This window comes from Methylosinus sp. PW1 (genome assembly GCF_000745215.1).
Classification (GTDB): domain Bacteria; phylum Pseudomonadota; class Alphaproteobacteria; order Rhizobiales; family Beijerinckiaceae; genus Methylosinus.
This window is the reverse complement of record NZ_JQNK01000007.1, coordinates 57,672-173,014: the sequence shown is the minus strand read 5'-3', so window position 1 is coordinate 173,014 and position 115,343 is coordinate 57,672. Positions and strand designations below refer to the sequence as shown.

Sequence of the window (115,343 nt, the reverse complement as noted above, 5' to 3'; positions counted from 1 at the left end):
CCGCAGCCCTTTGCCGATCTGCGCGCCTTGTGCCGCGTGCGCACCACCACGCTCTATCAGCGTCTGGCCGCCATGGCCGCCGCGGGCCGCATCGTCAAATCGACGGACGGCTATCGCCTCGCCACGGGCTGAGTGATACGCCGCGATAAACGGCCGCAACCAAATCAGCCCCGCTGTGGCCGCATGCCCTCTCAAGTCACTCAGACGTTGACTTCCCACTTCCGCTTCCCACCACCCCTACAGCGTGCGGGAAGCGGAAGTGGGAAGCCCATCAAAAAGCCTGATGAGCACGACATCAGAAACCGTGATCACACTCACGGCCACCGCAGCGAAGACCGTCCTTGCGACAGTAGGAATAGCGTCGATTGAGCTCGTCGGGTTCGAACATCTCCACGTCACGGAAACCGATCTCGAGACGCCGGTCGCGCAGGGCGCCGCTGTCCGTAGTTCACGAGCGCGAGTCGATTGGTGGAGAGATATTCATTCAAATCGTTGATGCGCCGCCGAGCTGTGGCGGCGCCTCCGATGTCCCCAACATGAGCGGCGTCAAACCAATGGCTTAGGCTAGCCAAGCGCCCGAAACATGCGCTCGGGCCACTTCGACTTCGGTCTCCGTCGCTTCGTCACCAAAGTCGACGATAAACTTCACCCGCCAAACCGAGCTTTGCATAGGCTCGCCATCTCCAAAAAGCCGACCTCAACCCTCGAAAATCTACATCCTCCCACGATATTGTATGGTCTCACGAGGAGGCCGTCGCAATGAGCACGCTGACCAAGCTCGCGCTCGGCATGATGGGGCGGCTGCGTCCGAAACCTGCGCGAGACGTCGCTGCAGCGCAGATCGCGCTTCCCCCTCCGCACAAGGAAGGCGGAATGCCATTGATGGAGGCGCTCGCCGAGCGGCGTTCGTCTCGGGAGTTTGCGCCTGACGAGCTGTCCTTGCAGCTCTTGTCAGACCTGTTGTGGGCCGCGGACGGCGTGAATAGAGCCGAAGGCGGACGGACTGCGCCCTCCGCTTTGGACGCTCAGGAAATCGACGTCTATGTCGCGCTGCCTTCCGGCGCTTATCTCTATATCGCAGCCACGCACGCCCTGGAGCTGCTCGCAGCGAGCGACATGAGGCGCGTGACCGGCTATCAGGATTTCGTCGATGACGCGCCGCTCGATCTGGTGTTCGTCGCCGACCATGCGAGAATGGCGCTCGTGCCGGTCGCTCAGCGTGAGAGCTTCGCCTCGGTCGCGGCCGGCGCGATCTCGCAGAATGTATATTTATTCGCGGCGAGCGCGGGCCTCGCCACTGTGATCCGCGCCTGGATCGATCGCGAGGCGATCGCGCAGGCGCTGGGGCTCGACCACGACCATCAGGTGCTGTTGTCATAGACAATCGGCTATCCGAAGAAGACGGAGTGAATTCCCCGATGCGCATCGACCCGGCCTTCCTATTCGACCTCGACGGCACGCTGGTCGACAGCGTCTATCAGCACGTCCTCGCCTGGAAAAAGGCGCTCGACGCGGAGCACATCGATTTGTCGGTCTGGCGCATTCATCGCAAGGTCGGCATGAGCGGGGGCTTGTTCGTCAACCAGCTGCTGCGCGAGACGGGCATGGAGATCGACGCCGAACGCGTGCGCCGCTTGAGCGCCGCCCACGCCGCCGCTTATCTCGAGATCGCCGACGGCGTGCGTCCGCTCCCGGGCGCGCGGGAGCTCCTCGCATGGCTCACCGACGCCGGCGTCCCCTGGGCGATCGCGACGAGCGGTCGCATGGAGACCGCGCGCGTCAATCTCGCCGCGCTCGGCGTCGATCCCGCTCGCACGCCGGTCGTCACCCGCGACCAGGTCGCACACGCCAAGCCCGACCCAGACCTCTTTCTCGCCGCCGCAGAACGGCTGAACGCGCCCATCGCGACGGCGTTCGTCGTCGGCGACAGCATCTGGGACATGTTCGCCGCGACCCGATGCCGGGCGCTGGGCGTCGGACTTTCTGAGCGGGGGCTACGGCTCCGACGAGCTTCGGCAGTCGGGCGCGTTTCGCGTCTATGACGACCCCGCCGATCTACTGTTCCACATCGACGAGATCGGTGGAAGGAAGTGACGTTCGGTCGCTCTGCTCGCGCTCGCTAGAATGAGCCATATATAGTCGTCGCGGTCGTTGTGGTCCGACGACAAGAAGAGCGGACTTCGAGATTTGAAGCGAGGGGAGTCGCATGATCGACATGGCGCGGCAAATCGTCTGGTTCGAGGAAGTGACGCGCGACGATGTTCCGAGCGTCGGCGGAAAGAACGCCTCGCTCGGAGAGATGATTTCCCGACTCACCGAAAAAGGCGTTAGGACGCCCTCTGGATTTGCGACGACGGCGCAAGCCTATTGGCGCTTCATCGACAGCAATGGCGCGCGGAATGTCATCGCCGCGACGCTCGACGACCTCGCTTCCGGCCGCATCGTGCTCGCCGACGCCGGTCGAACAATTCGTAACGCCATTCTACGCGGCGAATGGTCGAGCGAAATGGCGAGCGCCATCGTCGAGGCCTATCGCGAGCTGGGTCGGCGCATCGGCAGGGACGCGCCCGATGTCGCGGTGAGGTCGAGCGCAACCGCCGAAGACCTGCCGAATGCGAGCTTCGCGGGACAGCAGGAGACCTATCTGAACATTCGTGGCGAGCGGGCCCTGCTCGACGCCTGTCGGCGGTGCTACGCCTCACTCTTCACGGATCGCGCGATAAGCTATCGCAAGGCGCAGGGTTTCGACCATATGAAAGTCGCGCTATCGATCGGCGTGCAGATCATGGTCCGGTCCGACACAGGCGGCGCGGGCGTGATGTTCTCGCTGGACACGGAGACAGGCTTCGACAAGGTCGCGCTCATCAACGCCTCTTGGGGGCTCGGCGAGAATGTCGTGCAGGGCGTAGTGGACCCGGATGAATATGTCGTGTTCAAGCCGTTCCTTTCCAATGCGTCACTGTCGCCGATCATCGAGAAGAAGCGCGGCAGCAAGCTGATGAAGATGATCTATGCGCAGGTCGGCGATCAGCCGACGCGCAATGTTCCGACGTCCAAGGCCGAGCGCGCCTCCTTCGTGCTCGCAGAGGAGGACATTCTGACTCTGTCTCGCTGGGCCTGTCTGATCGAGGACCATTATGGCCGGCCAATGGATATGGAATGGGCCAAGGATGGCGAGACCGGCGAGCTCTTCATCGTCCAGGCGCGTCCGGAGACGGTTCAATCGCGACGCGAGGCGAGCGCGCTGAAGTCTTATCGCATAGGCAAGAAAGGCCGCAGGATCTGCACGGGATTGGCGATCGGCGACGCGGTGGCGACCGGCAAGGTCTGCGTCATAGAGGATGTTCACGACATTGGTCGCTTCGTCGACGGCGCCATATTGGTCACGCGCACGACCGATCCGGATTGGGCGCCCATCATGAAGCGGGCCGCGGCGATCGTGACCGAGCATGGCGGGCGCACCTCGCATGCGGCTATCGTCAGCCGCGAGCTCGGATTGCCGGCGATCGTCGGCGCGCCGGATGCGACGCGACTGCTCCACGACGAGCAGATCGTCACCTTGTCCTGCGCCGAAGGCGACACGGGATTCGTTTATGATGGCGTTGCCGAGATCGAGATCGAGGAGCTCGATCTCGCCGCCGTTCCGGCGACGCGCGTCGAGGTCATGCTCAATCTCGCCGATCCCGCCGCGGCCTTTCGATGGTGGCGTCTTCCTTCCGACGGAGTCGGTCTCGCGAGGATGGAGTTCGTCATCAACAATCATATCAAGATCCATCCGATGGCGCTCGTCCATTATGATTCATTGACGGACGAGGCGGCCAAAAAGATCATCGCCGAGGCGACGGTCGGTTACGAGAACAAGAGCGACTATTTCGTCGAAGGGCTCTCGCGGGCGCTCGGCCGCATCGCCGCCTCCGTTCATCCGCGGCCGGTCATCGTGCGCATGAGCGATTTCAAGACCAATGAATACGCCGCTCTGATCGGCGGCGCCCAATTCGAGCCCAGGGAAGAAAATCCGATGATCGGCTTCCGCGGCGCGTCGCGTTATTACTCTCCGCGCTATCAAGAAGGGTTCGCGCTCGAATGCCGCGCCATACGCCGACTTCGCGAAGAAATGGGATTTGCGAATGTCATCGTGATGATCCCCTTCTGCCGGGCGGTCAAGGAGGCGGATCGCGTGCTCGATGTCATGGTGGCCAATGGGTTGAAACGCGGTGAGAACGGGCTTCAGGTCTATGTCATGTGCGAGATTCCCTCTAATGTCATTCTCGCCCGCGCCTTTGCGGAGCGCTTCGATGGTTTCTCGATCGGCAGCAATGATCTCACGCAGCTCACTCTCGGCGTCGACCGAGACTCGGCGGAGCTCTCCGATCTGTTCGACGAGAGGGACGAGGCGGTGAAATGGATGATCCGCACCGTCATCGACGCCGCGCGCGAGGCAGGAGCCAAGGTCGGGCTGTGCGGGCAAGCGCCGAGCGACCATCCCGATTTCGCTGAATTCCTGGTCGAATGCGGGATCGATTCCGTGTCGGTGACGCCCGACAGCTTCGTCGTCGTGAAGCAGCATGTGGCGGCTGCGGAAAGTTGATCGAGCGCGACCCGTTCAATAATCGATGACCATCCGGCTGAAATTCGCCGAGGAGATCACATCGCCGTCGATAATGCAGGATTGTCCATCCGCACATGCGCGCTTGGCCCCGGGGAAGCGTATCGTGACGCGCTTGGGCGGCGGCCCGGCCGAGGCCAGTTCGATCGTCGCCCTGGATTTCGTCCGGCAGGCCCGCAGATCGACGACGCCGAAGGCCGTCGGCAGATCCCGAAGAGTGATCCCCTCGCCGTCCCACCAATGGTCCGGCGCGCCGCGGAACAGCTCCAAGGCGTCGCCGTTTTCGCGCAGCAGCATTCCTCGTATCGCAGTGACGAACTCCGCCCCGACCCAAGTGTGCGGCATGTCACCGATATATTGCGGCGCGCGAGGCGGGCTCCAGACCACTTCGGCCCAGTGCCGCCAATTCTCGGGCCGCCGGCAGGAAAGTAGCAGCTCGAGCAAACCGAATGCGTCCTCGAGCCGGCCGAGGGACACGAAGGCGTTCAGATTGCGAACGACATAGGGCGTGAAGCTCCCCGCAAAATCCGGAGCGCCGAGCGATTTTATTTGCGCGGCGCAAAGGTCGTAGGTCGCCGCCAGCAGCTCGGTCGGAAGAACATCCTCCACGCGGCACGGCTCGAAGGCGATGGAGGTCGAGGTGGGATCAACGTCCTCGCGATCGGCCGAGCCCGCGATCATCCCCTTGCCCATGAGTTCGGAGGTCATGCGGAGCGAGTGAGCGAGATCTTCGGCGAATTCCTTCGCCTTCGCTCGCGCCTGCGCCGCTATTTCTCTTTCGCCTGCCGCGTCGGCGAGAAAGGCGCAGCCCCGAAAGGCGCCCAATGCGAAGAAGTCGTCCCAATAGCTGTAACTCGGCTCGCCATAGCCCTCATGACTGAGGGAAGGCGGCAAGAGACCGTGGAAACGGGACCTAGGGCCATGCTGCGCGTTGGTTCGGGCGCAAAGCTCCTCGATGAAGCGCGTCGCTCGGACCACGGGCTCGAGGACGGCGGTCAGAAATGCGCGGCTCCTCGCGATCCGATACGTCTCCGCCGCGACGCAGACGAACTCTCCCTGCGCGTCGAATTCGATATCGCTTCCGTAACCCCGATTTATCGCGCCATTCTCGTCGAGAATGGGCGGCCTTGGTCACCGAGGCCGACGTGGTGACAGGGTTCAAGCTGTGAACAAGCGCCTGAGATTGACCCTCTCCCTCTGCGCGGAAGAAACGAGGCCGGCGCGCGGTCAGTCGTGGGAGACGGCGAACTCGCCAGCGACGCAAGGTCGGTTGTCTCGACAGAACGAGGCCTTTTAATTCCTGGTCATTTGTTTGCGTTTGTGAACGGCGAGGTCGCGCCAAGCGCGGACCCGCGCCGTCGAGCGGGATGAGATTTCCAGAATTTATTCAGCTATCATATTGGAACCGGCTTCTGAGAAACCTTCTTCTGTCGCTCATCGGCGGAGCGGTGATTTCCGTATGATCTGCCTGAGAGAATCGAGATCGATAGGCTTCACGAGATGGTAATCGATGCCCGCCTCGGCGGAACGCTCGTAGTCTTTCGACTGGCCGAATCCCGTCGTAGCGACCAGCAGAGACTTTGATGTCGCTTCGAGGCGACGCAACCGTCGCGCCAGTTCGTAACCATCCATATCCGGCAGGCCAACGTCCAGCAACACGATGTCGGGCGCCTGTTCGGCAGCGCTCTCCAGGGCGCTGCGCCCGTCGCACGCAATTGAAACGCGGTGACCTTCCATTTCCAACAGCATCTTCATGCTGTCGAGCACATCGCGATAGTCATCGACCAACAGGATGGTTCGTCCTGCCGTAGGGACGTTCTCAGGACTCTCATCGACCGCAATGACCGCGCCAGCCGATTCGGCGAGAGGCAGCGTCACGAGGAATTCCGCGCCTTTTCCCAAACCGTCGCTGCGAGCCTTCACAGCGCCGCCGTGCAGCTCGGCGAGACGTCGCACCAGCGTGAGACCGAGCCCCAAGCCGGCGATATGATTTCGACCCGACGGCTCGACCCGCGAGAAGACGTCGAAGATGCGGGTCAGGGATTCGGGAGACAGGCCGATTCCATTGTCCTTGATCGATACGAGGCCGTCGTGACCGTCTCGACTCAGGGAAACGCGAATGCGGCCATTCTCATGGGTGTATTTGGCGGCGTTATCGAGAAGGTTCGAGAAGATCTGAACGAGGCGGACGTCGTCACCCTCGACCTCCAGCGCCGCGCAGCTCTGCTCGACCTCGAGCTCGTGGCGGTGCTCCTTGATCGTGAAATCGACATTGGCGATCGCGGCGTCGACGATGTCGCGCAGCTCGACGCGTTTTTTCGTCAACTCCATCTGTCCGGAGCTTATCTTGGCCACGTCCAGCAGTTCGTCGACGAGGCGGGTCAAATGAAAAACTTGCCGCTCTGCAATTTCACGAATTCGTCGAAGCTCGGAATTGTCGGGAAGCAGCTTTGCGAAAAGCACCATGGTGTTGCGCAAAGGCGCCAGCGGATTGCGAAGCTCGTGACCGAGTATGGCCAAAAATTCGTCTTTGCGCTGGCTCGCGCCACGCAACACTTCCGCCTCCTGCTGCGCGAGCTCCTTGGCCTTTCGGTCGGTGACGTCGGCGCTCATGCCCACCCAGCCGCACAACTTGCCGGCTCCGTCGCGCAAGGGCACGATTCGCGAATGCACACAGCGCCAGCCGCCGCTCGCATATCGTAGGCGGAACTCGGCGTTGAGCGGCGTTTGTGTCGAGATACAATTTTGCCAGCTTGTCGCGACTTGGTCGCGGTCGTCTGGGTGTACCGCATCGACCCAACCCATTCCGCGCATTTGCTCCGGCGCTTGTCCCGTGAATTCGCGCCAGCTCGGCGAGTCCTCGACGACTTTGCCCTCGGCGTCTGTGGACCAGACCGCCTGGGCGGAGGCGGCCACGAGGGCGCGGAATTTCTCTTCGCTGTTGCGAGCAGTGAGCTCGGCGTCCTTCAGCTGCGTGATCTCCACCAGCGTGATCACCACGCCTTGAATCTGATCGGAAGACGACCGGTAAGGAACGATCCGCGTCAGATACCACTCGCCGCTCTCGCTCTGGATTTCCCGCTGGATCGGCACAAATCGTTCGAGGACGGACAGCGCGTCCTCTTGGAGCTGGCCGTATCCGACGCGGTGGCGTAGTTCCGTGATGGGGCGGCCGCTATCGCTGGCCCGGACATTGAACAAATCGCGCGCGCGCGGCGTCACTCGCAGGATTCGTAGCTCTCGATCGAGAAACAACGTGGCGATTTCCGTCGCCGCCATCAGGTTTTGAAGATCGCCGGTGAGTTGGCTCAGCTCCTCGACTTTGTGCCGATTCTCTTGATTGACGGTCTGCAGCTCCTCGTTCATGGACTGCAGCTCTTCCTTGCTGGTCTCCAGCTCCTCCATCGTGGAGCGCAGCTCCTCATTGATGGACTGCAACTCCTCATTGCCCGCCCGCATTTCCTCCTGTGAGGTCTCGTATTGCTCGATGACGGCGCGCAGACGCTCCCTGGTCGCGTCCAGCTCCACCCGCGCCTCGGCCGCCTCGGGCCCGAGAGGAACGGACGGCGCGCTGTCGAACGCCTCATATTCATCGAAGATCACGAGATGCAGACTACCCAGCTCGGCGTCTTTCGACGGCCGCACATGGATGACGACTTGCGTCGGTTTGCCGTCCAGCTCGATCGCGACAGGGCGGGAGTGGATGCTCTCGCCATTCCGGGCCGCCGCGTGCAAGGCCGCCCGCAGCTCGACGCGCAGCTCCTCGCGCGCAAGGCGAAAGACGCTGGCCGAGAGTTCGCCTCCAGGAACCTGCAAATATCGCCCGACGTGCTCAGAGGCGTGAACGATGCGGAAGTCCTGATCGACGAGCAGGCTCGGCGGCGCATAGCGCTCGACCATTTTCTGGTGCAGGGCGCCGTAACTGAGGGTGGGCTCCAAACGCAGGCTCGGGGCATCGAAGCGGCCGACGCGGCCGAGCGTCTGGGGAAACACCGGCAATCGGGGCTCCGGCGCGGGCACGTTGCGACGCACGAAGACGCCGTGCTGCTTGCTCTTGGGCTGGAACAAGGCCGTCCGATCGATCGACTCGGAGGGGCCGAGCAGAAGCAACCCCTCTGGGTTGAGCGCATAATGAAACAGGTCGATGACGTCGTTTTGCAATTCGCGCTGAAGGTAGATCAGGAGATTGCGGCAGATGATCAGGTCGAGGCGGGAAAAGGGGGGATCGCGAAGGAGATTATGATTTGCGAATACCACGATTTCGCGCACGTCCTTGCGGATGCGGTAGTTGGTGTCTTCTCGCACGAAAAACCGTTCGAGGCGCTCCGGGGAGACTTCAGCCTCGATCGAGTCCGCATATTCTCCTTCTCGCGCCCGGCGCAGCGAGAGCTCATGCAGGTCGCTGGCGAAGATCTCGATCTTCGGCGCATCCGTCACTCGTCCAGCCTGTTCGAGCATCAGCATGGCGACGCTATAGGCTTCTTCGCCCGTCGCGCATCCGACCGACCAGACGCGGATCGCTTCCGAGCTGGTCTTGCCCTCGAACAATCGCGGAACAATCTCCTTTTCGAGATAGTCGTAGACCTCAGCGTCGCGGAAGAACCTCGTGACAGTGATCAGGAACTCCTCGGCCAGCAATTGCGCCTCGGTCGCGTCACCACGTAAGAAATCCAGATAATCTTCCAGCAGCTCTTTTTGATTCAACTGCATGCGCCGCCGAATGCGGCGCAGCACGGTTGACCTCTTATATTTGGAAAAGTCTAAATTGGTCCGCGTCCGAACTTCCGCCAGAACGCTCTGCAAGAGCTGATAATCGCGCGCGGGCGCCCCTTCCGGCGGTTCCGCGATTTCAATGCGAGGCCGGGTCGTCGCGAAGCGCACTATGCGCCACTGCATGTCCGCGAGCGGCAGCACAAAATCGACAATCCCGGTCGCAATGGCGTTTTGAGGCATGGAATCGAACTGCGATTCCTTGGGGTCCTGCACGATCGTGAGGCCGCCGTGCTCCTTGATCCTCCTGAGGCCGAAGCTTCCGTCCGCGCCGGTTCCCGACAGAATGACGCCGACGCAGCGGTCGCCTTGAGCTTTGGCCAAGGTTTCGAAGAAATGGTCGATCGGCGCCCGCTCTTCACGACGCTCCTCGATTTTTGAGAGACGCAGGTGACTGTCGATCGCGGAAAGATTGTAGCCCGGCGGGATGACGTAGACGTGGTTCGGCTCGACCTCCAAATCTTCGGCCACCTGCGAGACAGGCATCGAGGAAAAGGGCAGCAATATCTCGGCCAGCAGGCTCGGTTGGCTAGCCTGTAGGTGCATGACAATGACAAAAACAAAGCCGCTGTCGCTCGGCAGGGTGGGCAGCAGAGTCTTGAGCGCCTCGAGCCCGCCGGCCGAAGCGCCAATTCCCACGATCATCGGGAGCGAAGATTCAGTTTGTGGCATCGGTCCCCGCCAGACCGCCCGCCGAAACCCAGCGCGGCCTTAAAGAGGTATCTGTTCCCCCGGGCGGGACGTAGGTCAACCGGAAAAGGCCTCGACCGTCGCGTTCTGGTCGAGGTGGGGCCGTCCGCACTGGGGTCGATTCTGTTGAAAAACCCGTTGCGTGGACCGACTCGGCGTGATTCCATTTTTTTTCACAATTCGCGAAAAGATCCTGCCGATAATGGGCGGTCAATCCGCCGATCAGGGTCATCACTGCTATGCGGTCAAGCTGGATGAGAGGTCCCCGAGAGGTTTTGATGTCGCAAATTTCGGAAAACGCCAGATACGCGGCTCGCAGTCTTTGATTTTACTGACCACGATTTTCTAATTTTGCCAGGAAATCATAGCTTGCCCCATCAGAACCCGAGCGACTAATGCGCTCCATCCCTCAGATGACAGCCCACGCCCTATATCGCCCGCGTCCGGTCAACTCGCGAAGGTTCGACGAGAGTTTCCCCGGCGGCCGACGCCGCGTGAACCATGCTATGTGACAGCACAGCGTCAGGAAAGGCGGCGACGATGTTCCACGATCCCGACTTCACGCCATTCGAACCGGCCGAGCGGCCGAGCTATGCGAATTCCGTTAGCAATTACCTCAAGAACTGGCCGGCCGCGTCCTATCGCGAAGGGTTCTCGACTCTTCCTGGCGTGTGGAAATCGTCTCCGCCCACCGTGTTCTTGACTGATCCGGCGCTGATCCAGGAGCTACTCGTCGAGCGCGCCGACCAGTTCACGCGCGCCCGCATCAGTGCGCGAGCTTTCTCGGCGCTGATGGATCCGGCGAGCCTGTTCCTTGCGGAAGGGACGGATTGGCGGTGGCAAAGGCGGGCGGCGGCGCCGGCCTTCCGCCACGAGAACCTGCTCGCGTTCGTGCCGATTTTCGCCGCCTGCGCGACGGCCCGGGCGCTGGAGTGGCGCACGGCCGGAGCCCTCGACGCCGTCGACGTGCACAAGGCGATGACGCGCACCACGTTCGACGTGATTTGCGAGGCGGTGCTGGGGGATCCCGTCGCTTTCGACCGTGACGCCTTTCTCGCGGCGCTCACCGACGCCTTCGGAGGCTTTTCCTGGCAGGCGCTCTTCGCGGCTTTCGGCCTGCCGCGATGGGCCCCGCATCCGGGCTATTACCGGATGCGCGCCGCCGTCATGCATCTCAATTCGGAGGCCGCGCGGATCATCGCCGCGCGCCGCGCCGCGGGTTCCGGGGGACGGAACGTGCTCGCCCTACTGCTCTCCGCGCGCGATCCCGAGACGGGCCGCGTCATGACGGACAGCGAGCTCGCCTCCAACCTCTTCACCTTCATCGCGGCCGGACATGAGACGGCGGCGATCGCGCTAGCCTGGAGTTTGTGGCTGATTGCGAAGGATCAGACGACGCAGGAGCGCTTGCGCCAGGAGGTCGCCGACGTCGCCGGAGCCCACGAAATCGGGCCGGACGACGTCGACAAGCTCGTCTTCACGCAGCAGGTCGTGCAGGAGGCCCTCCGGCTCTTTCCGCCGGCGCCCGGCCTAACACGCCAGGCAAAGGAGGACACGCAAATCGGCCCCTATCCGATCTCGAAGAAGTCCTCGGTCTTCGTCGCGATCTGGTCGCTGCATCGCAACGAACGGCTGTGGGAGGAGCCCACCGCCTTCGATCCGGACCGTTTCGCGCCGGAGAAGGCGAAGGCGCGGCATCGCTTCGTCTATCTGCCGTTTGGCGGCGGGCCGCGCGTCTGCATCGGTATGAGCTTCGCGATGCTCGAGATCACGACTATTCTCGCGACGCTCGTGCGGGAGCTCCGTTTCACGACCGTTCCGGGATTCCGCGCCGACGTCGCGCCCAACGTCACGCTGCGCCCCAAGGGTGGCCTGCCGCTGAAGATCGAACGCGTTGGCCGGTCGGCGTCGTCGGGGCGCGCGGCGGGTCACTCCCCGACGTAGGCCGCCTCCCTGGAGGCGAGATCGAGCTTCGACACGGTCAGCATGTCGTGTAAAGCACGCGCGACGCCGGCCTCGTCGGGGCGGCCCAAGATTTCCGGTCGGCGCTGTGAATCGGCGCGATCGTGTGACCCCTGGCAGGCACGAAATTGCAATGACTTATGGCGCCGATCGGCGTCGAGCACCCACGCCGAACAACATTTGAGCGCAACGCGCCGTCGCCGGCCTCAGCCAGCAAGATCTCGCTATCGGCGCCAACGACTGACGCGTTCCATCCATCAGATGACAGCCCACGCCCTGTATCGCCCACGTCCGGTCAACTCGCGAAGGTTCGACGAGAGTTCGCCGATCATCGTGGTGGCGGCTTGTTGAGAGACCCGGAGTTCCTTGGCGGCAAAAGGGACGGTGACGACCGGCGAAGCAAGACACAAATCGACGAGTTGCGGCATCCTCGAATTCGCTCTTCGGTCTTTACACTTTCTGAGCAGGAGCTCGCGCGCGAGCGTCAATCTGTCGAGTTCCTTCGAGTCCGCCTTCGCCATCGTCTCGATTGCACACGCGAACGCGACCAATCGCGATTCAAAATCATCCCGCCCAACGCGGCGATATTTGGCCTGTCGAAATCCCGAATGCAGCGCGGTGAGATAGTGCCGGGTCTTTCCCCGGGAACGTAGCAAGGCTGCGGCGAGCAAGGGACCGAGCCAAGCGCTGCGCTGTAACGGCTCGATCTCTTCCCAAGCGTCGAGCGCGACGCTTGCGGCCATCAAGGGCGGAAGGTTCTGAGTTCGGCCGAGTCGATCGCGCCACTCCGCGACGCGGGCCTCCTCGTCCCAATCTTCGTCGTAAACCAAACCAGAGTCGTCTCGCTTCAGCGATGCCGGCTCGGTTCGCTCGATGGCACGTGACGTTCGCGCCAGCAATTCATCGATTTCGTCGAATTCTCCTGTACGGATCGTCTCGCCGTCCTCATCATCCAACTCCCCATCCGCCGCGTCTTCGCCCATGGCGCGCGAACCGGTGGTTGGCTCGCACACCGCGCCCTGCGGTCTCCAAGCACCGCGCAAATCGGCGAGTCCGTCGGTCGTCAACGCCCATGCCGGTTCGCGAGCAGCTATGCGACGGCGCGTGAGAAGAACGGCGTGGGCCCGCACGAGTTCGTGCGTCGGCGTGCGCACGTCCGTTCCGGCATCATGAAGCACCAGGTCTTCGATCTGCACGAATTCGCCCGCGCGCCACAAGGCGGCGCAGGCGTCGTGGAAATGCGCACGAAGAACGAACGCTTCGGCGACGGGACTGGAGCGAAGACGCTCGTCAAAACGTGCGAGGCCGTCCGACGCGCTCTCGAAGGGCGCCTGCAGGCGCTCGAATGAAACAGATCCGGGAAGATCTAAACCCATTTCAATTCCGCGCGAAACAAGACAATCATCAATCTAAATCGATTTTAGCTTGAGTGATAGAAGATGATTTTTCTCTTTCGCCGACCGGATCGAAATGCGTCGCCGCGGGCCGCCGAAAGCAAGCCTCGGAACGGCTCTGGAGGCGAGCTTTCGGCCGGCAAATCGACGAAAAAGGCTGTTTTTCGGGCCTTTCTCCTGCTCGCCCCTAGGCGGCGGCGGCGAACTTCGGCCTTCGGATGCGCTTTCAAACGGTCATAAAAACGCGTTCGCCGACCTGCGATGGACGCACATGTCTTCCCACGCTATCGTCATTCGGCGCGACACCATCCCGCTCAGAGGAACGACGTGGCAAAACGGCCCAATTCGCCCACGGCGACCGACGCCCAAGTGCTGGCGTTGCTCGATCGTTACCAGTGTCCCGTGCCATTCCACGAAGTCCGTGCGCGGCTCCTCGGCAACATCGCCAGCCCTTCCTCGAGGTCGCCAATCGAGACCGTGAAGAGCCTGTGGGGTGGTGAACTGCCTCCGTTCGACTCGATCGACGAAGCGAACGAACTCATCGGCGCGCTCGTCATGGGTCTGTGGAACCGATTGACGAGGCATCAGGAACGTAGCGATCCGTTCCGGCTGAAGCGAGTGCAGTCACGGGCGAATAGAGAGGAAATCATGTCGCTGGCGACCATGCGACGGCAGGAGCTGGATGGATTCGCGGAGGGGCTGTTCGGGGGCGCCGAGGAATTGGATCTGTCGGAACGGGCCGTTGACGCGATGACCGTGCTCTCCACGCTCCGGGCGATGTTCGTGGCCATCGAAGAGGTGACGGGAGATCCTACGAAGGCGGCGAATGAGAAGGATTTTGCCGAGACCCTCGATCGAATGCGAGAGATGACGCTCACCGCCGAGAAGTCGATCCATGCCGTGGTTCTTGCTTGCAAGCGCGCCCGGGCTTCAGATTCAGCGGGGCTTGCGAAGAGGTCGACTTTACACTGAGGCGGCAGGCCGTGAGCGGCGGCCCTGAAATCCGGAGGCGAAGCGCTGGCGCACGTAAAGGGCGCTGGTTCGTCGGTTGTTTGCGCTCCTGTAGATCTGCGCGAGCTTCGCAAGTATGCCGGGCTAACTCAGGCGGAGATGGCTCGTCTCAGGGGATGAGACTGTCGGGCTATCCGCCGACTCGCCCGTTGGCTCATCGGCTCAAGGGCCAACCGTTGATAGACGTTCGAACCATTTCATGACTTCGGCCACTGTTGCGCGCCGTGCAGTACGCGGACCAGCTCTACGTGTGTCTCGGCGACGCGATAGACGACGATAAATGGCGTGCGTGGTACGAGCAGCTCGCGTGTGCCGCTCAGGCGGCCGGGCCGCCCGGAATTCGGAAACTTTCGTAAGCGTTCGACTTGAGACTCGATTTCATCCCACATCGCGAGCGCGGCTCTCGGCTTGTCCTTCGCGATGTGCTCGACGATACGGTCTAGGTCTTCACCGTAGCTGTCGCGGCGAAACAGGCGCACGCGCTAACCGTTGTGTTCGGCGGCCCGACGCGCAATCTCGGCGCGTTTTTCGGCCGCCCGTTTCGCCCATGAGTCTTCGTCTAGGAGTCCGATCTTGCCGGCGTCGATCCTGTCGAGAGTGTTCTGCACCTCGGTACGAAACCACATGTCGTGCTCCGCCGCCTCGCGCTGCTTGCGTAACCGTTCGGCCTGGTCGGGGCGTCGGCGTGCGCCGGGGTCTGGTTCATAGGCTTGCGCGTCCACCTCGAAACGCACGACGCCGAGCTCGTCACGCACAAAGGCTGCCGCCGTGGCGAGGTTACGCCAGAGGCGGGGTTTGCGAGCGCGCTGGGCGGCGATGGCGCGCTCGAGGATGCCGTAGCGTACAAGGACGGCCCATCCGCCCTTCTGGCCGAGGACGGTCGCACCGCGAACGGCATGCGCCTCGACGAGGCTCTGAACGGCTTTGCCGTCGATGATGTCGGGGACGGCGGGTCGCTGCGCCACTTTTCGAGCCATGGGTTCTGAGTGTGATGGGGTGGATTATTCAATAATCACGCCCGTATGTCCAGTCGGTCCATTATGACCTGGGTGAAATGCGCTAGGTGGCATCATTCCGAATTGCCGCGCGTCGAAAGTTCGGCGGTCGCACGCGGCTGAGCTGAACCGTAAACACCCGTGAGACTACGGTTGAAGCGTACGATATTTCAGCGGGCTGGGCGCGTCTCGTGGGCGGTGACGGCGATGGATTTCGAAGGAGAGGCGTCGTCGACCTCGGCACGAATAAGGGCGTCAGGATCCTCACCCCGCGTCATCGCGTGATGGATGATATTTTCGGCCGCCCGACTTCTGGACCGGCGCTTCCCCTCCCCTCCCCTCCCCTCCCCTCCCCTTTCGACATCGGGAATCATCGAGGTCGTCGCGGATTAATCTGCGGGCTGTGGGCGTTCTGTGTCCCCTTGGATAGATAGGGTTCGTTCGGGACTAAGTTACGGGCAAAACTCCATGTTCTCATCGGCGGGGCGTCGATTAGCATTCCGTTAACTCAAAATCGCTGGACGTGTTTGGAGAATCGTGGCTATGTCTGACGCTCTAGGGGCGTCAAAGCGCCCTCTGACCGTCACAGGAATGCTGGAACGTTGATGACAGCTTTGACCTCGGCCAGCGTAGCCGGCGAAGACGCAGTCGACAAGATTGTGCATCACGCCGAGATTTTATCTACACATCTTCAAGATGTGCGCGAACGCATGTACCCACCTAGTGCAGAAAAAGGCCTCCGGTACTTCATGACGAATGAGGTATCCAAACTCACATCGATCCCTGAATCCACTTTGCGAACGATGTCGATTGAGGGAAAGGGCCCCGCGCCCGCCCGTCTCGATAACAACCATCGTGCCTATACTCTCGCTCAGATCAATGAGCTGCGGCAGCTATTCGCGCACCAAAAGCCTGCGGACGCTTTGCGGTTTCTACCCCGCCGCCGTATCGGCGATCACCTTCAAATTTTGGCTATCGCGAATTTTAAAGGAGGGAGTGCAAAGACCACAACCAGTGTGCACCTCGCTCATTACTTGGCGCTCCAAGGCTACAGGGTCCTTGCAATTGATCTCGATCCGCAGGCCTCTTTATCTGCAATGTTCGGTGCCCAGCCCGAAGTAGATGTTGGCGAAAACGAAACGGTCTATGCAGCGCTACGTTACGACGAGCGACGTCGACCCCTACGCGAAATCGCTCGAAAGACCTACTTTTCCGGTATTGATCTGGTTCCTGGCAACATCGAGGTCATGGAATATGAGCATGACACGCCTCGGGTGCTAGCAGAGAAAACGGGCAACTTTGGCACAGTATTTTTTGAGCGTCTTCGCTCTGCGATCGCGGAAGTTGAAGACGATTACGACGTCGTGATCCTGGATACGCCGCCATCGCTAGGCTTTTTAACTCTGGGAGCGATTTATGCAGCGACGGGGATGATCGTAACGGTCCATCCCGCGATGTTGGACGTCGCGTCCATGAGCCAGTTCCTTCTGATGATGGGGGATCTTGCGATCGTTATTCGCGACGCAGGCGCGACCCTTCGCCAGGATTTTTTCCGTTACTTGATCACGCGTCATAATCCAAATGATCTACCGCAAACAGAAGTTGTGACGATGCTTCGGCATCTCTTTGGCAGCGACGTGCTTGTTCCGACAGCGATTGAAAGCACAGCGGTCGAGGCTGCGGGACTAGCGAAGCGCAGCCTCTATGAACTGGAGCCAGGGCAGATAAGACGAGATACATTTCACCGAGCGCGCGAATCGATCGACGCGGTGAATGAGCGGATCCTTGGGCTGATCACGGAGAGCTGGGGACGAGCGGCATGACCAAGCGCGAACCACGAAAATCTATCATCGCAAATTTCGGCTCCCTCTTAAGCGATCAGCCAGGATCATCTGCAGGCAGCACCGAGGAGTCCAGCGTCGGCGGCAGGACCGTAGCGCGTGTGGGTGCGGGTGTTATAGGCGCGACCCAAAGAACCCTCACCGACATTAGGGAGGAACGGGACCGGCTACGCGCTCAACTTGAGAGTGGCAGCGGACTAGAGGTCGATCCTGATCTAATCGAACCTTCGCCATTTCCAGACCGGCTCCCAGACGACTCTGAGGAGGACTTTGAAACGTTCAAAAGACAAATCGAGGATGAGGGTCAGAAGATCCCCATTCAAGTCCGGCGCCACCCCGGTTCCCCCGGGCGCTATCAGGTTGTCTATGGGCATAGGCGGTGGCGGGCAGCCAAAGAACTCGGCCGTCCCCTCAAATGCATGATCGTGGACTATTCGGACAGCGAACTTGTTGTCGCGCAGGGAATCGAGAATGCGGCGCGACAGGATTTGACGTGGATTGAACGAGCTCTTTTCGCTTGGCGCATGGATGCCGCTGGGATCAAGGCTAGGGATATTCGAGCTGCCCTGGGTATTGACGACCCTGAGCTTGCGCGGTTCCGCTCTGTTTGTCGGGCTATCCCGGAAGGGATTCTTGAGGCGATCGGCCGAGCTCCAAAAGTAGGACGACCTAGGTGGGTCGAGCTTGCGGCAGCTTTGACAGCGGATCCGAGCGGTTTGGCCAAAATCGAAAAAACCTTGGCAGCTGACAAGGTCTTGGGGACTCGATCTGACGACCGATTCCGAATCGTGCTTGGAGCATTGAAGGCATCGTCAGCCGAACAAGGACGGGATGTTCAATTACTCGCAAAGTCTGGGAGGGCCATCGGCAAGGCGACGTTCAAAGGTGGAGACATCAGATTTAGCCTTGCTCGCGAACACTCTGAGGCGTTCTCAGAATTTTTGAGAGGAGAAATTCCACACATCGTGGAACGATTTCTCGCGAGAGAAGAGGAGGCCTGAAAGCGGCCCCATGCTCGAGAAATGCCCGATGGAGTAAGGCCAATTTGAGCGCAATTTAGAGGAAGCAACCTAGACGCAAAAGAAAAAGGCCCCCGAAACCAAGTCCCGGAAGCCCTTCTCGTTCTGTAGCAAGCCGAGATTCTCACTTCCGCGAATCACTGTCAAGCGTCTCGTGAGAGACTGACGTCGTTTCGGCGAGCGGATTTCTTTTGCCTGAGCGAGGCAAAGGATCATGCAGACACGTCCAACGACGCCCTTCGGGCGGCGGCAGCTGTCGCTCGCCATGGTGGCGAGCCAGACCGCGACCGAAAATTTCGCCGCCAAGCCGGGCGCATCCGAAACCGTCGTCCACAAATGGCGATTGTTTCGCGCGCTCACCGAAGCCAAAGAGCCGCTCGGCGTCACCGACCGAGCGCTATCCGTATTGCACGCGCTGCTGAGCTTTCACCAGGAGACAGCGCTCTCTTTGCCGGAGAAACATTCGACGTCTGCCGAAGCGGGTTCCGCCAGCGGCGGCATCGTCGTGTTTCCCTCGAATAAGGAACTCTCGATCCGCGCGCATGGCATGGCTCCGGCGACGTTGCGGCGGCATCTCGCCTGCCTGGTCGACGCCGGCCTGATAATCCGCCGTGACTCTCCGAACGGCAAACGCTTCGCCCGAAAAGGGCAGGGGGGAGCCATAGAGGACGCTTTCGGCTTCGACCTCGCGCCGCTCGTCGCGCGTTCGAGCGAAATCGAGAACCTCGCCGAGGAGGTGCGGGCCGAAAACCGTGCGATCGCGCTGCTGCGCGAAAAGATCACCCTCACCCGGCGAGATATCGTCAAGATGATCGAGACAGGATTGGGGGAGGGCGTTTCGGGCGACTGGGACGACGCGCACCAACATTACGCGACGCTCTCGGCGCGCTACGGGCGGGGGCTTTCGCGTGCCGATCTGGAGGCTTTGGCTGGCGAACTCGCCGCGCAGGCGGCCGAAATCCACAAGACGCTGGAAACGCACATAAAAGCTCAAAATATGAGCGGCAATGAGTCTCATATTGAGCGTCACATACAGAATCAAACCACAAACTATTCTGATCTTGAACCTAGCCTTCAAGAAGGCAGGGCCGGTCCGCCCCAGCCAAATCTCGAACAGGGCAGGGAACCGATCGAGCAAGAGTCGAAAGTTTCCGCCGATCGCGCTCTGACTGCCGATCCCAAGCCAGCGCATCGAGCCTATCCGCTCGGAATGGTGCTGGAGGCCTGTCCAGACATCGTCGATTACGGCCCGAGTGGCGAGATTTCATCCTGGAGAGACTTGGCGGCGGCGGCGGCGACGGTGCGCTCGGCGCTCGGCGTGTCGCCAGACGCCTGGTCGCAGGCCTTGGACGTCTTGGGCGAGCATGACGCCGCGATCGTCATCGCCGCGATCCTGCAGCGCGGCGAGGAAATCAAAAGCGCCGGCGGTTATCTCCGCGTTCTGACTGAAAAGGCGAGGGCGGGGGAGTTCTCGCTCGGGCCCGTGCTGATGGCCCTGTTGCGCGGCAAGGCCGCGAAGGCGGCGCGAGAGCGCAAGAGAACGGGGTGACGCGAGGTGTGTTTCCGGACGAGCCTCGGCGGTCCGCTCGCTCACAGCGTTTCGGCGTCGAGCAATCGGAGCTTTTCGGCGCGATCGAGCAGGCTTTTGACGGAGGAGGGCGCCCAGCGCGTTCCGCCGCGCGGCGTGCGCTCATACATGGCCTCGAGCTGCGCGCCGATTTGCGCGAGCGTCAGATCCGGATTGGCCCGTTTAATCCCGGCGACGAGCGTTACCAGGCGCTCGCTGCTGACCTTTCGGCTGGCGGCTTGATGGAGGAGGCGGGGCTCGATCAAACCCTCGGCGACGAAACATTTGACTGCGCGCTTCAGGCGCTCGACGGTCCATTGGGGCAGGGGAGCGCCGCTGACGCCATCGCGCTTGGCGTTGAGCACGCGCACGACATCCTGCCAGCGGTGATCCGGGCGCATTTGCCGGACGACCGGTAGCCAATGTTCGGCCGTTCGATTGACGCGCTCGAAATAATTCGCCGCCTTGGCGTCGACGATGCGCTGGATGGCGTCGCGGTCGCCAGCCCGCAGTTTTGGATTGCCGCCGATGCGGCCGCGCTTTTTGGCGGCGCGCAAGCCGTCTTTGGTGCGCTCTTGGATCAGGGCGCGTTCCAATTCCGCCACGGCGCCGAGAACCTGCAAGGCGAAACGGCCCTGCGGCGTCGTCGTGTCGATGGGATCGGCGAGCGATTTGAAATGCGCGCCCTTGGCGTCGAGCTCGGCGATCACGGCGAGGAGATGCGACAGCGAGCGGGCCAAACGGTCGAGCCGCGCGACGACCAGCACGTCGCCGCGGCGCACCCGCGCCAGCGCCTTGGCCAGTTCCGGCCGCGAGGCCTTGGCGCCCGACATGTGCTCGCGAAAAATCTCGACGCAGCCGGCGGCCTTCAGCACATCGGTCTGCGCGTCCGTGACCTGATCCTCGGTCGAGACGCGGGCGTAGCCGATCAGGGGCATGGGTCAATCTCCCCAAGGCCCGCCGACTGGCCATTTTCCAAGACTGGTCTGTCCGTCAGCGGCGGCCAGAAAGACCGGCATCAGAAATGCGGCGATCGACGGGATAATTTGGTTCAGCGGCCCCCGCGCCATCGCGACCTCGGTGCGCGGAAGGAAGGCTTGCCACTGCGTTTGCTGCACCGGATCCGCGGCGAAGGTCTCTGAAAGTCCGAATGGAATTTCGATCGGCGGCGTTGTTCCGCGGCGCTCTGGGTTGCCGGCGCCGAGAAGATCGATGTCGCCGGTCGCGCGATAAGGCGTCAGCCCCCACAGGCTGAAGGGGATAGGGCCTATCAGGATGAACCGTTCTCGATGCTCCGAAACGCTCAACCGATACAGGAGCTTTTCGATCGCGTAGTGGGTGAGGATCAGCTGAACATTCTCACCGGCGGCCCGCGCACGCTTGGTCAGGCGGTCTCGTAACGAGGCCCGGAGATTTTTGAGCGGCTCTCGTGTCACGAAAGCGCCGCCAGATAGGGTCGCATGACATTCTGGACGCGATCGATGGCGGCATAACGCCAGATTTCGTCGCGCATGGCCCGCTTTTTCGTCAGGCAGTCCCGTAGCGCCTCGATAGCCACGTCGAGGCCGATTTTGCCGCGATACTTGAAACAGTCGGCCACTGTTTTCGCTGGCGATGTAATGGGGACGACCACCCGATCGACAAGCTGCTGCTCGACTCCGGCTTTCAGCGCCTCACCGCTGGCGCGAAGAATCTTCAGTGTGACCGGCGGTCGCCTCGGCGCCCATGCCTTTGAGGGCAGGAGCATCCAGACCTGGGACGGAAGCTGGGTCGTCAGTTCATGATACTGGAGGGCCGACAGCAGTCCGATGACCCCGGAAGGAACGGATTTGGCGGCCTCGGCGAGACTATGGTGTGCGCTGAATTGGCTGTTGGCGAGTGCGTAGAGTCCCCGTCCGGGTTGCGTGAGCAGTCCCTCGTCTCGGAGGCGTTGAAGGTAGATGCGCGGGATTCCTGCTGCTTCGAAATCCCGCGAACGAGCAATCCCACGGTCGCGAGCGACGGCGAGAACGAGTTCCCTGAGGTTTTTGGCCTGGATCGCGGGCGTCAGTTGCATTTGTCCGGTTGATATCACGAAACACCTAGAATCTGCAACATATGTTGCAGAATTGGAAGACATTACAAATCGGTCGTTTGGATGCGCATCCGATGGCCGAGGTTCGGCGCCGCCACAAAGGAGCGAGCAGGAAAAAGGCCCAAAAAGCAGCCCTCTTCGTCGATTTGCGGGCCAAAGATCGCCGTCGGAGCCGTTCCGAGGCTTGCTTTCGGCTGCCCCGACGACGCATTTCGATCCGGTCGGTGAAAGAGAAAAAAGTATCGTCTATCACTCAAGTAAAATTCGAGATAACTTGCTAAATGTCTTGATTCACACGGAATTAAAATGGGATTAAATCTTCCCGGCTCGGTTTCATTCGAGCTTCTGCAAGCGCCCTTCGAAAGCGCGTCGGACGCCCTCGCGCGTTTCGACGAGCGGCTTCGCTCCAGTCCGGTCGCCGAAGCGTTCGTTCTCCGCGCGCATTTCCACGACGCCTGCGCCGCCTTGTGACGCGCGGGCGAATTCGTGCAGATCGAAGACCCGGCGCTTCATGACGCGGGAATGGACGTGCGCACGCCGACGCACGAACTCGTGCGCGCCTGTACTGTGCTGCTCACGCGCCGTCGCATAGTCGATCGCGAACCGGAGTGGGCGTTGACGACCGATGGCCTCGCCAGGCTGCGTGGCGCAGCGGGACCGCACGACGCGGCGTGCGAGCCAACCATTGGTTCGCGCGCCATGGGCGAAGCGGCGGATGGGGAACTGGATGATGAGGACGACGAGACGATCCGCACAGGAGAATTCGACGGCATCGATGCATTGCTGGCGCGAACGTCAAGTGTGATAGAGCAAACCCAGCCGGCTCCGCTGAAGCGGGACGACTCTGGTTTGGTTTACGACGAAGATTGTTTGGGACGGTCGTGCCCCCACCGGTGGTGTAGCAGTTCGGGAGCAAGCCGCTCGCGAAGCGCGCTTTTCATAGTGCCGTAGCGAGCGAGCGGCTTGCGGTGGCCACCGGCGATTCTCCGGTTAGGGTCGGTTTGCGAATCTCAACGCAACCGAGGAACCCACCGATGACCGATGACCGATGAGCCTGCGGGCGCTTCTGGAAAAGTCCCCCGACGCCGATTTCCTGCGCGAGATGATCGGTTTCGCCGCCGAGCGGCTGATGGAGCTGGAGGTCGGCGCGAAGACCGGCGCCGCGCTCGGCGAGCGCTCGCACGATCGGCTGGCTGCGTATTCCGACGAAGCCGGCCGTGCATTCCAATATGAAGCCGGCCACCTGTTCCGATCCGAAGCCGGCCGGCGTTCCGATTTGATGTCGGCCACCGGCGTCGTGCGTGCGCAGATCGATTTGGATGATGTTTCGCGTCGTGGACGCGGTCAAGCCTGTTCGAGTTTTGCGGGCGCCGAGCGGCGCTTGCGGAGGCTGTCGCCGGAGAGCTCGAGCCGGTAGGCGTTATGGATGACGCGGTCGAGGATGGCGTCGGCGATCGTCGGTATGCCGATCATCTCGTGCCAACGATCGACCGGAACCTGGCTGGTGATGACGAGGGAGCCGGCGTCGTAGCGATCCTCGACGATCTCCAGCAGATCGCGCGCCTGGTCGCCGACGAGCGCCTCCGGCCCCCAATCGTCGAGGATCAGCAGCCGCGCGCGTGCGATCTTGCGCAGCAGCCGGCCGTAGCTTCCGTCGCCATGGGCGACCGCGAGATCGGTGAAGAGGCGCGGCACGCGATAATAGAGCACCGATATGTCCTGCCGGCAGGCCTTCTGGCCGATCGCGCAGGCGAGCCAACTCTTGCCGAGCCCGCTCGCCCCGGTGATCAGCAGATTGCGCCGTTCGGCGATCCAGTCGCAGGCGGCGAGCTTCAGGAACAGAGCCCGGTCGAGCCCGCGTGGGCTCTGATAATCCACATCCTCGACGCTGGCCGGATGGCGCAGGCGAGCGGCGCGGGAGCGCGTCTCGAAGCGCTTCTGACGACGCAGCGTCAGCTCGTATTCGAGCAGCAGGCCGAGCCATTCGGCGTGGTCGAGGCCTCGGGCCTCGGCCTTGTGCTCGAGTTCCTTGAACCCTTTGGCGAGGCCATAGAGCCCGAGCGCGTTCAATAGATCGAGTGTCGGATGGGCGAGCATCGATGGGTTCCTTTCAGTGGTAATAGCCGGGACCGCGGAGATTTTCGTGATCGAGCAGCGTCGCCGGAGCGCCGTCCCTCGCGCCGGAAGCCCTGGATTTGCCGGCAAGCAATGCGGCGACGCTCTTGCAATTGAGCGCGCCGATTTCCAGCGCGCGGGCGGAGACGGCTTCGGCCTGGGCGGCGTCGACGCCGCGATAGAGCTTCAGCAGCCCGAGGCAGGTCCGAAAGCCCTGCTCGGGATGACGCCGCGCGGCGAGCACGGCGATGATGAGCCCCTCGGTGTGCGGCCCGATCGTCGCCGCCCAGCGGCGGAAGCGATCCGGCGTCCAGGCGGCGTAACGCCGGTGCGCGCTCGGCATGTGTTCCGGGGCCGTGCCGTGCCGGGCGCCCATGTAGCGGCGCTCGTGCAGGCCGACGCGCTGACCGCGGTGAAAAATCTCGATCATCCGCTCGGTGACGCGCACGTCGACCTCGGCGTGGATGAGGGCGTGCGGAACCGAGTAGAAGAAGCTCTCGACCTCGATGTGATAATCGATACTGACGCGCGCCCGCTTCCACTCGGCGAACTCCCAATCCGTCGCGGGCAAGGGGCCGAGGGCGTCGCGCTCTATTTTCTCGAACAGCTCTCTGCGGCTGATCCCCAGCTTGCGCATCGGCCGGCCGTTCATCGTCTCCATGGCGCGCGCGATAGCGGCGTTGCATTCGGCGAGCGAGAAGAAGGTCTGCCGCCGCAGGCGCCCCAGAATGTAGAACTGCGCGAATCTCACCCCGGCTTCGACCTTGGCCTTGTCGCGCGGCTTTCGCGGGCGCGTCGGCAGCACGCCGACGTCGTAATGCGACGTCAGCGCGCCATAGGTCCGATTGATCTCGGGGTCGTAGAAAGAGGACTTATTGACGCCGCTCTTGAGATTATCGGGAACCAGCAGCCGCGGCGTCCCGCCGAAAAAGCGGAACATGCGCACATGCGCGCCGGTCCAATCCGCCAGCTTCTGCGTCCAGCTCGCCTCGGCGTAGGTGAGATTGGAGGCGCCGAGCACGGCGACGAAAATCTCCGCCTCACGGATCTCGCCGGTCACCGGGTTCACGATCCCGATCCGCTTGCCGGAATAATCGACGAAGACCTTGTCGCCGGCGACGTGATGCTGCCGCATCACCGGCGTCAGCCGCCGCTCGAAGCCACGAAAAAGATCGCAGAACCGGCTGTAGCCATAGCCCTCGGGGTTGGCGTCCCGATATTCCTCCCACAGGATCATCAGATTGACCCCGGGGCGCTTCATCTCCCGCGCCAGCTCCGCCCAGTCCGGCTCGACCCGGCGTCGTTGGCCCGTCTTGAAGCCGGGGCGCGCGAACAGCCGCTGCTCCAGCGCGTCGTCACTGGTCTCTTCCGGCAGCGGCCAGATCAGCCCCGCCGCCGCCGTTCGCTTCAAATAATCCTGCACCGTGCTGCGCGCCACGCCGAGCCGCCGCCCGATCTCCCGCGCGCTCACCCCCTCATGGGCGAGCCGCAGCATCTGCCGAAGTTGTCGCATCGTGAGTTCTCTCTTCGCCGGCATCCCGTTCTCCTCGTCGATCTCGACGAAGCGGAATGCCGCAGTTGCTGACCTGTGGGCAGCAGACGAAAAGAGGACCGGAAGGGCCTCCCGGTGGCCGGCTTCAGTTCGGAACGGTGGCCGACTTCAAATCGGAACGCCGGCCGGGATCAAATCGGAATCCCTGGCCGGATTGCGTCGGAATTCGCAGGCTGGCCCAGCGCAACGCCTATCGGGATCGCGACTGGGAGACCCGGGCCGGATCAGTGGAGCTGCGCATCCCGAAGCTTCGCAAGGGAACCTATTTTCTCTGCTTCCTCGAGCCGCGCCGCGTGGCCGAGAAGGCGCTGACGGCGGTGATCCAGGAGGCCTACGTCCAGGGCGCCTCGACTCGCGACCGACGCGCAGCGAATGATGTGTGATCTCGAGGAACGGCTGGCCAGGTTCGGCCTGCTGCTCCATGAGGAAAAGACGCGGCTCATCGAGTTCGGGCGCTTCGCCGCCTCGACACGAAAACGGCGCGGCGACCAGCGACCTGAAACCTTCGCCTTCCTCGGGTGTAGATTTCCGTCGAGATTTGACCCGGGATTTCCATTGAGAAGTGACCCGGGTTGAAGATGGCTTGCGGCTCAGTCGGTCGTCAAGTTTTGGTCTTTTCCTTTGCAGGTTTGTCCGCCTTCGCCGAGCTGTCCTTGAACCGGAAGCTGTCGTTTCCAGTTTCGAGGATATGGCAGCGGTGAGTGAGGCGATCGAGCAGAGCCGTCGTCATCTTGGCGTCCCCGAAGACGGCGGCCCATTCGCCGAAGCTCAGATTCGTCGTGATGATGACGCTGGTTCGCTCGTAGAGCTTGCTCAGCAGATGGAACAGCAACGCCCCGCCGGAGCCGCTGAACGGCAGGTAGCCGAGCTCATCGAGGATGACGAGATCGGAATGAACGAGCCGCGCCGCGACTTGGCCCGACTTGCCTTGGTGCTTTTCGGCTTCGAGCGCGTTTACGAGCTCGACGGTGGAGAAGAACCGCACACGCTTTCTGTGATGCTCGATCGCCTGGACGCCGATCGCTGTCGCCAGATGCGTCTTGCCCGTGCCAGGTCCCCCGACCAGGACGGCGTTATGCGCATCCTCGAGGAACTCGCAGCGATGAAGCTGGCGCGCGAGCGCCTCGTTGACCTCACTGCTGGCGAAGTCGAAGCCGGCGAGATCGCGATAGTTCGGGAACCGCGCGGACTTGAGCTGGTAGGCGATCGATCTCACCTCCCGGTCGGCGGTTTCCGCCTTCAAGAGTTGCGACAGGATCGGCAGCGCGGCCTCGAAGGCCGGGGAGCCTTGCTCGGTCAGCTCGCTGACGGCTTGCGCCATGCCGTGCATTTTGAGACTGCGCAGCATGATGACGATGGCGCCGGCGGCGGGATTATGACGCATGGCGCGCCTCCCGACCCTTGCGCAGCGCGTCGTAACGCTCGACATTGGCCTGCGGCTCGGTGGTGAGCGTCAGCGCGTTGGGCGGTTTCACGGGCGGCGCGTCGACCGGCTTGCCGTCCACCAAGCGATGCAACAGGTTCAAGATGTGCGTCTTGGTCGGCGCGCCGGCCTCCAGCGCCAATTGGACGGCGGTCAGCACGGCCTGCTCGTCGTGCTGTAGGACCAGAGCCAAAATCTCGACCATCTCACGGTCGCCTCCCGGCTTCTCGAGCATGCGCTGTTGCAGCGTCCGTAAGGCGACCGGCAGTTCCGCGAAGGGCGCGCCATTGCGCAGCGCGCCCGGCTTGCGCTGGATGACGGAGAGATAATGCCGCCAGTCGTAGACCGTCACGCTCTTGTCGTCATGCGACCGGGCGAAGACGCGGGCGTGCTCGCACACGATCTGCCCCTCGGCGGCGACGACGACGCGCTCAGGGTAGACCCGCACGCTGACGGGGCGATTGGCGAATGAAGCCGGCACGCTGTAGCGATTGCGGTCCAGATGGATCAGGCACGTCGGCGTGACCCGCTTGGTGTGTTCGACGAAGCCGTCGAATGGCCGCGGAGGCTGCATCAGTTGCGGAACCTCCTCGCGCCAAGCCTCCGCGATCGTCCCCGGCTGCGCGCTGTGCGGAATCTCGGCCCACAGCTCGCGGCATCGCGCCTCCAGCCAGTCGTTGAGCGCCGCCAGCGACGGAAAGCTCGGGATTGGCTGCCAGAGGCGATGACGAGCATCCTGAACGTTCTTCTCGATTTGCCCCTTTTCCCAGCCGGAGGCCGGATTGCAGAATGCGGCCTCGAACAGGAAGTGGCTGACCATCGCGGCGAAGCGGGCGTTGACCTGGCGTTCTTTGCCACGCCCGATCTTGTCGATCGCGGTGCGCATGTTGTCGTAGACGCCTCGCCGGGGCACGCCGCCCAGCACGCGGAAGGCGTGGTTGTGGGCGTCGAAGAGCATCTCATGCGTCTGCTGCGGGTAGGCGCGAAGGAAGAACGCACGGCTGTAGGAGAGCTTGAACTGGGCGACCTGCAACTTCGTCCGCTCGCCCGCGATGATCGCCCAATCCTCCGACCAGTCGAACTGGAACGCCTCGCCGGGCAGAAACGTCAGCGGCACGAACGCGCCGCGCCCGCAGGTCTGCTGCTCCCGATGCCGCGCCGCCTTCCACTCGCGCGCGAACGCCGCCACGCGATTGTAGGAGCCGTCGTAGCCGAGGGCGACCAGATCCGCGTGCAACTGCTTGACCGTCCGCTTCTGCTTGCGCGATTTTGCGGCCTCCTGACGCAGCATGTGCGCCAGCTTGTCGGCGAACGGATCGAGCCGGCTCGGTCGATCGGGCGTGGCGAACCCCGGCTCCACGCTGTCCGAGCGCAGGTATTTGCGCACCGTATTGCGCGACAGCCCCGTGCGTCGCGCAATCTCCCGGATCGAAAACTCCTGCCGATATCGCCAGCGTCGGATGACGCTCAATAACTCCATGTCGATCACTCCAAGGTCCCCCACGACGGTCGAGGGGGAAAGGTTCGAACATGGGTCAGTTCTCGGTGGAAAAACTCGTGCTGCCTGGGTCAGCTCTCAGTGGAAATCAACAGCTAGCGGCAGGCCGAACAAATCCTGCGTCGTGTCGCGCGTCACGCCCAATGCGGCGAGCGCGATGTTACGATTGGCGGTCGACGTTCCTGCGATCTTGTCGTTCAGCCATTTATGGGGTCATCCTCACTTTTCGTGCTCGACCATTGCCGAAAGCGTCAACATCCGCGCGCGCAGGAGTTCGGCTCCTGCGCGGCCAGGTGCCTCGATAACCGCGTGATAGGCGTCCAAGCCCTCGGCCTCATTGGTCTGAATCTGACCGATCAGAATTGAGGTGTTGCGCATCAGAATGCCGGAGAGGCACGGCGAGATGATCCGCGAGATGACGTTTACCCTTTGGAACGATGATTCCGCGCTCCAGAAGAATCGCTCGAAGCTGGTTGATCAGCGCCGTCCGTTCGCCGATCAGCCGATCGCGAGATCGATGCAACGTCTGGATGTCGAGCTGATCCTGCGTTTTCAGCTCCACAAAGCGCATGGTCGGCCGCGTCGCCGCTTCGGCGATCCCTTCGGCGTCACGATCGTCGTTCTTCTGCGCTTTCACATAGGGACGAACATATTCGGGCGACATCAGCCGAACCTCATGGCCATGAGCCGCGAAGATCCGCCCCAGATGATGAGCGCCACAGCACGCTTCCATCGCGACGACACAGGCCGACAGCTTCGCCGCCAAGCCGATCAGCGTCTCCCGCGTCGCCCGCCGCCGCAGGACCACCGCCCCGGCCGCGTCGAGGCCAACCAGACTGCAAATATTCTTGCCGATGTCGATCCCGAGCACAGAAACCTTCGTCTTCATGACCAATCCCTCCGTTCTATCTCCGGCGAGCCTACTACGCCGGAAGGAGGGGCGGGCCATTCCATTAAGCGCTGTCGGTCACGATGCGGCAGACGCGCGCTGTGGGCACGAGAACAATAGAGTACTGGTGCTCTCGAATATCTAGGCGCGAGCGTCCAAACGAGTGTTATTTAAGCAAGCCGAAGCCTGATGCTCGAAACGCAACGTCTTCCTAGCCTTTCCAATGAAGGGCGGAGCATTGAGAATTGCCGCTTCGTGCTTCGCGCAGATTCGCTAGAGGCGGCCGCGCCGATGACCTCGAAGGAACGACAGAGGCGTCGGCTCCTTCGAGGCTCACCTTATGGAAACGCAAGTGAGACGCGCCACGGGGAATGCGTCATCGACAGAGAGCTTCGGTCCGCCGAACTTTGCGAACATGACGAAGGCTGTCGCATGGGGCAAGGCTGTGTTCGAGCAAAGAGAGATCACGATCGATGACCTGTTTCAGATTCAGCTCGCTGGCGGCGATTTCGATGGAAGCGTCGCCTCCGATGCCGGAAAGCGCGACTTCGCCGTGCGGTTCGAGGGCCTGATCGAAAACGAGACCGAGGCGCGTCGCTCGTCGGAGCCTCTGTCGATGGTCCTCGCACACCGTCACGTTCTGGCCTCGATGTCGCGACGCGGCTGATGGCGGCGAGCGTGATTCTGCGTCAGCGAAAGAAAATTCCGAGGGAAACCATGCTGAGCATTCAAAGCACAGGCTGTATCGCGGCGACTGTTCTGGCCGCGATCTTCACATTGAGCGGCTGCGCCTCGATCGATGGCGTCACCACTTCGGTCCTCGCCGAGCGAAAGGTCGAGCACGTCGTCGCTGGAAACGGCAGGCCCGCCGTGGTGCTCGAAAGCGGACTCGGCGGCCGTTTGGAGTGGTGGTCGAAGATTCTGCCGGACATTGCGACGGAAACGACCGTCTTCGCCTATAATCGTCCCGGCATCGGCGCGAGCGCGCCGGCGACGACGCCGCGCGATGGCGTCACCATCGTCGAGGAGCTCCGGTCGACCCTTCGCGCCAAGGGGATAGCGCCGCCCTATGTGCTGGTCGGTCATTCCATCGGGGGGCTTTATGTCCAACTCTACGCGCGCCGTCATCCCGATGAAGTCGCGGGCCTCGTGCTGGTCGATTCGACCCATCCAGAGCAGTTGAGCGGCGCCGGCGCGCGCGAGAATTGGCCGGGCTGGGTCAAGCTCGCCATCGACGTGGCGTCTCCAGCGATCGCGCACGAAGAACTGGACGCACTGCCGACGACCGGCGCCGCGCTTCTCGCTTTGCCGCCGTTCACCGGCAGGCCGGTGACGGTCCTCAGCGCGAGCAAGCCGATGAGCGAAACCTCCGCGCTCGCTCGTGACAGCAACGCCAAACGCGTCGACATTCTGCGCCTCAATCCCGGAGCGCGCCAGGTGTGGGTCGACAGCGACCACGCCATTCCGCTCGAGAAGCCGGAGGCGATCGTCAGCGCAGTCCGCGAGATCCTTTCGACCCTGCGCCGCTCCGAGCGCTGAAGGCGAGCGCCGCTGCGACCTTCGGCAAGCGCTCGGCGAGCTCATGCGTCGTAGCTCGCTCATGGCGTTGGATTGCAAGCCGAGCCCGATTCCCGGAAATGACGCCGCTCATAAGCACCGGTACATCATATCCCTTGGTGAGCGTCGTCATCTCTCCTAGTTTGGCGCGGCAGTTCGGTCGCCTTCATAGCGGATGCGGTCGGGAGTTTTGGCGATCTTCGACAACGACGGGCCGTCAAAGGCGCTTCGTTGCGCGACGCATGGAGACCAGCAACGGAAATGACAAGGCAATTACGATTTGCGCACGGCCTCCTATTTTCGCTATTCGCGCTTGCGTTCCATGGCGCCGATCGCGCGTCCGCCGAAGGCGCCTGCCCACCAGGATTCATCCCGGGCGGCGCTATGGTTCCCGGACAAGAAAACGCCGGTTGGACGGGCTGCCTCCACATGTACGACGTCGACGATGGCGGCGGCGGGACGAGCAAAGGCGGAGATTCCGGTCCCCCTCCCTTCAATGCCGATGAGTTCCGAGCCCTACTCGAATGGGAAAAGCAAGTTGCGCGGGAAAACGAGGAGCGCCTCTTGAAGAGCAATCCTGTTTTGCGCGAATTGAAGCAAGGCGTATGGAAATTCTCACGCTCGCAACCGAACGATCCCCGCCGGATATGCACCGCATCATTCCTACAGTCGAATGGCGGCGTGTTGATCATGGATTGGGTGGGCGACGCAAAAGGCACGCTCCTCGCCTTTTTCGGCGGGGCGATTCCACCAACCGCGGACATCCGCACCGAGATGGTCACTCTCACCCAGTCCGGGGAAATCCAGAGGGTTCGCGCGTCTCATGCGAGCTTGCCCTGGTCGGCTAAGATCGGAATGATCATATTCGCGGTCCCCTCCACACAGGCGTTGCTCGCTTCGATCGAGGACGCGCAGGACTATTCGGTGGAGCTGCACGGGCAGGAAGTCATACACGGCAAGTGGCACAGCGGCTCGACGGCGCGAAAGTGGTTGAGCAACTGTGTGGGTAAGCGTGGCAAATGACTCGCGGATGGTGAAACTTACGTGACTTGCAAAAACTCCATCCGGCTCGCCGCGCGTCTCTGCGCCGCCTCGGCCCTTTTCGCGCAAACCGCCGCCTGCGGCGCAGAATTACCCGCGGATGTTCCAACGGTGAAAGACGCACGCAAATATCTGGTTTCACATACCGACGCAGGATGCGACGACATCGATAACGTAAACCTCGTCAAGGATGACCGAATGCTCGTGGCGTGGCGCAGCGGAAGGACCGCCACTGTCATCTACGATCTCCATTGCGAATATTCCGCCGCCCGGACCCGCGTATTCCTTCAGTGGCGGACTTTCCATGGCTACCGGCTGATGCAATTCGCAAAGCCCGTATTCGAGCTTCGTTGGACCGACGACATTGGTTCCGAGTTGGCGGAAAAGCCCAGAGCGACGGGATACGAAGTCGTGACCAGACTTCCGAATGGGAAAATCGATCCGAATAGCCTGGAAATCACGAGCCAAGACCTCTGGAGCGCTGATCAGGAGTCCGGCGAGAAAGGATCATGGCGCTACCAGGAGAATCCCGGCCAGTATGCTTTGACCTCGTTCGAGGTCGATCCTTACAGCGAACACAGTCTCGAACCGAAGAGAGCCGCCACATTGAAAGGTAAGCGCTTCGTAATTTTCCCGATTGAAAATTGCGTGAACGAGCCGGCCAAGAAGTGAATCACTATCAGAGTCTCGAGCGGCCGTCCGTCATTGGAGCAAGAGTGAAACGAAGCATTTTCGCTAGACTCATGACCTTGCGCTGTCGCGCCGATGCGGATTGTCGAGCGCTTTCTCGATTAGCGATGTTGAAGGAACCACGACGAGATGGTCTATAAGATCTCCATCCGCTTCGCTATTTTTTTCGCCCTTATCGGGTTGGCGATCGGCGCCTCGATCGAGGCGCTCGCTGCGAGCAGCCCGCTCGAAACGCTGCTCTTCGCCTTCGCGCAGGGCAAGCGGGACAAAGAAATTGCCGCGCTTTCGAACATCGAATGGAAGGGTTTCATCTATCCCGAGGACTCCGAGAAGGACCTCAATGTGACTTACCATTTGTGGGGGCAACTGCGTCTGCGGGGATTTGGCGATGTCGATCTGCCGGTCGGGATCGGCGCGAGTGCAACGAGCAAAAGAGGCAATGAAGGCGACGCCTCGATCGACGTCATTTTCTACAGCGCCAAAGGGGCTCGTGGGATTGAGCTTCAGAAGTTTTATCCGAGCAGCAATTATCAGGAAATTCTCCAAAAGCAGCTGAGCGCCGGGACCGTGACCCTGCTTTCCCACAATTGCAAGACGGACGGATATGGCGATCTTCCCGATGATGAACACACGGCCTTTTTCCGCATCGATCTTCCCGCCGAGCCGAGGCCGGTTTTTGTCCGCGCGGGCCGCAACGAGGAAGGCGGAAAAAACAGCCCAGGAGAGACGTTCTTTTCCTTCTCTCTGTTCACACCCGGGAGCGATATGACAAAGAGATCCTGCATCACTCCCATCGAGCCGCTTCGATGATTTCATCGCGCCTGTAACGCGAACGCAAAGGAAGATGATATGCGAAGAGCTTTGTGGTTGTCCTTATTGATCTTGTTTTTCACGGGCGTCGCGGGGCGCGCCCTTGCGGTCGATTGCTCGAACGTGGACGTAGACAAGGTCAAGCGCGCGATCGGCGAGTTGTCGGAGTTTTACGGCGACGTGCCGTCCTGCCTCGACTGTCAAAGGCAGAAGAAGCCGATCGAGCGGCTGATCTGCCAAAACAGCGGATTGAGGCTCATGGAAGTCCTGGACACTAAGGCTGCCGTTTACGCCTATGAGAACGCCACCAAAAGGGAAACGGTTCATTCAAAGCCGGACTGCTCCTTTGTTCACAAGGAGCTTTCCAATAATTGCATCGACGCCGTTTGCGTTTGCGTAAATTTCAAAGAGCACACGAATGATTCGCGAGGCGGAGAGTCCCCCTATTATGGCGAGACGCGATGAAGGTCGAAGAAGCAGATCGAATGTCGCTGGAGCAGCGTCTATGGCGTTGATGCGTTCTGGAGCGCTGGCGACTACTGCTTTGGGTCTCGAGATCTTTCTTGCGTCGTGGCCGGCCCATGCGAGCGGCAGGCTACCAATCCCGCCATCTTCACAAGCACTCGCGTCGCATCGCGCATGCGTCGAAGCGCTCGAGAGCCAATATGCCGAGGACAAAAGACGCATCGTCGAAAAGACTGTCGCCGCCGACGGCTCCAGCCAAGAGACGTCGCTGGAAACATCGGGCATAGAGCGGAAGGGGACCGACGACGCCCGCTATCAGGCGACCGTATGGTATCACAATGGGCGTGTTCGGACCGATCTCGGACAGATCGAAACGAGCCACAGCTTCGAGACACGCCTCCGGGAATGCAAAGGCGCTACGCTCCACATCAGTGGAGAGACGGGCTACACATTGAGCACGTTCGAGCCCTGGAAGAAGGCCGCGCCATGACGCAGGCGACTCTGTCGCGGCGGAGTTTCGTTATCGGCGCCCTGAGCTCATCTCCCTTCGCTTATCCGACGACGAGCGTCGCCGCCCCCGACGCTGCGGAGATATTTTCCGATCCGAAGATTGTCGCGTTGCTCCGCGCGGCCTTTCAGCGGGACAGCAAGCGCGCCGCCGAGCTCGTGGCGGCTGGCGCCGATGTGAAGGCGAGAGGCGACAAGAACGTCACGCTGCTGCAATGGGCTATGCTCAACAAAAGCCACTTCGCCTTCCATGTGCTGCTGAATGTCGGCGCCGATCCTGCGCAGCCCGGCGTCGACGGCGATACGGCGGTCCACTTCGCGGCCATGGCGAATGATTTGGAATATTTGCGTCTCCTCCTCGCGCGCGAGGTCGACATCGACGCGCGCAATGGTCAGACCGGCAGGACGCCTTTGATGGCGGCCTTGATGGGGGAACGGGAGCGGCAGTTCGATATGTTGCTCGCGGCTGGGGCGCGTTTGAACCATGCCGACAACATGGGCAATACCATTCTGCATGTCGCGGCGCAAATCAACGATGCGGCGCGCGTTCTGAGATTGTTGCAGCAAGGAGCCCCTGCGGGGGCGCGCAACCGGCAGGGCAAGACATTCCAGACCTACCTTCTCGTGACGCCGGAGCGTCTGCTCAGCGCCGAGGCATGGCAAGCGCGGCGGGAGATCATCGATTGGATGGTGAAGAACGGCGTTCCCGTCGAACGCTGAACTGGATTGCGCACCGGGAGCCTTCGGCTATGTGCGTATGAGCTTTACGCGGATCGCCGGCGCGTAGGTTCGCCCCACGCGCACTTCCGAGCCGTCGCTCAGAACCGCGATCAGCGCCGCGAAAGGCGCTTGCTTGATGCGCGTGATGGCGCTGCGGCGGACGATCGCCCCGCGATGGATCCGCAGGAACTCTTCGCCGTCGAGACGGCGCTCGAGGGAGGACAGGCTCTCCTGGAAGAGATAGTCCGCGCCAGACACATGAATGCGCACATAGTCGCGCTCCGCCTGAAAGCGGATCACATTGTCCGGCGTGATCCGCAAATATTCGCCTCGCACCTTCACCCAGAACTCGGTCGACCTTTTCGGCTGTTCGGTCAGGGTGCGCTTCAGCGAAGCGATCGTTTCTTGCAATTCGGCCACTCGGTCCGCCTGTAGGCGCGCGCCCGCGGCGCTTCGCGCTCGCTCCATGGCGCGAGCGAAGCGCCCCGGCTCGATCGGCTTGGTGACATAATCGACGGCGTTGGCTTCGAAGGCGCGCAGGGCGTGATGGTCGAATGCGGTGACGAAAACGACCACTGGCGGCTCCGGTCCGAGGCTTTCCAGAACATCGAAGCCGCTACCGCCCGGCATTTGAATGTCGAGCAGAAGAATGTCGGGCCGAGATTGTTCCGCCGCGCGACGAGCCGCCCCGGCGTCGGCGGCTTCGTCGATTCGCCCGACCCATTCCATCTTCGCGAGCAGACGCAAGAGCCTGCGGCGCGCGAGCGGCTCATCGTCGACGATGAGAATCGTGAGCTCGCTCATGCGAGCCGCCACGGGAGCTCGATGAATACCCGGTAGCGGCCGGGCGCGACCGGGCCGGATGAAAACGAGCTGTCGCCTTGAAAGCGAGCGTGCAGGCGTTCGGCGACGTTGCGCAATCCGACTCCCATACCTGCGGGCTTCTTGCCGTCATCCTCCATCGGCATGTCGTTCTCGACCGTGACCCGAAGCCGATTTGCCTCACGGCGCACGCGCAGCGCGATCTCGACCTTACCGACAGTGGCGCCGACGCCGTGCTTGATGGCGTTCTCGATCAGCGGCTGCAGGATCAGGCTCGGCACAAGGGCGCTGCGCACATCGTCTGGCATGTCGATGCTGAACGCCATCCGGTCGGAAAAGCGTTCGCGCTCAATCTGCAGATATTCCTCCTGAAGAGCCAGCTCATCCGCCAAGGACACGTCATGCATGGGATCGAGCGACAATGTCGTGCGCAGGAATGTCGAGAGCGACAGGACCATGCGCTCGGCGCGGGTGGCCGATCCCTCCTCGATCAGGCCGGCGATCGAGTTCAGCGTGTTGAAGAGAAAATGCGGATTTACTTGGTACCGCAACGCGCGCATTTGCGCCGACAGCGCTTCCTCACGGGCTGCGGCTAGCCGACGTCCGCGGTCATGGAGTTCAAAACTGAAGATGAGGCTGACGAACAGACAGGACCAGCCAAAAAACAACGCCGCGCCTAAGGCTGTGTCGTTGATGAAACTATTCCAGTCGTGAGCTGCCAGTTGTGGCAAAGGGTAGACAGCTTGAGCGGCATAGCCCAATGCAGCCCAAACCGGCGCCGCTGCTAGGGAGATCAAGAAGGAGGATATGACGAAAATCGGCAGGGAGCTTTCCGATGGCCCGCGACGGCTCGCCCACTTATCCAAGCAAAACAAAATATACGAAATTCCAGCTGTAATAAGCCATCCAGATCCATATCGAAGAATTTTTTCTGCAATATATGCGACGCGCTGGGTGTAGTCTACAGATTCTGTTGCTTTAAGAATCCAAAGAACAACTGATGAAAGGAATGCGCCACCCCAATAGATCAGGCCAAAACGAATCGTGGCCTGACGGATGGCGCATGCGTTGGACGATCGCTTCATCATCCTTCATTTCCTCTTCAGATTTACCCCACTTCCGTTCACCGACTCGGTGCGCCATTCGCAGCGCTTCCGCAAAGCCGTGCCGTTCGTCCCCCCACAGTCGCCATTCGCAGATTCTCGCAGCCGCTCGTCGCCGCGCTCGCGCTCGTCGCCGGAAGTCGAATGAGCGCGCGCTCACGCGATGCTACGGAGCTGGGAAAGGGACCAAGCGGAAGTTTCAGCATGGACACATACGACATTTCGGACATCGCGCCAAACCTTCAGGACAGCGGGCTTTCAGGAGGCCACTCGATGATCGAGCAAAGTGCGACTGCGAGCGTCGTTTTGTTCGCGGTGCGGACCAAAGACGCGGGCGATATTCTCGCTCGCGTGCGTCACATGCTGCCGGAGGGCAGCGTTCTCTATGCGCGGCGCGAAGCGGCCGGCGCGCGCGACTTGTCCCTCACACACGGGCTGTCCACGCTGACGGCGCGACAACACGACATTCTGCGGCTCCTGTTGCAAGACCTGTCGAACAAGGAGATCGGACGGCGCTTGAAACTGTCGCATTTCACGGTGCGCAATCATGTCTCGCAACTGTTGAGACAGTTGAACGTCCCCTCGCGCAAGGCAGTCGTCGCCTTGCTGAATGACAGCCCTTCCGTCGATGCGCATGTCCTGCCGCTTTCTGATTGACGTGTTCATCGCCCCGCGGCGTCATAGCATATTATTTGCCGCGTCTCTGTCAGCGGCAACGCGCGCATCGTACCGGTGCGTCGGCGTGATTGATTTCGCGCGGATCGGATGGCTCCATCGCCTTATCCGAAGATCCAGGATTTCAAAAATATGAGAAATATCTGCGCCCTGCCCATCCTGCTCCTCGCCTTCGGTTCGGCGTCTGCGCAGGATTCGAGAGAAGCGCTCCAAAATTGGATCGGCGATCCGAGTCATGGAACCTTCCAAGGGATGGTCCGCCTGAGCGGCAAGAAACACGGAGACTATCATCGCGGCTATCGCTGCCCGAGCTACGAAGCGGCGACTTTCGTCGTCTCTATCGTCGAGAAGGCCCATCTGCACGAGAAGAGGCCGAAAGCGTTGCGCGCCACGCTTTTACGCTCGCTCGCCGGGCAAGGCTGCCAACCTGCGGCCGCCGGACACTACCGGCCGCTGCAGCTCGGCAATGTCTCGGCAATCGATAATGGACCAGAGGCGGGCGAGCAATGGACCGCCCTCCGCGTCCAGGCGCCGGACGGAGCTGAGACTGGACTCGTTTACGATGCGAGCGTCTATGGCGTCGATGACTGATGCGCATGTGGACAAGGTGAGCGCGATGACGGACGTTTCCGGCCGGAGCACGCACGGGCTGGCTCGGCGCTATGGGCTGGCGCTCGCTGCGGTCATTTTTGTCGCCTTCCTCCCATTGATCTCCCTCTTCGCCGCAAGCGTTGCCGCGAGCGTCAACGGCTGCGCGCTCGATGAAGGCAATCCGCATCCCTGCCTCATCCTGGGCCGGGACGCAGGGCAGGCCCTCTACAATATGGCGGTCGGCGGTTGGCTGATGATCTTCACCCTGCCGATCGGCGCCGGATTGTTCGTCTTGTGGCTACTGGTCCTCGTCATTCACGCATGGCGGCGGCGCAGGCGGCCGTCGTTCGACCGCCCCGGCTGACACAGCGGTTTCCCGCTACGCCGCCGTTCTCTTTTGCTCGTCGGGCGAACGCTATTCGCTCGCTCATTCTTCGATGTCGCGAAATGTCCAGAAAGACGCCTTCCATGCCAGTCCGTGCCGCCTCCCGCCTTGCAGCCGTCGTCGCGCTCGCATCGCTTCCCGCGTTGGCCGCCTCTACGGGGCCGTTCAGAGCCGTCGATCGCGACTCTCGGACGAATTATTGGATCGAGGACCGTAGCTGGGGCGGTGGCGCTCGCTTTGTGTTGAATTTGAAAGAGAGCCTGAAAGCGGACGCAGCGCACCGAGATCTTTTCGCTGGAACCGAATTCGAAACAAATGAACGGCCGCCTTCCCTGAAGTTTCTCGCGGGAGGCGACCCTGAATTCACCTTTGGTTGTGCCGACCGGGATCCGGCGAAGAGCTACTGGCGCTTTCGCGTGGGAGTCACGCCGCCCGGATCGGGCATCCCGAGCAAGGACGAGATCGCATATGAGAAGGGCGTAAAATATTACTTCGGCGCGCCGGGAATGCTCGTTCTGCTGGGCGAGGCGGACAAGCAGACAAGGCGCATTCCGCTCGCGCCGAGCGACGACGCGCTCGAAACCGGCGCTCTGACGCAAGACGATGTCCGAGCCATCCTGAACGCGTCCGTGATCCGCGCCAAGACCCCGCGGATTTTTTTCGAATCTGGAACCTCGGCGCTGAAAGCGACGATCGACGGCAATGCGAAGCTTCCTTGCGCCGCGCGGTGAGCTCGCTGTCGATCTGCGTCCGCACCCTCTCTCTCAAAGGTCGGAGTCGTAAATGGTCAGAAGCAAAGCGCGCCGTGTCGCCCGAGCGTGTGTCGCCGCAATCGCAGGGCTGCGGATTCTCCGCCCCTCGGTGGCAGCCTCTCGATCGAATCGGCCGACACGGCGACGAGTCTCCCCGCCACGCCGCATTTCTCTTATGCCCGTCGGGCGAACGCCAACCACTCACTCATTGTCGAGGTCGTGAAATGTTCAGAACGACGCCTTGGCTGCCAATCGGCGCCAACTCCCACCTTGCAACCATGGTCGCTCTTCAAATGCTCGCGTCGCTTCCCGCAATGGCCGCCTCTCCGGCGCCTCTCAGAGCCGTCCATCGCGATCCGCGGGCGAGTTGGATCGAGGCCTTTGACTGGGGCGGCGGCGCTCGCTTTGTGTTCGATCTGAAGCAAAGCCAGGAAGCGGGCGCGCCTTCCCTGAATTTTCTCGCCGGAGGAGCGCCTGAATTTGCCTTTGGTTGCGCCGACCAGGATCCGACCAAGAGCTACTGGCGCTTCCGCGTGGGAGCCACACCGCCCGGATCGGGCGTCACGAGCAGGGACGAGATCGCTCACGAGAAAGGCATGAAATATTATTTCGGCGCGCCGGGGATGCTCGTTCTCCTGGACGAGGCGGACAAGGAGATAAGGCGCAATCCGCTTACGCCGAGGAACGGCGCGCTCGAAACCGCTGCTCTGACGCAAGATGATGTCCAAGCCATCCTCAACGCATCGGCGATCCGCGCCGAGACGCCGCGGATTTTTTTCGAATCCGCAACCTCGGCGCTCAAGACGACGATCGCCGGCAATTCGAAGCTTCCCTGCGCGACGCGGTGAGCTCGCGTGTCGATCGGCATCCGCTCCTTCTCTCTCAAAGGTCAGGGTCAGAAAATGTCAGAAGCAGAGCGCGCCGCGCGCCGCGTCGCCCAAGCGCTCGTCGTCACAATCGCAGGTCCGTGGATTCTCGCGTCGCTGCCCGTCGAAGCCGCTCCTCGGGAGAAGCTCGAAGTCATCGACTCGAGCACTCGGTCGGAATGGATTAAGGATGATCGCGCCTGGGGTGGCGGCGTCCGCTTCTATTTTCTCGACGCGAAACATAAATCCGGCCCGCCTGACCTGACGCCGAATTTTGCGCTCGGCTGCGGCCGCGCCGACCCCGCAAAGAGTGTTTGGAGATTCCTCGTGGAACTCGCGCCGCTCGGCTCCGACGCTTCGGGCGAGGAGGAAACCGCCTATATGAAGAACAAGGCCTATTACTTCGGAGCGCAGGGAACGGTCATACTCATCGACGAAATGGACAAGGAGCTCAAGCGCGTTCCCATTCGAGCGACGGCCCGGGGCACATTGGAAACCGGGCGTCTCGCGCGCGAAGAGGTCAAGAGCTTCACGGACGCGTCGCGGATCCGCGTCGAGACGCCGAGGGTCGTCTTCGATACACGCGCCCTTGGGGCCAGTGGTCTCCACCTGATGCCCAAGCTTCCCTGCGCCACGTCGTGAGCGCGGAAGGAGTATCTCGATGTCGGATCGACTGAAGCAATTTCTCATTGTCGTCCTCGTGACGGCTTCACCCGCTTACGCCGCGTCGTCCAGCGTGACTGTGGACGAAAGCGGCATGGTGGCCGCCGGCGCCTGGGGCGCGCGCAAAGCCTATGCGCCTCTCGATGTGTCCCGCATCTTGCCCGGCTTCCTCGGCGCCTGGGCCATGCGTTCGGAACTCTGTGGCGAGGCGCAGCGCTCATCCTCGTTCCGGGACTGGACTCCCAACGGATTTGTCTGGATCGCCGCCGATCGCATCTCCACCAAATCCGGCCCGCTCGTGGTCGCCGGCGCTTATGTCCGCACGCCGGAAACGTTGACGCCGCGCGACGTAGAAGCCGCTCTGGCCGAGACGCGCAAAATCGTCATTTCGTCCGAGCGGGAGCGAAACGCCGCCGAGATGCTCGTCGAACTGCGCCCGCTTCAGCAAAGCGAAAGCCATTTCTATCAGCTCAGCCTCTCGGACGAGAAGAAAACGCTCGTGATCGAGGAAGCCGGCCGTGAGCGGGTCACATTGAAACTTTGCAAATGAGCCGTCTCATGCCCAAGACGACGGGAGAATTTCGGAGGGTCGCGCCTCGCTTCTCGGAGCGGGACAATATCCGCCATTGCGCCATACGCGCCGGCTGACGGAAACGGCTGGCTGAATCGGATAGAGGCGGGCCGCAGCGTCCAAGCGCCCGCGCCGGCGTTTCTCATTGCCGGCCCGCCCAGCGAAACCTCAGAACTGCGGCCGTTTCCTTTGGAGGCGCATCTTCCTCGCCACTCGAGGCGTAACTTATGGGGACCTCGATATCGAATGGCGGCTCAGGCAGCGCCTCGGGAGAAAGCGCGATGGGAATACGGTAGGTCTGCCGCCCGTCGGCGTCGAGCTTTATGTCCCAACCCTTCGAAGCGCTCGTAGCGCCGCCTCCCGAGACACAGCGCTTCGCCACGAACCTGCGGGCATTGGCGTCGGACAGATACGCGGATCGCTCGCAGGTCCATGGATCGATGCGGATCAGCGCCGTCTCCACCTGCGAGATCGCGCCGGAAGCGAACTCGATCTCGAGCCATTCGACTCCCTTGCCGGGGACCTCATGGACATCGACCAGTCGCACCGTGAAATGCGGCAAGCGAACGGTATCGCGCCCGGCCGCCATTGCGCCCCCGGCCGCAAGGCTGAAGACGCCGACGACAAAGCGGCATAGAAAAAGTTTTCGTGTCGATATCATCCCGTGTCTCCCAAGAGACATTTCCACTTGTGGCGCTGCTTCATGCGCCGCTTTATCGACAGCGGACCAATCGCGAGACCGCCGACGGATCGGGCCGCACCGTCCGCCATTCGAGAACGGCGCTATCGGACGAAAGGGTAAACTCTTCCGTAGAATCCCACTTTCCTCCGCCGCCCGAATTTCGAGCGTTGATAATAATCGTGCGGCGCGAGCTCCCCATGGTGAGAACCCCGAGAGCGATCATTTCCCCTTTCGACTGATGCAGACCTTTGGAATCGATTGCGAGCACGGCGGTCGGTTCTCCCCCGGTGCAATTATGGGCCGAATAGGCCCATTTTCCGTGATATTTCAGGGGAATCTCGTGCAACGGGCGCGGCGTTTCCCCCACGGCGTCAATTCCCTCGGGCGGGGCGTCGTCCGAAACTCCGACAGAGAATTCCAACCGTCCGTTGCTCTTGTGGCGGTAGACTTCCAGCAGCAGCGATGGATTGCCGTCGACGATGGCCGCACTCGTTTCCTTGTCGATCGTCAACATGGCGCCGGCGATCTCGACGCAGTGCGTCGTCCCCGCAAAATAAGCGTCGACGCTGTCGCTCTTCCGGCGCAGACCTCTTACATGGACATTGAAGCGGTCCTGCTGGAGAATGGCGAGCGCGTCGAACAAGGCCTCCCCCTTGTTGCCGACCTGGTCCTCCGGCGTGATTTCCGCACAATATTCGGTGAGATAGTCGAGAGCTGCTTTATCGCGGACGCCTGGTCCTGCAAAGCCGAGCGCAGACGGCGAAAGGCAATATGAACTGGCTAGAAAGCCGACCGTGGCGATTTGCCGCCATCGTCTTCGAGACATCGCCAGTCCTCGGGTCAAGCCATTCGATCCGTGGCTATTCCCGGCGCCGCACACTGTCAACATACATGAAGTACCAGTTCGCTTTTACGCTCAACTTCGACCCGCACCGACGATAGATTCGACTGGCAAGCAGGATCTGACAGGAGTGCGAACAATGTGCGCCTTCTCTTCAACTTCGTTCATCAGCGGACTTTTGGTCGCTCTGACGCTGCCTCAAATTCTGTCTGCCGCGCCGGCATGGGGCGACGCCGAGAATCCAATTGCTGAACTCGAGCAGCATGAACTCGAACAGGCTGCGCTCGCGTGCCAGTCTCGGAGTTATAAAGAGTTGTTCACCACCATGATCCGATCGGCAGCCGTGCGAAAAAAATACGCCGCGCCTCAGATCGATTATGAGGAACGCGGCAAAAAGAACGAGACGAGGAAGAGCGCGATTCCGAAAGAGAGCTACGACAAATTTCCGATCCAGATGTTCGATTTCTATTGGAAAACGACCGTCCCGGCGAAGCCCGGCGACAAAGAAGAATATGTGATGATGGAGTTCAATGAGGGCCAGAGCAATCAGATTTCCGTCGAGTGGACGCGCGTGCATTTCCGGGGACCGTACGTGGGCGAGGAGAATTTGGGGACAGCGTACGACCTCGACGGCAAGCCTTATCGTCCGGGACGGCGAGTCGATGGCCAATTGCTTCTTTATCCGACCAAAAATTGCTGGGAGCTCGTTGCAGATATTCGTTATGTCGAGTAGCGCTGCGATGGCGATCGAGAGAGCCACGGCATGGTTGAAGGCAAATGCTCAGCGAATGGCGGCTGGAACTGCGGCGCAACGCGCGGGTGACGGTTTTGCAACGCGGCCGAAGACCCGGGAAGCTGGCTCTCGCCTTGGCACATGATCGGCGCCTGCGGCCTTGCTTCGACTCGATCAGAGACGGTGACGCCATTTTTGGCACATGGTGGTCGAACGCCGTGACAAACACGACCGCCGGCAAAGCATCCGTAAGACTATCGAGCAATTCGAACCCGGCGCCGCGCGGCATCTGGATGTCGAGCAAGAGGATGTCCGGCACACGCTCTTCTACGAGCGCGCGGGCCTTCATGATATCGCCAGCCTCATCGACTGGCTTACCCAAGTCGAGCTTGTTTCAACAGTCGTGTCAGCCGCCGCGGGGCCGGCGGCTCATCATCGACTACAAGAATCGTCAGTTCGGTCATTCGGTCCTCCACGGCATATCCAATGCCGCCCGATAGACACCCGGTGCGGCAGGACCGGCCGAAAATTGCCCGTCATCCTGAAACCGCGCTCGAAGGCGGTCGGCGACATTCTTCAGCCCGACCCCCATGCCAGCGGGCTTTGGCCCGACCGTTTCCATCGGCATGTCGTTCTCGACGATCACGCGCAGCCGGCCGGTCTCACGACGGGCGGAGAGCGAAATACTGACCTTGCCGGCCATCGCGCCAACGCCATGCTTGATTGCATTTTCAATCAGGGGCTGGAGGATCAGACTGGGCACCAGCGCGTGACGCACATCATCCGGCATGTCGATATGGAAGGTCATCCGATCCGAGAAACGCTCATGCTCAATCTCTAGATATTCCTCCTGCAACGTCAGTTCCTCGGACAGCCGGACATCGTGGAACGGGTCCAGCGTCAGCGTTGTGCGCAGGAACGTCGACAGCGACAGCACCATGCGCTCGGCGCGTGTCGCGGAGCCTTCTTCAATCAGTCCCGCGATCGAGTTGAGCGTATTGAAAAGGAAATGCGGATTTACCTGATAGCGCAGCGCCCTCATTTGCGCGGAAAGGGCCTCTTCCCGAACCGCTGCCAATCGGCGCTCGCGGTCCCTGATATCGAAGCTGTAGAGAAGCGTCAGAAACACGATGGACCAGCCAAAGTACACGGCCCAGCACATAAACAGCTCTTTTATGTTGTCATCGACAGAAAAGTTAAGATTATCCGCGGCGTAGAAGGTCTTGTAAAATTCCATCGTGACAAAAAAATCTGTAACGGAAACGAACGCGGATATAAGGAAGCATATGATTACATTATATATCATTCTATTTCTGCGCAGATACCAGACTGCGATCGACATTATAGAAAATGACAGGGGTCCTGACACAATATTGACCATCCCGGAATGACCGACAAAGCTCTTCGAGTCATTTTCCTTTAATTCCGCTCCGGAGAAATATGCAGACACGCCATAGAATAGCGCCGCCAAAAATAGGTGTGTTATTCCCAGCCTGAACGCTTCCCCAAAGAGGGATTTTCGGGTTGACATTCCATCTTCCATCCGAATCGCCCTTCGTCCGCCAGGTTGGTAAAGATGCCCAGCGGATTGATTTGTCATCAGCCAGCGTAGAACCGGTACATCGTCGTATTTGATCATCCTTGGCAGCACGTCCACAAAGATGGCCGATGGTCAATGGACAGGTGAAAATCCCGCGAAACTGGCGGGCGGGTTGGCCACTTTGGGCTTACTTATTTTTCAGCATGACCTGAGGGGTGGTGACGTGCCCCCGAAGTTTCATCCAGCGCCGGGCGCGATCGGTTTCCCCACCCCGCGCCAGCCGGTCCTGCCTTTGATGCTCAACAGCAGGCCGCGCTCGTTCGTCGCGCCGGGCGGCCGATCAGTCGAGGCGGGATTCGTCGGCTGATCAGCAAGGTCCTCGAGCACGAGAAGCGGAGGCGAGAGTTTCGCCCCCGCGGACCGAAAAGCCGGATGTGTTGGTATCTCTAGCGCTGTCCGATGGGAGGTCGTTATCGATGTCGTTCGTCTGGAGCTGCGCGAGGCGATCGGATGCAGCGAGCATGACGCCCGGCAGTCGTTGGTCGCCGTACATAGGGACGATCTGCTGGAGGCATGGAGACGGATTCATGGCTGAGTTGACCAAGCAGCAATTCGACGCGGCGACGGCGTGCGGCGAGGCGTGACTGAAGGGACCCGTGCCGAAAGCGCGTATTACGACGCCGGGTGCAACCGCGTGGTGATCCGCCTCACGACGGGAATCGAGATCGGTTTTGCGCCCTGGCAAGTCGAAGGCCTCGAGCATGCGAAGGCCGAAGATCTCGACGAGATCGAAATCACCCCGGCCGGGCTCGGCGTTCATTTCCCGAAACTCGATGCGGATCTGTGTACTCCCGCGTTGCTCGACGGCGTTCTGGGATCGACGAGCTGGATGGCGGGCCTGATGGGCCGTAAGGGCGGCAAGTCCCGATCGCCGAGCAAGGCCTCGGCAGCACGCGAAAACGAAGAGCGCGCTACCGGCGGCTTTCGGAAGCGGAAGACGCCCGAGCTGCGCTGAATAGGCGCGGTCTGGATCGCGTGACCCGGCCGAATTCACTGTCGATGACTTACGCCAAATCGAATCGGAAAGACCACGCGGAGCCGCTGTGTGAACCCGCTTCGAGAAGACCGCCTGGAATTATCGCGCCGTCGTAACGATCGCCGCCATCGTCCTATGGCTCAGGTAACTGTCCACAGAGGGCTCGGCGGAAAATACGTCGAAAACGGCCGCGTCCATGGCGCGGCCGTTTTCGCGCGCTGTGTCGCCGCGGCGACAGTCCGATGAAATTCGACGCCCCGCGCCGCCCGCGAGGCGCTTTGCCTCTTGACGCTGCTTTCGCCATTGCCGACCCTGCCACAATGGCGAAGTTTCGGCCCGGCCTGAGGCAAATCGTGCGCATTTTCCTCACCCGAGGAATTGCGGCGCTGCTGCTGCTTCAGACGCTCGCGCTCGCCTTTGCCGAGGCGCGTCCCATGCCGCTCGCGCCGGGGCTCGACGCGGCGAGCCGCTTGTGCGCGCCGATATCCGACGGCGGCCATGACGGGCTCCCCACGGCGCCGAGCCGCGCGGACCGGCCTGGCCATTGCCTCTGCTGCCCGCTCTCCTATGACCCGAGCGACGCCGTGCTCGCGACATTGCTGACCGCGACGCTGCTGCTCCTCGCCCCGCCCCACGGCGCCGAGAACCGGCGCGCTTTCGTGACCGACGCTTGGCCGCTCGCCGGGGCGACGGGCGTCCGGCCCTTCTCGCGTGCGCCGCCCGCGGCCTGACCGCGCCCCGCCGCCCGCGATCACGCCGGCGGACCTCGACGAGAGCGCATAGCGGAGCCGCCCGAGCGGCCTCCGCGCACCATGGGTCCTCTCAGCCGCCACGGCCCTCTCCGCCGTCGAAAGGCGATCATGCCCGATCCGAGAACACATCGTTTCCGCGAGCTGTTTCGCCGCAACAAGCGCGTGCTGCTCGATTATTTCAAGCGCCGCGTCGGGCCGGAGAACGCCTCCGACCTGCTGCAGGAGACCTTCGTCCGCGCCATCCGCCGCGAGGATTTCGACACGATCGCCGACCCGCCGGCCTTTCTGAAGCAGATCGCCATAAATCTCTCGCGCGATTTCGCGCGTCGCCGCGAGAGCGAGGCCAAATATTTCACGCCCGGCGACGCGCCCGAGGACGTCGCCGAGCCCGCCGTCGAGCCGGATGCGCTCTATGAGACGGAGGAGCTCGCGCGCCGTCTGCTGGAGGCGATCGAGGCGCTGCCGCCCAAATGCCGGCAGGCCTTCGTCATGCGCCGCTTCGAGGATCTCTCGCATGAGGAGATCGCCGCGCGCATGCGCATTTCCCGCAATATGGTAGAAAAGCATCTGCGGCTCGCCATGGAGCGTTGCCGGGCGGCGCTCGATTGACGCCCGATCGCCCCTTCGCGACCTCCCCTTTTGCGCATCGGGCGCGTCCTACTCTATGAGAGCCTTGTTCTCGAGCCCTCTGCGGATACCATGAGCGCGGACCTCGTCCCCAGCGAAGCGGAATTGGAGCGAAGGCGCGCCGCCATCGCTTGGTGGATGCGGCTCGACTCGGGCTCCTCGACGCCGGCGGAGCGCAAGGCCTTCGCCGCCTGGCTGACCGCGGACGCCGCCAACAAGGCCGCTTTCGACGATATCTGCCGCCTGTGGGGCGATCTGGAAATTCTGCGCCCGCAGCTGCAGCCGGCGGCGAAGCCCCGGCCGCGTTTCGCCCGGCCGGGGCTTCGCGCCGCGGCGGCTGTGGCCGGCCTCGCTCTGGCCCTCGCGCTCTCTTATGACGAATTGTCGATCCGCTGGCGCGCCGGCCATCTCAGCGGAACCGGCGAACTGCGCAGCCTCGTCCTCGAGGACGGCTCGCGCGTGGAGCTCGGCCCCGATTCCGCGTTGGAGACGAATTTCGTCGGCGGCGAGCGGCGCGTGACGCTGCTGCGAGGCGAGGCCTGGTTCGCGGTGGCGCCCGACGCCGCCCGGCCCTTCTCCGTCGCCACCCCGGCGGGAACCACGACCGCGCTCGGCACCGCCTTCGACGTCTCGATCCAGGGCGCGCGCACGGAAGTGACCGTGACCGAGCATCGCGTGCGGCTGTCGGGCGCCGGCCCGAGCGTCATCGTCGAGGAAGGCGCGCAGAGCGCCTTCGCGCCGGGCGTGGCGGCGGTTTCGCCCTATCCGGTCGATACGGATCAGGTGACGGCATGGCGGCGCGGCAAGCTCATCTTCGACGACAAGCCTCTCGCCGAGGTGCTGGCGACTCTCTCGCGCTATCGCCGCGGATATGTGGCGCTCGTCGACCCTAGCCTGCGCGGACGGCGCGTGACCGGCGTCTTCGAGACCCGCGATCCCGAGGCGGCGCTGCGCGCGATTCAAAAATCGCTCGGTCTTCGCGCCGTCTCTCTCGGCTTCGTCACTCTGATCGGAGGCTGAGAGGAGCCGCGCAAAAAAAACATCGTCGAGCGACCTCCTCCCCGGACGCCGAGCCGCGTCCAACTCGGTGAGGGGACGTTCGAGCCCCCGAAAAGATGCGAGGGGGCGCCGATGGCGAGACGGGTTTCGAGGCAAAGCGGCGGCGACGCCGGGAGTGCGATCATGGGCGCGACGGCGCTGGCCACAGTGTTGGGCGCATTGGCGATCGGCGGCGCCGACGACGCCCGCGCCCATGCGCAAATGCCGGACAAAGAGATCGTCGAGATCGTCCGCGCCTATTCCATCCCCGCCGGCCGCATGTCGACGGCGCTGACGCGTCTCGCCGATACGAGCGGCGTGCTGATCGTCTATGACACGACGCTGACGCGGACGCTGCGCACAGGCGGACTCGAGGGAACGCATACGCTGAATGCCGCGCTCGAGCGGCTGCTGTCCGGCTCGGGACTGAATTACGAGGTGGCGGCGGACGGAAAATCCGTGCTGATCGTGCTGGCGCAGAACGATGGGCAACGCAATGACGCGGGGGCCGAGCCGCTGCCGACGATCGACATCGGAGCTGAGAACGGGCGACGAGTGGAAGACCGCGGCGGCCGCGCGCGCGGCGGCTCCGGCGATGGCGCACGCGAGACGGGCTATGCCCGCTCCTCGACGTCGAGCGCCACGCGAACCGACACGCCGCTCATCGACACGCCGCAATCGGTGCAGGTGGTGCCGCGCGAGGTCATTCACGACCGGCAGATTCTCAACGTGCTCGAGGCGGCGCAGAACGTCTCCGGCGTGCAGGCGGACAATAGCGGGATCTTCTACGACAACTTTCTCATTCGCGGCTTCAGCAGCGGCTATGGCCGCAGCTATCGCAACGGATTGCGTGTCGACGGAACCGGCGGCGGGGTCGACATGGCCTTCACCGATCGCGTCGAGGTGGTGAAAGGCCCCGCCTCCATGCTCTATGGACGCATCGAGCCCGGCGGCTTCGTCAATATCGTCACCAAGCGGCCGCAAGAGGATTTCGCGGCGACGCTCGACACGCAATTCGGGAGCTTTGGCCTCTCGCGCACCATCGCCGACGTCACCGGCCCGATCGACGATCAGAAGACCGTGCTCTACCGGGTGATGGGAGTCTACGACCGCGCCGATTCTTTCGTGAATTTCGACCACCGGAACAATGGCGCGGCGGCGCTCTATCTCACCTTCCGTCCGAGCGAAAATTTCGAAGCCAATGTGCAATTCGAGCACTATGAGCAGATGAAATCGATCCGGGCCGGCCAGGTTCCGGTCAATCTGCTCTATGACGATCTCGGCAAGCCGCTCACGATACAAGGCTTCAACGATCGACCGGCCAATCTCCCGAGACGCTATAATCAGGTCGATCCCGAATATTGGTCGCAATTTCCCTATGTCGTCCATCGCACCGTCTACGCCTTCGACTGGACATGGCGCCTCGCCGACAAATGGAAGGTGACGAGCGCCTTTCACTATGTCGACGCCCATGAGAATCAGAATGCGATCTTCATCTCAGGATTCGACGGCGTCACCCTGAATCGCAGCTTCTACGCCGGAGTCGTGAAGCGCTATCAGCTCTCGACCAATCTCAATCTGATCGGCGAGATCGACACGGGGCCGATCCATCATGCGCTCCTCGCCGGCGTCGACTGGTTCCATTATGGCGACGACTGGCCGAGCACCGGATGGCTTTCGTCCTTTCCCTCGCTGAATGTATGGACGCCGTCCTATGGAGGGGTCGGGCCGCTCATGCATTCGGTGGCCGATCTCGGCCGCAACAACACGCTTTTCGCGAGCCGCTGGCAGAATTTCGGCGCCTATGTCCAGGATCAGATCAGCTTCCTCGACGACCGCGTGCATCTTCTGCTCGGCGGCCGCTACGACAAGGCCGAGGAGCGCTACGGCACGACCTATGGCGGCGATTGGGAAGCCTGCTATCCCGCCTGCTCGCCCTATCCGCTCGACCGCTACGCCGATAAGACGCCGCTGTCGCCGCGCGCCGGGCTTCTCGTCAAGCTCGATCGCGACACCTCGCTCTACGGCAGCTACACACGCTCCGCCGGGACGAACAACGGCAAGAGCTCGGGAGGAGAGATCTACCCGCCGGAGCGCGGACTGCAATGGGAGGTCGGCGTCAAGAAGCTATGGATGGACGGGCGCCTCTCGACGAGCCTCGCCCTGTTCGATCTGCGCAAAAAGAACGTGCTTCAGTCCGATCCGTTCAACCCTGCCTTCTCTCTCGCCGTCGGCGAGGTGGCGAGCCGTGGAATCGAATTCGACATCGCCGGACAGCTCACCGAGAATCTGAGCGTCCTCGGCAGCTACACTTTCAATTCCGTGAAGATCATCGACGACAATGACAATGGCAATGTCGGCAAGCGCTATTACGGCGCCGCGCCGAATGTCGGCAATCTGTGGGCGAAATGGGACACGGCCCCCGGCGCGCGCGAAGGCTTCGAATTCGGCGCCGGCTTCTATGCGATGGACCGCCGCTACGGCAGCAATGACAACAGCTGGTATATGCCGGCCTATGTGAAATTCGACGCCATGGCGTCCTATCGCACGGTCATCGCCGGGCATGATGTCGCCTTCCGCTTCAACGTCAAGAATATCGGCGACGCGCGCTATTTCGAGAACAGCAATGGATTCAACACCGCCTTTTATGGCGCGCCGCGCGCTTTCCTCGGGCAGGTGAGCTTCAAATGGTGAGCGGCCGCGACGATGGCGCGCTGAAAAGCGCCTCGGTCGCCGCCGCGATCCGAGACGCGCCCGTCCGTCGCGCGCGCAAAATGTGGCGAAAGCTGTGGCTCGACATCCATCTCTACATCGGCCTCACCATCGGCGCTATGCTCGTCGTCATCGGCCTCACCGGCAGCATTCTCGTGTTCTGGCACGAGGTCGACGCCTGGCTCGATCCACAGCTGCGCATCGTCGTCGCGCGCCCCGGCGGCGCGCGCGACTTCGCGCCTCTGGCGACGATCGAGCGCGCGGTGGCGGCGGGCAAGCCGGACGGCGGAAGGATCACACATATTTGGATGCCGCGCGACGAGCGCTCGACCTATCTTGTCTATTATGACCTCGACGGCGAAACGCGTCGCTTCGGCGTCGATCCCTACGCCGCCACGACGACCGCGGATCGGCTCTATTATGCGAAGAGCAATCCGTTCCGCCATGCTCTGATGGGCTTTTTGTTTCAGCTGCATTTCTCGCTGCTGCTGAGCGATCTGCTCGACGATGGCGGCGACACGGTCGGCGTCATGGCTCTCTTGCTGATCGTCTCGGTGCTTTCGGGCCTCTATCTCTGGTGGCCGGCGCCGGGGAAATGGAGATCGGCGCTCACATTGAAGCGCGGCGCAAAGGCTGAGCGTCTCAACTATGATCTGCACAAGCTCGGCGGCGTCTATTCCGCCGCCGTGCTGCTCGCCGTGCTGATATCGGGAATCTACATGAATCTGCGCGATCCTTTCGTCTGGATCGTCGATCATGTCGCGCCATTGACCAATGGCGGCGCCATCGAGCGCAAATCCGAGCCTGCGGCGGGACGCTCGCCGATCGGCTTTCCGCAGGCCATAGCGGCGGCCTCGGCGCGTTCGCCGGAAGGGCGCATCGAGCGCGTCGATTTTCCCGACGGCGAGCGAGGCGCGTTCACCGTCCATCAGGACGATGTGCCGGGCGTCGGCTGGTTCATCCACTCCCGCTCGCTGATCGTGGATCGCTTCTCGGCGGCTGTAACGGCGATCGAGGACAATGCGCATGGAACCGCCGGCGACGCCTTTTTGCGCTGGCAATGGCCACTGCATTCCGGTCAGGCCTTCGGAATGACAGGGCGGCTGCTGGTGCTGGCGAGCGGGCTGCTTTGTCCTTTGCTTTTCGTGACCGGGGTGATCCGCTGGCGGCAGAAGAGGCGCGCCCGCCGCGCCTGAGCGGAGCAGAACGAATTTCGGCGCCTTCGTCCGCTCTGCTTTAAGCCGCCTCGCCCACGCCATTCGCGCCGCAGCGAGGAGCCCTCATGTCGGAAGAAGCCAAGCTCGTTCTGCTCGAGGGCATCGCCGCCGCGCTGGAGCGGCTCGCCCCGCAATCGCCGCGCGCATTTCGCGCAAATCTGTCACGCCATTCGCACGTTTCGCACAAATTTTCAAGTTTTGTGCAGGTGTAAACAATTGAAGATATTGAAAATCTGCCGCATGATTTCCTACAACGTGACAACTGGAGGAATCTCTGCCTCCCTTGCCAAAGCAGCTCGGACGGACGCTCGCGCGTCGATCCGCTGCTTGTAGAGCGCAATCACCGGCCAATGGTCGAGGTCGACCGAAAAGCCCTTCATCCACCCGAGCACGGTGAAGAGATAGGCGTCGGTGACCGTGAAGCCGTCGCCAACCAGATAATCCCGAGATGCGAGGCTCATCTCGATGAAGTCGAGGCGCCGGAACAGCCGGTCCCGAAAGATGACCAGCGCCTCCTCCGGTAAGGCTCGATTGAACAGCGGGCTCGATCCGGCATGAATCTCGCTGGTGATGAAGTTGAGCCATTCCTGGAGCCGAACCCGCGCCAGCGTATCGGCGCGCCCCACGATCAGCGGACCGCCTCGACCTACATATTCGGCGCCGTCTGTCCAAAGGACGGCAAAGGCGCGGCGCTGGTCCTACCCGCCTGCAACACCTACGCGATGAATCTGCTCCTCGTCGAAATCAGCAAAACTGTCGCGCCAAGCGCCCAAGCCGCTCTCATCGTCGACCGCGCCGGCTGGCGCATGACCGACAAGCTGGTCGTGCCGTCCAACATCACGCTCGTTCCCTTGCCGGCGAAATGTCCGGAGCTGAATCCGGTTGAAAACGTCTGGCAGTTTTTGCGCGAGAATCGGTTGTCCAACCGCGTCTTCAAATCCTACGACGATATCGTCGATCATTGTTCCGCCGCCTGGAACAAGCTCATCGAACAGCCATGGCGCATCATGTCCATCGGCTTGCGTGAATGGGCGCATAGGTTTTGATCAGTGAGGATTAAGATTAGGCGGCTTAAGGCGGCGTTACGCCTATCGGGTTGCATATCTAACCATTATGGAACGGCGGAACGTCTGCTTCTGGCGCCACCTCCTCATTCTGGTCGGCGAGGGGGACCGCATCGGCGGAAGCCGCGACGGCTCCGCGTTTCGGATTGACGCCAGCTGCATCCCGTGCCAGTTTTCCTTGTAGGCGGATACGGCCTGCTGCTTGCGCCTCGAAGGTATGGCGAACGTATCGAGACGACGATTCCCTTTGCCTGAGCGGACGCGTCAGCAATGCAAGCGCCTGATCATCTCGTTCGCGCAGCAGAGGTGATCCCATGCGTGATTTCCGTGACGCAAAAGCGATGGCGCAGAGCTTACGATCCGCCGTCGCCGCCAAAGGTTTGACGCTTACCCATTCGGAATGCCTGGAGATAGCGGCACGAATGCTCGGCGCCAAGGACTGGAATGTCTTGGCGGCGGCAATCGAAAGGGACGCAGCGCCTTCTCCCGAATCTCCAGGGCGGCGCGCCACCGACCGCTGGAGTGGGCCGCTCTTGCTCGTTCGCGACGTCGTGCTGTTCCCAAAACATACGGCCCCAATCTATGTCGCGAGGGACTTCTCCAAGTTGGCGGCGGCGGAGGCCGGACGCGGTGAACTCGAAGTAATGGTCGTCGCGCAGAAGAATGAAAGTGATGAAAGGCCCGGACGCGAGGATATCTATGACCTCGGCACAGTCGCCGACGTGCTCGACATGACGCCGTTTACGCCCGTCGGGGCAGCGCGACATAGCGCGCTCAAACTCACCTTGCGCGGACGTCAGCGCGCGCGGCTTTTCGACATCGTCGACCAAGGCAACGGGCTGAGCGCCCAAGCCCAGATCATTGCGACGGAGCTGGCGGATACCACAGCAGCCGCTGAGCAAGTGCGCGCTGCGTTCGAGGCCTTTCGCACATTCGTCGTTGGCTGGCCGAATATCCGCGGGCTGAGCACTGAGCGTCAATCGCGCCTGATCACCCGGACGGAAGGCATCGCGCGGCCGGACGTGCTGGCAGACGTCATCGCGCAATACGCGCCGGGCTCCGTCGTCGAGAAACAGAAACTGCTCGAATTGCTCGATCCGCTGGCGCGATTGGCGTCGGCAGCCGCCTTGCTGAGCCGCGCGAGCGCGTTGGCGGTGTAGGAGCAGGAACGTGGGACGTTGGGCGCGCCTCCTCCTTCGCCCGCGCGTCGACGGTGGGGCGGAGAAACGAGCCGCCGAAGGAGTCCGCGTCGGAGCCAAGAAGGCAAGCTCCGGCGTGGACGCCGCGCCACCCCGCCACGCCACGCCACACTACATCCCGCTCAATCGCTGATAGCTTATCCAGCCCGCTCGGCTCAGGGCGATCGTCCGCTTATGACGCACCGTTCCCAATCGGGGCGGCAAATGGTCGGGAGCATGCACGGCAAGAGTAAGTTCAAAAATTCATAGCGGCATCGTTAGGCGCTCGACCATGGGCTTGAAGGACAGCCGGCGGTAAAAGTTTGCGGCCTGAGCAACGTCCTACCATGGCTCAGGCGAGCCGAGCGCCAGAGACCTACGCTCCGACCTCCGCGTCACAGTTTCCGCTCGAGCTATCCTTGCTTGAACCGCGCCCGTATTCAATCGCTGTCTGACGCTCGGATTGCGCAACAAATATGATATAGCGAGCTCGCAGGCGCAAAATCCACTTTGGCGGAGCCATAGGCGTCGAACTCGTCGATCCAGCTTCCCGACGTGGCGGGCTCGAGGAATCGAACACGCATCGCATCCAGAAAATCGCTCGCCATCGGACCATCGCACCTCCGATATTTCGACCGCATTACATGGGCGGCCTTTGCAGCCTCGGCATAGAACCAGAGCCGAGTCGCGCGATCCGCGGCTCCGCCGACCGTCGCGCGAGCGTAAATTCGGCCGTCTGCGCCGACGCCGCTGCGCAGAGCGGTTTCCCATAGCCGCGCCACGGTCGATGTCTGATTGAAATGCCGAAGCTCCTCGTTTTGCTCGAGCAACCATATCCACTCGAAATGATGACCAGGCTCGAACGGAAAATGCGGGCCGTCGAGAGGACGCCAAATTTCGTCGAAACATTCGACCAGAATGGAATCTTCAGCCTGAACGAATCGACTGAAGAAAATGTCTCGCACCACAATGGCTCGTTCCAGATACGCCGAGCGCTTCGTCGCATCGAAGAGTGAGAGCAATGCTTCGAACAAATGCATATGCGAGTTCTGACGGCGCGGGCTATCGCTCGCCGGAAGGGTCTCGACATAGCCGCCATGCTCGGAAGCCATGTCGCGATCCAGAAAGCTCAGCGTCGCATCGGCGATCGCGATATAGGCGGAATCTCGCGTCGTCTCATATGCCTTCGCGAGAGCGAGCAGAATGAATGCATGCGTATAGAGATCACGACGACCATCGACGACGGCGCCGTCGCGCGCCACGGAAAAGGCCCAGCCGCGAGCGCCGTCGGCTTCATAATAGCGTTCGATCATCGTCGCGCCCGCGCGCGCGACCAACTCCGCTCCCTCCGCGAACCAGCCTGTTCGATGCGCAACGCTGTAAGTGTAAATCTGACGCGCTTGCACCATGGCTCGTCTGGGCGTCTCGAGCAGCGGCGCGCCTGTGAGCGAAAGACGTTCGACGAATGAGCTCGTGCGCTCATCCCAGCCATTCGAAGCCCACAGCGGAAGCGCTTTCTCTTTCAGCCACGCACGGATCGATCTCGGCTCTTCGGCGCCAGTCATATCATATCCTTTGAGAGTGCGTGTTCGAAGGCAAAGACGTCGCGCAGCCGCGACGCCTCGGCGTAGGCCGACCAAATCACAGGTCGCCGCCGGCTCGATGCACGTCGAATCCGCTCACCGGCGCCGACCTCATCGGGCGCGCCTCGAAAGCGATTTCGTAAGCCGTTTCCGTCGAAGTCCCGTCATCATGAGCGCGCGCGAGCGCAATGAGCCGCTATCCGCTCGATCTCCCATCGGATCGACGCATAGAGATCGCCGCCCGAAAACAAGCGCCCACGAATGCCTGCACGCCGCGCCGCCTCCATGTCGCTTTCCTTGTCGCCGACGAGAAGGCTCGCACCCAGGTCGATCGGCCACTCGGAAGACGCCCGCAAAATCATGCCGGGATTGGGCTTCCGGTCGGGATGATCAGTATGTCGCCACTCAGCGTCGACAGCGTCCGGGTGGTATGGACAGAAATAGAATGCGTCGATGTGAGCTCCCGCCGCAGCGAGCTGCGCGGACATGGCGGCGTGAAATCTATCGATATCCGCTCCGCGAAACAGCCCGCGCGCAACTCCGGCTTGATTGCTGACCACGATGGCGAAAGCTCCCGACTCGTTCACGCATCTGATCGCTTCGACCGCCCCCGGAATCCACTCCAAGTCCTCGACGCGATGGCAATAGCCCGAATCGCGATTCAGCACGCCGTCACGGTCGAAAAAAACCGCAGGTCGGCGCCTGTCGGCGAGATCTCTACGCGCTTTGTCGAGCGATTCCGGCGTTCCGATATCGATAAAATATCCTTCGAGCTCATCCCCGAGAATAGCGCGGGCCGTGGCGAGCCGCGGATAAACGTCCGACTCGATCGAGCAGGGCTCGCTCTCGACAAACGTCAATATCTCTCGCCGAAACACGCCCACTCCGGCATTGATCGACGCCGGTCCCGAGCCGCGCTCTTTTTCGTGAAAGGCGACGACATAGCCATCTTGCAATTTCACGCTGCCGTAGCGCGTTGCGTCCGACTCTCGTCGCAGCGCGAGCACGCCGAGAACATCCGGCCTCTTCTCCAGACCGGCCGACAGGCGCCGGAGATTGATGTCGAATAGCGTATCGCCATTCGCCAACAGAAATATAGGATCGAGCAAGTGCGCGGCATTTTTCAAAGCGCCCGCCGTTCCCGCCGGCGCGGATTCGACCACGATTCGCACGGACGCGCCGCGAATGGAACGGCCTTGGTAGCGCTCGAGGACGCTGTCGTGCAAATGTCCAGCGAGCAGAAGGATGTCATCGAAGCCGTGGCGAATGATCTCGAGCAGCAAAGCATCGAGAAACACAATGTCCCCGTCGATCGCCATGAGTGGCTTTGGCGTCGTGGATGCGAGCGCGCCGAGCCGCGTTCCTTTGCCGCCGACCAATATCACAGCCTGCCTCGTCGTCATGGCCTCATGAACCTTGCATATAGGCGTCGGTCGGCGAATGGATCCGCTCTATCTGAAAAGCGAATACGAATCCCCGCGCTTGTAGACTCTCGCTCGGGCCGCTCTGGAGAACTCCTTCCAGGCGCCGGCGAATACGTCGTGAGACGGAAGGGTGATCGCCCCGGCCCAATGGGCGAGATAGATTTCCTTGCCTTCTGGATCGAGCGGCTTACCGTTCGAGAAGGTGATCCCCGGGGCCTTGTAGTAGTTCTCATGGGAGGCGTTCTCGACGCAATGAGGCAGCAGCGCCGTCTTCAACCCTCGCCTATGCACCACGAAATTCATCAGCGGCTGCGCGAACAATTGGCCTCGCTTGCGAACCTCGTGGAAAATCTCGATGTCGGCTCGAATCGTCTCGAGAACGTCGGACAGACTCAGAAAGCGGCTCGACGTAACCCAAAATCCATCATTGAACAGCAGCGCGCCGTCCAAGAACGCGTGCTTCTTTTGGTTCTCGTTGTAAACATAGTCGAAGCTCGGCGACGCGACGATGAATTCTCTCTTGCCGCTTTCGAGGCGACCGAAGACCGTCCGCAAGTCACGAAAAAGGATCACATCGACGTCGACATATGCGACTTCGTCGAGCGCGAGCGCGAGCGCCTGCAGCTTGCGAAGACGACGCCGATGGGAGTTGAATATTCCAGGATAGAGCTCGTGCGACAGCCGGTCGATTTCCGCAGGCTCGCTTTCGACGATTGTCACGCCATAGACGTCGGCGGCCCGTCTGGTCAGTGAGATATTGTCGTCATAGGGAATGAGATAGAGCGGCAGCGCGGCGTTCGTGTCACGATAGCTTTCCAGAAAGGGAAGCAGCCAGTCGATCACCTTGTCATTGGCGACGATCGCGACTCCATACCGACGCTCGTCGGACGGCGATGAATCGAACCCGGCTCCAGTCATCTATTGTCCCATGTCCGTGCAGTCGCCGTATCGAAGCTTGCGCGTCGCGAGCGGCCTATATTTGTTCGAATCGGCAGCCCTGCGCAACTCGGAGGCATCGCCTTTAGCGCATCGGCTACTATCTATATTCGAACCTGAGCGGAAGCATAAAGTCCAGCATATGGCGAAACAGGGGCTTTTCTTTGAACGGTTTGTATTTCGACAAAATGTCAATTTCAAATCGAATTCGAAATTATTCGGAAATACCTCTCCTCGACAAAACCGCTAGGAGGGGCTGGGCGCTGTCGCGAGAAAGGCTTCTTGAACGGCATGTCGCAATTCGGGCGAATAAAAACTCCCAGTTTCAGTCCGTCGGGCCACCGCCGGCGACTCGATGGGAGAACGGTCGCTATCGTTCATCCGGCTTGGTCCTCGTGCGGCTCCTATCGAGTGATCTTCAGCCAAGCCATGGCGTATCGCGCGCTCGGGGCGCGCGTCGTGTCCATAGCCGTGATGGATGCGCCGACGGCCGACGCGCCGCATGGAGAGCGATGGCCGCGGTACATCGCCGAGAGCGCCGATTTGCCAGTCGACAAGCGCTATTTTTCCGGCCCACCGACGCGCAGCTGGGCGAGCTTCTCCTTGCTTAAAAACGGTTGGTGGCCTCTGATCCATGGCGATCAGGCGTCGTGGCTCATCGAGCTTTGCAAGCGCGCCCCTTTGCCGGAAGGGATCGGCGACGAGAGGATCGATCTCGTCCACGCCAATCACTTTTTCACGCTCCCCTTGGTGCGCCGCATGCTTCGAAACCGTCGAGCGCCCGTGGTCCTGGAAACCCATGACGTCCAGGCGGCGCAATTCATATTGCGCAATCGTGACGGCTTCTTCGTGCCTCCATATGTCGGCTTCTCGGATCTTCTCGCGATCGAGCTCGAGTGGATGCAAAAGGCGGACTATTGCGTGCATCTCAATCGTGAGGAGCACGAGACCTTCCAACGACTGCTTCCGAAAAAGCGCCATGCGCTCATATATCCGGCTGTGCCGCCGGCGCGACCGTCGCGCGGAGGCGACAGGATTTTGACGGTCGCCAGCGGGCACTACCCGAACTACCTCGGAATCAAATGGTTGCTGGAGGAGGTGCTTCCTCTCGCGCCCGGCGTTTCGATCGACATCGTCGGGGACGTCGACGAAGCGGTGAGAAAGCGCGACAAATCACTTTTCGACGCTCATCGACATCTATTTCGAGGACGCGTCCCGCAGATCGAGTCGGCATACGAGCAAGCCGGCTGCGTGCTGCTCCCGACATTGGAGGGATACGGGCTTTCGATCAGAACGGCGGAAGCGCTATCCAGCGGCGCTCCCCTGATCGCGACGCCGCTCGCGTTTCGCGGCCTGGACGCCGGCGTGCAAAGGCTTCGCAATGTCACGATAGCGACGGACGCCAAGAGCTTCGCAGCAGCCCTACGCGCCGCTCACGCCCGCATCGAGGATCGCGTCAGGACGGCGGACAGCCGCGCGAGCGACACGCGGCAATTCTTCGACACGGTATTCGGCTTCGACGTCTATGTCGACGCGCTCGCGGAGATCTCTGCAATGATGTTGACCGCATGAACGAGCCAGCTTTCCGACCCCGCACGAGCCCCTCGGCGCTTTTCGGCAAGGAGGTGGCGATCGTGCATCCTGCATGGCATTCTTGTGGGAGCTATCAGTCCATCCTCGGTCAAGTCGAGGCGTATCGCGCGATGGGCGCGAATGTGTCGATGATCGCCGTCAGCACCGATCCAGGATTCACTCCAGAACGTTCTTGGATCTGGCGATCATATATCGAATCGACGCCCGAGCTCGATCGCGACGCGCGCTTCTACGCCGGAGCGCCGTTGAGCGCTCTTTTCCATCCGAGCTTTCTTCGTAACGCCGTTTGGCCCTATGCGCACGGCAATCAAGCGATTATTCGAAGGGCTCTCGCCGAGCGATCACGGCTTTCGGAGAGGCTCGACAGACTGTCATTCGACATGGTTCACTGCAATCATTTCTTTCTAATGCCCGTCGCCGAACGTCTCGCGAGAGGCGGCTCGCCTGTCGTTCTAGACAGCCATGATTTGCAAGCCCGCCAGTTCATGCTCATGAACCAGAAGATTCCGTGGCTGCGCCCGCATGCGAGCTACGAGGCGATGCTCGCGGTCGAGCTCGAGAGCATGCGCGGCGCCGATCTGCTCTTGCATGTGAACATCGAGGAGCATGAGGTATTTTCAGAACTTTTGCCCGAGAAGCGTCATGCTTTGCTCTATCCGGCGGGGCCGGAGGCGCCTCGCGGGCCAGGCGGCGACGACATAGTCGTCGTGGCGAGCAACAACACGGCCAATGTCGAAAGCATCGTGTGGTTCCTTCGGGAAGTTGCGCCGAAGATCCCGGACATCGATATCAAGATCGTCGGCAACATAGGTACTGGAGTGCGCTCGGCGGCGCCGGAGGAATATAGGCGCTATCGTGACTGGTTCGTCGGGCGAGTGGATGATGTACGGCGCGTATATGAGAATGCGCGACTCGTCTTGCTTCCGATGGTCAATGGCTTTGGCCTTTCGATCAAGACGCTGGAGGCGATGGCGAGCGGCTTGCCGTTGATTGCGACATCCGCCGCGCTGCGTGGCATGCAAGACGACGCGTTGGCTCTACGAGACGTGACGATCGCCGATGATCCGGAATCGTTCGCGCGCGCGCTGACTCGAAAAGCTCGCGAGCCCCGTCGGACGGAAGCGCAGCGGCGAACGAGCGGCGTGAGAGCCTATTTCGATGCTCATTTTTCACAAGCTGTCTATCGCCGGAACCTCGAGGCGTTGGTCGAATCGCTTCTAGAGAACGGACGTCGGCCATGAAGCCATTCAGCCTCGGCGCGGACGCCGTTCCACGCGGAACGCGAGTTGGTGGTCTCGCAACTGGCGCGACGATTCGCTCCCGAGCGCCCTTGCGCCTGGGCTTTGGCGGCGGCGGCACCGACCTTTCGCCTTTTTGCGACCTGCACGGCGGCGCCGTGCTGAATTGCACCATCGATCGTTACGCATATTGCTATTTGAGCGCGCGCGACGATATGAAGCTGGTGCTGGACGCTCGTGATAGAGGCGTTGTCGAGACCCACGCATTCGGGGAGCCGATCGATTGCTCCGGCAAGCTACGGCTGCATCGAGGCGTATATAATCGGTTTCTGCAGGACGGCTTCCTGTCACGATCTCGCGGCGTCACGATCGTGACGACGACGGATGCGCTCGCGGGATCGGGGTTGGGAACGTCGTCGGCCCTCGTTGTCGCCATTTGCGAGGCGATGCGGGAATATGCCGAAGCGCCTTTCGGACTGTATGAGCTGGCGCATCTGGCGTTCGAGATCGAGCGTCGGCAGCTTCGACTGGCCGGCGGCAAGCAGGATCAGTATTCGGCGGCGTTCGGCGGCGTCAATTTCGTCGAGTTTTTCGAGCAAGATCGTGTGATCGTCAATCCGCTCCGCGTTCACAGGAATATTCTGCTGGAGCTCGAAGCGGCGCTCGTCATTTGCTTCACCGGGCTGTCTCGCGAATCGGATACGATCATCCAAGCGCAGATCAACCGGTTGACCTCGAATGACGAGGACGTCATCGCAGCGATGATGGCTATGAAGGCGGCGGCTTACGAGATGAAGGCCGCGCTGCTCGCCGGAGATTTGTTCGCTTTCGGAGATATGTTGAATCGGTCTTGGCTCTTCAAGAAGAGCACGGCGGCGACGATTTCCAATGATCGTGTCGAGCGGCTCTTGCAAGTCGGGCTCGGGGCCGGCGCCTTTGCCTGCAAGGTGTCGGGAGCGGGCGGCGGCGGCTTCCTCATGTTCATGACGGAGCCCGAGAGCAAAACGGCCGTTATGCACGCCCTGAACGTCGCGGGCGGCGAGGCGACGCCGGTGCGACTGACTGGCGAAGGAGTGGAGGTCTGGACACGCCCCTGAGGCGCGGCAAGCTCGGCGGCAAATAGCGTTTCATGCTTTCGAGCTTCTAACGCGCGACGCGCGCGTCTGCTGGCGGCGCAAAGGCGCTGGATGGGAAGACGATTCGGACGATGAGGCCATTCGGCTCGCGTTGGCGCAGCTCGATCTGCCCTTGATGAGCTTCGACAATTTCTTTGACGATAGAGAGCCCGAGGCCCACGCTTCCCGATCGGGACGAGCGCGAGGCGTCGAGTCGAACGAAAGGTTGGAGGATATCCTCGATACGATGCATGGGCACGCCGGGGCCGTCGTCGGCGACATCGATGACGACGCGGTCGCTCTCGATCGATGCGGAAACAATGACCCGGCCGCCGAAATGAAGGCCGTTGTCGATCAAATTGGTCACGGCGCGGTGGATCGCATTCGGCCGACAAAAGAAGGGAATTCCTTCGCGACCTTCATATTGAATATTCGCTCCGGTCTCTTCGAATTCGTCGCATAGAGTCGAAAGGAGCGCGCCCAGATCGAGCCATTCCTTTTCTTCCTCGTGGAAGGCGCCGCTGAGAAACGAGACGGCGGATGTCACCATCGAATGCATCAAATCGATGTCACGCAGAAGCTTGGCTGTGACGTTCTCCGCCTGTCCCGCCTGAAGCTGCAGGCGCATGCGCGTGAGCGGGGTCCTGAGGTCGTGGCTCACCGCCGCGAGCACGCGCGTGCGTTCGCGTAGCGACCGCGTGATGCGCTCCTGCATGAGATTGAACGCCCGCGCCACACGTCTTATTTCGATCGGCCCTTCTTCGTCGATCGACTCCATGACGATGTCGCGACCGAAAGCGTCCGCCTTGTGCGCCAGTCGACGCAAGGGGCCGGTCACTCGCCACACCGCCCAGCCGGACATTGCCGCCACGGCCACGCAGAGGAATGAGAGAGCGCTCATGAGCGGAAGGGTCAATTTAAAAAACTGGTCGGCTTTCGGATCGCCGGTCAAAACCTCGAGCATTCTCCCCTCCAACGGCAGCAGAACTTGAATATCTGTCGCCGGAACGTCGGAGCCGCAGGATCGAACCGTGAACGTCCGCATGACGTCGCCGAATTTCGATTGCAGAGCCGATCGAAGCTTCTGCGCGTCTTGGTCGAGGCCATCGCAGGGCCGCGGCGTTTGCGTCATCTCGATGGAGAAGTCGCTTCGTCGGGCGCCTGCGGCGATAGCGGCGCGCGCCTCGTCCGGCGCGCTGCGCATCGTCTCGACGAATGTGGCGATGCGATAGGCTGTCGGCCATGGCCATGGGGGCGGCGGCGGCGTCGGATCGAAAATCGAGAGCAAAAGGATAAAGAGAAGGATGGTCGTCGCCGAGGACAAGGCGATGATGGAAGCGATCTGGCCGAGCGTCGTCGCGAAGAAGCGCCGCATCATTCGATCGAAACCTCGGGCTGAAAGGCGTAGCCGTCCGTGCGAATGGTGCGGATGACCTCGACGACCGAATCATCATGCGCCAGCTTGCGTCTCAGGCGACTTACAAGAAGATCGACGGATCGCGGCGCTATGGCGAAACCCTCGCCACGCGAAAGATTGATCAGCTCTTCTCGTGAAAGGACGCGGGACGCGTTCTTGCAGAAAACCAGCAGCAGATCGGCTTCGGCGCCGGTCAGAGGCACGCGCAGTCCTGCGGGAGAGCGCAGGAAACGCCGCTGCGGATAGAAAGCGAAGCCTGAAAAGCGTAGAACGAACTCCGCGCCCACGGCGCGCGGCCCTTCGGCGCTCAGCGCAGGTCGCCGGAGCACGGCGCGAATTCGTGCGAGCAGCTCGCGAAGATCGAAGGGCTTTCTGACATAATCGTCAGCCCCGAGCTCCAAGCCGACGACTTTGTCCACCGGCTCGTTGAGCGCGGTCAGCATAATGATGCGCGGCCCCTCCGTCGACCTCAGGCTACGGCAGAGCTCAAATCCATCCTTGCCGGGAAGCATGACGTCGAGGAGCACGAGATCCACATCGCCGCCCGACAGAATTGGCTTTGCTTTCTCCGCACTGTCGCACACCGAGGCGACGAAGCCCTTCTCTTCGAGAAAGGCTTTCAGCAGATCGCGTATGTCGAGGTCGTCCTCGACGATGAGTATGTGGCTTTTGTTCAATGGTTCATTGCACTCCTGGAACCATGCGTCCTCGAGGAGCCGCCGCATCGGGATAGGCGCTATTTCATAGAACGGCACATGCTCCAGCATGTGTCGATTATGACACATTGCGTTAAGATATAAAAATGACATTAGCTCAATTGAGAGCTGCGGCGGCTCGGCTTTATGCCGCCGATGACGAGAGTCGCAGTGACATGCGGAGAGGCCACGTCGGTTTCAATGTAGGAGGCGCTTCGCGTCGGCCAAGCGTCGGGTCGGATGCATGCTGGAAAAGCCCAAAGAAGACCTCTGGAACGACGTCACAAAAATATTGGGGACGGCTGGACAAAGGGGATGGATATTTCATGAGGATCGGGCAGCCAGCGCCGCGCTTCAGTTTTCGGGCGCAGTTGTCCGGGCGGCTCTAAATTTGCTCAGCGCGAATTACCCCTTCCTCGTGCGATGCACGAGGCGACAAAATTCGCGCCCATTGAATGACTTCCGCGACGTCTAGTTTCGTGCGGCTTGGCGCGCCGCCGGGGACGCGCGTCGTTCGCCCCGGAGCATCGCGGCGTCGTCGCACGAGCGTTGAATACGCGCTAATCGAATTTCTTCGCGCCCAGCGTGTACCAAAATCCGCCGACGGCCGCCGGGGCCACGTACAAGAGCCTCAGATTGTCGGGCGCCGATTGGAACGACGCCACGGCTTCGGCGCAGGAGCTTCGGAGCGCGGGACATTTCGTCTCCACTCCGGCGCTCTTGTCGCACGCGTCCAGATGAATGGTCTCGCCGGGCACAGAGCACTTCAGGATAACGATTTTCGCGGCGCCGGTCGGCGTGTCGGCTATGCCGCTCGAAGAAAGAAGACATACGAGGCCGAGCGCGGCCAAGCCGCGCATACCGATACGAACACCAATCATTTTTGCCCTCTGGCGCGAAATTCGGGACGCGGCGCCGCCCCGGCGGGCAGCTTAGAAAAGCGTCGCGGCGTCGACAGCGGCTTTTTTTGTCCGACCCTACGGCGACACGACCGGTGATTTGCGCCTCGCGCTTTAGCCGCTATCTTGCGGCCAGTCTCACGAGAAGCGGGCGCAGTCGCATGTGGCGAGATCGACTTGACGCATTCTGGGATGGACGACGCGGCTTCGCCATTCTCTTTTGCGACGACGAGGAGAGCGGCGCGCCGACTCTGCGGCCTGACATAATTGTTCTTTCGGCGCCCGATCCCGAATTCGCCGGCGCGACGCTGCTCGACCGGCTCGACGCGCGGCGGCTTCGCGGCGGTCATTGCGTGCTCGAGCTACCGCCAGATCATTCGCATGTCAGCCTGCGCGCGCCGGACGGCGCGGAGCTGCGCGTCGCGCTGCGGGGCGCCGACGCCCCCTTCGCCGGCGGCGAGATGCGTCTGCTGCTCGTCGACGCGCCGGAGACGGCGGGCGACGAGCCGGCGTCCTTCCGCGCCGTCTCGGCGCCGGCGCGCGGCGACGTCGAGCGCGCGACGCGCGAGCCGATCGCCCGCTCCGGCGCGCGGCTCGTCTGGGCGCTCCGCGAGCGCCGTCACGTCGAGCGGCGCGACGGCGTCGCTGCTCTGCTGCAGCTCTGGGCCGCGCAGCGCGTCTTTCCGGCGCAGCAGAGCCGCATCGTGCTCGAGGCGCTGGAGCAGCAGACCGTCCGCGGCCCGCCGGCGCTGAAGGCGCCTTTCGCCATAATGGAGAATTGGCTGCGCGAGAATGGCGCGCCCTGTCCCGCCTTGCGCCTGCGCTGTCCGGGCGCCTTCGACCGCGACGTCTCGCTGCTCGCGCGCACCAGTGTCGTGCTGGCGATGCATCAGCGACGACGTTTGCGGGAATGGGCGCGCGAGCAGCGCGCCGCGGGCGAGTCCATAATAGAGCCGCTCGACTTCGCCGACATTCGCCGCGCGGTGGGCGCTGCGGACGAACGTCCCGAGGCGGTGGAATCCGACCAGAGCGTCGTCGTCCACAATCTCGCGAGCATTCTCGCCGCCGGCGACGGCGCCGCCTTCGACGGCGTGTCGGCGACGCGATGGGCGGAAGGGGGCGAAAGGGGCCTCGTGCTCGATCTACATTTCTTCGGCGTCTCGCTCGGCGACGACATCGGAATCGTCGGCGCCGTCGCCGACGCCTGCGATCTGGGCGTCGTTCCAGACGATCCCGGCGGCGCCGCCTTCGCGCGCCTCTTCCGCGTCGAGAGCGAAGGGCCGCGGCCGCGACCGGTGGCGGAGGAGGACAGCCTCCTGGACGAGATCCTGCGCCTCGCCGCGGATCGAGAGCAAGACGCCGGCCTCGCCCGCGCGCCGTCCGAGCGAAGGACCCACGCCGAGGGCCGTCGCGAGGGCTTCGTCTCCGGCATGAACGCAGCGCTGGCCGCGGCCGCCTATCCAGGCCGGCTCCATGCCGCGCGGCAATGGGACATGCTCGAGCCGGTCGCGATGGCGGCCTTCGCCCGTCTCTGCGCCGAGGCCGACGCGGAAGGGCGGGCGACCGTCTCGCGCCTCGGCGGCTATGACGCCTATCGGGCCGATCCGTCGCTGATGGAGGCCTGCGTGCGCGCTTCGCGGCTCGCGCGGGCGGGCGACGAAGCCGGCTTCCGCGCCTATTGCGGCGGCGCGCGGGCGTTGCCGCCGCGTTTCCTCGCTTTGTGCCGCGCGAGCGGCCTGATGGCGGCGACGGCCGGCGCGGCGGCGCAGAGCCGCCTTCTCGAGTTGTTGCTCGCGCATCCCGCGATCGCCGCTCACGCCATGGAGACGCGCATCGAACTCGACGACGCGCGCGATTTGGAGCGCGTCGACGAGATCGCCTTGCTGCTGCGCGACGAGGCGATGGTGGAGCGAGCGGCGATCTATTGCGACGATCTGCAGCTCGACGAGGAGGCGCGCCGACTGCGCGACTATGTCATTCGCCGCCGCGCCGGCGAATGGACGCCATTGACCGAGACGCAACGCCTCGCAGTGGTCGTCGACGAGGCCAACGCCTATTGGCGGCGGCTCGACATGGAGCGCGCGGCTCCGATCGAGACGGAGCCGCGCGCCGTCGCGGCGGCGCCGAAATCCGACGGCATCCTCGCCACAATGCGCAATTTCCTGCGCTTCGGCGGCTGAAACAGTCAGAAGCGAGCCTATGACGCAGAAGCTCACATTATGCCTGGTCGGACCGCGCGGCGGCGGCAAATCCGCCGCGCTCGCGACCTTCACCGACTGCATCGTGCAGAACGCCCATGGCTATCCGTCCGAGCTGCGGCCGGCGGCGCAGTCCATCACGCGCGCCGCTTTCCACGGGCTCGATTCCGAAGCGTCGCGGCTCGATATTCTCGATGCCGACGCCGACGAGTATCAGCGGCTGCGTCGCGATTTCGCCGAAGGCGGCGCGCCGACCGACGCGACGCGCCTGCACGAATATTTCTTCCGCATGACGCTGAACGGAGAGGCCCCGCCGTCGCTCGCCGAGCGAATTCCGGCCCTGGCCAGGATCATCGACGCGGCGGGCGCCGCCTCCATCGCCGACGAGTCGGCGCCGCAAGAGGCCTCGCGCGAGCTGCGCGACGATTTCGTCAAGAGGCTCGCGGAGGCGGACGCCATCGTCCTCGTGCTGCCGATGACGCGCTTCGAGGACAGCGGCTGGGTCGGCAATCTCGCCCGCCTCGTCGAGCGGCTGGCCTTCGCCGCCGATTGCCGCGCCAAGCGCGTCGTCGTCGCCTTCTCGCACTATGAGCGGCTCTTCGTCCGGCTCGGCCCCAGCGCCTTCACCTATGCCTGCGATCCCGCCGTGGCGCTCCATGTGCTGCGCGGCGCGCTACGCGCCTCGTCATGGAGCGACGGCCTGCGCGCTCTGGAGGCCTCCGGGCGCGCGACGGTGCGCTTCACCGTGTTCTCGGCCCATGGATTCGTGAAGGGCTTTCAGAATCCGAACATCGATCCGCATATTCGCGGCGACAAGCGCTTCCGCCGCGCCGGCGTGGATGGAAGACGCGGCTTCAACGAATTCTGGCGGCCCTTTCTGACCGCCGATCCGTTTCTCTACGCCGCCTTCGATCTCGAGAACGCCTTCATGTTCTCCTTCGCGCAGATCGACGCATCGACGCCCGCCGGACGATCGCCTTCGATGCGAAATTCAACCCCTTCGTCCTGATGCGTCTTTTTGCGGCATGCAAAACGCCTCGAAGGAGAGAAGCTTCGACATGAGGGCGCGTCCTTCTCCCGCGCTCGGGAGAAGGACGCGCGGCGAGAGTTTCGCTCGGGGCCGAAGCGTTTATTCGGCGGCCGCTTCCTCGCTCTCGGCCTCGACGGGCGAGGCGGCGCGCAGCGTCAGATAGCGGTCGAGCGCGCTGCGCCGGCGGCGCCAGTAGCCACGCGCCGATCCGTCCCCGGCGCCGAGCTCGGCGGTGAGCGCGGCGACCTCCGCCGCGACGGAGCCGCGCGCCGCCCGCTTCAGCGCGAGCGAGAGCTTCGCCTCCACCTCGGCCAGCGTGCGATTATCGAGCAGGTAGACGCCCTTGCGGTCGAGGCTCGCCACTCCCTCCCGAACCAGCCGGTTCAGCAGGCCGACGATATTGCTGCGCACGTCGATCGGCAGATCGGCGATCTCGGCCGCGTCGAAGGCGCTGCGGCCGCCCGGGCGCGGCCGCGAGAGCCGCAGCAGCGCCTTCATCAGGCGCAGATCCGCGGCCTCGCCGTCGCTGTCCGCGACATCGAGCGCGGGCAGAGCCGGCGCCGGCGCGCGCGATTGCGATTCGCGCGCCTTGAAGATTTCCGACAGCAGCTTCATCACGAACATGAAGGCGTCCTGCGCCACTGCCACGCCGATCGCCATGGTCGCGTCCGGCGTGAGGCCGACGAAGGCCTCGCGCGCCAGCTCGAAGCGATTGCGCTGCATACTGTGCGTGCGCAGGAAGATGTCGCTGCGCTCGAGATGGCTCCGCACCTCCGCTTCCGTGAGGCCGGCCGCCTTGGCCATCACGATGCAATCGTCGACGATCTTCTTGGCGTCCTCGAAGCCGCCGGCGGCGGAGGCCGTGTCGGCGTCGGCCGCGTTGCGGATGCGCGCGGCGATGGCGTTCATCTCGCCGCGAATCTCGCCGTCGAGCGAGCATTTGCGCTCGAATGCGGCGCGGCCGGCGATCGTCTCGTCCCGCGTCGTGAGCCGGTCGCGCGTCTCGACGCTCGCGGGCTCGCAATCGAATTCGGCGGCGACGCCGCCATGCTTGACGCCTGCGGCCCGCATGGCCTCGACGATCGCCTCGCAGGCGGGCTTGGCCTCGCGAATCCGCGCCCAGCTCGGATCGGCGCGAATGAGATCGCGCGCGAGGGCGAGGCGGCGCGCGGCGCTCGCGATATCGGCGGGCTCCTCCCCCGCCACAGCGGCGGCGGCGTGCGCGGAGGGCGCGCTCTCCGCCTTCTGCCGCAGCGTGACGATCTGCGCCACGAGCATGTCGCGCTGCCGGATCGCCTCGTCGCGACGACCGGTCGGCGCCGCGAGCGTGTCCTGTATCGTCTGAATGCGCTTGCGCGCTGCATTGGCCTTGCCGCGATGCGACTCGCAATTGGCGCCGCAGGCGGCGCCGAGCCCGTCGAGGCCCTTCGATGCGTCGACGGCGAGCTGGTCCTCCTGGCGCGCCGTCGAGGTGAGCGCGACGATCTCGTCCTGCTTGGCGCGGATGATCGGCTCGAGGTCGGCGGCCGCATGCTCGAGCGCGGCGAGCCTTTCGCGCGTCTCCGCCAATTGCCGCGCCGCCGCCTGCGCCTCCTCCACCTCGGAGGCGCGCTTGCGGGCGACCTCGGAGGCCGCGCGCCGGCGCTCCTCGCGACCTTTCTCCAGCCCGTCGCGCAGGCGCGCCGTGGCGTCATTGGCCGCCTGCAGCGCGGCCTCGAGCGAATCCTGATAGGCGCGCATGCCCGCCGTCGCATTGAGGCGCGCCGTCTCGGCGTCGTAATCGGCCGCCGCCGCCTCGGCGGCCGGCAGCAGCACGTCGGCGGCGAGCGCCATGGGCTGAAGCTCGGCCACCATCTTCTTCGACGAGAGCCGGAATATGTTCGTGTAGTAGTAGGTGAAGGAGAAGAAGGCCGAGATGGAGAAGACGAAGAGATAGACGATCGCCGTGACGCTCGTCTTGACGAGCATTCGCTCGCCGAAGATCTGCCGCCGCGCGATCAGCGCGCCGAGATCGGCGCCGAGCGACCAGCTCGTCGCGGCCAGCATGACGAGTATGGCCGATGTGCCGATGATCGCGCCGACGACGCCGACGAGGTCGCTCGACTCGCGGCGCATGATGTCGATCATGCCGCTCGATGTGGTGAAGAACACCCAGCAGAACACTGGAACGACGACGATGGCGGCGACGCGGCCTATGTCGATTGACGGCGGAGCGGCGAAAAACACGTGGATGCGCGCGAGCGCGCGGCGCAGCGGCTTCTGCCGCTCTTCCGTCGCGAGCGCGGGCGCTGTCTCCTCCGGCTCGGGCGCCGTCTCGCCGGCGGCGTCCGATCGAATCGAATTGACGTCGGCCATGCCCGGCTCCCTCGCGCGCTCCGCATCTGCGTCGAAGCCAGACCTAGCATAGAGCCGAGAATGCTTGAACTCGCCGGCGCGCCCGTCGCCGTTCGGCGCCGCAGGTGGGCAGCCCCGGTCTTGGAGGCCCCCGTAGCCGCCCGCAACGATGACCGCCTGGTCCTGATCGAGGATCGACACGGTGGGATAATAACGGTTGAGATGCCATACCGAGCCCCCGCGAATCTCGTAGCTGTCACGCAAGCCTAAAGTGAACGCGGTTTGCTCTCATAATGCCAGGTGGCCTGTCCGTACGCAGCGAACTGAATGTCCCGCGCCTTGGTATGCCACCAGTCCTGGACTCCCGGCAGCGCGGCTGGCCGGTTCAGCCACTTTGCGGCGTCGACGCCGAATTGCGTATGGTGCATCTGATTGGCCGCATCGTCATAGAAGAGATAGAGGCCAGTCGTCCATTCGAGTTCTTGGTCCTTGGGCGAAGTCAACCTGAATTCCTGCGATCCCTGACCAAGATAGGTGTCCATGCCGGCGCGCCAGAGCTCGAGCAACTGAGAATTGTCGAAATATCTCTGCTCGTTGCGGTGGAAGCCATACGCGGAAATGGAGGTAAAGATATTTTCGCCGATGCCCACGTTGAGCTCGTTCGAAATTGTGATGTTTCTCACCGGATCGACGCCCTCGCGCGCGATGGTCGGCCTGTAGGGGTCGAAGGACAAGATCGGTTTGCCGAGCCGGCTGGCGACGTTCTGGACGAAAGTCGAGTTCGGACGTGCGCCAATTGCGTACACGAGAAAGGAGTCGGCGAAAGCGGCGCTGCTGTAGCCATTATATTCGATGGATTTGTTGATGGGATTAAATCTTCCCGGCTCGGTTTCATTCGAGCTTCCGCAAGCGCCCTTCGAGAGCGCGTCGGACGCCCTCGCGCGTTTCGACGAGCGGCTTCGCTCCAGTCCAGTCGCCGAGGCGTTCGTTCTTCGCGCGCATTTCCACGACGCCTGCGCCGCCTTGTGGCGCGCGGGTGAATTCGTGCCGCTCGAAGACCTCGTGCTTCATGACGCCGGAACGGATGTGCGCACGCCGATTGCGGAGCAATTTTTTGTCGATCGCCGCGCGATGGGGTCCGACATTTCGTTGGGATCAGGCAGTGAGCGCCGCACTCCAGAATTCGGGCGCAGTTGCCCCTGCAGCTCCAAATTTGCTCAGTGCAAATTGACCCTTCCTGATGCGATGCATGAGTTCGACGCGGGCGATGGCGATCGCCGCATGTCGGAATCTCTTGAACCCGAGCATAGGTCCCAAACGCAGCTTGATGGATCGGTGATCCTGTTCAATGAGACTATTCAGGTATTTTGAAGATCGAATTCGAGTCCGTGCGCCGCTTCGATGCCGTGCGAGAAGTTCGCGCGCTGCACGATGTGACGCCTGAGATCCGTCGAGCGTGATTTTGCCCTGCAGACGTCCTTGGTTTGCGAAGGCAAGACGGAAAAACGCTAACCATCATCTTGTCACGCGCGGGACATAAGCCAGCGGGCGCAATTCACTCCCATGTAAACGGCCCGTCGGCCCAGCCGACGGCCCCAATTTTTCGCACGAGTCACGCCGTCAAAAATATCGGCTATGATGACGAGCGCGGCCGCGATGCCGCCAGCTGCGGGGACGGGGCGCCGTGACTGCTCCGATTATAGCGCCGCCAGCCGCTCCCACCGCGGCCCCCGCTAAAGTCGGACCCGCGAGACCTCCCGAGGCGAGCGCGCCGATTCCTGCGCCTCCGAGGCCGCCGATGATCGCGCCGCCCGCGGCGCGTTCGCCGGGCGTGTAGCAACCCGCGAGTGGCAGCGTGCCCGCCAGCGCGACTATGAGAACGAGTCGTTTCACAGAGGATCGCTCCGTTACGAGACCAATCATTCAAACTCCTTTCCGATCTGCGAGAGGCTCAGCGTATCCTATGACACGCCGCGTCCATGCGCGAGAAGCGATCCTGCAGCGGGAAATGCGCCGATAGCGTGGAGCTGGACGACGAACTTGGCCGCTTCGAAGACTTTTTGAAGAGGTGTGGCCTGCCTGCAACAAGCGAAGTGGTTGCTGGGAGCCGCGGGAGCGACCCGTGCACGCACTGTCGCTCGATCCGGTCAGCGTGCGCAGTTCGAGCTTGATCCTATCCGCCCGGGTGAAGTAGTATTGAAATATAATACATTTTTCTGGGGCGGTTTATGAAGCGCTTTTCAATCTCTTGCGCCTTTGTGGCGTCGCTCGTCACCGGCGTGGTTTTTTCGACTTACGCCCATTCGGCTCAACCGCGAACCTCGATCCCGCAGGTTTGCGCCGCGATCGTGAAGGCGAGAATCGTCGCGCTCGAGCAAGCCTATCTGCTCAATCGCTTCTCGGCCTATGTGCCGGCAGGCGTGATGTTCGCGCTCGAGGCAGACATAGAGCCGCTCGACAAGGATGCGGAGCCGAAGCCCGGCCGGGTCAGGCTGCGGGACGCGAAGCGTCCCCGCCCGCTGGTGTTGCGCGTCAACAAAGGCGATTGCCTCGAGGTCACATTCACCAATTTGCTCGCCGAGCAAAGGGGGATCGAAGGCGGGACGCCGCCGGACAATGACGGCCGGCTTCCGGGGAGCCTTCGCGCGCTTCCCGGCCGACCGGGGTCGAGTCGGCTGGTCGAGGCGGAGAAAGTCAGCGTCGACGCGCCGCGGACCCGCTCGGCGTCTTTCCATGTCACGGGGCTTTCCGTTCTTCCGATTGCGCCGCAATCCTGTCCGCGCGACGCGGCTTGCGGCGGCGACGGCTCCAATGTCGGCCTTCCCGAGCAGCAGGGCGTAGTGTTCCATCCGGATACGTCGACGGCTTCCCGCGCCGCATTCTCCGGATTGGGATCGCTGACTCCGCCCGGCCACACCACGGTGACATTGTGGAAGGCGAGTGACGAAGGCGCCTTTTTCGCCCATTCCACCGCGGCGCCGGTCGGCGGCGAAGGCGACGGCGGCCAGATCGGGCTCGGCCTTTTCGGCGCCGTGATCGTCGAGCCGACGGGCTCGCGCTGGTACCGATCGCAGGTCACGCATAACGAGCTGTCCGGGCTTCGGGGTCCCGACGAGACAGGGCGCCATCCCTATCACGCGATCGACTACGATCGCGTCGCGCAAGTGAAGGGACGTTCGCGGCCCGTGCTCGCCATGCTCGACGCGGATCGCAACATCGTTCATTCCGACCTCAACGCCATTGTCGTGCGCGACGAGCACAAAGATCCGGCGCCGGACTCCCAGCAATGCCAGAAGACCCATTTCGCGAGCTCCTGCGGTCGGCCGTATCGCGAGTTCACGGTGATTTTCCACGATGAGGTCGAGGCGGAGCAGGCCTTTCAGGAGCTCGCCGACGAGAACAATCCGCTGCATCAGGTCCGTGACGGCATGGGCGTGAACTATGGCGTCGCCGGCATGGGCGCGCCGACGCTGACGACGCCGCAATTCAACACGCCGGACATTCTCAAGCCGGGTCCCGCTAATCATTGCCCCGAATGCCGCGCGGAGGAATTCTTCCTGTCCTCCTGGGCCAATGGCGACCCCGCTCTCATTTTGAAATACGACGACAAGGACGAGCCGATCGGCGCGCGATATCCCGACGATCCGTCGAATGTGCATCATTCCTATCTCGGCGACCCGGTGCGCTTTCACAATATCCACGCCGGTCCCAAGGAGACGCATGTCTTTCATCTCCATGCGCATCAATGGGTGCTCGACGAATCCGATCCGCATTCGAGCTATCTCGACTCGCAGACGATCGCGCCGGGCGCGACATTCAGCTATGGGATCGCCTTCGGCGGCTCGGGCAATCGCAATTACGCTCCCGGAGATTCGATCTTCCACTGCCATCTCTATCCGCATTTCGCGCAAGGCATGTGGGAACTCTGGCGCGTCCACGACGCTTTCGTCGATGGCAAGCCCGGCCTTTTCGATCCCGAGGCGCCGGTCGGCGCGCGGAATGATCCCGGCGGCATGAATCTGCCTGATCCCGTCGTCAAAGCGGGGATCGAGACGCCGGCCGTGGTTCCGATCCCCGGCTCGGCGTTGGCGCCCATGCCTTCGGCGCAATTCCGCGGCTATCCATTCTATATTCCCGGCAAGCCCGGCCATCGGCCGCCGCAGCCGCCATTGGACATGGATGTCGCCGCGGCCGATTGGACCGATATGGCGACGGAGCCCGCCGCCAATTCCATCGTCAATGGCGGCTTGCCGCGCCATGTCGTGGGCAATGGCGAATTGGAGCGCAGCGGGCAGAGATCGCTCGAGAAAGGCGGCGAGGCGGCGAAGCTGATCGCGGCCCGCGTGGCGGCGCAGGATCCTGTCGCGCTCGACGCTTTCGCCTGGGAATGGAGCAAGATCGGGATCGAGCCCTTAGCGCATAGGGGCGTTGCGCGCGAGCGCGCCGCCATGGCGTTTCACGAGGGTGCGCTCGTGGCTCCGGGCCTCGAGCGCGTCACCTTGCCGAGCGCTCCTCATCCGGAGTGGTGGGATGCGCGCGTCGCCTATAAGACCGATATTGCGGCGCCGCTACCAATGCAGAAGGCGGCGACGCATACGCCCTATTTCCATGTGAACGGCCGCCCGAGGGCGCCTGGCGCCCCATTCGCGGACCCCTGTCCGCAAGATGCGCCGCATCGGTACTATAGCGGCGCCTTCATCCAGACCGAGCTCACCTACAACAAGCACGGCTGGTTCGATCCGCAGGGACGCATCGTTATTCTCGAGAACGACATCAAGGACGTCATCGACCCCGACCGTCGTTCAAAAATCCCCGAGCCGCTGTTTTTTCGCGCCAATTCGGGCGAATGCATCACCTTCAAGTCTTCGAATTTCGTTCCTAGCGCCTTGAACGTCGACGATTTTCAAATCTACACGCCGACCGATACGATCGGCCAGCATATCCATCTCGTGAAATTCGACGTGACCTCCTCGGACGGTTCAGGCAACGGCTGGAACTATGAGGACGCGACCTTCTCGCCCGATGAGGTGCGCGAGAGGATTTTCGCCTGGAACCGCGCCTCCGCCGCGACGGGCGCGGCGAAGCTGCGCCCGCGCGCGCATCCGCTGTTTCTGCCCGGCGGCGATATTTACGAGGCCGCCGCGAGCCACCCTGAGCATCCCGTCTACGCAAAGCTGCTGGAGAAGGGCCGCTGTCCCGAGCAGAACCTCGGCGAATCCGACGCGAGCTACGAAAAACGCCTCAGGGATCGCCATCCCTATTGCGGCGCGCAGCGCACCACACAACGCTGGTGGGCCGATCCGATCCTCGATCGCTCGAACGACAAGGACGACACTCTGCGCACGGTGTTCACCCATGACCACATGGGTCCGAGCTCGCATCAGCAGCACGGCCTCTATGCGGGACTGGTGATCGAGCCGGCCAATTCCGTATGGACGCGCATCGGCGCCTCTCTGACGTCGGCCGAGCTGAGAGCGGCGTCCGCGAGCGCGCTCGGATGCGATGCGCCTTCCGGCGATGCGCGCCGTTCGCCGATCTGCGACAAGCTGCTCGGCGGGTCCGATCTCGCGATCAAGACGGCCGCGTCGCTGCTTGCGTCGCAAAACCGCATCGAAGGCGTCGTCGAGCCGCGCGCGCCCTTGCGCCTGCAGAGCGACGGCGGCCCGACCGCGACCATGGCCAACATTATCGCGCCCGCCTGCATAAAGGACAGCGACTCAAATCCGCTGCAGCTCGACGGCGGGCGCAATCATCCGCCGCAGGCGCCCTGCGAGGAGAAGCGGCTGACCAATGACACGCGCCGGGAGTTCATGCTCGCGCTCGCCGATTTCGGCGTCGCCTATAATATGGCGCTCGAGCCCATCAATCCCGAGCCGCGCGGCGATTCCGGACGGCGCGACGAGAGCGCCCGCCGTTTCGGACGACGGCATGTGGCGCAAACGCCCGCCCGCCCGCTCGGCATTTCGTCGGAAGATCCCGGCAGCCAATATTTCAACTATCGCCACGAGCCGCTGGCTTTGCGCGTGAGCGAGGAGACCCGCAACGAAAAGCTCGGCGGCTGGGATTATCGTCAATCGATTCTGCGCGCCGATCTCACGACGAAATGCGGCGCCGGGAGCCAGGATTGCCTCGGCGATCCGGCCAACGCCTTCAGCACGCTCGCGCATTGGCGGCGGGATCGAAAGCTGGCGACGGAGCCCATGAGCGTCTCCGTCTCGCCCGCGCTCCGCGAATTCGCGCGCGCGCGGGGCGAGGAGGCGAGGCTCGACGCCGTCGTCGCCAACGCCGAGAATTGGCGACGACGCTTCAATTGCATGATCTACCCCGAGACGATGATGGGCGCCGCCCAAGGATGCGCGCCCGACATCATCCGGCTGGAGCCTTGGCGCGTCTTCGGCGATCCGGCGACGCCGATTCTGCCGGCGTTCGAAGGCGATCCTATACAAATCCGTCTCATCCAGGGCGCGCAGGAGGCGCAGCACATCTTCACGATGAACGGCGTGAAATGGCCACGGCAGCCAGGCCTCGTCGAGAGAAACAATTCCGGCTGGGTCAACACGCAGCCGCTCGGCATCTCCGAGCATTTCGAATTCGAAATGTCCGTTCCCGGCTTCGAGATGCCGCATATAGACTATCTCTATTTCGGCTCCTCCGTGGATCAGCTGTGGGACGGGATGTGGGGCGTCATGCGCAGCTATCTGCCGTCCGACGACCCCGGCAGGCGTAGCCATGTCCATACGCCCGTGGCCAAAGTGGCCGATCCGCGGCTCCAGGAATTTTTCGATCTCACCAATGTTCTCGCGCCGCTGCCGGGGGCTGATCGAAGCGCGATCGATGAGCCGCTGCGTGCGGCCGAGCCGGATGATTGGACGCATCTCCATCAGAAATTCGCGCGGCTCAAAGCCGAGCGCGACGCTCGGCATGAGCGCCGCGAGCGTGAAGCCGAACATGCGCGCGACGGGCGCGACGCCGAGCGCGGGCTCGGCGAAAGCGTCGCCTCTCGGTCCCGCGAGGACGCCGATCTCTGCGTCGATTCGCCCAAGGACCATAGTCCGGCCAATCGTCACCGCTACTTCGACGTGAGCGCCATTCGCGTCTGCGACCTCTACGACAATTGTGGACGATCCTCGTCCAAAGGCCTCGTCTATAGCGAACGCTTCGACATTCACGACGAAAAGGCGCTGATATATGTGCTCGAGGAGGAAGGCGTCTGCGCGCGCGCGACCAGCGCCGACAGCGCCATCCCCGACTGCGCGGCGCATGAGAGTTCCTGGCGCGCCAAGAGCAATCGGCGAGCGCTCGCCGTGCTGCGCGGCGAATTTGCCGCGGGGCGTCCCGTGGAGCCGCTGGTGCTGCGCGCCGCAGCGGGCGACTGCTTGCACGTCAATTTGCGCAATCTCTTGCCGGCGCGGCTCGACGACGGCCCGACGGTTGGGGTGGGCGACGCGCCGGCGGAAGTCCCGGAGGCGCGCGCCTATCACAATTTTCTGCCGATGATCACCGATGGCTTCAATATGAATCAGTTCCGCATGTCGAGCTCGGTCGGCCTGTCGGCGCCGCGCGTGGCGCAGCATCCTGCCTTTGGAGACGGCAGCAATATCGGCCTCAATGCGCCGATCGAGGTCGCCCACGAGACGGCCGACCTCTCGCGCATTTTCGAAGATGCGCCGGACAGCCTGCATCGGCAAGGCTCGCTCGCGCCGCCTTGCGTCGGCCGCGACGATGTCGACGGCGAGCGCGAGAGCCGCTGCCGGGCGAGCTATATTTGGAGCCTCGTCGATTATGTGTTCGAGCATCCGGACAAATATCGGCCGGTCGAATTCGGAGCGCTGCCGCTGCGCGGCCTCGGCGATCCGATCAAGCATCCCGCGCATGGACTCGTCGGCGCGCTGACCGTCGGGCCGGAAGGGTCGCGCGTCTGTGCGCAAAATCGCTTCGCGCGGGAAATCCGCCTGCCCTCCGGCGAAACGCGCGCCATTCCCGGCGGCGTGAGCGCCGAAATCTGCCGGCCCGACGGTCGGCGCTATGTCGATCATGTGCTGGTGATGCAGGATGCGGTCAACGCCACGCGCGGCGGCCTGCCTCTCCCCAATCTCTCGGGCGCGGAGGAGCCCGACGATTATGGCGTCAAGGCCATCAACTATAAGACGGAGCCTTTATGGGCGCGGCGCGGCGGCGATCCCAGCATCGGTTTCTCCGATCGCAACGGCGACGATTTTGCCGGCGTTCTGACCTCGGCGACGACGGCGCCCGGCGATGTTCCGTTTCACTGCCTCTCCGGCGCGCCGCCGGTCCTGGCGATGCGCAATCCCTGCGATCCCGAGACGCCGGTCCTCGCCGCGCGGCCGGGTGAGACAGTGCGCCTCGGAATCGTCCATCCGGGCGGCCACACACGCCAGCAGGGGCTGGCCCTCAGCGGACACGCCTGGAATCCTTATCCGTGGACCGAGAATTCGAGCGTGCTCGATCCAACGCAGGGCTCGCACATCCGCCAGGGCGTCTACAACGCCTTCGGCCCGATGATGGGGATCTCGCTGGAGGTCGTCGCGGGCGGCGAGGCTCGGACGGCGATGGACTATTTGTTCCGCAGTCAGGCGAGCTTCCTCTTCGACGGCGGCCAATGGGGCATTCTGCGCGTTCGGCCGGACGCCTCGCCACGTCGTTCGGCCGAGCCGTGATCGGGGAAGCGGAAGGGCGTCGGCCATGCGAGCGATCGATTGCCTCATGACGGCGCCGGCGAGACGAGCATGGCGCGTGGCGACGCTCGCCGCCGCCGCGCTATCCGTCGCCGCCGCCGCGGGAGAGGGCGGAGTGCAGAGCGGTGAGATGGAGGAGGGCGGGACGCTGGTCCGCTGGAGCTATGTCCCGACCTCTCCCGGCCTCGGACAGTTCGACGTCGCGATCGTCGACGCCGCCTCCGGAACGCCGCTCCGCTATGGACGCGGTCGGCTCGCCGTTTGGCTGCAACGCCGGCGCGACTTGCTGCGCGATTCGGAGCCGAGCTGCGCGGAGCGCGTCAAGACGCTCATCGAAGCCGGGATCGGCCGGCGCGCCGACATAGATTTGAACGGCTATCGCTTCGTCGTCTTGAACGGCGACGGAACCATGGCGTTCATCAATCCCTTCGTCGGCCTCGACAACGCCAAGCTCGAATCGATTGTCGAATTGGGCGGACGGCCCGTGAATTGGATCGTCGCGCCGGACCGGATGGAGTTCTGGGCGCTACTCGAATCCGGACGGCTGGTCGTCGTGGACGCGCAGCAGCGCAGAATCGTCCGCACGATCGACCTGCCCGCCGGCGCAAAGGCGCGCGATCTTGCGCGCGATCCCCTCGCCCCCATTCTCTGGATCGCGATGCCGGGGCTGGGCTCCATCGGGCGGCTCGATATGTCGCGGCGCGACTCAACACTGGTCGCGGAGGCGTCGCCGACGGGAGGCCGCCTGACCGCCATAGACGCGCTCGCCGCCTCGCGCGGGCCTGTATCGAGACCGCCCTCCGGCGTTCTCGTCCTCCAGCCCTCCGGCGTGGGATGGCGCGACGGCGACGGCGGCTGGACGAGCTGGCGCATCGACGCGCCGCCTGTAGCCGCGCGCTATAGCGCGCTCGGCAGGCGCTTCATCGTCGCCGCGGCGGATGGACAAATCGTCTGGATCGACCCGGTCGCCGGCGACGATATCGAAAGGCGCGCGCGGCTCGAGCATGGGATAGACGTCTTCGCGCTGTTCGACGACGGACGATACGGCCTCGCCATCGGCGCGGGACGCGCCAGCGTCATCGATATCGCATCTGCGCGGATCGTCGGCAATTTCCGGGCGCCGGGCGGCGCGCTCCGCCTCGTTTTCACCGCCTCGTTCGCCTACGCCATAGATGCGGCCTCCGGCCATGCGACCTTGTGGCCGCTCGCCGATTTACGTGCGGGACGCGAACAGCCGGTCGAGGTCATCGTCGGCCGAGGCGATCCGTCCGCATCCGCCGACGCCCCGGAGGGTATGCAGTCCGTCGTCCCTGCGGCGGACGGCGCCGGCCTGATAACGGCGAGCGCCGCCGATGCGCGGCTCTACCAATATAGCGAGGGGATGATGGCGCCCGATGGCGGCTTCTCCAATTACGGACGCACGCCGCTGGCGCTCGCCGTGCTCGACACGTCCATGCGCGAGACAGCGCCGGGACGTTTTACCGCCGCCATCCGCCACGGGCGCGGCGGCGCGCATGATCTGCTGCTCGCCGGGCTCGGGCCGCGTCTTTCGGCCTGCTCGCGGATCGTGCTGCCGGCGGTCGACGATGAGCGGCCGCTGCCGGCGCCGCGTCTGCGCGCGCGCTTGGTGTCGACGACGCCGCTGGCCGGACCGGCCCCGATCGAGACGCTCGTTCGGGTGCGCCTGCGAGAAAGTTCCGACAGCGGCGAGGGAGGCGAGATCTCCAGCGCTCCCGATCTCACTCTGCTCGTGTTCGATCGCCTGCGGGGCTGGCAGACGCGCGCGCCGCTGCGCCCCACGGCGGGCGGCGAATACGAAGCCCACATCACGGTGCCGCGGCCGGGACGCTACGCGCTGCACGCAGCGAGTCCATCGCGGAACCTGTCGCTCGTCGAGGGCGGCATGGGCGAAGCGCAGATCGGAGCGGCGCCATGATCGTTGCGCGGACCGTCCTACTGCGATTGCTTCTCGGCGTTCTGCCGTTCGTCTCGACCGCCGCTGGAGCGGACAGAGCGGCGCAATGGCTTTCGCCCGGCCCGGCGCTGCCGGCGGTGACGCTGCTCGATCACGAGGGGCGCCACATCCGATTGGACGAAGTGGGACGTGAGCGGATCGTCATCGTCAATTTCTTTTTTCCGCGCTGCGCCACGATCTGCCCGATGCAGACGGCCGTCTTGCGCGATGTGCGCGTGGCGCTGGCCGGGCGCGCGCCCGACGAGGCGCGGCGGCCGCTCATCCTGTCCATCGCGATCGACCCCGAAGGCTCGTCGCCCGCCGATCTGCGCCGCTATGCCGGCGAGTTCGATCTGTCGCTCGGCGCACGCGAGGGATGGCTGATGCTGTCCGGCTCGCTCGAGACGGTGAAGACGCTACAGGCGGCTTTCGACGAAAGCGGCGCCAGTCCGCTGGATCACTCCGGAAACCTCTGGATCGGCGCGCCGGCGCGCCGACGCTGGACCCGCATTCTCAATTCCTCGCCGGCTGCCTCCGCGCCGGAAGCGATCGCGGCTCTGGCGTTGGAGGCGGCGCAATGAACGGGGCGCATATGATCCGTCGCGGAAGACTCGTCTCGGCCATTGCAGCCCTGATGTGCGCGGCCTCGCCGAGCTCGGCGGACGACCTTGCGCGCGGGCGCGCGCTCTACCAGGGTCACGAGGCCTTCGCCGCTGGCCGCGACGCCACCGCCAATCGCCTGCCGGCGAAATTTTCCGCTTGCGCGCGTTGCCACGGCCCCGCCGGCGAAGGCGGCCGCGAGGGCGAGGTGATCGCGCCGCCATTGGCGCTGTCGCGGCTGACGGCGCCGCGCGACGCTCTGCCCGCTTTCGAGAACGAGGCGGTGATCCGCGCCGCGATCACGCGCGGCGCGGCGCGCGGCGGCGGAGCGCTGGGAGCCGCAATGCCGCGCTACGCCTTGCAGTCCGAGGAATTGGACGCGCTGCTCGCCTATTTGCGCGTCATCGGCGGTCCCGGCGATCATCCTCCCGGCGTCGCGGCGAAGACGGTCACGCTGGGAACGCTGCTGCCGCTTTCGGGCGAGAGCGCCGCCATCGGCGCGGCGATCCTTCGATCTCTGCGCGATCGGTTCGACGAGTCCAATTCGCGTGGCGGCGTTCACGGACGACGGATCGAGCTGATCGCGATCGACACGGCAGCGAATGGAGCGGCCGCGGCCGCGAAAGAGCTGCTGTCGCGCGAGCCCTACGCCGTCGTCGCCGCTATGTGGCGTCTCGACGAAAGTGAGGTGGGGGAGGCGTTTTCGCGCCACCGCGTCGCCAAAATCGCCAGTCTCGCAGTCCATGAGCACATGAGCTCGCTCGACGAGTGGGACGCCGATCTGCTGGCGCCGCTCGCCGCGCAGCAGGAGGCCCTGACCACATCGCTGCGTCTTTGCCGCGAGGACGGCCCGCATTGGGCGATACCGATCTTGCCGCCCGCGCAGCCTGTTTCCGACGCGATCTGGTTCGACGCCCCGCCGCGGCTGCAAAGCGCGCTCGCGGAGGCAAAACGTCCGGGCTGTGTGGCGCTCGGGCTCGGCGCCGAGCCGGCCGTGGCGCGGGCGCTTCCGGTGGGTTGGTGGGCGCATGTCACGCTGCCCTTTCCGGCGGCGCTGCTGGCGCGTCCGCGCCAGGGCGGCGGCGTCGACGGCTGGCGCGCGCTCGGCCTCTCCGCCGGCCGGCTCGCCGTCGAGCTCTTGTCGCGCAGCGGCGCCCAACTTCACGAAAGATCGCTGCTCGACAATCTGCCGAGCCTCGCCGGCTTCGAGCTCTATCCCGGCGCCGAGGCGCATTTCGACCGAACGCGCCGCCACGCTTTTGACCCCGGCGTGGTCACGATCCCCGCACTGGCAGGCGATGCCGCGCCCCCCGCCGCGCGCGCAACATTTTTCGACGATGGAGGTTGATCGTGGTTGCTTCGAAGACGATTTCATCGCGCCGCTCGCCCGGTCGCCTCCTCGCCGCGATCTGCGCGATCTGCGTGCCGGACGCGAGGGCACAGACGCCTTCGCCGTCTTTCGACATGATCGGCCAAATAGAAGAATTGCGGCTCGACGATTTCTCCGATCGCTTCAGCGGCGCGACGCTCGTCCTACGCGGCGTCGAGGTCACGCTGCCGAAGGGATTGTTGATCACCATGCCGGGCCAATATCTGACAGCTTGGGACTTGTTTCGCGGCCCGACGCTGGCGCCGAGCGCCAAGCCCAATGGCGCCGGTCTCGCGCTGAAGGACGCGCCGCCGCCGCGCGTGCCTTTCGAGGCCGAGGCGATCGGCAATATCGTCAGCGGGAAATATATCGCCGGCGTGTTGCGCATTTCGCAAGGCGCTCTGCACAAGGGCGCGGGCTTCATCCAGGCGATCGACATTACGACCGGCGAGCTGCGCATCGGAGCTGAAGGCGGCTCGACCGGCGCGCGCGTGCGGCTCAACGATCCGACCGGCATTTACGGACTCGCCAATGGCGAAGGCGCCAAGGCGGCATTGCCGCTCGACCTCCGCTTTGCTCTGGACCCGGACAATTCGCCCGTCCATGCGATGACCGGATTCCCTGTCTGCGTGCCGCGCGCCGCCGTGGACCCCAAATGTCCCGCGAGCAATCGGCCGGCCAATGGCGGCCGCTTCCGATTCACCTGCGCGGAGGCCGGCAAGCCGAGCGCTACGGTCGACGCGCCGGCCCATCTGTGCGACGCGAGATTGCCGATCCCGTTGCAGAAGGGCGACTATGTGATTTATGCCGGAATGCTGCAGGCCGATCCGGCGGGTGGATTCGTCGTCGCGGCGCATGGGCTCGAGGCCGCGTTCGGCGTCTACACCTCGCGCGGCGAGGAGCCGGCCTATCTCTTCGTCGAGGAGGCGCGACAGGGCACGAAAGGCGAGGCTTTCGCCGACGCGGGCGGAAACGGCCTCCCACAGGAGGAGACGACGCGATTTCGCGTCGTCGGCTTCAGCACCGATCCAGGCCGCAATGTCGAGATACGACTCGTCGACGCCGGCCGGAACGACGTCGGCGCATCCTTCACCGGACCGGATGGCATGGCGACCGAAAGCATTCCTCTCGGCCGCTTCCGTAAGACCTGGCCGGCGAAGGACGACGCCCGCGCCGTGCGCCGCGACGTGGTCGCGCGCATCGTTGGCAGCGCCAACGCCAAGGTTCCCGGCACTGGACTCACCTCCGGCAAATATACGGCGCCGGTCAGCGAATATATCTACCCCGAGTTGACGAGTTTCGGTAAGCCCGGGTTTCCGCTGCCGGTCCCATTCGAGAATTTCTGTTTCCTGAAATTCGGCGGCGGGACAATCGCTACGCCAGCGGGCTCCGCAGCGATACCGTCCGCTGCTCCCTTCCCCAGCTCGGGCCATCAGGAGTCGCAGCTCGTCGGCCCCGGGCCGACGCGCGCTTGTGACGGACAATAAGGGAGTTCGAGGGTTGTGGTGCAAATTTTGCGGATGGCCGCACGAAGGGGGCTGGCAATTCATGAGGGTCAGGGAGCCAGCGCCGCGGTCCAGATTTCGGGCGCAGTTCTGCCTGCAGCGCGCAATTAAAGGCAACGCGACAACTCCCACGAGGGAATAAAAGCCGCTGTCGCCAGGGTGATGCACGCCGGCTGGCAGCGTTGCCGCGTGCACTTCATGCGCAACGCGCTCGCCCATGCCGGCAAGAGCGGCCGCCGGGTCGTTTCCGCCTTCATCGCCACGGCTTTGGCGCAAAGCGCTTTGGCGCAAGGTTGCTGATCAGCTCCAGCCCACAATTGCCCAAGCTCGCCGTTCTCATGGACGAGGCGGAACAGGACCTGCTCGCCTATATGACCTTTCCCAAGGACCATTGACAGAAGACCTTTTCGACGAATGGTCTCGAGGGGGGAACGACGAAATCAAACGCCGCACCGAGGTCGTCGGCATCCTCCCGATGAGGACGCCATCACCCGGCTGGTCGGCGCGACGAACGATGAATGGGCCGTGCAGCGCGGTCGCTACATTTGGCGCGCGGGCGAATTCGTGCAGCTCGAAGGCCTGGTGCTTCATGACGCCGGAATGGACGTGCGCACGCAGACGGAATTCCAGCGTATGAGATCCTGGTTCGGCTTAACTGTCACCTCGCCGAAAGACGAAACATCGGCGTCGAAGGAAGTGAAAGGGGATCGGTGGCGAAGAACGCTCTCGGCGGAGCCGTTGATGTCGAGTTAGCGCGACACGCGAGACGCGCCGACTTCGCTCCTGCGACGATCGCGCCTCCGATGCCAGCGCCTATGCCCGCGGCGGACGCGCAGATGCGAACGTCCGAGCATCGATGACCAATTGCACGAGAGCCCTTTACTCATGCCGAACATTGCTTAGAATCCGTATTGGCGCTCGCAGCAGAGAAGGTTGAGCCGGAACGTGAACGACTGGGACTCTGCTCTCTACCTGAAATATGAGAAGGAGCGTACGTGGGCGGCGCGGGACCTTCTCACTCGGATACCGGATTTCGATCCGCTCAGGATTTTTGATCTTGGGTGCGGGCCGGGGAACAGCACTGAACTCCTCGCCGCTCGATTTCCGCGAGCGGCTCTCGTCGGCGTCGATACATCCGAGGACATGCTCATTGTCGCACGCAAGCGGAACATCCCCTCAGCTCAATTCCAAATACAAGATATCGCTACCTGGCGCCCCGCAAAGTTAGTGGATCTTATTTTCTCCAACGCCGCGCTACAATTCGTCTACGATCATGACAAAGTAATCGCCAGGTTGCTTTCCTTCCTGCGGCCGGGCGGTTGGCTCGCGGTGCAGATGCCGAATACCACTCAAGAGATGTCGCATGCTTTGATGCGGATGATCGCGGCTGATGATCCCTGGGGGAACCGCCTCGTTCCCATTGCCAAGACCCGACCCGTGATCAGCCCACCGGAGGAATATTATCGGCTGCTCGTCCCACATTCCTCCACATTCGAAATTTGGCAAACCACTTACGTTCACCCGCTCGAAGGCGCAAAAGGCATAGTCGAATGGTTCGAAGGCTCCGCTCTGCGGCCGTTCCTCGAACCCTTGAGCATGAGCGAACGCTCGCTCTTCTTGGCGCGCTATGAAGCCGAACTCGCTGCCGCCTATTCGAGTCAGCCGGATGGAAAAGTTCTGCTGCGCTATCCGCGCCTGTTTTTTGTTGCACAAAAATCATAGCCGAATTGATTGCCTTCTATCCGGCTTCGGCAGCTTTCCGGAGGGGCGCGGCCATGAGCCGGCGCTCCCGACGATCGGATTTCGTGCATCCTATCCGGCCGCCAGGTCGGGTCGAGAAGCTTGCAATCGCAGCAAGGAAGCGACCAGTGCGTCGACGTCTGCGCGCGTGTTATAGAAAGCGAGCGACGGCCGCACCGTCGCCTCGAGGCCAAATCGACGCAAAATCGGTTGCGCGCAGTGATGTCCGGCGCGCACCGCGACGCCATCGCGATCGAGAGCCTTTCCGACATCTTCGACGCGATATCCGTCTAGCACGAAGGACAAGACGCTGGCCTTCTCCGCGGCCGTTCCGATGAAGGTCAGTCCGGGAATCGTGCTCAATTGTTCTGTGGCGTATGTCAGAAGTTCGTGCTCGTAGCGTTCGATGAGCGCCAAGCCGATCTCTTCGATGTAATCGATCGCGGCGCCGAGGCCGACTGCGTCGGCTATCGAGCCGGTGCCGGCTTCGAAGCGTTCGGGCGGTCCTTGGTAGATCGTTCTCTCGAAGGTCACGTCGGCGATCATATTTCCGCCGCCCTGCCAGGGCGGCATGTGTTCGAGAACGTCCCGCTTTCCATAGAGGACCCCGATCCCTGTCGGAGCGAACACCTTGTGGCCGGAGAAGACATAGAAGTCGCAGTCGATCTCCTGCACGTCGACTGCCATATGTGGCACGGCTTGCGCGCCATCGACGAGCGCTCGCGCGCCATGCCGATGAGCCATCGCCGTCATCTCGCGTGCGGGAGTGATTGTTCCGAGTGCGTTCGAGACCTGCGAGATAGCAACGATTCGCGTGCGCGGGCCGAGCAGCCTTTCATATTGCTCGAGGACGATCTGCCCCCGATCGTCGACCGGCGCGACACGCAGCTTTGCGCCTTTCTCGGCGCAGAGCTGCTGCCAGGGCACAATATTGGCATGATGCTCGAGCCATGTGATGACGATTTCATCACCTTCTCGTACATTGCGCCGCCCCCAGGATTGCGCGACGAGATTGATCGCCTCTGTGGCGCCGCGAACGAAGATCACATCTTCGACCGACGGCGCATTCAGAAAGCGCCGCACCTTTTCACGCGCGCCTTCGTAGGCGTCGGTCGCGCGAGCCGCGAGCGTATGCGCGCCGCGATGAATATTGGAGTTCTCATATTCATAGAAATGCGCGAGCCGGTCGATGACGGGGCGAGGCTTTTGCGTCGTCGCGGCATTGTCCAGCCAGACCAGCGGCCTGCCATGCACCTGTTGCTGAAGAATCGGAAAGTCGCGCTTGATCGCGTCTGGATCGAAAGGTTGGGCCGCAGGGGCGCTATAGGGTGAAAGGCGTGGTTGAAATGTCGGCTGCTCGCCCTTCTCTGCCGAGATCTCCGGCGTGGCCCAGAGAGCGTCGTCGCCAGTGGCCGGGCCGCCGGCGCGCTCGAGAAAGTAATAGGCGTCGGCGGCGGTCGGGCCAGCGGGGCCAGAGCCCGGAATGACCGCGGTCAATTCGTAAGGGGCTTGCGCTTGCATGTCCGGCGTCGCCGTTGACGCGGTGTCGTATAGACGGTGCGGATAGGACGCTTGCGCGTAGGTCACGGGGACATCCGCGAGCGAAGTGCCCGACGATCCGAAAGGAGCCGACGCTGGGTTCTTCGAATCGACTGAGGCGGCCGAATTCGGGTGCAATGACGGCGCATTGATCGTCGCCGGCGCTGAATGTTCGACAGGAAAATTTGGCGACGTCATCCGCTCGCCCGGAATCTCCCCAGGGATTATCCCGATCGATGGCGTCGTGGCGTGAGTCGGCGGGACGCGTTCGACGATGTCGGCGGAAAATTGTGGAACGCCGAAGGAAACGGGTTCGAAAGCGCCGACCGACGCGCCCGGCCGCGGCGCGTCGGGGAGACCAGGAAAAATCGCCGAAGGACCGAAGCCGACAGGGGCAGGAGCAATCGCAATGTTCGGGGTCGGAACGACCGATGGAATGGTGGTAGGCGGCAAGTCGGGTGGGCCATAGGGCGGACGCGCCGGGACGATTGGCGCAACCGTCGTCACTATCGAAGGCGCCGGCGCATTCGTGGGATCTGGAGGCGCCACGGGGATCCCCGACGAGCGATCCGCGTACCTCTCGCTGATCGGTCCTCCGTGAAAGAACGCGTTGGCCATTTGCGCGATGACGTTCGCATCTGGCAAGAAATCAGCCACGCCGCCGGGCGAGTCCGCATCGAAAGGGTCTCGGGGCGTCGCATTCGGCGTCATCGCAGGGACCGGTCAGACGTAAGTAAACGGATATTCGTGATATTTTGCGACCTCGACGTCTTCGAGCACGCCGAGCGCGTCATGGGTGAGCACCGCCGCCGAGCAGTAGAGCGAGATCAGATAGGACGCGATGGCCTTGCGGTTGATCCCCATGAATCGCACCGACAGGCTCGGCGCCACCTCGCCCGGAATGCCGGGTTGGAACAGGCCGATGACGCCCTGTTTCTTTTCGCCTGTGCGCAGCAGCAGAATCCTGGTCTTGCCGGTTGCGTCGACGTAGAGCTTGTCGCTCGGCACCAGAGGGATGCCGCGCCAGGTGACGAAGGGCGAGCCGAACAGAGTCACCGTCGCCGGCGGCACGCCGCGCCGCGTCGCCTCGCGGCCGAAGGCCGCGATCGCGCGCGGATGAGCGAGGAAGAAGGCCGGTTCCTTCCACACCTTCGTGATCAGCTCGTCGAGATCGTCGGGAGTCGGCGCGCCGATCCTTGTTTTGATCTTCATCGATGGATGCGCGTTGGCGAGGAATCCGTATTCGGAATTGTTGATGAGCTCGCTCTCCTGCTTCTCCTTCACCTTTTCGGTGAGGAGCCGCACCTGCTCTTGAATCTGATCGTAGGGGTGGTTGTAAAGGTCGGAGACGCGAGTCTGCACGTCGAGCACGGTCGTCACCGCATTCATCGAATATTCGCGCGGCGTCTCCTCATAGGGGATATAGGTTTCTGGCAGATCCTCGTCCGTATCGCGACGTGGGCTGCACTCGACGTCGGCGTCGGTCAAGGCGATCGCCTCCTTGACACGGTTCAAGCGATAGATGCCCGCCTCGACCGGCGTCCATGGCAGCAAGGAGACCAGCCAGCGGGGCGTGATTCCCGACCATTGCGCGCGTGTCTTGGTAGCATTGGCGAGTTGGCGCGCGGCGGCTTCGCTCAGAGTTCGCCGGATTTCGTGTTCGTCGCTCATGAGATGCGCCCTTGATACGATGCGAATGACAGCGGCTCGACCTTTCGCATCTCCGTCGTCCAACTAGATCGCAATCGAGGAAAGGCAACGGCTTCAGCAAGGAGCCGAGCCGACAGCGACGCCGGGTCGGTCGGCCTCGTTTCAGTCTGCGCCAGCCGACTTCGGAACGGCGCGGACGGACAGAATCCCCTCCAATCGTCTGATGCCGTCCAACGTCTCGATCGGCGGCTCCGCATCGAGATCGACGAGCGTAAAGGCATATTCGTCGCGCGACTTGTTCAGCAGATTTTCGATGTTGAGATTCGCCGCGGCGAGAGCGGAGGAAATCCGGCTCACCACGCCGGGAATGTTTTTATTGGCGATCGCCAGACGCGCGCGACCCGCGCGCGGCAGAATGACGCGCGGAAAATTGACCGAATTGCGTATCTCGCCGTTTTCGAGAAAGTCGACAACGGAATCGGCGACGGACGCCGCGCAATTCGCCTCCGCCTCGGCCGTGGCGGCGCCGAGATGGGGCAGGGCGATCGCTCGCGGCCGATCGAGAATGGCGCGCGTCGGAAAATCGGTGACATAAGCGCGCAAAGCGCCCGAGTCGAGCGCTGCTGACAGCGCGGCCTCGTCTATGACGCCGGCCCTGGAAAAGTTGATGAGAATTGCACCACGGCTCATCAGCGCGAGACGCGATGCGTCGATGAAATGGGCGTTGTGCTCGTCCAGTGGGATATGGAGCGTGACGATATCCGCTCTCGTCAGAAGATCATCGATGCTCGAGACGCCGATCACCTCGGGGGACAGCTTCCACGCGCGCTCCACGCCTATCGACGGATCGAAGCCATAAACGCGCATCCCGAGAGCGATGGCGGCGTTGGCGACCCGGCCGCCGACGGCTCCCAGTCCGAGAACGCCCAGCTTCTTGCCTGTCAGCTCGAAGCCATCGAATTGGGCTTTTCCGCTCTCCACCTGCTTTGAAACTCTCGCATCGTCGCCTTCGAGATTGCGGGCGAAATCCCAGGCGGCGACGATATTGCGCGAGGCGAGCAGAATGGCGGCTATGGTCAGCTCCTTGACGGCGTTCGCATTGGCGCCCGGCGCGTTGAATACCGGAATGCCGCGCCGCGAGCACTCCTCGACGGGAATATTGTTCACGCCGCTCCCCGCCCGACCGATCGCGAGCACGGATTTCGGAATCGATACGCCGCGCAGATCGGAGGAGCGTAAGAGAATGACGTCGGGCCGCGCGCTTTCCCGTTCGAGCCGGCATTTTCCCTGTGGCAACCACGGAAGAACGTCAGCGTCGACGCCGTCATGAGCCAATATGTGGAACATGGGCTATCCCCATCGCTTCTCGAAGTCGCGCATGAACGTGATCAATGTCTCGACGCCCTCATCGGGCATCGCATTGTAGATGCTCGCGCGCATTCCGCCGACCGAACGATGTCCCTCGAGCGAGACCAGCCCGGCCTCGGCCGCGGCCGCGAGGAAGGTCTTGTCCAGGCTGGCGTCGGCGAGACGAAAAGGCGCGTTCATGCGCGAGCGGACCGCCGGATCGATGAAATTGGAATAGAACGACGATGCGTCAATCGCTGCATAAAGCCTCGAGGCCTTGCGGATGTTGCGCCGCTCGATGGCTTCGACTCCGCCTTGCTCGGCGACCCATTCCAGCATCAGGCCAGCCATGTACCACGCGTAGGTCGGCGGCGTGTTGACCATCGATCCCTCGTCCGCTTGCCGGCGATAGTCGAATATCGACGGTGTCCCGGGCAGCGGCCGGCCGATCAGATTCTCGCGCACGATGACGACGGCGAGACCCGCGAGACCGAGATTCTTCTGCGCGCTCGCATAGATCAGCCCGAATCGCGTCACGTCGATCGGACGGGACAGAAGGTTCGACGACATGTCGGCGACGAGCGGCAGTCCATCCGATTGCGGCGTATCGTGGAACTCCACGCCGCCGATGGTTTCATTGGCGGTATAATGGAGATAGGCCGCCGCGGGATCGACTCGCCACGACGTCCGCGGCGGAATCGTGGCGTAGCCGCCGTCCCGCGAGCTCGCGGCCACATCGACATCAGCGAAGAGCTTTGCTTCTTCGATCGCCTTTCGCGACCAATAGCCGGTTTCGACATAAGCGAGCTTCGTCTTGCCGCGCAGGAGATTCATCGGTGCCGCCCCAAATTGCGCGGTCGCGCCGCCCGCGAGGAACAGGATTTTGTAATCGGTAGGAACGGCCAGCGCCGCGCGCAGACCCGCCTCGGCTTTCTCGGCAATGCCGATGAAATCCGCGCCGCGATGGCTCATCTCCATCGGCGATACGCCGCTCGATCTCCAGCCGCGCAGCTCTTCCCGCGCGCGCTCCAGCACCGTGGCGGGCAGCATGGCGGGACCCGGACTGAAATTATAGACTTTTCGCATCGTTTCTCCCCCTTCCGCGGGGCGCGGAAAGACGCATGCGGCGGCGCTGCGCCATCAGATGCCGCCACCTTCCTGGAAGGCCTCGCTGCGCGATTTTGCTTGAGTGATATTGCTGCCGGGCGGCACACTCTGCGTGAGCCAGACATTGCCGCCGATCGCCGAGCCGCGGCCGATGGTGATCCTTCCGAGCACCGTGGCGCCGGCGTAGATCACGACATCGTCCTCCAGAATGGGGTGACGCGGATAGTCTTTGGCCAAGGCGCCGTTCTCGTCGACCTGGAAGCGCTTCGCTCCGAGCGTCACGGCCTGATAGAGCCGCACGCGCCGGCCAATGATCGACGTCTCACCGATCACGACCCCGGTGCCGTGATCGATGAAGAAGCTCTCGCCGATCTCCGCGCCGGGATGAATGTCGATGCCGGTCTGCGAATGGGCGATCTCCGATATGATTCGCGCGAGCAGCGGCGCCTTCAGGCGAAAGAGCTCGTGCGCGAGCCGATAACGGATGACGGCGGCGAGACCTGGATAGCAGAACACGACTTCGTCCAGGCTTTTTGCCGCAGGGTCGCCCTCGAATGCCGCGCGAATGTCGGTGTCGAGCAGCGCACGCACTTTCGGGAGGCGTGCAGCGAATTGCCGCGCGATCTCGCGCGAATCGTCATTCGAGTCGGCGCTGCTCGAACCGGTGACATTCGCCAGGACGAGTTCGCGGCGAAGCTGTTCCTGCAACGTGCGCAGCGTCGTGTCGAGCGTGTATGCGATGAAGCTGTCGGCGCTGTCCTCGCTCAAGCCGGCCGGCCCGAAATGGCGGGGGAAAAGCGCCGCGATCAGTCCATCCACCACGCCGACGACCGCTTCGTGAGACGGAAGTTCCGGCAGAGCCGCATCGTGATATCGGCTGTTGTACGACGCGCGGCGCAGCTCACGCAATTCGGCGACGATTTCGCTCGAGTTCGTGCTCATTTTGCGAGTCCTTTCTCGTCGAAAAGGCCCTCGAACAGAGTCGTGCTGAGGTAGCGTTCTCCCGAATCCGGCAAAATGGCCACGATGATCTTGCCGCGATTTTCCGGGCGCGACGCCAAGCGAACGGCGACGGCTGCGGCGGCGCCGCTCGAAATGCCCGAGAGAATCCCCTCCTCGCGGGTGAGCCGGCGAGCATAGTCGATTGCCTCTTCGTTCGTAACCTGCTCGATCTCGTCCACCAGCGACAAATCCAAGACGCTCGGAACGAATCCCGCGCCGATTCCCTGGATTTTGTGCGGCCCCGGCTGGAGCGGCAAGCCGGCGCGGCGTTGCGTGAGCACCGGGCTCGCCGAAGGCTCGACTGCGACGGAGACGATGGTCTTGCCGCGACCGCGCTTGATGAAGCGCGACACGCCCGTGATCGTTCCGCCTGTGCCGACGCCCGACACAAAAATGTCGATCGCGCCGTCGGTGTCGTTCCAGATTTCCGGCCCCGTCGTCTGCTCGTGTATGGCGGGATTGGCGGGATTCTCGAACTGCTGGAGCAGCACATAGCGCTCCTTGTCGGAGGCGACGATCTCCTCGCTTTTCGCTATCGCTCCACTCATCCCGCGTGAGCCCTCGGTGAGGATGAGCTTCGCGCCCAAGGCGACCAGCAGCTTGCGTCGCTCGACGCTCATCGTCTCCGGCATCGTCAGCGTCAATGGAATGCGGCGAGCTGCGGCGACGAAAGCGAGAGCGATGCCCGTATTCCCGCTGGTCGGCTCCACCAGTTCCTTTCCGGCGCCGAGCACGCCGCGGCGCTCGGCGTCCCAGATCATCGACGCGCCGATGCGACACTTGACGGAATAAGAAGGATTTCGCCCTTCGACCTTGGCCAAGACCGTCGCGGCGGCCCCATCCGTCACACGATTCAATCGGATGAGCGGCGTTTTCCCGATCGAATAGGAATTGTCCTCGTGCCAGTTCGACATCGAACGCCTCCAGCGGCCGAGCTATTCTCCACATGGAAGATAGATTTTATCTAGCGCTTCCCGCGCGACCATCCAGACCGACAAATGCCGTCGGCGCAAAGCCTCGGCGCATTCATCCGTCGACGACCTATGAGCGCGGGCGCGACAACAGCTTCCCGGAAGGGCGTATCTATTCGCGTCCCGACAATCCGACATATGCGGTCGCCGCTCAGACATTGAACGCGCTGGAAGGAGGGGCGGAAACGCTTCTCTTCTCATCGGGAATGGCGGCCGCCACGTCTGTCTTTCTCGCTCTGGACCCTGGCGATCATGTGATTGCGCCTAAGGTCATGTATTGGGCTCTGCGTGGCTGGCTCGCCGATTTTGCGACGCGCTGGGGCTTACGCATCGACTTCGTCGATCTGGCGGATGCGGCTGCTCTCGAAGCCGCGGTCCGCCCCGGCGAGACGCGTCTCGTCTGGGTGGAAACGCCCGCCAATCCTCTGTGGACCATCGCCGATATCGCCGCGGCGGCGGCGATCGCTCATCGCGCCGGCGCGCGGCTCGCAGTCGACTCCACTGCGGCGTCGCCCGTGCTCACGCGGCCATTGTCGCTCGTGAGTGTGATCACGGTTTCTGATGTCGTGCTCATCAGGCTTTTTGATGGGCTTCCCACTTCCGCTTCCCGCACGCTGTAGGGGTGGTGGGAAGCGGAAGTGGGAAGTCAACGTCTGAGTGACTTGAGAGGGCATGCGGCCACAGCGGGGCTGATTTGGTTGCGGCCGTTTATCGCGGCGTATCACTCAGCCCGTGGCGAGGCGATAGCCGTCCGTCGATTTGACGATGCGGCCCGCGGCGGCCATGGCGGCCAGACGCTGATAGAGCGTGGTGGTGCGCACGCGGCACAAGGCGCGCAGATCGGCAAAGGGCTGCGGCGCGCCGGCTTCCGCGAGGGCCGCGACGATGCGCTCGTCGATCGAGCGTGCTTCTGCGCCCTGTGCGGGTTGTGGCCTGCCGTCCACGACCTCGAGGGCGAGCGCGTCGGCGCGCTCGGTGAGCTCGAGCCTGATGGCGGGCATGGCCGACGCGGCGCGGTGCTCGACGGTCAGGGTGAGCGCGTCGCCGTCTCGGCGGAGATAGAGGTTGGAGTCGCCCCAGGCATGGAACTCTGAGGAACCACGTAGGCCTTGGCCCGCACGCATGCTGCTCGCGTTCTTTCTCGCGTGGTGGACGAGGATCACGGCGAGGCCGTGACGGCGTTGGAGCTGACGCAGGAACGCCAGCAGCGGCGCCACTTCGCCGCTGATGTTTTCGTCGATGCGATGCAGGCGCACGAAGGGGTCGAGGATGAGCAGGCGCGGCTCCAGCCGCGCGATGGTTTCCTCGAGGCTGGCGCGATCGGCGTCGAGATCGAGGCGCAGCGACGGGGCGGTGATGACCTGGATGTCGAGATCAAAGATGGAGAGGCCGGCCGCAGCGCCGATGCCCTCGATCCGGCGCCGGACGATGTGCGCCGCGTCCTCGGCGGCGTATAGCAGGACGCGGCCGGGCTTGGGTACGCCAAATCGCCTCAGGCAGGGCGCGCCGCCGGCGACGGCGACGGCCAGATCTAGCGCGAGGAAGGATTTGCAGCATTTGGGCTCGCCGCCGATGATGCCGACCGCTTCTTGGGACCACAACCCCGTGACCAGCCAGTCCTTGTCTGGAGGGCGATCGGCGAGCTGATGGGCGGGCGTGACGGGAAGCGGCGTCATCGTCTACGCCGAGTTCCGGCCGCAGTCGAGAGCGGGGCGGGCGGAGGGGCCATGGCGCAAGTCTCGAAAAACAGCTTCTCGTCGATCTGTCGGGCGTCACGCTCGGCGGCCGTCGCGAGCAGCTCGCCCGCAAGCGTCATGAGCGCGCGCAGATTGCCCTGGGAGTGATCGCAGAGGGTCACGATCAGCTCCGGGGTCATCAGCGTCGTCGCGCCGGCCTGCTGCAAGGCGTGTCTGAGACAATCCTGCAGCTCCTGCGGCGTCGCCCGGTCGATAGCGAGGCGAACTCGGATGCGGCTGCCGAGCGGGAGAAGCTCGTCGGACCGCAGACGCTCCACGAGCCGTCCGTCTCCCGCCAGAACGACGGTCAACAGAATATGGGAATCGAGTTTTGCCGAGGACAGCAAGCGCAGCTCGCTCAGGACGAGCGGCAGCATCTCCTGGGCCTCGTCGACGATCAGGACGGGCCTATTGAGAGAGTCGTCGATATGAGCCTGCCAACGCTGTCGCAGGTTCTTGGCTCCGCCCCAGCGGTTGTTCGGGCGAAGCTCGACGCCGAAGAGATCGCCCATCTCGCGATAGAAGTCGCCGATGCCGGCCTGGGGACGGCTGATCACGCCGACCTTGACGTCGCGCTGCGTCGCCAGATGCTCGGCCAGGATGCGCAGGGCGGCGGACTTGCCGGCGCCGGGCGAGCCGGTGACGAGGGCGAAGCCGCCCTCCTCGGCGAGTTGCGCCACGCGCCAGCAGAAGGAGCGCAGGCGCGGCGTGGCGAACAACGCTTCGGTCGGCGCGCCCGGCGCGAAGGGGTTCCACTTGAGGCCGTAGAGCGCCAATAGTTTGGGGTTCAAGACTCTTCTCCTTCGTCCTTGGGCAGGTAGGCGGGCGGCAACCCCGTTGCAGCCCGCTGCTCCATGAGCTTGGCGAGCAGTGGCGCCATGCCACCGGCAGGCTTGATGGCGATGGGCTCCGCCGCGATCGGCTCCAGCGACCGGCGGCGCCCATCGGCGTTCTTGGTCTTGTCCTGCGGGAACAGCCGGCACAGCACCGCGCCGGTTTGCGCGTCGACGAGATGGACCCAGCCGAGGTCCCAGCTGGCGAAGCGGACCTCCAGGCGCGTGAGGTGGCGGTAGCGGTTCGGGGCCTCGAAGCGGCGGCCCTCGATCAGGAGGCTGCCGTCGCTCTTGCGCAGCGTCCGCTGCTCGGTCCTCGTGAAGGCCAGCTTGAGGCTCGCGCTGTCGGGGCTCGGCCGCGTCACCTCGGGGCCGGCGAGAAAACGCGTGACGGGCGCCTCGCCGATCTCCGAATGGATGTTGCGGTTGTACTCGTACTCGACCCAGGCCTGCGTCGCCTCGTTGAGCGTCGCCAAGCTGAGGTCCTGCACATCCTCCAACATGGCCATCAGCCGGCCTTCGACTGGACCCCAAAACGCCTCCTGCTTGGCGTTCTGATAGGGGCTATAGGGGAGCGTCGTCTGGTGCAGGACTGCGAGCCGGCCGAGGCCCTCGCGGATCTCCGCCGCAGTCATCGCCGCGCCATTGTCGCTCATCGCGGCGCGCGGCAGGCCGCGCTTCTGGATCGCCTGTGACAGACCATGCGCGACGTTCTCGGCCGTCTCCGCCAAATACCATTGCAGATGACAGGCGAGTCGCGAACGGTCGTCGAGAATGCCGAGCAACATTGGCGTGCGCCACTCGCCACGCGGCGTCAGCACCTTGCGCGAGCCGTGATGGAAATCCCAATGCCACAGGCCGTTGACATATTCGGCCTCGTAGCTGCGGACCTCGCGTTGCTCGAGGCGCGCCTCGGCCCGCAATGCGCCCGCCGTCAGCCGCGAGGTGAGCGGCCGGCGTTTGTCCAGACCATTGGCCCTGAGGAAGCGAAGGACGGTCGCATAAGACGGCACGGGTTGAAGCTCGGGCCGACTCGAAGCCAAGGCGACCAGATTGTCCCAGTGCAGCCTGACGCTCCAGCTCTTGTGCGCAGCGTATTGGGCGAGCAGCGCCTGGCGCAGCGGCACGCCGAGCGCTGTCTGCTGGCCGGCGTCCTGGCGACGTTTGCGGCGCAGGACGGCGATAGGGTCCTGACGCTCTCCGAGCGCCCGATAATACCAGCGCTCGATCGTGGAGGCGCCAAAGCGCACCGGCGCGCCGGTCGTTGGATGGCGCCATTCGCGCGCCGCAAGCTCAACGAGCGCCGAACGGAGCGCGCCCTTCTCGGGCGGCGCAGCGAGAAGCTGCCCGATCACCGAAAAGCGCAGCTGCGCCCATTGCTCGTGCACCCGCCCTTTCGCCATGCCGACGCTCCTTGGAGTGGACTGGCGGACGGTAACGGCGGGGCCGTCGACCCGCGACGGGCGTCTTCTGCGGGCCGACGAAAACCCTCATGCAGCGAGCATCGGCGCGGCCCCTCCGGTGATCGGCAAAAGCAATCGCAGCAGCGCGGTCAGTCGTTCGGCGGTGGCGCCGGAAAAGCGATCCAGGAGCGCCGTCGGCAGCTCCTCTCGGGCGACGGGCGGCATGAAGGCGGCCGCGGCCACCCTCCAGAACGGGCTTGCGGCGAAGACATCGCGCCACCATTGGCGCCAGCGCTGAATCGTGTTGCGGCTTGCGCCGACAAGGTTGGAGAGCTCGCGAACCGACGCCGCCGCGCCATTGCGTATCGCCGAAACCAGCACGACGACCGCGCTGAGAAACACCTTGCGCCCGAGAAACCGGAACGACGAGGGCGTCGCGCGCTTGCGGCAGTCCTGCACAGCGCAGCAGAAGCTGAAGCGCAAATTGTGGTCTGCGCCGAGCCCGGCGGGACCGCCTCTGGGCTTGCGCAGGAAATTGCCTGAATGAAGCGCGCCGCCGCAGCGCGCGCATCTCACCTCGCGCGCCCTCGCCGCAAGATCGCGGTCGAAGGCGAGGAGAAGCTCGTGGAATCTGGCGTCCGCCAGCAGGGACCGATACAAGGGATGCCTCGTTCTTGTTCGAGAGTGAAAGCCGCGATGGCCAAGATCGGACGCAATGACGCCTGCCCCTGCGGCAGCGGCAAGAAGTACAAGCACTGCTGCCTCGCCAAGGATGAAGACGCCGAGCGCGCCGCCCACGCGGCACGCGACGCGGCCGACCGCGCGGCCCGTGTCGCGGCCGCCGAATTATGGAGCTTCGACAGCGACGAGGATATGGACGATGAGCTGACCGTGGCGTCGAACGCCGTTGTCGATCTCGTGCACGCGGGCGCGCTCGATGAGGCCGAGCGCGCCGCCCGCGAACTCCTCCAGCGCTTTCCTGACATGCATGACGGTTATGATCGCCTGGGCATGGTCTATCAGGCCAGAGGCGAGGATCGGCAAGCGGCCGACTGCTACCGGAAGGTCATCGACATCATCCGCTCGCACAAAGAACAATACGACGCCGAGTTCGAAACCGTCTTCCACAAGCTCATAGAGCAGCTCGACCCGCCAATCGCGCCTCCACACGAGAGTCAGTCTTCCTGAAATCACGATGAGTGAAGGGCTCGACTCGCAGCCCATCACGTATCCTGCTCAAAAAACCGGGTTCATGCCCTCATTTTGTCCGCGCACGCTCACTCGGCGCCGATCTCGTCGTTCATTCCGCGACGAAATATCTGAATGGACATTCCGACGTGGTGGCGGGCGCCGTCGTCGCCGCGCGACGCGACGACTTCTGGGATCGCATTCGCGCGATCCTGGCGCGCAACGGCGCCGTGCTCGGGCCATTCGAGGCATGGCTTCTGCAGCGCGGGCTGCGCACCCTTTTCCTGCGGGTGCGCGCGCAGTCTCAGTCGGCGCTCGCGCTCGCCGAGCGGCTCGCCGGGCACGCGGCCGTCTCGGAGGTCCTTTATCCCGGCCTTCCCGGCTTTCCGGGCCATGAGGTCGCCCGGCGACAGATGCAGGGGGGCTTCGGCGGCATGTTGTCCATCCGCGTGAAAGGCAGCGCCGCAGCGGCGATCGCGACCGCCGCGCAAGTGACGATTTGGAAGCGCGCGACGTCGCTCGGCGGCGTCGAGAGCCTGATCGAGCATCGCGCGAGCGTCGAAGGGCCGGGAACGCCGGTTCCAGGCGATCTGCTGCGCCTCTCGACGGGAATCGAAGCCGCCTCCTACCGCCGCGGAACCCGACGGCGGCGCCGGACCTTGATTATATATTATTCTTGTCGATAATATCGATTTAACGGGACGCGCCCCGCCCGCTTCGGCTCTTCATCGCCATGTCCTACTCGCTCTCCATTTTGGACAAGAGCCCCGTCGCCGAGAGTGCGACGCCGGCGGAAGCGCTTCGCCACACGATCGCGCTGGCAAAGCGCGCGGACGAGCTCGGTTATCATCGGTTTTGGCTCGCCGAGCATCATGGCGCGAAAATGCTCGCGAGTTCCGCGCCGGAGATCGTCGCCGCCCATATCCTCGCCCACACCGCACGCATCCGCGTCGGCTCCGGCGGCGTGATGCTCCAGCACTACAGTCCCTATAAGGTCGCGGAGGTTTTCAAAACGCTCGCGGCGCTGGCGCCGGGGCGCGTCGATCTCGGCGTCGGCAAGGCGCCCGGCGGCCTGCCTTATTCCACTCGAGCCTTGCAGCAGCGCCCGGACGACGCCGATTTCGAAGCCCGCCTCATCGAGCTGGAGGCATGTCTCGACGGCGCTCTGCCGGAGGATCACGCGTTCGCCGGCCTCCTCGCAACGCCCGTTCCGCCGGAGCCGCCGCAGCGCATTCTGCTCGGCGGCGGCCCCGCGAGCGCCGAGCTCGCCGCGCGACGTGGTTGGCTCTTCGCCTACGCCGGCCATTTCAACGGCGATCTCGAGACGCTCGCGCGCTCGCTCGAGGCCTACCGCCGCATCGCGGGGCGGCAGGCTCTGCTCGCCATCCAGGCGTTCGCGGCCGAGACGCAGGAAAAGGCGGAGTGTCGCGTCGGCGCCCCGAGTCTCTACAAGGTTCATTTTGCCGACGGACGATCCGTCAATCTGCCGTCGCTCGAGCTCGCCGCCGAATTCGCTCGCCAGGCGGGGCTCTCCGAGCAGGACTATCGCGCCGAGGAAATTCGCCCGCTCGTCGTCTTCGGGGCGCCGGACCGAGTGCGGCGCGAGCTCGACGCCCTCGCCGATCGCTACGGCGTGAACGAATTCATACTGGATACGCCGATCGCGGATTTCGACGAGCGCCTCGTCTCGATCGAGCTGATCGCCGGCGCGTTCTCTACCAGCCCGGAGACCGCGTGAGCGAGAAGCCCATCAGATTCGGCCTGATGCTGCATGGCGCCGGCGCCAATATGAATTCCTGGCGCCACCCGAGCGGGCCGGCGGACGCCAGCGTCGATCTCGATTTCACCATCGAGACCGTCCGGAAGGCTGAAGACAATGGCGTCGCCTTCGTTTTCGCGGCGGACGGTCTCTACATCACGGAACAGTCGCTTCCGCATTTCCTCAACCGCTTCGAGCCGCTGACGATCCTTTCCGCGCTCGCCGCGCGCACGTCCAAGATCGGCCTCGTCGGCACCGTCTCGACGACCTATTCCGAGCCCTTCACCATCGCCCGACAATTCGCCTCACTCGATTTGATCAGCGGCGGACGCGCCGGCTGGAACGTCGTGACCTCGCCGCTGGAGGGCAGCGCGAAGAATTATGGGAGGTTCCATCCGGAACATGCGCGGCGCTATGAGATCGCCGACGAATATATCGCCGTCGCGCAAGGTCTCTGGGACAGCTGGGACGACGACGCCTTTGTGCGCGACCGCGTGACGGGACGTTTCTTCGATCCGCAAAAGCTTCATCGGCTCGACCATGAGGGACGCTTTTTCAAAGTCGCCGGTCCGCTGAATGTGGGACGCTCGGCGCAGGGCCAGCCGGTGATTTTCCAGGCCGGCGCGTCGGACGCCGGAATAGCGCTCGCCGGCAAATATGCCGACGCCGTGTTCACGGTGGCGGCGTCGCTCGAAGAGGCCTGCGCTTTTTCCGAGAAGGTGAGGGAAAGCGCCGTCGCTCACGGCCGTCGCCGTGACGATGTCCTGATTTTCCCCGGCGCCGGGCCGATCATCGGCGAGAGCGAGGCGGAAGCCGACGCGAAATACCAGGCCATTCGCGATCTTCTGGGCATAGAGGAGGCGCTCGTCTATCTCGGCCGCTTCTTCGACCATCACGATTTCGCGCAATATGATCCGAGCGCGCCGTTCCCGGATCTCGGAGACATCGGCAAGGAAGGGTTTCGTTCGACGACCGACGCTATCAAGACGCGGGCGCGGCGGGAGGGGCTGACGCTGCGTGAGGTCGCCTTCTCCGTCGCGACGCCGAAGCCGACCTTCATCGGGATCGGCGAGAAAATCGCCGACGAAATGCTACGCTGGATCGATGAGGGCGCCGCCGACGGCTTCATTCTCGGTTTCCCGGTCACGGCGGAAGGGCTAGATGATTTCGTCCGCCTTGTCGTTCCGGCGCTGGAGGCGCGAGGGCGCTACTCCCGCGATCTGCCGGGACGGACGCTGCGCGATCATCTCGGCCTGCCGCGCAAGGAGAGCCGCTACGCTCTCGTCGCGACCGACGAACAGAGGAGCGTGTCCCGATGACGGTTTCGATCGAAACCCTTTCCGAGCGCGCCGGGGCCGTCGCCGCGGCGGTCGCCCGCCACGCCAATGAATTCGTCGCGCTGCGCCGGGACATTCATCGCCATCCCGAGCTCGCCTTCCAGGAGCGTCGCACGAGCGAGCTCGTCGCGGCGCGTCTCGCCGATTGGGGCTTTGAGGTGACGCGTGGCCTCGGCGGAACCGGCGTCGTCGGCACGTTGAAGCGCGGCGAGGGGCCGCGCAGCCTCGGCCTGCGCGCGGATATGGACGCGCTGCCCATCGCCGAGACGACAGGACTGCCCTACGCCAGCATCCGCGAAGGCGTGATGCACGCCTGCGGACATGACGGACATACGGCGATCCTGCTCGCCGCCGCCCGTCAGCTGGCCGAAGCGGGAGATTTTCGCGGAACGCTCAACGTCATCTTCCAGCCGGCCGAGGAGATCGGCGCCGGCGCCCGGCGCATGCTGGACGACGGCCTTCTGGAGCGTTTTCCCTGCGACGCGATCTTCGGGCTGCACAATTGGCCCGGCCTCGCGGCGGGAAGGCTGGCTTTCGTCCCCGGCCCGGCAATGGCGTCCGTCGATCAGGCGCATGTCACCGTGCGCGGCAAGGGCGGCCATGGCGCCGAGCCGCAGGACACGATCGATCCGATCGTCGTCGCCGCCCATATCGTCACGGCCCTCCAGACGATCGTCTCGCGCAATGTCGATCCTCTCGACATGGCGGTCGTGACCGTCGGCTCGATCCATGGCGGCTCCGCATCCAACATCATTCCCGAGAGCGTCGAAATGAAGCTCACGGCCCGCGCATTCAGACCACAGGCGCGCAAGCTGCTCGAGGAGCGCATACCAGCCCTCGTGCGTGCGCAGGCGGAGAGCTTCGGCGCCGTCGCGGATGTGCGCTATCGGCTCGGTTTTCCGCCGGTCGTCAATCACGCCGCCGAGACGGAGCTGGCGCGGCTGACAGCGCTCGAGACATTCGGCGAGACACGCGTCGAAGAGAGCTTTCCGCCGCGCACAGCGAGCGAGGATTTCGCCTTCTTTCTCGATGCGAGGCCGGGCTCGTTCCTGTTCCTCGGCAATGGCGACAGCTGCTCGCTCCACAATTCCGGCTATGATTTCAACGACGAGAGCCTCGCGCCCGCGGCCGTCTATTGGGCGCTTCTCGCGGAGAGCTTTCTCTCCTGAAAGGCGGACCGCATGACGGATCGTTTTCTCTACGCTTCTCCGCTCGATCCTCGCGCCGCGCCGCTGCTCGACGATCTGGTCCGGGAATATGACGCGCGTTACGGCGATTTTTTCGGCCCCGAAGGCGGAACGGGCGAGGTCAATCGCTATCCGCCCGAAGCCTTCGCGCCGCCCGAGGGCAATTTCCTGCTGCTCTTGCGCGGAGAGGAAACGATCGGCGGCGGAGCCTTCCGCCGCTATGACGAGACGACCGCGGAATTCAAGCGCATCTGGACGCGGAGCGACCTGCGCCGACAAGGGCTGGCGCGCGCCCTGGTCCAGGAACTCGAGGCCCAAGCTCTTCGCCAGGGCTATTCGCGCATATTCCTGACCACCGGCTGCCGTCAGCCGGAGGCGGCCAATCTCTATCTCACATCGGGGTATCGCGCGCTCTTCGATTTGGCGGCGGACCTGGAAGCTCTCCGAATTCTGCCCTTCGAGAAGCATCTGCCGTTCTGTCTGAGGATCGTGGGCGTGCAATCCCGCTCAGACAGCAGCGTCTCATGATCGAGGTCAGCATCAGTCCGCTTCGCCGGCGGGACGCATCTTCGCCGAACGGATTCCTGAGCTCGCAACGCCGCTCGCCCGACAAACGGCGCACCGTCATCGGATTACAAGAGGCGCCCGTCGAATTTGGCGACGACGGTTTTGCCGGAAACAGGCGACAGGTCAGAAAGGATCGTTCATGGCGGGGCGTGGCGGCTTCGAGATGATGCGAGTTCGATTCGACAACCGAACGCTAAATCAAGGTTCTATACCACTCCCGCCAATCTACGCTGAATTTTCCAGGCTAGTCGAGCTTCACCAGCAAAGTACCTCCGAATGTGCGCCAATCATTGGTCCAGCCGATAGTCGCCGAGGTCGATATGTTTCCGGGCGACCAGGCTGTGATCGGCCGCTTGTCCAGCAGGTTTTTTGTCCAGAAGGTCAACGTGTAGCGCTCGTCATCCGAGCGCAGGCCGAAGCCCAGGTTCACGCGAGCGACGGGGCTGAGCCAGTATTGGAAGACAGAAGCCGGATCCGTCAGCCGAATCTTGTCCTGCCATGCGACATTGAAATAGCCGAAGCCCGTCACAGGCGTGTTTCCCCAATCTCCCAGATCTCGAAACAATGCCCCGAGCGGGTGCTCGTAGTTCCCGCCGATATTGAACGACCACATCGGCACGCCTTCCCAGCGTGTGTTGGATCGCGACAAGGCTGCTGGCGCTCTCACGAAGCCCGCCGGCGGGTTCGTCGGAGTCGACCAATTCCAATCGGCAGGGGTCGGCGCATCCCGAAAATCGACCCATCGGGCGTCGGTGTAGGCGCCCGAATAATTGATCCAGAGGCGTTCGGCCGGACTCCAGCGCCCGTCGAACTCGAAGCCACGCAGCCGCGCGTGGTCGGCATTGCCGAGATAGGTCGTGCGGATCGGCTGACCAAAGCTGTCGATGTTGGACGCGTCGGTCAAATTCGTCTGGAATTGATAGAGATCGTTCCAATACAGGTTGAAGTTGGCGATGAGCTTTCCGTCGAGCCAATTCGTTTTCACGCCGATTTCGTAGTCCCACGAGACTTCGGGCTTGGTGACGACGGGCTGCCAGCCCTTCAATGCTCCTCTCGAGTCGACGATCGGTTGGGCGCCGGTGTTGACTGCGCCCGCCTTTTCGCCGCGTCCGACCAGGCCGTAGAACAGGAGATGTTCGTCGTAGCGATATTTGGGATTGAAAATGCCCGTGATGGAATTGAAATATTTGGTTACGCCGCCAGTGTCGAATATTTGCTGGGCTCCGCCGGCGCGAAGCGCTTCGAGCTGCTCGGCGGCCGTATATTGATTCTGGTGAAGCGTCGCCCAGCTGAGATGCGATCCTTCCTTGATCTCGTAATTGTCCCGAAATCCGAATGTCAACGCCAACTGTTCGTCGACATGATAGGTGGTTTGAGCGAAGGCGGCGATATCGAAGGTTCGCGCCTTCCCCTCGCGGAGAGACCGCATTCCCTTCAGCAGCGCGGGCCTGGAGAACCATCGCGCCGAGTCCGTTCCGAATTCCAGAATATTATGGTTCCAGACATTCTCATATAGCGAGTAGACGCCGGTCACCCATTCGAGCTTCTGGTCCGTCGGCGAAGCGAAGCGCACTTCTTGCGAAAACTGATCCACATAGCTCTCGACGCGCGAGCCCGATATTTCCGCCAGCTCATTGCCGAGTGGCGTGCGCGGTAGCAGCCGAAAATGTCCATAGGCGGAAACAGATGTGAGCGTGTTCTCGCCGATCTGCAGGTTCAGCTCATTGGAGGTCGTGTATTGATGCTGATGGAATGTCGGCGTCGACGTGAGCAGCGGCTTGTAGGGATCGAAGGTGAGAACAGGCCTGCCGAGGCGTTGTTGAAAGGTTTCGGAGTAAGTGCGCGCCGGACGTGTTCCGTTCGCGAAGACCTGGAACGAATTGGAAGAAGAGCACTGGCTACTGGCGCATGATCCTGTGTTGCTGTACTCGTTCGACCGGCCGTAATTGAATATCAGTCGATCGGTCACGGCGTCGCCTACAAAGAGCAATTGCCCACGCACGCCCCAGCGATCCGAATTCCGAAGGCCGGCGCCGGTGACCTGGTCCTTGATCCACCCATTGTCCTTGTCGACATAGAAAGTCACGCGATAGGCGAGCTTGTCGTCGACGATCGGGCCTGTCACGTTCAACTTCTCGATGAATCGGGCGTTGTTGGCGAAGGAAGTTTCGAACGTCGCCTTGCGCGTGAACGACGGCAATTGCGTGCGAATGATCGCATTGCCGACCGTCGTGTTCTTTCCATATGCAGTGCCCTGGGGGCCGAGGGCCAGCTCGAAAGATTCGAGATCGACGAAATCGCCCCACTGGAACCCGAAGTTCTTCCAGAAGACATTGTCGACGATGAACCCCGTGTCGGATTCTGCGCCGTCTCCCGACCCGGCGCCGAGACCAACGCCGCGGATCGTCGCGGCGCGACGAGGATGGCCGCCCTCCACACGATAGTTCGGGACTTTTTCGGCAAAATCCGTCAGGCGTTCGAGGCGTTCGCGCACAGCGGCCTTGGGATCGACCACGACGATCGGACGTGGAAGCTCCAGCACTTGCAGCTTTCGGGCCGACAATTCTCCCGTCTCTTTCGGGGAGCCGACCAACACGTCCTCGACTTGCGCGGTCGCCGGCTGCGCAGCCTGCTGAGCCGCTGCGACAGTCGTCGCCCCGATCAATGCGACGACCCCCGCCAGAGCGCGGCCGCTCGTCGAACAGGGCCGCCGGCCAAAAGCCGACATGCGGCGTCGCGTCGCGTCCTTGTCGGCAGAGGCTTTTGCGAGGGAGAGGAATGTTCCGCTGGCAGACCCTAACGTAAGCGTCGACGCTCCGAGCATGAGAAACGACTTCGATGGAAGAGCGCCGCTGGACATTACCACCCCTTAATTTCTATCGTATTAATAGGCTTTAAGCACAAGCGATCAGCTCAGGTCAAGCTAGTCGATCCTGAGACCGAACTCGCGTTGGCTAGACGAGAAACGCGGTCATGTCGGCGATCGCGAGACACCGCTGGAAGGCGCTTTACGACAAGTTGCGGCGACGTCTCGGGTGTTCAGGAGGTTGGCTGTCCAGAAAGAGAGGAAATGCAACTCGAATGCGAAATCGATCTCTCTTATGAAACCGCCCGTCGTCGGGCCAAGAAATTTGCGCCCGATTACGCCGATCGGCCGAGGGGTCTATGTGAGACTCGAGCCGCTTCTCGAAATTCTCGACCTCGGCTTGACATATGTATAGAAATTATACTCAATTAAGTCGATAGATTTAATATGCAAAGGCGTCCATCCATGTTCCCCACTGTGTCCGGCGTCGCGCCACAACTCCGGTTTTGCTTCTTGTCCAGTGCGTCGAGCCTTTCATATTTGGCGGCGGCCGCCATCGCATTGTCGACGCAGATGGGCGAGTCTCACGCCCAGGACGCTCAAGCCCCGGCCGCATTAAATGTCCAGGTCGGCGACGTTGTCGTCCCAGGCGAGGGCGATGATCGAGGAGAAACCTCGCGCCCCGTCCTGCAGGCGCAGAACAAGCCCCGCTCCATCGTCGTCGTCGACGAGAAGACGCTGGAGCGCGAAAACATCAACCGCGTCGATGAGTTGCAGCAGAAAATCCCGAATTATCGCGCCAACAACGGCGGCACCCAGCAGTCGTCGCGCCAAACGATTCGCTGGATCGGCATCGGCGCCTCCGGCACCGGCGTCGGCACCGAGTCGCCGACAGGCTATGTCGTCGACAATGTGTTCTGGAGGTACTGGGGCTTCCAATGGATGGACCTGTTCGACCTGAGATCCTTCGAGGTCGCCTATGGACCTCAGGGCACCGCGGGTGGAAAGAACACCGCCGCAGGCAGCCTGATAATCAACAACAGATTGCCGTCCTTCACGCAGCAGGCGACGATCGAGACCAACTTCGCCAATTATGACCGCGTCATCGAAAAAGTTTCCGTCACCGGCCCGATCATCGACGACGCGCTCGCCTATCGCGTGAGCTTCTTCATGGACAAGGGCGACGGCTGGATTCGCGATCAGGTGAGCGGCGCCGGCTATAAGAACACCGATCGTTGGGGCGTTCGCGGGCAGCTTCTCTATGTCGGTGACGAAATCACCGACCGGCTCATTTTCAATTACAGCACCTCCCACGAATACAACGGCTATAACAGCGCGCCCTATTCCGACTCCTTCAACATCTTCGCCAATGGCACGCGTCCGAGCTCGACCTACGTCCAGAATGTCTGGAGGCGCCTCGGCAAGCCCATCCTATCCCTGGACCCCTACAAGCCGTCCATCGCGCGCATGGGCGTCGATCCGGTGAGAACCATCACCGTTTCGAACGAGCTCAACGTGGGCGTCGGCGAAAATATCTTCACGTCCATTTCGGCCTACGGGTTCAATCGAAACGAGATGCGATATTTCGAAGACACGCAGTTGCTCGAGCTCTGGCGCGGCGGCATGGACACCTATGTCGGACAGGCGTCGCAGGACTTCCGCCTGACTTCGCCCAAGGATCGGGATCTCGAATGGACGGCCGGCGTCTTCCTGTTCTATGACGACGCCTCCAATCAGATGCATCATACTGTCTTCGGCTCGGACGCCGCGAAATTCCTCAGTCGACCGGCCGCGCTCCCGGGCGTGGGGGTATGGGACTACACCAAGGCGCGAGCCTTTCAGGCCGCCGCCTACGCCCAGGCGACCTACCATGTCGACGAGCAGTTGGCGCTCACCTTGGGCTTGCGCAACAGCTATGAAATTCGCCAGGGTTCGGTCAGTCAGCTCAATCGGTACTATCCGACCGTTTCGGCTTTCGATCAGGATCAGGCCGTCATCGCCGCCGGCAGCCGTGGTATGTCGGATACGGGCGGCCGCACGCAAAAACTCAATTTCGTGACCGGGGTATTCAATCCGCAATATAAGCTGAACGATAACCTTCTCTTGTTTGGACTGGTCGGCCGCGCCGAAAAGGCGGGCGCCGTCAACACCAGCGCCAACCCGCGCTATACACTCAAGAACGGCGTCTACACATTCAACTCGTTTCCGACGGTCATCACGAAACCCGAAACCTCCTGGGATTATGAGATCGGCTTCAAGTCGAACTGGCTGGACAACCATTTTCTCTTCAACGCGACGTTCTACTGGAACGATTTCTACAATTTCCAGACGAATGTGGTGGACGGCGATTCTCGAGACCAGGACGGCACGCCTCTCGGCCTCACGACGCTCGGCAACGCCGAACATGCGCGCATTCGCGGCATCGAGCTCGACGGGCGTTGGAGCCCGATAGAGAGATTGTGGATCACCTTCAACGCGGCCTTCTCGGACGCGCGCTGGGTGAGCTGGCCAGACGCCGGCGCGCCGTCGGATTGGGCTTGGTCGTCCGGCAACGTCGCCGCGCCCAAGTCCCTGTCGCTTTCCAATACGCGCTGGCAGGGCGTTCCGCTGTGGACATTCAATATCGGCGCGAACTACGAGCAGCCGCTCGGGGCCGTTCTCGCCGGTGTTGGCGGTTTCGGAAGCTTCGACGACTGGACCTCGAAGCCGCTCACGGCGTTCGGCTATTTCAACGTCAACTGGCAGGACAAGACACAGCTGACCAATCCCTGGTCGGTTCTGCAATATTGGCAGGGAAGCTACGCGATCGTGAACGTCGGCGTCGGCATCCGCACGGATGACGACAAATACAGCCTCAGCTTCTGGGCCAAAAACATCGGCGACGAGAGACCCTTCAACTCATGGGACGCTGGAACCGCCACTGTTCCCGCGAGAGTCGGCCTCACTCGCTGGCCGGCGACCTTCGGCGGCGCGTTTCGCGTGAAGCTCTACTGATCATGGCTTCGCGTCGACGGCTTCGGTCGTCGGCGCGGAGCCATGAGGGCGTAGCGACGGCCGGGAGGGTATCCTGATGGCCGCAACAGAATCAGGGAAGACGTAAGCGCAGTTTTATCGACCTGTTTTGGCAGATCGGAGGCGGCGACAATCAGAGCGACGAGGGGCTCCGACACATGTCGATTTCAGAGCATAAAACATATTTCGGAGCCTGAACTGGCGTCGCGCGTGGTCCGCCCCATCGCTCTCAATCGCAAAACCGTGCTCCTCGCCGGCTCGACGATATCGAGCGCGGCCATGACCGAGAGAGACGGTGTGGCTATCCATCTAGGACGGCGCGCTTCCGCATTCATGCTCATGTTCCTGTCGTTTCCATTGGATCGCCGGCTCATTGCAGCACGATGCGCAGCGTGCCGCCAAAGGTGCGCGGTTGCTGGAGGAGCGCGACATTTGCGGGCGTGCTCGCATCGCCGGGCGACCAAGCGGTGATGTAGCGCGCGTCGAAGATATTCTTCGCCCAGACATTGAGGCTGTAGCGCTCGTCATCGGTTCGCAGGCCGACGCCGGCGTTGACGATCGAATAGGCCGGCTGCCAATATTGGAGCGTCGACCAGCGATTGGTGAGCTGCGTCTTGTCCTGCCAGGCGAGATTGGCGTAGCCGAAGGCGGTGAGCGGCTGCTCCGCCCAGCCGCCGAGGCCGGCGAACGGCGCGCCGATCGGAGCGGAGTAATTCGCGCCGATATTGAACGCCCATTTCGGCAGACTCTGCCATCGGGAGTTCGAGAGGGAGAGCGTCAGAGGCGCGGCGACAAATCCCGCCGGAGCGGAAGACGGCGTGGGCCAAGTCCAATCGGCGGGCGGCGCGGCGTTGGGGAAATCGACATAGCGCGCATCCGTGAAGGAGCCGTTGAAGCTGAACCACAGACGCTCGAGCGGATTCCAGCGCCCCGTGAATTCGAAGCCGCGCAGACGCACATGCGGCACCGAGCCGAGATAGGTCTGGCGAATGGGCTGGCCGGTCGCGTCGGTGTAGCTCGTGTCGACCTGATTGGCCTGGAAGTTGAAGAGATCGGTCCAATAGACGTTGAAATTGGCGATCAGCGCGCCGTCGAGCCAGTTCGTCTTGACGCCGAGCTCATAGTCCCAGTTGGACTCCGGCCGGGTGAACAGCGGCTGGAAGCCTTTGAATGTCGTGCCGATGAGAATCGGCCGGGCGCTGGTGTTGATCGCCGCGGCTTTCTCGCCGCGGCCGACGAGGCCCCAGAAGGTGACATTGTCGCTGTATTTGAACGACGGATTGAAAACGCCCGTGAGCATGTTGCGGGACACGCTCCGCCCACCCGTGTCATAGGCTCCCTGGCCTCCCGCGCCGCGCGCGGCGTTGTAGACGGTGAGCGGCGCATATTTCGAGCTCCAGGCTTCCAGCCAGCCGAAATTGGAGCCTTCCTTCGTTTCGAAACTATCGCGCAGGCCGAAGGTCAGCGACCAGCGGTCGTCGAAATGGTAGGTCGTCTGGCCGAACTCGCCCATATGGAAGGTGCGGCCCTGGCCGTCGGCGTGAGCGGTGAACCCCCACAACAGAGCAGGATCGGTCGTCGGCGTCCCGAACCATCGAGCGGCGTCGCTACCGAAGTCGAGCTCGTTGTAGCTCCAGACCTTCTCGTAGAGCGCCAGAAGGCCGACGACCCATTCGAGTGGCTGGTCCGGCGCCGATGCGAAGCGCAGCTCCTGCGACACTTGCACGGCCTTGCCATTGCCGTGGCTGTCGGTGATCTCCGTCAGATTCTCGCCCCGTGAATTGTGCGGGCGATTGGCGAAGTAGCCCCAAGCCGAAATCGAGGTGAGCGTGTTCTCCCCGAGCGTCCAGTTCACTTCGTTGGAGACGGTCGTGACATCGGCCTGATGCGCGCCTTCGCCCGTCACATAGGGCTTGTAGGGATCGAAGGTGAGCACCGACCGGCCGAGCCTGTTGAACAAGGTCCGAGAATAGGCAGCCGCCCGCGTTCCATTCGCATAGAGCAGCACCGAATCGCCGATCGAGCCGGTTCCCCATTTGCGATCGTGCGAGACCGAATGGCTGAAGATCAACCGATCCGTCACCTCGTCGCCGACAAAGAGCAGCTGGCCGCGAACGCCCCATCGGTCGTTGTTGAGATAGCCGGCGCCGGTGACTTGGTCCCTTATCCAGCCGTCGCCCTTGTCGATATAGAAGCCCACGCGATAGGCGAGCCTGTCGTCGATGATCGGCCCGGTGATGTTCCCGCGCTGGATGAGCTGATTATAGGCGCCGAAGGAGGTCTCGATCGTCGCCTTGCGCTCGAAGGAGGGCCGCTGCGTCCTCACGATGATGTTGCCGACGGTGGTGTTCTTGCCATAGGCCGTGCCCTGAGGGCCGAGACCCACTTCGAAAGATTCGACGTCGACATAGTCGCCCCACTGAAAGCCGACGTTTTTCCAGAACACATTGTCGAGGATGAAGCCCGTGTCGGATTCGGCCCCTGAGCCTGTGCCGGCCCCGACGCCGACGCCGCGGATCGCCGGCGTCGATGTCTGCGGATTGGACACATTCGGGCGATAGTTCGGCACGAGCTGCTGGAAATCGGAGAGGCGCACGAGCAGCTCTTCGTCGGCGACCTTTCCATTGACGATCGCCGCGGATCTCGGCGTCTTCAGCAGAACCTTCTCTTCCTGCCGGGTCAGACCGTCCGACGACGCGCCGACGACGACATCCGCCACCTTGGCTTCTTCGGCGCCTGCCGAATTCGATTGAAAGCTCGCCGCCACGAGAGCGATCGGCGCGAGAGAGACGGCCGACAAGGCCCGACGCTTGAAACATCCGATACGAAAACGCATTGCGATCACCCACATCATATACCATAAACATACTAGTAATATATATTATTTCAAGCTCGCCGACGCTTCGTCCAACGCAATTCGCGAGCTTGGTGCACGGATACCCCGTGATCCGGGATTTTTAAGGAATGCTGGGGCAAACATGCTTCCGGTTTTGACAACGGGAGCGGACCATGCCTTTCAAGTTTCACGCGAAGGGCAGGCGCCACATTCCGCGTCAGCGTCATCGGGTCACGAACTGGCGGGACTATGATGCGGCGCTGCGCAATCGCGGCAGCCTTACGATCTGGCTCACGCCCGAAGCAATCGTCGGTTGGAGGGCGCAGCCTCGCACGACGCGGGGTGGACAGCGCCACTATTCGGATCTCGCCATTGAAACCGCCCTCACTTTACGCGCCGTGTTTCGATTGGCGCTGCGTCAGAGTGAAGGCCTGATCGGCTCTATCATGAAAATGCTGGAGATCGACCTGCCGGTTCCAGATCATACGACGCTGAGCCGTCGAGCATGTGGCCTGTCTGTTTGCCAGCCTGCGCGGATGGGAACCGGCGAGCTTCATCTGATCGTCGATAGCACCGGACTGAAATTGCGGGGCGCCGGCGAGTGGTTGTCTGAAAAACACGGAACCATAAAGCGCCGCGCCTGGCGCAAGTTGCATGTTGGCATTGACGCGGACACCGGCGAGATCGTCACCTTCGATCTCACGGACAAGGATGTCGACGACGCGTCTCACGTCCCCGCGCTGTTGGACAAGTTGCCCCTGGCTGCGGCTTCGTTCATGGGCGATGGCGCCTATGACCGGGAAGCGACATGTGACGCCGTTCTCGATCGAAATCCGTTCGCTCGTATCATCGTCCCACCCTGCAAGGGAGCCGTTCCCGGCCCCACGGCGACCATCGCGCCATCGCAGCGCGATTTGCATATTCATGCGATTGACGCACGCGGAAGGATAAATTGGCAAAAGACGTCGGGCTACAACAAGCGTTCGAAAGTCGAAGTCTCGATCGGTCGCTACAAGCGTGTCATCGGCGACGCTCTGAAATCGCGTCACGACGACCGTCGTACGACCGAGGTTGCGATCGCCGTCAAATCCCTCAACCGGATGAACGAACTTGGGTCGGCAAAATTCGTTCGAGCGGCGTGATCGAAGACGCCTCGACGGGCAAACACGCCGGTCAAATGATCCTTGCAACACGCTCATGTAGCGTCCAGCGATCGGACTCAGCTTGACAATCGAAAGGAGTTTAAGTCTACTTATCCGATAGGATTAATGTAGAAAAGGGCTCAGCATGTTCGTCCCGCCGTCAGGCGTCACGCCCAAGTTGCGGTTTTGTTTTATGTCCAGCGCGTCGAGCCTCGCCTATATCGCAACGGCCGCCGTTGTTTTGTCGACGCAGCTCGGAGCTCGCGCCGAAGACGCGCCGGCTCCGACTGCGATGACCGTCCAGGTCGGCGACGTTGTCGTCCCCAGCGAGGACGATGACAAGGGCGAAACTTCACGTCCCGTCATGGACGCCCAGAAAAAGCCCAAGTCGATCGTTGTCGTCGACACCAAGAGGATCGAGCAACAAAACATCAATCGCCTCGACGAATTGCAGCAGTTCGTCCCAGGCTACCGGATAGTCGGCTCGGGAACGGCCATCGGCAACAAGGCGTCGATCCGATCTCTCACCAGTGCGAACGCCGCAGGAGATG

The 115,343-nt window shown here is 62.9% G+C and carries 100 protein-coding genes and 7 pseudogenes (2 of these 107 cut by a window edge); 62 read left to right on the top strand and 45 right to left on the bottom strand.

Features of this window, described 5'->3' with window-relative positions; translation table 11 throughout:
* The 4 genes and pseudogenes from K369_RS05435 to ppsA all read left to right on the top strand — a co-directional run.
* Nucleotides 1–132: the 3' end of an AAA family ATPase gene (locus K369_RS05435; protein WP_036286335.1), read on the top strand. Its footprint begins 819 nt before the window's first position; 132 of the gene's 951 nt are visible here — the last part of the coding sequence; its start codon lies beyond the left edge, outside the window; the stop codon is at nucleotides 130–132.
* Nucleotides 133–759: 627 nt separating this feature from the next.
* The gene (locus K369_RS05430) at nucleotides 760–1,380 is read left to right on the top strand and encodes a SagB/ThcOx family dehydrogenase (RefSeq protein ID WP_036288814.1); all 621 of its coding nucleotides are present in this window, start codon (nucleotides 760–762) and stop codon (nucleotides 1,378–1,380) included.
* Nucleotides 1,381–1,418: 38 nt separating this feature from the next.
* Nucleotides 1,419–2,094, top strand: a pseudogene (locus tag K369_RS05425) (HAD family hydrolase).
* Nucleotides 2,095–2,206: 112 nt separating this feature from the next.
* Entirely contained in the window at nucleotides 2,207–4,588 is a 2,382-nt protein-coding gene (gene ppsA / locus K369_RS05420; protein WP_036288811.1) for a phosphoenolpyruvate synthase, read from the top strand.
* Nucleotides 4,589–4,603: 15 nt separating this feature from the next.
* Here ppsA and K369_RS05415 read toward each other — a convergent pair whose 3' ends face one another.
* The 3 genes from K369_RS05415 to K369_RS28165 all read right to left on the bottom strand — a co-directional run bounded on the left by K369_RS05415 (nucleotide 4,604) and on the right by K369_RS28165 (nucleotide 10,574).
* On the bottom strand, nucleotides 4,604–5,500 hold the full coding sequence (locus K369_RS05415; protein ID WP_036288808.1) for a hypothetical protein: 897 nt from the start codon (nucleotides 5,498–5,500) through the stop codon (nucleotides 4,604–4,606).
* A gap of 540 nt (nucleotides 5,501–6,040) precedes the next feature.
* Entirely contained in the window at nucleotides 6,041–10,021 is a 3,981-nt protein-coding gene (locus K369_RS05405; protein WP_051949087.1) for a chemotaxis protein CheB, read from the bottom strand.
* Nucleotides 10,022–10,475: 454 nt separating this feature from the next.
* Nucleotides 10,476–10,574: a helix-turn-helix domain-containing protein gene (locus tag K369_RS28165; protein ID WP_371033301.1), complete on the bottom strand. Its 99-nt coding sequence runs from the start codon at nucleotides 10,572–10,574 to the stop codon at nucleotides 10,476–10,478.
* On the opposite strand from K369_RS28165, the gene K369_RS05395 reads away from it, so the two are divergent.
* Nucleotides 10,568–12,010, top strand: coding sequence for a cytochrome P450 (locus tag K369_RS05395; protein ID WP_371033299.1), 1,443 nt, complete (start codon nucleotides 10,568–10,570; stop codon nucleotides 12,008–12,010). The two genes, K369_RS28165 and K369_RS05395, sit on opposite strands and share 7 nt — an antisense overlap.
* 275 nt (nucleotides 12,011–12,285) lie before the next feature.
* Here the strand turns inward: K369_RS05395 and K369_RS05390 are convergent, their stop codons facing one another.
* The gene (locus tag K369_RS05390; protein WP_084570519.1) at nucleotides 12,286–13,404 is read right to left on the bottom strand and encodes an RHE_PE00001 family protein; all 1,119 of its coding nucleotides are present in this window, start codon (nucleotides 13,402–13,404) and stop codon (nucleotides 12,286–12,288) included.
* A 345-nt stretch (nucleotides 13,405–13,749) separates the two neighbouring features.
* On the opposite strand from K369_RS05390, the gene K369_RS05385 reads away from it, so the two are divergent.
* A complete protein-coding gene (locus K369_RS05385; protein WP_036288790.1) occupies nucleotides 13,750–14,394 on the top strand; it encodes a hypothetical protein in 645 nt (214 codons plus the stop codon).
* 236 nt (nucleotides 14,395–14,630) lie between these two features.
* Here K369_RS05385 and K369_RS05380 read toward each other — a convergent pair whose 3' ends face one another.
* Nucleotides 14,631–14,912, bottom strand: a complete 282-nt coding sequence (locus tag K369_RS05380) for a type II toxin-antitoxin system RelE/ParE family toxin (protein WP_036288787.1) — start codon at nucleotides 14,910–14,912, stop codon at nucleotides 14,631–14,633.
* Nucleotides 14,913–14,915: 3 nt separating this feature from the next.
* Nucleotides 14,916–15,410 (bottom strand): hypothetical protein, encoded by a 495-nt coding sequence (locus K369_RS05375; protein WP_036288784.1) that lies wholly within the window; start codon nucleotides 15,408–15,410, stop codon nucleotides 14,916–14,918.
* Nucleotides 15,411–16,033: 623 nt separating this feature from the next.
* Here K369_RS05375 and repA point away from each other — a divergent pair.
* The 3 genes from repA (at nucleotide 16,034) to repC (ending at nucleotide 19,837) form a co-directional block, all read left to right on the top strand.
* A complete protein-coding gene (gene repA, locus K369_RS05370; RefSeq protein WP_036288781.1) occupies nucleotides 16,034–17,251 on the top strand; it encodes a plasmid partitioning protein RepA in 1,218 nt (405 codons plus the stop codon).
* Nucleotides 17,248–18,270 (top strand): plasmid partitioning protein RepB, encoded by a 1,023-nt coding sequence (gene repB / locus K369_RS05365; RefSeq protein WP_036288779.1) that lies wholly within the window; start codon nucleotides 17,248–17,250, stop codon nucleotides 18,268–18,270. Before repA ends, repB begins: the two co-directional genes overlap by 4 nt.
* A 232-nt stretch (nucleotides 18,271–18,502) precedes the next feature.
* Nucleotides 18,503–19,837: a plasmid replication protein RepC gene (gene repC / locus K369_RS05360; RefSeq protein WP_036288777.1), complete on the top strand. Its 1,335-nt coding sequence runs from the start codon at nucleotides 18,503–18,505 to the stop codon at nucleotides 19,835–19,837.
* A 41-nt stretch (nucleotides 19,838–19,878) separates the two neighbouring features.
* On the opposite strand, the gene K369_RS05355 is transcribed toward repC, so the two are convergent.
* From K369_RS05355 to K369_RS05345, 3 genes are read right to left on the bottom strand one after another with little or no spacing between them, the layout of a single operon-like run.
* On the bottom strand, nucleotides 19,879–20,793 hold the full coding sequence (locus K369_RS05355; protein WP_036288774.1) for a recombinase family protein: 915 nt from the start codon (nucleotides 20,791–20,793) through the stop codon (nucleotides 19,879–19,881).
* Nucleotides 20,794–20,796: 3 nt separating this feature from the next.
* Complete coding sequence (locus tag K369_RS05350) at nucleotides 20,797–21,291, bottom strand: nucleotidyl transferase AbiEii/AbiGii toxin family protein (RefSeq protein WP_036288772.1); 495 nt, start codon at nucleotides 21,289–21,291, stop codon at nucleotides 20,797–20,799.
* The gene (locus K369_RS05345) at nucleotides 21,288–21,911 is read right to left on the bottom strand and encodes a type IV toxin-antitoxin system AbiEi family antitoxin domain-containing protein (protein WP_051949085.1); all 624 of its coding nucleotides are present in this window, start codon (nucleotides 21,909–21,911) and stop codon (nucleotides 21,288–21,290) included. The genes K369_RS05350 and K369_RS05345 overlap by 4 nt, the downstream gene beginning before the upstream one ends.
* 324 nt (nucleotides 21,912–22,235) lie before the next feature.
* Between K369_RS05345 and K369_RS27575 the strand changes: the two genes are divergently transcribed.
* From K369_RS27575 to K369_RS26185, 3 genes and pseudogenes are all read left to right on the top strand, one after another.
* A complete protein-coding gene (locus tag K369_RS27575) occupies nucleotides 22,236–22,400 on the top strand; it encodes a hypothetical protein (RefSeq protein WP_245278108.1) in 165 nt (54 codons plus the stop codon).
* A gap of 15 nt (nucleotides 22,401–22,415) precedes the next feature.
* Entirely contained in the window at nucleotides 22,416–22,880 is a 465-nt protein-coding gene (locus K369_RS27570) for a hypothetical protein (RefSeq protein ID WP_245278107.1), read from the top strand.
* Nucleotides 22,881–22,977: 97 nt separating this feature from the next.
* Nucleotides 22,978–23,169, top strand: a pseudogene (locus K369_RS26185) (IS256 family transposase); the annotation flags it as partial.
* A 104-nt stretch (nucleotides 23,170–23,273) separates the two neighbouring features.
* On the opposite strand, the gene istB (K369_RS05330) reads toward K369_RS26185, so the two are convergent.
* Together istB (K369_RS05330) and istA (K369_RS05325) are read right to left on the bottom strand one after the other, a co-directional pair.
* On the bottom strand, nucleotides 23,274–24,026 hold the full coding sequence (gene istB / locus K369_RS05330; protein WP_036288768.1) for an IS21-like element helper ATPase IstB: 753 nt from the start codon (nucleotides 24,024–24,026) through the stop codon (nucleotides 23,274–23,276).
* Nucleotides 24,027–24,039: 13 nt separating this feature from the next.
* Nucleotides 24,040–25,581 carry an IS21 family transposase gene (istA, locus tag K369_RS05325; RefSeq protein WP_036288765.1) on the bottom strand — a complete coding sequence of 514 codons (1,542 nt, stop codon included), beginning with the start codon at nucleotides 25,579–25,581 and terminating at the stop codon, nucleotides 24,040–24,042.
* Nucleotides 25,582–25,766: 185 nt separating this feature from the next.
* Here istA (K369_RS05325) and K369_RS26180 point away from each other — a divergent pair.
* Nucleotides 25,767–25,952 (top strand): annotated as a pseudogene (locus K369_RS26180) (transposase); the annotation flags it as partial.
* Nucleotides 25,953–26,197: 245 nt separating this feature from the next.
* Here the strand turns inward: K369_RS26180 and istB (K369_RS05315) are convergent.
* The 3 genes and pseudogenes from istB (K369_RS05315) to K369_RS05305 form a co-directional block, all read right to left on the bottom strand.
* Nucleotides 26,198–26,980 (bottom strand): IS21-like element helper ATPase IstB, encoded by a 783-nt coding sequence (gene istB / locus K369_RS05315; RefSeq protein ID WP_036286363.1) that lies wholly within the window; start codon nucleotides 26,978–26,980, stop codon nucleotides 26,198–26,200.
* Nucleotides 26,970–28,499: an IS21 family transposase gene (gene istA / locus K369_RS05310; protein ID WP_156967678.1), complete on the bottom strand. Its 1,530-nt coding sequence runs from the start codon at nucleotides 28,497–28,499 to the stop codon at nucleotides 26,970–26,972. The genes istB (K369_RS05315) and istA (K369_RS05310) overlap by 11 nt, the downstream gene beginning before the upstream one ends.
* A gap of 427 nt (nucleotides 28,500–28,926) precedes the next feature.
* Nucleotides 28,927–29,406 (bottom strand): annotated as a pseudogene (locus K369_RS05305) (IS110 family transposase); the annotation flags it as partial.
* A 415-nt stretch (nucleotides 29,407–29,821) separates the two neighbouring features.
* Between K369_RS05305 and K369_RS05300 the strand changes: the two are divergent.
* The 8 genes from K369_RS05300 (at nucleotide 29,822) to K369_RS05265 (ending at nucleotide 35,196) form a co-directional block, all read left to right on the top strand.
* Entirely contained in the window at nucleotides 29,822–30,073 is a 252-nt protein-coding gene (locus tag K369_RS05300; protein WP_036288759.1) for a hypothetical protein, read from the top strand.
* A gap of 50 nt (nucleotides 30,074–30,123) precedes the next feature.
* Entirely contained in the window at nucleotides 30,124–30,945 is an 822-nt protein-coding gene (locus K369_RS05295; RefSeq protein ID WP_036288919.1) for an alpha/beta fold hydrolase, read from the top strand.
* A gap of 447 nt (nucleotides 30,946–31,392) precedes the next feature.
* Nucleotides 31,393–31,986 (top strand): hypothetical protein, encoded by a 594-nt coding sequence (locus tag K369_RS05290; RefSeq protein WP_156967735.1) that lies wholly within the window; start codon nucleotides 31,393–31,395, stop codon nucleotides 31,984–31,986.
* Between the two features lie 21 nt (nucleotides 31,987–32,007).
* Nucleotides 32,008–32,676, top strand: coding sequence for a hypothetical protein (locus K369_RS05285; protein WP_156967734.1), 669 nt, complete (start codon nucleotides 32,008–32,010; stop codon nucleotides 32,674–32,676).
* Nucleotides 32,677–32,823: 147 nt separating this feature from the next.
* Nucleotides 32,824–33,504, top strand: coding sequence for a hypothetical protein (locus tag K369_RS05280; protein ID WP_036288750.1), 681 nt, complete (start codon nucleotides 32,824–32,826; stop codon nucleotides 33,502–33,504).
* Nucleotides 33,505–33,561: 57 nt separating this feature from the next.
* Nucleotides 33,562–33,969 carry a hypothetical protein gene (locus tag K369_RS05275; RefSeq protein WP_156967733.1) on the top strand — a complete coding sequence of 136 codons (408 nt, stop codon included), beginning with the start codon at nucleotides 33,562–33,564 and terminating at the stop codon, nucleotides 33,967–33,969.
* Between the two features lie 40 nt (nucleotides 33,970–34,009).
* The gene (locus K369_RS27020) at nucleotides 34,010–34,459 is read left to right on the top strand and encodes a hypothetical protein (RefSeq protein ID WP_036288743.1); all 450 of its coding nucleotides are present in this window, start codon (nucleotides 34,010–34,012) and stop codon (nucleotides 34,457–34,459) included.
* On the top strand, nucleotides 34,456–35,196 hold the full coding sequence (locus K369_RS05265; RefSeq protein ID WP_036288740.1) for an ankyrin repeat domain-containing protein: 741 nt from the start codon (nucleotides 34,456–34,458) through the stop codon (nucleotides 35,194–35,196). The genes K369_RS27020 and K369_RS05265 overlap by 4 nt, the downstream gene beginning before the upstream one ends.
* Before the next feature lie 27 nt (nucleotides 35,197–35,223).
* Here the strand turns inward: K369_RS05265 and K369_RS05260 are convergent, their stop codons facing one another.
* Both K369_RS05260 and K369_RS05255 read right to left on the bottom strand, forming a co-directional pair.
* The gene (locus tag K369_RS05260) at nucleotides 35,224–36,000 is read right to left on the bottom strand and encodes a LytTR family DNA-binding domain-containing protein (protein WP_036288737.1); all 777 of its coding nucleotides are present in this window, start codon (nucleotides 35,998–36,000) and stop codon (nucleotides 35,224–35,226) included.
* Entirely contained in the window at nucleotides 35,997–37,106 is a 1,110-nt protein-coding gene (locus tag K369_RS05255) for a sensor histidine kinase (protein ID WP_245278106.1), read from the bottom strand. The genes K369_RS05260 and K369_RS05255 overlap by 4 nt, the downstream gene beginning before the upstream one ends.
* 219 nt (nucleotides 37,107–37,325) lie before the next feature.
* Between K369_RS05255 and K369_RS05250 the strand changes: the two genes are divergently transcribed.
* Nucleotides 37,326–37,778, top strand: coding sequence for a LuxR C-terminal-related transcriptional regulator (locus K369_RS05250; protein WP_198033046.1), 453 nt, complete (start codon nucleotides 37,326–37,328; stop codon nucleotides 37,776–37,778).
* A gap of 21 nt (nucleotides 37,779–37,799) precedes the next feature.
* Here K369_RS05250 and K369_RS26175 read toward each other — a convergent pair whose 3' ends face one another.
* Entirely contained in the window at nucleotides 37,800–38,033 is a 234-nt protein-coding gene (locus tag K369_RS26175; protein WP_156967731.1) for a hypothetical protein, read from the bottom strand.
* 15 nt (nucleotides 38,034–38,048) lie between these two features.
* Here K369_RS26175 and K369_RS05245 point away from each other — a divergent pair, with 15 nt between their 5' ends.
* The 6 genes from K369_RS05245 (at nucleotide 38,049) to K369_RS05220 (ending at nucleotide 41,603) form a co-directional block, all read left to right on the top strand.
* Complete coding sequence (locus tag K369_RS05245) at nucleotides 38,049–38,387, top strand: hypothetical protein (protein WP_156967730.1); 339 nt, start codon at nucleotides 38,049–38,051, stop codon at nucleotides 38,385–38,387.
* Nucleotides 38,371–38,751, top strand: coding sequence for a hypothetical protein (locus K369_RS05240; protein ID WP_156967729.1), 381 nt, complete (start codon nucleotides 38,371–38,373; stop codon nucleotides 38,749–38,751). The genes K369_RS05245 and K369_RS05240 overlap by 17 nt, the downstream gene beginning before the upstream one ends.
* A gap of 83 nt (nucleotides 38,752–38,834) precedes the next feature.
* Entirely contained in the window at nucleotides 38,835–39,503 is a 669-nt protein-coding gene (locus tag K369_RS05235) for a hypothetical protein (RefSeq protein WP_084570512.1), read from the top strand.
* 245 nt (nucleotides 39,504–39,748) lie between these two features.
* A complete protein-coding gene (locus tag K369_RS05230; RefSeq protein WP_084570510.1) occupies nucleotides 39,749–40,372 on the top strand; it encodes a hypothetical protein in 624 nt (207 codons plus the stop codon).
* A 345-nt stretch (nucleotides 40,373–40,717) separates the two neighbouring features.
* Nucleotides 40,718–41,032: a hypothetical protein gene (locus K369_RS27015; protein ID WP_198033045.1), complete on the top strand. Its 315-nt coding sequence runs from the start codon at nucleotides 40,718–40,720 to the stop codon at nucleotides 41,030–41,032.
* A 19-nt stretch (nucleotides 41,033–41,051) separates the two neighbouring features.
* Nucleotides 41,052–41,603 (top strand): hypothetical protein, encoded by a 552-nt coding sequence (locus K369_RS05220; RefSeq protein ID WP_036288722.1) that lies wholly within the window; start codon nucleotides 41,052–41,054, stop codon nucleotides 41,601–41,603.
* Nucleotides 41,604–41,766: 163 nt separating this feature from the next.
* Here K369_RS05220 and K369_RS05215 read toward each other — a convergent pair whose 3' ends face one another.
* Both K369_RS05215 and K369_RS05210 read right to left on the bottom strand, forming a co-directional pair.
* Nucleotides 41,767–42,186, bottom strand: a complete 420-nt coding sequence (locus K369_RS05215; RefSeq protein WP_156967727.1) for a hypothetical protein — start codon at nucleotides 42,184–42,186, stop codon at nucleotides 41,767–41,769.
* Between the two features lie 151 nt (nucleotides 42,187–42,337).
* Nucleotides 42,338–43,186, bottom strand: coding sequence for a hypothetical protein (locus K369_RS05210; RefSeq protein WP_156967726.1), 849 nt, complete (start codon nucleotides 43,184–43,186; stop codon nucleotides 42,338–42,340).
* A 100-nt stretch (nucleotides 43,187–43,286) separates the two neighbouring features.
* On the opposite strand from K369_RS05210, the gene K369_RS05205 reads away from it, so the two are divergent.
* Nucleotides 43,287–43,880: a hypothetical protein gene (locus K369_RS05205; protein WP_036288713.1), complete on the top strand. Its 594-nt coding sequence runs from the start codon at nucleotides 43,287–43,289 to the stop codon at nucleotides 43,878–43,880.
* Nucleotides 43,881–44,097: 217 nt separating this feature from the next.
* On the opposite strand, the pseudogene K369_RS28160 reads toward K369_RS05205, so the two are convergent.
* Both K369_RS28160 and K369_RS25310 read right to left on the bottom strand, forming a co-directional pair.
* Nucleotides 44,098–44,262: pseudogene (locus K369_RS28160) on the bottom strand (response regulator); the annotation flags it as partial.
* A gap of 78 nt (nucleotides 44,263–44,340) precedes the next feature.
* Complete coding sequence (locus K369_RS25310; protein ID WP_245278105.1) at nucleotides 44,341–45,117, bottom strand: sensor histidine kinase; 777 nt, start codon at nucleotides 45,115–45,117, stop codon at nucleotides 44,341–44,343.
* Nucleotides 45,118–45,511: 394 nt separating this feature from the next.
* Here K369_RS25310 and K369_RS26165 point away from each other — a divergent pair, with 394 nt between their 5' ends.
* The 8 genes from K369_RS26165 (at nucleotide 45,512) to K369_RS26155 (ending at nucleotide 53,014) form a co-directional block, all read left to right on the top strand.
* Nucleotides 45,512–45,787: a hypothetical protein gene (locus tag K369_RS26165; RefSeq protein WP_156967724.1), complete on the top strand. Its 276-nt coding sequence runs from the start codon at nucleotides 45,512–45,514 to the stop codon at nucleotides 45,785–45,787.
* A 273-nt stretch (nucleotides 45,788–46,060) separates the two neighbouring features.
* Nucleotides 46,061–46,435, top strand: coding sequence for a DUF2442 domain-containing protein (locus K369_RS05190; protein ID WP_198033043.1), 375 nt, complete (start codon nucleotides 46,061–46,063; stop codon nucleotides 46,433–46,435).
* Between the two features lie 341 nt (nucleotides 46,436–46,776).
* Nucleotides 46,777–47,187 carry a hypothetical protein gene (locus tag K369_RS05185; RefSeq protein ID WP_036288704.1) on the top strand — a complete coding sequence of 137 codons (411 nt, stop codon included), beginning with the start codon at nucleotides 46,777–46,779 and terminating at the stop codon, nucleotides 47,185–47,187.
* A 129-nt stretch (nucleotides 47,188–47,316) separates the two neighbouring features.
* Complete coding sequence (locus K369_RS05180; protein WP_036288701.1) at nucleotides 47,317–47,817, top strand: RNA polymerase sigma factor; 501 nt, start codon at nucleotides 47,317–47,319, stop codon at nucleotides 47,815–47,817.
* 90 nt (nucleotides 47,818–47,907) lie between these two features.
* Nucleotides 47,908–48,855, top strand: a complete 948-nt coding sequence (locus tag K369_RS05175) for a FecR family protein (protein ID WP_036288698.1) — start codon at nucleotides 47,908–47,910, stop codon at nucleotides 48,853–48,855.
* 162 nt (nucleotides 48,856–49,017) lie between these two features.
* Nucleotides 49,018–51,567, top strand: coding sequence for a TonB-dependent siderophore receptor (locus K369_RS05170; RefSeq protein WP_051949080.1), 2,550 nt, complete (start codon nucleotides 49,018–49,020; stop codon nucleotides 51,565–51,567).
* Nucleotides 51,561–52,781 carry a PepSY domain-containing protein gene (locus K369_RS05165; RefSeq protein ID WP_051949079.1) on the top strand — a complete coding sequence of 407 codons (1,221 nt, stop codon included), beginning with the start codon at nucleotides 51,561–51,563 and terminating at the stop codon, nucleotides 52,779–52,781. The genes K369_RS05170 and K369_RS05165 overlap by 7 nt, the downstream gene beginning before the upstream one ends.
* 86 nt (nucleotides 52,782–52,867) lie before the next feature.
* Nucleotides 52,868–53,014: a hypothetical protein gene (locus tag K369_RS26155; protein WP_156967723.1), complete on the top strand. Its 147-nt coding sequence runs from the start codon at nucleotides 52,868–52,870 to the stop codon at nucleotides 53,012–53,014.
* Between the two features lie 36 nt (nucleotides 53,015–53,050).
* Here the strand turns inward: K369_RS26155 and K369_RS25305 are convergent, their stop codons facing one another.
* Complete coding sequence (locus K369_RS25305) at nucleotides 53,051–53,428, bottom strand: glutathione binding-like protein (RefSeq protein WP_198033042.1); 378 nt, start codon at nucleotides 53,426–53,428, stop codon at nucleotides 53,051–53,053.
* Between K369_RS25305 and K369_RS05155 the strand changes: the two are divergent.
* Nucleotides 53,411–53,848, top strand: a pseudogene (locus K369_RS05155) (transposase); the annotation flags it as partial. The gene K369_RS25305 and the pseudogene K369_RS05155 overlap by 18 nt on opposite strands.
* A 58-nt stretch (nucleotides 53,849–53,906) precedes the next feature.
* On the opposite strand, the gene K369_RS26150 reads toward K369_RS05155, so the two are convergent.
* Nucleotides 53,907–54,182, bottom strand: coding sequence for a hypothetical protein (locus K369_RS26150; RefSeq protein WP_156967722.1), 276 nt, complete (start codon nucleotides 54,180–54,182; stop codon nucleotides 53,907–53,909).
* On the opposite strand from K369_RS26150, the gene K369_RS25300 reads away from it, so the two are divergent.
* Nucleotides 54,181–55,026 (top strand): LON peptidase substrate-binding domain-containing protein, encoded by an 846-nt coding sequence (locus K369_RS25300; RefSeq protein ID WP_084570506.1) that lies wholly within the window; start codon nucleotides 54,181–54,183, stop codon nucleotides 55,024–55,026. The two genes, K369_RS26150 and K369_RS25300, sit on opposite strands and share 2 nt — an antisense overlap.
* A gap of 458 nt (nucleotides 55,027–55,484) precedes the next feature.
* Here K369_RS25300 and K369_RS05145 read toward each other — a convergent pair whose 3' ends face one another.
* From K369_RS05145 to K369_RS05135, 3 genes are all read right to left on the bottom strand, one after another.
* Nucleotides 55,485–56,609: an AGE family epimerase/isomerase gene (locus K369_RS05145; RefSeq protein ID WP_051949077.1), complete on the bottom strand. Its 1,125-nt coding sequence runs from the start codon at nucleotides 56,607–56,609 to the stop codon at nucleotides 55,485–55,487.
* A gap of 185 nt (nucleotides 56,610–56,794) precedes the next feature.
* The gene (locus K369_RS05140; protein WP_036288692.1) at nucleotides 56,795–58,030 is read right to left on the bottom strand and encodes an HAD-IIIA family hydrolase; all 1,236 of its coding nucleotides are present in this window, start codon (nucleotides 58,028–58,030) and stop codon (nucleotides 56,795–56,797) included.
* Between the two features lie 48 nt (nucleotides 58,031–58,078).
* Nucleotides 58,079–58,969 (bottom strand): hypothetical protein, encoded by an 891-nt coding sequence (locus K369_RS05135; protein ID WP_036288689.1) that lies wholly within the window; start codon nucleotides 58,967–58,969, stop codon nucleotides 58,079–58,081.
* A 429-nt stretch (nucleotides 58,970–59,398) separates the two neighbouring features.
* Between K369_RS05135 and K369_RS05130 the strand changes: the two genes are divergently transcribed.
* The 3 genes from K369_RS05130 to K369_RS05120 all read left to right on the top strand — a co-directional run bounded on the left by K369_RS05130 (nucleotide 59,399) and on the right by K369_RS05120 (nucleotide 62,915).
* Nucleotides 59,399–60,559 (top strand): glycosyltransferase, encoded by a 1,161-nt coding sequence (locus K369_RS05130; RefSeq protein WP_245278104.1) that lies wholly within the window; start codon nucleotides 59,399–59,401, stop codon nucleotides 60,557–60,559.
* 560 nt (nucleotides 60,560–61,119) lie between these two features.
* Nucleotides 61,120–61,821 carry a glycosyltransferase family 4 protein gene (locus K369_RS27560; protein ID WP_245278103.1) on the top strand — a complete coding sequence of 234 codons (702 nt, stop codon included), beginning with the start codon at nucleotides 61,120–61,122 and terminating at the stop codon, nucleotides 61,819–61,821.
* The gene (locus K369_RS05120) at nucleotides 61,818–62,915 is read left to right on the top strand and encodes a hypothetical protein (RefSeq protein ID WP_084570505.1); all 1,098 of its coding nucleotides are present in this window, start codon (nucleotides 61,818–61,820) and stop codon (nucleotides 62,913–62,915) included. Before K369_RS27560 ends, K369_RS05120 begins: the two co-directional genes overlap by 4 nt.
* Nucleotides 62,916–62,961: 46 nt before the next feature.
* Here K369_RS05120 and K369_RS05115 read toward each other — a convergent pair whose 3' ends face one another.
* From K369_RS05115 to K369_RS05105, 3 genes are all read right to left on the bottom strand, one after another.
* The gene (locus tag K369_RS05115; protein WP_036288679.1) at nucleotides 62,962–64,311 is read right to left on the bottom strand and encodes an ATP-binding protein; all 1,350 of its coding nucleotides are present in this window, start codon (nucleotides 64,309–64,311) and stop codon (nucleotides 62,962–62,964) included.
* A complete protein-coding gene (locus tag K369_RS05110) occupies nucleotides 64,308–65,135 on the bottom strand; it encodes a response regulator transcription factor (RefSeq protein ID WP_371033298.1) in 828 nt (275 codons plus the stop codon). Before K369_RS05110 ends, K369_RS05115 begins: the two co-directional genes overlap by 4 nt.
* Before the next feature lie 470 nt (nucleotides 65,136–65,605).
* Nucleotides 65,606–65,926 (bottom strand): hypothetical protein, encoded by a 321-nt coding sequence (locus K369_RS05105; protein ID WP_156967721.1) that lies wholly within the window; start codon nucleotides 65,924–65,926, stop codon nucleotides 65,606–65,608.
* Nucleotides 65,927–66,105: 179 nt separating this feature from the next.
* Here K369_RS05105 and K369_RS05100 point away from each other — a divergent pair, with 179 nt between their 5' ends.
* The gene (locus K369_RS05100) at nucleotides 66,106–68,124 is read left to right on the top strand and encodes a hypothetical protein (protein ID WP_036288673.1); all 2,019 of its coding nucleotides are present in this window, start codon (nucleotides 66,106–66,108) and stop codon (nucleotides 68,122–68,124) included.
* Between the two features lie 19 nt (nucleotides 68,125–68,143).
* Nucleotides 68,144–69,151 (top strand): hypothetical protein, encoded by a 1,008-nt coding sequence (locus tag K369_RS05095; RefSeq protein WP_036288670.1) that lies wholly within the window; start codon nucleotides 68,144–68,146, stop codon nucleotides 69,149–69,151.
* 120 nt (nucleotides 69,152–69,271) lie between these two features.
* On the opposite strand, the gene K369_RS05090 is transcribed toward K369_RS05095, so the two are convergent.
* The 4 genes from K369_RS05090 to K369_RS27555 all read right to left on the bottom strand — a co-directional run bounded on the left by K369_RS05090 (nucleotide 69,272) and on the right by K369_RS27555 (nucleotide 73,429).
* Nucleotides 69,272–71,527, bottom strand: a complete 2,256-nt coding sequence (locus tag K369_RS05090) for a hypothetical protein (RefSeq protein ID WP_036288667.1) — start codon at nucleotides 71,525–71,527, stop codon at nucleotides 69,272–69,274.
* A gap of 245 nt (nucleotides 71,528–71,772) precedes the next feature.
* The gene (locus K369_RS05080; RefSeq protein ID WP_036288661.1) at nucleotides 71,773–72,312 is read right to left on the bottom strand and encodes a hypothetical protein; all 540 of its coding nucleotides are present in this window, start codon (nucleotides 72,310–72,312) and stop codon (nucleotides 71,773–71,775) included.
* Between the two features lie 349 nt (nucleotides 72,313–72,661).
* On the bottom strand, nucleotides 72,662–72,967 hold the full coding sequence (locus tag K369_RS25290) for a DDE-type integrase/transposase/recombinase (RefSeq protein ID WP_371033300.1): 306 nt from the start codon (nucleotides 72,965–72,967) through the stop codon (nucleotides 72,662–72,664).
* A 159-nt stretch (nucleotides 72,968–73,126) separates the two neighbouring features.
* Nucleotides 73,127–73,429: a hypothetical protein gene (locus tag K369_RS27555; protein WP_084570503.1), complete on the bottom strand. Its 303-nt coding sequence runs from the start codon at nucleotides 73,427–73,429 to the stop codon at nucleotides 73,127–73,129.
* Nucleotides 73,430–73,734: 305 nt separating this feature from the next.
* On the opposite strand from K369_RS27555, the gene K369_RS24495 reads away from it, so the two are divergent.
* From K369_RS24495 to tam, 7 genes and pseudogenes are all read left to right on the top strand, one after another.
* Complete coding sequence (locus K369_RS24495; protein ID WP_051949074.1) at nucleotides 73,735–80,184, top strand: hypothetical protein; 6,450 nt, start codon at nucleotides 73,735–73,737, stop codon at nucleotides 80,182–80,184.
* Between the two features lie 25 nt (nucleotides 80,185–80,209).
* On the top strand, nucleotides 80,210–82,138 hold the full coding sequence (locus tag K369_RS05065; protein ID WP_036288657.1) for a hypothetical protein: 1,929 nt from the start codon (nucleotides 80,210–80,212) through the stop codon (nucleotides 82,136–82,138).
* A complete protein-coding gene (locus K369_RS24490; RefSeq protein ID WP_084570502.1) occupies nucleotides 82,135–82,737 on the top strand; it encodes an SCO family protein in 603 nt (200 codons plus the stop codon). The genes K369_RS05065 and K369_RS24490 overlap by 4 nt, the downstream gene beginning before the upstream one ends.
* A complete protein-coding gene (locus tag K369_RS05055; RefSeq protein WP_198033041.1) occupies nucleotides 82,734–84,104 on the top strand; it encodes an ABC transporter substrate-binding protein in 1,371 nt (456 codons plus the stop codon). Before K369_RS24490 ends, K369_RS05055 begins: the two co-directional genes overlap by 4 nt.
* Nucleotides 84,105–84,106: 2 nt before the next feature.
* Entirely contained in the window at nucleotides 84,107–85,612 is a 1,506-nt protein-coding gene (locus K369_RS05050) for a hypothetical protein (RefSeq protein WP_156967719.1), read from the top strand.
* Nucleotides 85,613–85,753: 141 nt separating this feature from the next.
* Nucleotides 85,754–86,176 (top strand): annotated as a pseudogene (locus tag K369_RS25280) (transposase); the annotation flags it as partial.
* A gap of 399 nt (nucleotides 86,177–86,575) precedes the next feature.
* On the top strand, nucleotides 86,576–87,352 hold the full coding sequence (tam, locus tag K369_RS05040; RefSeq protein ID WP_036288870.1) for a trans-aconitate 2-methyltransferase: 777 nt from the start codon (nucleotides 86,576–86,578) through the stop codon (nucleotides 87,350–87,352).
* A gap of 90 nt (nucleotides 87,353–87,442) precedes the next feature.
* On the opposite strand, the gene K369_RS27550 is transcribed toward tam, so the two are convergent.
* The 6 genes from K369_RS27550 to cysK all read right to left on the bottom strand — a co-directional run bounded on the left by K369_RS27550 (nucleotide 87,443) and on the right by cysK (nucleotide 94,929).
* Nucleotides 87,443–89,620, bottom strand: a complete 2,178-nt coding sequence (locus K369_RS27550; protein WP_051949070.1) for a family 2A encapsulin nanocompartment cargo protein cysteine desulfurase — start codon at nucleotides 89,618–89,620, stop codon at nucleotides 87,443–87,445.
* A 12-nt stretch (nucleotides 89,621–89,632) separates the two neighbouring features.
* Nucleotides 89,633–90,580, bottom strand: a complete 948-nt coding sequence (locus K369_RS05030; RefSeq protein ID WP_036288647.1) for a family 2A encapsulin nanocompartment shell protein — start codon at nucleotides 90,578–90,580, stop codon at nucleotides 89,633–89,635.
* 141 nt (nucleotides 90,581–90,721) lie between these two features.
* Nucleotides 90,722–91,906: a 3-phosphoglycerate dehydrogenase family protein gene (locus tag K369_RS05025; protein WP_036288645.1), complete on the bottom strand. Its 1,185-nt coding sequence runs from the start codon at nucleotides 91,904–91,906 to the stop codon at nucleotides 90,722–90,724.
* Nucleotides 91,907–91,909: 3 nt separating this feature from the next.
* Nucleotides 91,910–92,992 carry a 3-phosphoserine/phosphohydroxythreonine transaminase gene (gene serC, locus K369_RS05020; RefSeq protein ID WP_036288643.1) on the bottom strand — a complete coding sequence of 361 codons (1,083 nt, stop codon included), beginning with the start codon at nucleotides 92,990–92,992 and terminating at the stop codon, nucleotides 91,910–91,912.
* Nucleotides 92,993–93,046: 54 nt separating this feature from the next.
* Complete coding sequence (epsC, locus tag K369_RS05015) at nucleotides 93,047–93,955, bottom strand: serine O-acetyltransferase EpsC (protein WP_036288640.1); 909 nt, start codon at nucleotides 93,953–93,955, stop codon at nucleotides 93,047–93,049.
* The gene (gene cysK, locus K369_RS05010; protein WP_036288636.1) at nucleotides 93,952–94,929 is read right to left on the bottom strand and encodes a cysteine synthase A; all 978 of its coding nucleotides are present in this window, start codon (nucleotides 94,927–94,929) and stop codon (nucleotides 93,952–93,954) included. Before cysK ends, epsC begins: the two co-directional genes overlap by 4 nt.
* Before the next feature lie 32 nt (nucleotides 94,930–94,961).
* Here cysK and K369_RS05005 point away from each other — a divergent pair, with 32 nt between their 5' ends.
* Nucleotides 94,962–95,606, top strand: coding sequence for an aminotransferase class V-fold PLP-dependent enzyme (locus K369_RS05005; protein ID WP_371033297.1), 645 nt, complete (start codon nucleotides 94,962–94,964; stop codon nucleotides 95,604–95,606).
* 105 nt (nucleotides 95,607–95,711) lie between these two features.
* Here K369_RS05005 and K369_RS05000 read toward each other — a convergent pair whose 3' ends face one another.
* From K369_RS05000 to K369_RS04985, 4 genes are all read right to left on the bottom strand, one after another.
* Nucleotides 95,712–96,662 (bottom strand): AAA family ATPase, encoded by a 951-nt coding sequence (locus K369_RS05000; RefSeq protein ID WP_036286335.1) that lies wholly within the window; start codon nucleotides 96,660–96,662, stop codon nucleotides 95,712–95,714.
* Nucleotides 96,659–97,513 carry an ExeA family protein gene (locus K369_RS04995; protein ID WP_051948640.1) on the bottom strand — a complete coding sequence of 285 codons (855 nt, stop codon included), beginning with the start codon at nucleotides 97,511–97,513 and terminating at the stop codon, nucleotides 96,659–96,661. The genes K369_RS05000 and K369_RS04995 overlap by 4 nt, the downstream gene beginning before the upstream one ends.
* A complete protein-coding gene (locus tag K369_RS04990; RefSeq protein WP_036286332.1) occupies nucleotides 97,510–98,958 on the bottom strand; it encodes a DDE-type integrase/transposase/recombinase in 1,449 nt (482 codons plus the stop codon). The genes K369_RS04995 and K369_RS04990 overlap by 4 nt, the downstream gene beginning before the upstream one ends.
* A gap of 87 nt (nucleotides 98,959–99,045) precedes the next feature.
* A complete protein-coding gene (locus K369_RS04985) occupies nucleotides 99,046–99,618 on the bottom strand; it encodes a hypothetical protein (protein WP_036286329.1) in 573 nt (190 codons plus the stop codon).
* 36 nt (nucleotides 99,619–99,654) lie between these two features.
* Here K369_RS04985 and K369_RS27010 point away from each other — a divergent pair, with 36 nt between their 5' ends.
* The 7 genes from K369_RS27010 to K369_RS27005 are packed head-to-tail and all read left to right on the top strand — an operon-like array spanning nucleotide 99,655 to nucleotide 105,163.
* Nucleotides 99,655–100,146: an SEC-C metal-binding domain-containing protein gene (locus tag K369_RS27010; protein WP_036286326.1), complete on the top strand. Its 492-nt coding sequence runs from the start codon at nucleotides 99,655–99,657 to the stop codon at nucleotides 100,144–100,146.
* Nucleotides 100,147–100,187: 41 nt separating this feature from the next.
* Nucleotides 100,188–100,832: a PLP-dependent transferase gene (locus tag K369_RS04975; RefSeq protein WP_256380976.1), complete on the top strand. Its 645-nt coding sequence runs from the start codon at nucleotides 100,188–100,190 to the stop codon at nucleotides 100,830–100,832.
* Between the two features lie 47 nt (nucleotides 100,833–100,879).
* Nucleotides 100,880–101,884, top strand: a complete 1,005-nt coding sequence (locus K369_RS04970) for an LLM class flavin-dependent oxidoreductase (protein WP_036288633.1) — start codon at nucleotides 100,880–100,882, stop codon at nucleotides 101,882–101,884.
* Nucleotides 101,881–103,224 (top strand): LLM class flavin-dependent oxidoreductase, encoded by a 1,344-nt coding sequence (locus K369_RS04965; RefSeq protein WP_036288630.1) that lies wholly within the window; start codon nucleotides 101,881–101,883, stop codon nucleotides 103,222–103,224. The genes K369_RS04970 and K369_RS04965 overlap by 4 nt, the downstream gene beginning before the upstream one ends.
* Nucleotides 103,221–104,411, top strand: a complete 1,191-nt coding sequence (locus tag K369_RS04960) for a M20 aminoacylase family protein (RefSeq protein WP_036288627.1) — start codon at nucleotides 103,221–103,223, stop codon at nucleotides 104,409–104,411. The genes K369_RS04965 and K369_RS04960 overlap by 4 nt, the downstream gene beginning before the upstream one ends.
* Nucleotides 104,412–104,423: 12 nt before the next feature.
* Nucleotides 104,424–104,957, top strand: a complete 534-nt coding sequence (locus K369_RS04955) for a GNAT family N-acetyltransferase (RefSeq protein WP_051949069.1) — start codon at nucleotides 104,424–104,426, stop codon at nucleotides 104,955–104,957.
* Complete coding sequence (locus K369_RS27005; RefSeq protein ID WP_198033040.1) at nucleotides 104,954–105,163, top strand: hypothetical protein; 210 nt, start codon at nucleotides 104,954–104,956, stop codon at nucleotides 105,161–105,163. Before K369_RS04955 ends, K369_RS27005 begins: the two co-directional genes overlap by 4 nt.
* Nucleotides 105,164–105,240: 77 nt before the next feature.
* Here the strand turns inward: K369_RS27005 and K369_RS04950 are convergent, their stop codons facing one another.
* On the bottom strand, nucleotides 105,241–107,724 hold the full coding sequence (locus tag K369_RS04950; protein WP_036288624.1) for a TonB-dependent receptor: 2,484 nt from the start codon (nucleotides 107,722–107,724) through the stop codon (nucleotides 105,241–105,243).
* 543 nt (nucleotides 107,725–108,267) lie between these two features.
* On the opposite strand from K369_RS04950, the gene K369_RS04945 reads away from it, so the two are divergent.
* Entirely contained in the window at nucleotides 108,268–110,796 is a 2,529-nt protein-coding gene (locus K369_RS04945; protein WP_084570499.1) for a TonB-dependent receptor, read from the top strand.
* A 388-nt stretch (nucleotides 110,797–111,184) separates the two neighbouring features.
* On the opposite strand, the gene K369_RS04940 is transcribed toward K369_RS04945, so the two are convergent.
* Entirely contained in the window at nucleotides 111,185–113,614 is a 2,430-nt protein-coding gene (locus K369_RS04940; RefSeq protein WP_371033296.1) for a TonB-dependent receptor, read from the bottom strand.
* 209 nt (nucleotides 113,615–113,823) lie between these two features.
* On the opposite strand from K369_RS04940, the gene K369_RS04935 reads away from it, so the two are divergent.
* Both K369_RS04935 and K369_RS04930 read left to right on the top strand, forming a co-directional pair.
* The gene (locus tag K369_RS04935) at nucleotides 113,824–114,792 is read left to right on the top strand and encodes an IS5 family transposase (protein ID WP_036288615.1); all 969 of its coding nucleotides are present in this window, start codon (nucleotides 113,824–113,826) and stop codon (nucleotides 114,790–114,792) included.
* A gap of 145 nt (nucleotides 114,793–114,937) precedes the next feature.
* Nucleotides 114,938–115,343: the beginning of a TonB-dependent receptor gene (locus K369_RS04930; protein WP_245278101.1), read on the top strand. It continues 2,120 nt past the right edge of the window; only the first 406 of its 2,526 coding nucleotides appear in the window; its start codon is at nucleotides 114,938–114,940; its stop codon lies off the right edge, out of view.

Coding starts and splice junctions, on each gene's coding strand:
- K369_RS05430 (WP_036288814.1), top strand. CDS start 760: ATGAGCACGCTGACCAAGCTCGCGCTCGGCATGATGGGGCGGCTGCGT.
- ppsA (WP_036288811.1), top strand. CDS start 2,207: ATGATCGACATGGCGCGGCAAATCGTCTGGTTCGAGGAAGTGACGCGC.
- K369_RS05405 (WP_051949087.1), bottom strand. CDS start 10,021: ATGATCGTGGGAATTGGCGCTTCGGCCGGCGGGCTCGAGGCGCTCAAG.
- K369_RS05395 (WP_371033299.1), top strand. CDS start 10,568: ATGCTATGTGACAGCACAGCGTCAGGAAAGGCGGCGACGATGTTCCAC.
- K369_RS05390 (WP_084570519.1), bottom strand. CDS start 13,404: ATGGGTTTAGATCTTCCCGGATCTGTTTCATTCGAGCGCCTGCAGGCG.
- K369_RS05375 (WP_036288784.1), bottom strand. CDS start 15,410: ATGGCTCGAAAAGTGGCGCAGCGACCCGCCGTCCCCGACATCATCGAC.
- repA (WP_036288781.1), top strand. CDS start 16,034: ATGACAGCTTTGACCTCGGCCAGCGTAGCCGGCGAAGACGCAGTCGAC.
- repB (WP_036288779.1), top strand. CDS start 17,248: ATGACCAAGCGCGAACCACGAAAATCTATCATCGCAAATTTCGGCTCC.
- repC (WP_036288777.1), top strand. CDS start 18,503: ATGCAGACACGTCCAACGACGCCCTTCGGGCGGCGGCAGCTGTCGCTC.
- K369_RS05355 (WP_036288774.1), bottom strand. CDS start 20,793: ATGCCCCTGATCGGCTACGCCCGCGTCTCGACCGAGGATCAGGTCACG.
- K369_RS05345 (WP_051949085.1), bottom strand. CDS start 21,911: ATGCAACTGACGCCCGCGATCCAGGCCAAAAACCTCAGGGAACTCGTT.
- K369_RS27575 (WP_245278108.1), top strand. CDS start 22,236: ATGGGATTAAATCTTCCCGGCTCGGTTTCATTCGAGCTTCTGCAAGCG.
- istB (WP_036288768.1), bottom strand. CDS start 24,026: ATGCTCGCCCATCCGACACTCGATCTATTGAACGCGCTCGGGCTCTAT.
- istA (WP_036288765.1), bottom strand. CDS start 25,581: ATGCCGGCGAAGAGAGAACTCACGATGCGACAACTTCGGCAGATGCTG.
- istB (WP_036286363.1), bottom strand. CDS start 26,980: ATGCGTCATAATCCCGCCGCCGGCGCCATCGTCATCATGCTGCGCAGT.
- istA (WP_156967678.1), bottom strand. CDS start 28,499: ATGGAGTTATTGAGCGTCATCCGACGCTGGCGATATCGGCAGGAGTTT.
- K369_RS05300 (WP_036288759.1), top strand. CDS start 29,822: ATGACGAAGGCTGTCGCATGGGGCAAGGCTGTGTTCGAGCAAAGAGAG.
- K369_RS05295 (WP_036288919.1), top strand. CDS start 30,124: ATGCTGAGCATTCAAAGCACAGGCTGTATCGCGGCGACTGTTCTGGCC.
- K369_RS05290 (WP_156967735.1), top strand. CDS start 31,393: ATGTACGACGTCGACGATGGCGGCGGCGGGACGAGCAAAGGCGGAGAT.
- K369_RS05280 (WP_036288750.1), top strand. CDS start 32,824: ATGGTCTATAAGATCTCCATCCGCTTCGCTATTTTTTTCGCCCTTATC.
- K369_RS27020 (WP_036288743.1), top strand. CDS start 34,010: ATGGCGTTGATGCGTTCTGGAGCGCTGGCGACTACTGCTTTGGGTCTC.
- K369_RS05265 (WP_036288740.1), top strand. CDS start 34,456: ATGACGCAGGCGACTCTGTCGCGGCGGAGTTTCGTTATCGGCGCCCTG.
- K369_RS05260 (WP_036288737.1), bottom strand. CDS start 36,000: ATGAGCGAGCTCACGATTCTCATCGTCGACGATGAGCCGCTCGCGCGC.
- K369_RS05255 (WP_245278106.1), bottom strand. CDS start 37,106: ATGATGAAGCGATCGTCCAACGCATGCGCCATCCGTCAGGCCACGATT.
- K369_RS05250 (WP_198033046.1), top strand. CDS start 37,326: ATGGACACATACGACATTTCGGACATCGCGCCAAACCTTCAGGACAGC.
- K369_RS26175 (WP_156967731.1), bottom strand. CDS start 38,033: ATGACTCGGATCGCCGATCCAATTTTGGAGCGCTTCTCTCGAATCCTG.
- K369_RS05245 (WP_156967730.1), top strand. CDS start 38,049: ATGGTCCGCCTGAGCGGCAAGAAACACGGAGACTATCATCGCGGCTAT.
- K369_RS05240 (WP_156967729.1), top strand. CDS start 38,371: ATGGCGTCGATGACTGATGCGCATGTGGACAAGGTGAGCGCGATGACG.
- K369_RS05235 (WP_084570512.1), top strand. CDS start 38,835: ATGTCCAGAAAGACGCCTTCCATGCCAGTCCGTGCCGCCTCCCGCCTT.
- K369_RS05230 (WP_084570510.1), top strand. CDS start 39,749: ATGTTCAGAACGACGCCTTGGCTGCCAATCGGCGCCAACTCCCACCTT.
- K369_RS05220 (WP_036288722.1), top strand. CDS start 41,052: ATGTCGGATCGACTGAAGCAATTTCTCATTGTCGTCCTCGTGACGGCT.
- K369_RS05205 (WP_036288713.1), top strand. CDS start 43,287: ATGTGCGCCTTCTCTTCAACTTCGTTCATCAGCGGACTTTTGGTCGCT.
- K369_RS25310 (WP_245278105.1), bottom strand. CDS start 45,117: ATGGAATTTTACAAGACCTTCTACGCCGCGGATAATCTTAACTTTTCT.
- K369_RS05185 (WP_036288704.1), top strand. CDS start 46,777: ATGGCGAAGTTTCGGCCCGGCCTGAGGCAAATCGTGCGCATTTTCCTC.
- K369_RS05180 (WP_036288701.1), top strand. CDS start 47,317: ATGCCCGATCCGAGAACACATCGTTTCCGCGAGCTGTTTCGCCGCAAC.
- K369_RS05175 (WP_036288698.1), top strand. CDS start 47,908: ATGAGCGCGGACCTCGTCCCCAGCGAAGCGGAATTGGAGCGAAGGCGC.
- K369_RS05170 (WP_051949080.1), top strand. CDS start 49,018: ATGGGCGCGACGGCGCTGGCCACAGTGTTGGGCGCATTGGCGATCGGC.
- K369_RS05165 (WP_051949079.1), top strand. CDS start 51,561: ATGGTGAGCGGCCGCGACGATGGCGCGCTGAAAAGCGCCTCGGTCGCC.
- K369_RS26155 (WP_156967723.1), top strand. CDS start 52,868: ATGTCGGAAGAAGCCAAGCTCGTTCTGCTCGAGGGCATCGCCGCCGCG.
- K369_RS25300 (WP_084570506.1), top strand. CDS start 54,181: ATGCGTGATTTCCGTGACGCAAAAGCGATGGCGCAGAGCTTACGATCC.
- K369_RS26150 (WP_156967722.1), bottom strand. CDS start 54,182: ATGGGATCACCTCTGCTGCGCGAACGAGATGATCAGGCGCTTGCATTG.
- K369_RS05145 (WP_051949077.1), bottom strand. CDS start 56,609: ATGACTGGCGCCGAAGAGCCGAGATCGATCCGTGCGTGGCTGAAAGAG.
- K369_RS05140 (WP_036288692.1), bottom strand. CDS start 58,030: ATGACGACGAGGCAGGCTGTGATATTGGTCGGCGGCAAAGGAACGCGG.
- K369_RS05135 (WP_036288689.1), bottom strand. CDS start 58,969: ATGACTGGAGCCGGGTTCGATTCATCGCCGTCCGACGAGCGTCGGTAT.
- K369_RS27560 (WP_245278103.1), top strand. CDS start 61,120: ATGCTCGCGGTCGAGCTCGAGAGCATGCGCGGCGCCGATCTGCTCTTG.
- K369_RS05120 (WP_084570505.1), top strand. CDS start 61,818: ATGAAGCCATTCAGCCTCGGCGCGGACGCCGTTCCACGCGGAACGCGA.
- K369_RS05115 (WP_036288679.1), bottom strand. CDS start 64,311: ATGATGCGGCGCTTCTTCGCGACGACGCTCGGCCAGATCGCTTCCATC.
- K369_RS05110 (WP_371033298.1), bottom strand. CDS start 65,135: ATGTGTCATAATCGACACATGCTGGAGCATGTGCCGTTCTATGAAATA.
- K369_RS05105 (WP_156967721.1), bottom strand. CDS start 65,926: ATGATTGGTGTTCGTATCGGTATGCGCGGCTTGGCCGCGCTCGGCCTC.
- K369_RS05100 (WP_036288673.1), top strand. CDS start 66,106: ATGTGGCGAGATCGACTTGACGCATTCTGGGATGGACGACGCGGCTTC.
- K369_RS05095 (WP_036288670.1), top strand. CDS start 68,144: ATGACGCAGAAGCTCACATTATGCCTGGTCGGACCGCGCGGCGGCGGC.
- K369_RS05090 (WP_036288667.1), bottom strand. CDS start 71,527: ATGGCCGACGTCAATTCGATTCGATCGGACGCCGCCGGCGAGACGGCG.
- K369_RS27555 (WP_084570503.1), bottom strand. CDS start 73,429: ATGATTGGTCTCGTAACGGAGCGATCCTCTGTGAAACGACTCGTTCTC.
- K369_RS24495 (WP_051949074.1), top strand. CDS start 73,735: ATGAAGCGCTTTTCAATCTCTTGCGCCTTTGTGGCGTCGCTCGTCACC.
- K369_RS05065 (WP_036288657.1), top strand. CDS start 80,210: ATGCGAGCGATCGATTGCCTCATGACGGCGCCGGCGAGACGAGCATGG.
- K369_RS24490 (WP_084570502.1), top strand. CDS start 82,135: ATGATCGTTGCGCGGACCGTCCTACTGCGATTGCTTCTCGGCGTTCTG.
- K369_RS05055 (WP_198033041.1), top strand. CDS start 82,734: ATGAACGGGGCGCATATGATCCGTCGCGGAAGACTCGTCTCGGCCATT.
- K369_RS27550 (WP_051949070.1), bottom strand. CDS start 89,620: ATGACGCCGAATGCGACGCCCCGAGACCCTTTCGATGCGGACTCGCCC.
- K369_RS05030 (WP_036288647.1), bottom strand. CDS start 90,580: ATGAGCGACGAACACGAAATCCGGCGAACTCTGAGCGAAGCCGCCGCG.
- K369_RS05025 (WP_036288645.1), bottom strand. CDS start 91,906: ATGTTCCACATATTGGCTCATGACGGCGTCGACGCTGACGTTCTTCCG.
- serC (WP_036288643.1), bottom strand. CDS start 92,992: ATGCGAAAAGTCTATAATTTCAGTCCGGGTCCCGCCATGCTGCCCGCC.
- epsC (WP_036288640.1), bottom strand. CDS start 93,955: ATGAGCACGAACTCGAGCGAAATCGTCGCCGAATTGCGTGAGCTGCGC.
- cysK (WP_036288636.1), bottom strand. CDS start 94,929: ATGTCGAACTGGCACGAGGACAATTCCTATTCGATCGGGAAAACGCCG.
- K369_RS05005 (WP_371033297.1), top strand. CDS start 94,962: ATGGAAGATAGATTTTATCTAGCGCTTCCCGCGCGACCATCCAGACCG.
- K369_RS05000 (WP_036286335.1), bottom strand. CDS start 96,662: ATGACGCCGCTTCCCGTCACGCCCGCCCATCAGCTCGCCGATCGCCCT.
- K369_RS04990 (WP_036286332.1), bottom strand. CDS start 98,958: ATGGCGAAAGGGCGGGTGCACGAGCAATGGGCGCAGCTGCGCTTTTCG.
- K369_RS27010 (WP_036286326.1), top strand. CDS start 99,655: ATGGCCAAGATCGGACGCAATGACGCCTGCCCCTGCGGCAGCGGCAAG.
- K369_RS04970 (WP_036288633.1), top strand. CDS start 100,880: ATGTCCTACTCGCTCTCCATTTTGGACAAGAGCCCCGTCGCCGAGAGT.
- K369_RS04960 (WP_036288627.1), top strand. CDS start 103,221: ATGACGGTTTCGATCGAAACCCTTTCCGAGCGCGCCGGGGCCGTCGCC.
- K369_RS04955 (WP_051949069.1), top strand. CDS start 104,424: ATGACGGATCGTTTTCTCTACGCTTCTCCGCTCGATCCTCGCGCCGCG.
- K369_RS27005 (WP_198033040.1), top strand. CDS start 104,954: ATGATCGAGGTCAGCATCAGTCCGCTTCGCCGGCGGGACGCATCTTCG.
- K369_RS04950 (WP_036288624.1), bottom strand. CDS start 107,724: ATGTCGGCTTTTGGCCGGCGGCCCTGTTCGACGAGCGGCCGCGCTCTG.
- K369_RS04945 (WP_084570499.1), top strand. CDS start 108,268: ATGTTCCCCACTGTGTCCGGCGTCGCGCCACAACTCCGGTTTTGCTTC.
- K369_RS04935 (WP_036288615.1), top strand. CDS start 113,824: ATGCCTTTCAAGTTTCACGCGAAGGGCAGGCGCCACATTCCGCGTCAG.